General features: G+C 59.5%; 74 protein-coding genes and 5 tRNA genes. 20 read left to right on the forward strand and 59 right to left on the reverse strand.

Going from position 1 to position 93434, the window contains the following annotated elements; all coding sequences use genetic code 11:
• Positions 1-509: 509 nt before the first annotated feature.
• The 10 genes from C6366_RS20700 to mqnB form a co-directional block, all read right to left on the reverse strand.
• Positions 510-848 (reverse strand): DUF1566 domain-containing protein, encoded by a 339-nt coding sequence (locus C6366_RS20700; protein WP_368731486.1) that lies wholly within the window; start codon positions 846-848, stop codon positions 510-512.
• A 424-nt stretch (positions 849-1272) separates the two neighbouring features.
• Positions 1273-1548: a hypothetical protein gene (locus C6366_RS19305; RefSeq protein ID WP_146164824.1), complete on the reverse strand. Its 276-nt coding sequence runs from the start codon at positions 1546-1548 to the stop codon at positions 1273-1275.
• A 686-nt stretch (positions 1549-2234) separates the two neighbouring features.
• Positions 2235-2675 carry a hypothetical protein gene (locus tag C6366_RS10400; RefSeq protein WP_107737709.1) on the reverse strand — a complete coding sequence of 147 codons (441 nt, stop codon included), beginning with the start codon at positions 2673-2675 and terminating at the stop codon, positions 2235-2237.
• A 735-nt stretch (positions 2676-3410) separates the two neighbouring features.
• Positions 3411-5867: an endopeptidase La gene (gene lon / locus C6366_RS10405; protein ID WP_107737711.1), complete on the reverse strand. Its 2457-nt coding sequence runs from the start codon at positions 5865-5867 to the stop codon at positions 3411-3413.
• Positions 5868-5904: 37 nt separating this feature from the next.
• A complete protein-coding gene (gene clpX, locus C6366_RS10410) occupies positions 5905-7152 on the reverse strand; it encodes an ATP-dependent Clp protease ATP-binding subunit ClpX (RefSeq protein ID WP_107737713.1) in 1248 nt (415 codons plus the stop codon).
• 9 nt (positions 7153-7161) lie between these two features.
• A complete protein-coding gene (gene clpP, locus C6366_RS10415) occupies positions 7162-7761 on the reverse strand; it encodes an ATP-dependent Clp endopeptidase proteolytic subunit ClpP (protein ID WP_199221486.1) in 600 nt (199 codons plus the stop codon).
• Positions 7762-7967: 206 nt separating this feature from the next.
• Positions 7968-9314, reverse strand: coding sequence for a trigger factor (gene tig, locus C6366_RS10420; RefSeq protein ID WP_107737717.1), 1347 nt, complete (start codon positions 9312-9314; stop codon positions 7968-7970).
• Positions 9315-9540: 226 nt separating this feature from the next.
• Positions 9541-9624, reverse strand: a tRNA-Leu gene (locus C6366_RS10425).
• An 88-nt stretch (positions 9625-9712) separates the two neighbouring features.
• The gene (locus C6366_RS10430) at positions 9713-10555 is read right to left on the reverse strand and encodes a 1,4-dihydroxy-6-naphthoate synthase (protein WP_233248462.1); all 843 of its coding nucleotides are present in this window, start codon (positions 10553-10555) and stop codon (positions 9713-9715) included.
• Positions 10543-11337 carry a futalosine hydrolase gene (gene mqnB, locus C6366_RS10435; RefSeq protein ID WP_107737719.1) on the reverse strand — a complete coding sequence of 265 codons (795 nt, stop codon included), beginning with the start codon at positions 11335-11337 and terminating at the stop codon, positions 10543-10545. The genes C6366_RS10430 and mqnB overlap by 13 nt, the downstream gene beginning before the upstream one ends.
• Positions 11338-11438: 101 nt before the next feature.
• Between mqnB and C6366_RS10440 the strand changes: the two genes are divergently transcribed.
• Complete coding sequence (locus C6366_RS10440) at positions 11439-11630, forward strand: DUF2065 domain-containing protein (protein WP_233248463.1); 192 nt, start codon at positions 11439-11441, stop codon at positions 11628-11630.
• On the opposite strand, the gene C6366_RS10445 is transcribed toward C6366_RS10440, so the two are convergent.
• The 5 genes from C6366_RS10445 to C6366_RS10465 form a co-directional block, all read right to left on the reverse strand.
• Positions 11627-12388 (reverse strand): ubiquinone/menaquinone biosynthesis methyltransferase, encoded by a 762-nt coding sequence (locus C6366_RS10445; protein ID WP_107737721.1) that lies wholly within the window; start codon positions 12386-12388, stop codon positions 11627-11629. The genes C6366_RS10440 and C6366_RS10445 overlap by 4 nt on opposite strands.
• A 19-nt stretch (positions 12389-12407) precedes the next feature.
• Entirely contained in the window at positions 12408-12602 is a 195-nt protein-coding gene (locus C6366_RS10450; protein WP_107737723.1) for a hypothetical protein, read from the reverse strand.
• 131 nt (positions 12603-12733) lie between these two features.
• Positions 12734-14662: a hypothetical protein gene (locus C6366_RS10455; RefSeq protein WP_107737725.1), complete on the reverse strand. Its 1929-nt coding sequence runs from the start codon at positions 14660-14662 to the stop codon at positions 12734-12736.
• A 136-nt stretch (positions 14663-14798) separates the two neighbouring features.
• Positions 14799-15194 (reverse strand): cytochrome c3 family protein, encoded by a 396-nt coding sequence (locus C6366_RS10460; RefSeq protein ID WP_107737727.1) that lies wholly within the window; start codon positions 15192-15194, stop codon positions 14799-14801.
• 178 nt (positions 15195-15372) lie between these two features.
• A complete protein-coding gene (locus C6366_RS10465) occupies positions 15373-18312 on the reverse strand; it encodes an insulinase family protein (RefSeq protein ID WP_107737728.1) in 2940 nt (979 codons plus the stop codon).
• 190 nt (positions 18313-18502) lie between these two features.
• Between C6366_RS10465 and C6366_RS10470 the strand changes: the two genes are divergently transcribed.
• The 7 genes from C6366_RS10470 to glnQ all read left to right on the forward strand — a co-directional run bounded on the left by C6366_RS10470 (position 18503) and on the right by glnQ (position 23457).
• Positions 18503-19174 (forward strand): adenylate kinase, encoded by a 672-nt coding sequence (locus C6366_RS10470; protein WP_107737730.1) that lies wholly within the window; start codon positions 18503-18505, stop codon positions 19172-19174.
• A 63-nt stretch (positions 19175-19237) separates the two neighbouring features.
• Positions 19238-20110, forward strand: coding sequence for a menaquinone biosynthesis protein (locus C6366_RS10475; protein WP_146164825.1), 873 nt, complete (start codon positions 19238-19240; stop codon positions 20108-20110).
• Between the two features lie 80 nt (positions 20111-20190).
• Positions 20191-20649: a hypothetical protein gene (locus C6366_RS10480; RefSeq protein WP_107737734.1), complete on the forward strand. Its 459-nt coding sequence runs from the start codon at positions 20191-20193 to the stop codon at positions 20647-20649.
• 132 nt (positions 20650-20781) lie between these two features.
• Positions 20782-20857: transfer RNA gene (locus tag C6366_RS10485), tRNA-Thr, on the forward strand.
• A gap of 327 nt (positions 20858-21184) precedes the next feature.
• Positions 21185-21940 (forward strand): glutamine ABC transporter substrate-binding protein GlnH, encoded by a 756-nt coding sequence (glnH, locus tag C6366_RS10490; RefSeq protein WP_107737737.1) that lies wholly within the window; start codon positions 21185-21187, stop codon positions 21938-21940.
• 135 nt (positions 21941-22075) lie between these two features.
• Positions 22076-22732 carry a glutamine ABC transporter permease GlnP gene (gene glnP, locus C6366_RS10495; RefSeq protein WP_107737738.1) on the forward strand — a complete coding sequence of 219 codons (657 nt, stop codon included), beginning with the start codon at positions 22076-22078 and terminating at the stop codon, positions 22730-22732.
• 2 nt (positions 22733-22734) lie between these two features.
• Positions 22735-23457 (forward strand): glutamine ABC transporter ATP-binding protein GlnQ, encoded by a 723-nt coding sequence (gene glnQ, locus C6366_RS10500; protein WP_146164828.1) that lies wholly within the window; start codon positions 22735-22737, stop codon positions 23455-23457.
• 67 nt (positions 23458-23524) lie between these two features.
• Here the strand turns inward: glnQ and C6366_RS10505 are convergent, their stop codons facing one another.
• Positions 23525-24484: a hypothetical protein gene (locus C6366_RS10505; RefSeq protein WP_107737742.1), complete on the reverse strand. Its 960-nt coding sequence runs from the start codon at positions 24482-24484 to the stop codon at positions 23525-23527.
• A 601-nt stretch (positions 24485-25085) separates the two neighbouring features.
• On the opposite strand from C6366_RS10505, the gene C6366_RS10510 reads away from it, so the two are divergent.
• Positions 25086-25703, forward strand: coding sequence for a response regulator transcription factor (locus C6366_RS10510; RefSeq protein WP_158269733.1), 618 nt, complete (start codon positions 25086-25088; stop codon positions 25701-25703).
• An 81-nt stretch (positions 25704-25784) separates the two neighbouring features.
• Here C6366_RS10510 and C6366_RS10515 read toward each other — a convergent pair whose 3' ends face one another.
• From C6366_RS10515 to tssA, 14 genes are all read right to left on the reverse strand, one after another.
• Positions 25785-26483 (reverse strand): AMIN domain-containing protein, encoded by a 699-nt coding sequence (locus C6366_RS10515; protein WP_107737746.1) that lies wholly within the window; start codon positions 26481-26483, stop codon positions 25785-25787.
• Positions 26480-30154 (reverse strand): type VI secretion protein IcmF/TssM N-terminal domain-containing protein, encoded by a 3675-nt coding sequence (locus C6366_RS10520; RefSeq protein WP_107737748.1) that lies wholly within the window; start codon positions 30152-30154, stop codon positions 26480-26482. Before C6366_RS10520 ends, C6366_RS10515 begins: the two co-directional genes overlap by 4 nt.
• 45 nt (positions 30155-30199) lie before the next feature.
• Positions 30200-30916: a DotU family type IV/VI secretion system protein gene (locus C6366_RS10525; RefSeq protein ID WP_107737750.1), complete on the reverse strand. Its 717-nt coding sequence runs from the start codon at positions 30914-30916 to the stop codon at positions 30200-30202.
• Between the two features lie 7 nt (positions 30917-30923).
• A complete protein-coding gene (gene tssK, locus C6366_RS10530; RefSeq protein ID WP_158269734.1) occupies positions 30924-32315 on the reverse strand; it encodes a type VI secretion system baseplate subunit TssK in 1392 nt (463 codons plus the stop codon).
• Positions 32315-33025, reverse strand: coding sequence for a type VI secretion lipoprotein TssJ (locus C6366_RS10535; protein WP_158269735.1), 711 nt, complete (start codon positions 33023-33025; stop codon positions 32315-32317). The genes tssK and C6366_RS10535 overlap by 1 nt, the downstream gene beginning before the upstream one ends.
• A gap of 27 nt (positions 33026-33052) precedes the next feature.
• Entirely contained in the window at positions 33053-33829 is a 777-nt protein-coding gene (locus C6366_RS10540) for a hypothetical protein (RefSeq protein ID WP_107737756.1), read from the reverse strand.
• An 18-nt stretch (positions 33830-33847) separates the two neighbouring features.
• Complete coding sequence (gene tssH, locus C6366_RS10545) at positions 33848-36628, reverse strand: type VI secretion system ATPase TssH (protein ID WP_107737758.1); 2781 nt, start codon at positions 36626-36628, stop codon at positions 33848-33850.
• Positions 36625-37791: a type VI secretion system baseplate subunit TssG gene (gene tssG / locus C6366_RS10550; RefSeq protein ID WP_107737760.1), complete on the reverse strand. Its 1167-nt coding sequence runs from the start codon at positions 37789-37791 to the stop codon at positions 36625-36627. The genes tssH and tssG overlap by 4 nt, the downstream gene beginning before the upstream one ends.
• The gene (gene tssF, locus C6366_RS10555) at positions 37755-39482 is read right to left on the reverse strand and encodes a type VI secretion system baseplate subunit TssF (protein WP_107737762.1); all 1728 of its coding nucleotides are present in this window, start codon (positions 39480-39482) and stop codon (positions 37755-37757) included. Before tssF ends, tssG begins: the two co-directional genes overlap by 37 nt.
• 5 nt (positions 39483-39487) lie before the next feature.
• Positions 39488-39904: a type VI secretion system baseplate subunit TssE gene (gene tssE / locus C6366_RS10560; RefSeq protein WP_107737764.1), complete on the reverse strand. Its 417-nt coding sequence runs from the start codon at positions 39902-39904 to the stop codon at positions 39488-39490.
• A gap of 80 nt (positions 39905-39984) precedes the next feature.
• Positions 39985-40464 carry an Hcp family type VI secretion system effector gene (locus C6366_RS10565; RefSeq protein ID WP_107737766.1) on the reverse strand — a complete coding sequence of 160 codons (480 nt, stop codon included), beginning with the start codon at positions 40462-40464 and terminating at the stop codon, positions 39985-39987.
• A gap of 36 nt (positions 40465-40500) precedes the next feature.
• A complete protein-coding gene (gene tssC / locus C6366_RS10570) occupies positions 40501-41982 on the reverse strand; it encodes a type VI secretion system contractile sheath large subunit (RefSeq protein WP_107737768.1) in 1482 nt (493 codons plus the stop codon).
• 12 nt (positions 41983-41994) lie between these two features.
• Positions 41995-42480 (reverse strand): type VI secretion system contractile sheath small subunit, encoded by a 486-nt coding sequence (tssB, locus tag C6366_RS10575; protein ID WP_107737770.1) that lies wholly within the window; start codon positions 42478-42480, stop codon positions 41995-41997.
• Positions 42481-42714: 234 nt separating this feature from the next.
• A complete protein-coding gene (gene tssA, locus C6366_RS10580) occupies positions 42715-44358 on the reverse strand; it encodes a type VI secretion system protein TssA (protein WP_107737772.1) in 1644 nt (547 codons plus the stop codon).
• 230 nt (positions 44359-44588) lie between these two features.
• Here tssA and C6366_RS10585 point away from each other — a divergent pair, with 230 nt between their 5' ends.
• From C6366_RS10585 to C6366_RS10595, 3 genes are read left to right on the forward strand one after another with little or no spacing between them, the layout of a single operon-like run.
• Complete coding sequence (locus C6366_RS10585; protein ID WP_107737774.1) at positions 44589-45959, forward strand: deoxyribodipyrimidine photo-lyase; 1371 nt, start codon at positions 44589-44591, stop codon at positions 45957-45959.
• A 47-nt stretch (positions 45960-46006) separates the two neighbouring features.
• Positions 46007-46846: a rhodanese-like domain-containing protein gene (locus C6366_RS10590; protein ID WP_107737776.1), complete on the forward strand. Its 840-nt coding sequence runs from the start codon at positions 46007-46009 to the stop codon at positions 46844-46846.
• A gap of 42 nt (positions 46847-46888) precedes the next feature.
• Positions 46889-48061 carry an NAD(P)/FAD-dependent oxidoreductase gene (locus C6366_RS10595; protein ID WP_107737778.1) on the forward strand — a complete coding sequence of 391 codons (1173 nt, stop codon included), beginning with the start codon at positions 46889-46891 and terminating at the stop codon, positions 48059-48061.
• A 107-nt stretch (positions 48062-48168) separates the two neighbouring features.
• Here the strand turns inward: C6366_RS10595 and C6366_RS10600 are convergent, their stop codons facing one another.
• The 3 genes from C6366_RS10600 to C6366_RS10610 form a co-directional block, all read right to left on the reverse strand.
• Complete coding sequence (locus C6366_RS10600) at positions 48169-49965, reverse strand: N-acetylmuramoyl-L-alanine amidase (RefSeq protein WP_107737780.1); 1797 nt, start codon at positions 49963-49965, stop codon at positions 48169-48171.
• Positions 49966-50167: 202 nt separating this feature from the next.
• A complete protein-coding gene (locus tag C6366_RS10605; protein WP_107737782.1) occupies positions 50168-50794 on the reverse strand; it encodes an XTP/dITP diphosphatase in 627 nt (208 codons plus the stop codon).
• A gap of 85 nt (positions 50795-50879) precedes the next feature.
• The gene (locus tag C6366_RS10610) at positions 50880-52325 is read right to left on the reverse strand and encodes an ATP-binding protein (RefSeq protein ID WP_107737784.1); all 1446 of its coding nucleotides are present in this window, start codon (positions 52323-52325) and stop codon (positions 50880-50882) included.
• A 145-nt stretch (positions 52326-52470) separates the two neighbouring features.
• Between C6366_RS10610 and C6366_RS10615 the strand changes: the two genes are divergently transcribed.
• The gene (locus tag C6366_RS10615) at positions 52471-53556 is read left to right on the forward strand and encodes a glycosyltransferase (protein WP_107737786.1); all 1086 of its coding nucleotides are present in this window, start codon (positions 52471-52473) and stop codon (positions 53554-53556) included.
• Positions 53557-53713: 157 nt separating this feature from the next.
• On the opposite strand, the gene C6366_RS10620 is transcribed toward C6366_RS10615, so the two are convergent.
• The gene (locus C6366_RS10620; protein WP_158269736.1) at positions 53714-55600 is read right to left on the reverse strand and encodes a cytochrome c biogenesis protein CcdA; all 1887 of its coding nucleotides are present in this window, start codon (positions 55598-55600) and stop codon (positions 53714-53716) included.
• A gap of 143 nt (positions 55601-55743) precedes the next feature.
• On the opposite strand from C6366_RS10620, the gene C6366_RS10625 reads away from it, so the two are divergent.
• Positions 55744-55819 (forward strand) — tRNA-Lys (locus C6366_RS10625).
• A gap of 267 nt (positions 55820-56086) precedes the next feature.
• On the opposite strand, the gene C6366_RS10630 is transcribed toward C6366_RS10625, so the two are convergent.
• Both C6366_RS10630 and murA read right to left on the reverse strand, forming a co-directional pair.
• Positions 56087-56163, reverse strand: a tRNA-Arg gene (locus C6366_RS10630).
• 68 nt (positions 56164-56231) lie between these two features.
• Positions 56232-57485 carry a UDP-N-acetylglucosamine 1-carboxyvinyltransferase gene (murA, locus tag C6366_RS10635; RefSeq protein WP_107737790.1) on the reverse strand — a complete coding sequence of 418 codons (1254 nt, stop codon included), beginning with the start codon at positions 57483-57485 and terminating at the stop codon, positions 56232-56234.
• Positions 57486-57649: 164 nt separating this feature from the next.
• Between murA and C6366_RS10640 the strand changes: the two genes are divergently transcribed.
• The 4 genes from C6366_RS10640 to C6366_RS10655 all read left to right on the forward strand — a co-directional run bounded on the left by C6366_RS10640 (position 57650) and on the right by C6366_RS10655 (position 60606).
• A tRNA-His gene (locus C6366_RS10640) sits at positions 57650-57725 on the forward strand.
• A 210-nt stretch (positions 57726-57935) separates the two neighbouring features.
• Positions 57936-59243, forward strand: a complete 1308-nt coding sequence (gene ahcY / locus C6366_RS10645; protein ID WP_107737792.1) for an adenosylhomocysteinase — start codon at positions 57936-57938, stop codon at positions 59241-59243.
• Positions 59243-59824, forward strand: coding sequence for a 5-formyltetrahydrofolate cyclo-ligase (locus C6366_RS10650; protein WP_107737794.1), 582 nt, complete (start codon positions 59243-59245; stop codon positions 59822-59824). The genes ahcY and C6366_RS10650 overlap by 1 nt, the downstream gene beginning before the upstream one ends.
• Positions 59821-60606 (forward strand): polyphenol oxidase family protein, encoded by a 786-nt coding sequence (locus C6366_RS10655; protein ID WP_107737796.1) that lies wholly within the window; start codon positions 59821-59823, stop codon positions 60604-60606. Before C6366_RS10650 ends, C6366_RS10655 begins: the two co-directional genes overlap by 4 nt.
• A gap of 92 nt (positions 60607-60698) precedes the next feature.
• On the opposite strand, the gene C6366_RS10660 is transcribed toward C6366_RS10655, so the two are convergent.
• Positions 60699-60956 carry a type II toxin-antitoxin system RelE/ParE family toxin gene (locus C6366_RS10660; RefSeq protein ID WP_107737798.1) on the reverse strand — a complete coding sequence of 86 codons (258 nt, stop codon included), beginning with the start codon at positions 60954-60956 and terminating at the stop codon, positions 60699-60701.
• Positions 60943-61176, reverse strand: coding sequence for a CopG family transcriptional regulator (locus C6366_RS10665; RefSeq protein WP_107737800.1), 234 nt, complete (start codon positions 61174-61176; stop codon positions 60943-60945). The genes C6366_RS10660 and C6366_RS10665 overlap by 14 nt, the downstream gene beginning before the upstream one ends.
• 376 nt (positions 61177-61552) lie before the next feature.
• Between C6366_RS10665 and C6366_RS10670 the strand changes: the two genes are divergently transcribed.
• A complete protein-coding gene (locus C6366_RS10670) occupies positions 61553-61777 on the forward strand; it encodes a hypothetical protein (protein ID WP_107737802.1) in 225 nt (74 codons plus the stop codon).
• A 662-nt stretch (positions 61778-62439) separates the two neighbouring features.
• Here C6366_RS10670 and C6366_RS19600 read toward each other — a convergent pair.
• The 11 genes from C6366_RS19600 to nagE form a co-directional block, all read right to left on the reverse strand.
• Positions 62440-62589, reverse strand: a complete 150-nt coding sequence (locus C6366_RS19600) for a hypothetical protein (RefSeq protein ID WP_158269737.1) — start codon at positions 62587-62589, stop codon at positions 62440-62442.
• 147 nt (positions 62590-62736) lie between these two features.
• Entirely contained in the window at positions 62737-64659 is a 1923-nt protein-coding gene (locus C6366_RS19310) for a hypothetical protein (protein ID WP_146164826.1), read from the reverse strand.
• A 491-nt stretch (positions 64660-65150) separates the two neighbouring features.
• Positions 65151-65399 (reverse strand): hypothetical protein, encoded by a 249-nt coding sequence (locus C6366_RS10695; protein ID WP_107737809.1) that lies wholly within the window; start codon positions 65397-65399, stop codon positions 65151-65153.
• A gap of 301 nt (positions 65400-65700) precedes the next feature.
• Positions 65701-66963 carry an IS1634 family transposase gene (locus C6366_RS10700; protein WP_304481810.1) on the reverse strand — a complete coding sequence of 421 codons (1263 nt, stop codon included), beginning with the start codon at positions 66961-66963 and terminating at the stop codon, positions 65701-65703.
• 12 nt (positions 66964-66975) lie between these two features.
• Positions 66976-67293: a hypothetical protein gene (locus tag C6366_RS20045; protein WP_199221485.1), complete on the reverse strand. Its 318-nt coding sequence runs from the start codon at positions 67291-67293 to the stop codon at positions 66976-66978.
• A 296-nt stretch (positions 67294-67589) separates the two neighbouring features.
• Positions 67590-68009: a phosphatidylserine decarboxylase gene (locus C6366_RS10705; protein WP_306460426.1), complete on the reverse strand. Its 420-nt coding sequence runs from the start codon at positions 68007-68009 to the stop codon at positions 67590-67592.
• Positions 68010-68014: 5 nt separating this feature from the next.
• Positions 68015-70024 carry a serine hydrolase gene (locus C6366_RS10710; RefSeq protein ID WP_107737811.1) on the reverse strand — a complete coding sequence of 670 codons (2010 nt, stop codon included), beginning with the start codon at positions 70022-70024 and terminating at the stop codon, positions 68015-68017.
• Between the two features lie 262 nt (positions 70025-70286).
• Positions 70287-71846 carry a C69 family dipeptidase gene (locus C6366_RS10715; protein ID WP_158269738.1) on the reverse strand — a complete coding sequence of 520 codons (1560 nt, stop codon included), beginning with the start codon at positions 71844-71846 and terminating at the stop codon, positions 70287-70289.
• 76 nt (positions 71847-71922) lie between these two features.
• Positions 71923-76185, reverse strand: a complete 4263-nt coding sequence (gene ptsG, locus C6366_RS10720) for a PTS glucose transporter subunit IIBC (protein ID WP_107737815.1) — start codon at positions 76183-76185, stop codon at positions 71923-71925.
• A gap of 238 nt (positions 76186-76423) precedes the next feature.
• Positions 76424-77377, reverse strand: a complete 954-nt coding sequence (locus C6366_RS10725; RefSeq protein WP_107737817.1) for a PIG-L deacetylase family protein — start codon at positions 77375-77377, stop codon at positions 76424-76426.
• 15 nt (positions 77378-77392) lie between these two features.
• The gene (gene nagE, locus C6366_RS10730; protein ID WP_107737819.1) at positions 77393-78943 is read right to left on the reverse strand and encodes an N-acetylglucosamine-specific PTS transporter subunit IIBC; all 1551 of its coding nucleotides are present in this window, start codon (positions 78941-78943) and stop codon (positions 77393-77395) included.
• Positions 78944-79422: 479 nt separating this feature from the next.
• Here nagE and C6366_RS10735 point away from each other — a divergent pair, with 479 nt between their 5' ends.
• Complete coding sequence (locus tag C6366_RS10735; RefSeq protein WP_107737820.1) at positions 79423-79740, forward strand: hypothetical protein; 318 nt, start codon at positions 79423-79425, stop codon at positions 79738-79740.
• Between the two features lie 174 nt (positions 79741-79914).
• On the opposite strand, the gene C6366_RS10740 is transcribed toward C6366_RS10735, so the two are convergent.
• The 10 genes from C6366_RS10740 to C6366_RS10785 form a co-directional block, all read right to left on the reverse strand.
• Positions 79915-80736 (reverse strand): hypothetical protein, encoded by an 822-nt coding sequence (locus C6366_RS10740; RefSeq protein ID WP_107737822.1) that lies wholly within the window; start codon positions 80734-80736, stop codon positions 79915-79917.
• Between the two features lie 68 nt (positions 80737-80804).
• Positions 80805-81197 (reverse strand): DUF4150 domain-containing protein, encoded by a 393-nt coding sequence (locus C6366_RS10745; RefSeq protein WP_107737824.1) that lies wholly within the window; start codon positions 81195-81197, stop codon positions 80805-80807.
• Between the two features lie 11 nt (positions 81198-81208).
• Complete coding sequence (locus C6366_RS10750) at positions 81209-81988, reverse strand: DUF3540 domain-containing protein (protein WP_107737826.1); 780 nt, start codon at positions 81986-81988, stop codon at positions 81209-81211.
• Positions 81985-83001 (reverse strand): pentapeptide repeat-containing protein, encoded by a 1017-nt coding sequence (locus tag C6366_RS10755; protein ID WP_107737828.1) that lies wholly within the window; start codon positions 82999-83001, stop codon positions 81985-81987. Before C6366_RS10755 ends, C6366_RS10750 begins: the two co-directional genes overlap by 4 nt.
• Positions 82994-85618: a DUF2169 domain-containing protein gene (locus C6366_RS10760; protein ID WP_107737830.1), complete on the reverse strand. Its 2625-nt coding sequence runs from the start codon at positions 85616-85618 to the stop codon at positions 82994-82996. The genes C6366_RS10755 and C6366_RS10760 overlap by 8 nt, the downstream gene beginning before the upstream one ends.
• A complete protein-coding gene (locus C6366_RS10765; protein ID WP_107737832.1) occupies positions 85618-88065 on the reverse strand; it encodes a type VI secretion system Vgr family protein in 2448 nt (815 codons plus the stop codon). Before C6366_RS10765 ends, C6366_RS10760 begins: the two co-directional genes overlap by 1 nt.
• A gap of 91 nt (positions 88066-88156) precedes the next feature.
• Positions 88157-88474, reverse strand: coding sequence for a hypothetical protein (locus C6366_RS10770; RefSeq protein ID WP_107737834.1), 318 nt, complete (start codon positions 88472-88474; stop codon positions 88157-88159).
• A 93-nt stretch (positions 88475-88567) separates the two neighbouring features.
• On the reverse strand, positions 88568-90115 hold the full coding sequence (pepD, locus tag C6366_RS10775; RefSeq protein ID WP_158269739.1) for a beta-Ala-His dipeptidase: 1548 nt from the start codon (positions 90113-90115) through the stop codon (positions 88568-88570).
• Between the two features lie 122 nt (positions 90116-90237).
• On the reverse strand, positions 90238-92808 hold the full coding sequence (locus tag C6366_RS10780) for a type VI secretion system Vgr family protein (RefSeq protein ID WP_107737838.1): 2571 nt from the start codon (positions 92806-92808) through the stop codon (positions 90238-90240).
• An 83-nt stretch (positions 92809-92891) separates the two neighbouring features.
• Positions 92892-93287 (reverse strand): DUF4150 domain-containing protein, encoded by a 396-nt coding sequence (locus C6366_RS10785; RefSeq protein ID WP_107737840.1) that lies wholly within the window; start codon positions 93285-93287, stop codon positions 92892-92894.
• Positions 93288-93434: the final 147 nt, after the last annotated feature.

Here is a 93434-nt window from a genome sequence, read left to right on the forward strand (position 1 = left end):
TATAAAATTAAACGTTTTTTTGACAAAAAAGCAGAGATATCAGTAGGGTCTTACGCAAAGGGCCAGGTTAACATGCAGAAATTATTGCGGAAAAGGCTGGATTTGGCGCGATGCGGTTAAAGTCCTGTATGTGACAACATGTGATTTTCCCTGACACAAGACAGGCAAATTCGTGATTGAATCGCCTAACCGCGCATCCATCACACCCAGCCGCCCTTGGCCCCCAGCCCGCCTACGCCAGGCTCGAGGCGGTTCCGGTCGTTGGGGCTGAGGCTCGGCCCGGTCCTCAATACCGCGACCGCCCCATCATCACTTTGACCGCTCCTGATCCCAGACGCTGCTGACAGCCTTTCGTCTCTGGGCATGCTGAGCCCTGCCAGCCGTGGGTTGAAACCGTCCAGGCAAACCTCGTGCCTTGCAGGATGACCACGCCAGAAAAAGCAAGACCGCCCATCCCGAAGGACAGGCGGCCTTTGCGCAGAGGGCGTGTGTTTGTTCTCCCTGGCGAATCAATATGTATTGCGGACACACCAGATGTAGTATCGATTTGTTATATGATGCAGACGGGTTAAGCTTCCTGCCAGCATGTTCATGGCCCAACGAATGTTTTCCCCATAACCTGTGTAATGAGTGCTAGTCCAATAATAATCACCTTGGATTCCTTCAAAGGGATGCTCACCGCGAGTTGCCCCGTAAATTTCTGGGAACTCATGTATTAAGGGCAGTCTCCACCCGGTAATGCTATCCACGGCAAGCGAAACACATCGAGAAGTGGCGGAATCCCAATCCATACTGCCAAACATGTTGGCATTTTTGGTCCACATCAATCCCGTCTGCATATCCGTCACCGTACCGTTCCCATTGTCCGTTAACCTCTGGGCCTGGGCTTCGCCTTAATGACCAGTCTGATCAGGCAGAGCATTGCCGCAACGACCACCATTCTGACCCATTTTCCAAAAGTGCGTTTTATGATGTTTTCCTTGTCTCGACGAAAGTACAGATTGTCATGCGTTTTGTGTTGACGATTATTGCCACCCCAGCGGGTCCTTACACGTAGGATTGTTGCAGAGCAGATCGCAAAAGCCAGAGTGATGGTCCATGCTGACATAATAAGGGATCTGCATTGGTCCGTTATTCTCCTCGCATACCCCTACCATACATGTATAGGATTTAAACTGGCAACCGACGAGATGCCCCCTCACAACGTTTCCATTCACCACTTTAGTGACGGCATATGGGTGGAGCGTACACCGTTTCGAAAAATAGTCTGGGTCATTCTTGCAGATCATGGTTCTGGCGAATAGGTTGCCAGAAGTGAGCAGCGTTGCCATGAACAACAGGGCCAGAGCCAGGGTCGCGGTCAGAATGATTTTTCGCATTTTCAAAATCCTCTTGTGGGTTGAAGGTTAAATTCCGATGATGTTTCCTTATAAGCACGATCCAAGCCATATAATAAATTGTATAATTTCTGCATGTTAAAAATATACAAGCCAGCCAAGCCTCTGTTGTTTGCGCCAATTCCGTTGGCGCTGCCAACACTTCAGGCAAACATTAAGCTGCCCCCATGCCATTTGCTGGCCGCGCTGGGATGGTGTGATTTCTGGGATGGATGTGAATATCAGGGTGCAGTTGGTGGGCCAATGAGGGGGGCTCGGTGAGGCTGGCTTGTTCCCGCAGCCGCTTCCGGCTATCGGTCGGACCAGGGAGTTCCACATGGCATATCATCCAGTCGCATACCGACCAGCCCAGCCAGGATAAACTGCTGACGTGGAAGATATGACAGCGGCATAAACGAAACCAGGTCCCCACCTTAAGAAACCCGCCAAGCTATCCAAAGGACCGGCCCCGCTTCAGCCTGAGAAAGATCGCTTGCCCGCCACTTGGCTACATGTTCGCGCCAGAAATGTATCTTCTCGGGATTTAATGCTCTTCGTTTCTTGGTTGCCATTTTGAATCCTCCTCAAAGGTTGGTGAGAAGAATTCTATGGCATAGCTGGAAATCATGCGGAAGGAGTAGCTCTTTTGACGCTTACAAAAAGAAAGCCCTTGAGATTGTTCCCAAGGGCTTTCTTCGTTTATTGGCCTTTTTTTGAGGCGTGTATTTGCCTTCTACGGCATTTGTTTTTGGCTTAGCAAGGGCAGCAGCAGCCTTAAGTAGTACTCTCAGTTTTTGCGGCCTTCTTCTCGGCAATTGTCTTCTGGCTCTCCTTATTGAAGTTTTGAATATCTAGATATTACCGCAAAGACCTTGCAATTTCTTCACGCGCAGTCATCTTTAACTCTTCATCGGTATTATCGTCAAATGAAAAGCTGTAGATTATCCAATTATCAGCTGGACGATAAAACATGAATTCTAATCGGATTGGTTGTCTCTCGTAGAGCATCAAATATGTAACCATCAGGAGGCGTTCGCCATAGCTATGCACACCGATACGCTCTTTGCCAACATATGTCCCAACCATTTGTGACATGGAAGAAAACTGGCCCTTTAGGTTCATAACGGCATCTGAAGAGGAGTCAATCCACCTGTTTGTTGAGTAAACGCTATCAATCGATTTGCTTATCTCTCCTTTTTCGTAAAGAGAGAAGAATTTTTCGATCTCTTTATTGTACTCATCGCTTGCAAATGCTGAAACGTTCAAGAATAGGACACAAATGATCATTATGTACTTCATAAAAAACTCCTTTTTTTGAGTTAATCGACAATTAAATATGTTCAAGGGAATTGCAAGTCTAAATAAACAGGTACATATTCTTCTTACATGCAAGACATGTTTAATCTATACCTATTATTCAGTAATCCTAATAGGGGATGGTTGTCAAGAATTCTGCTAGCCTTATAAACCTTTTTCTGGTTAAAAATCTTGGACAATTATGGTACCTGCGTGAAAGACCTTCAACCAAGCAACCAAATCTGCTTCTTCCGGCCTATCGGTTTCAGGTTCTACCAACAAACGTGTTTTTTGGGTAAAATGAGATAACCAAGCAGTTGACGCGCATCACTGGCAACGGTTAACAGGAATAACGCAAGCGTTCAGGCCTTGGCTTGGAGCCTTTGGCCTTGAAAGTCCCTCGGATTACCATGATGACGAACGTCGAGGGGCTTTTTTCCCATTGACCATAAGCAGTGGGGCGAAGCGACATCCTGCCCTTATCGTTGCCACTACTCCCTTGCCACTACGGGAATGTCTGTGAATGAGGGAAAATGGTCATTTTGATGTAGTGTTAGAACAAGTGAAGATGATGATATCAATGCTTTACGCAAGGTCCTCATAAATGGGGTTCAGGGGGGCGGAGGTTCAAATCCTCTCATCCCGACCAGAATTTCAAAGGGGCTGAATGATCACATCATTCAGCCCCTTTTTTGTTTTCTGCTTTCCCGCCTTTTTGGCGGTTATTTTGCGCTTCGCTTACTGCGTCCTGGGCTGGTGTTCCTCTTTGAACAGCCGACGGGACAGAGGCAGAATGTCCGTGGGAGGGACGCAGAAGATGTCTTCGCGTACGCCCATGGTCAGGGCGTGACAGAGGACGTCGTCCATGTGTTCCACGGTGATGATTTCCAAATCCTTGAGGATGTTCGCCGGGACTTCCTTGAGATCCTTGGCATTGTCCGCCGGGATGATCACCTTGGCGATCAGTCCGCGGTGCGCGGCCAAGAGTTTTTCCCGGACCCCGCCGACGGGCAGGACGCGGCCGCGCAAGGTGATTTCCCCGGTCATGGCCAGGTCGTTGCGCACCGGCAGATTGAGTAACGCCGAGGTCACGCTGGTGGCCAGGGTGATCCCGGCGGAGGGGCCGTCCTTGGGCGTGGCGCCTTCCGGAACGTGGATGTGGATGTCGATTTCCTTGTAAAAGTCCGGGCGCAGTCCGAACAGGTCCGAGCGAGACCGGACGTAGCTCCAGGCGGCCCGGGCCGATTCCTGCATCACTTCGCCCAGTTTGCCGGTGATCTCCACCTTGCCGGTGCCCGGCATCAGGGAAACCTCCACCAGAAGCAGTTCCCCGCCCATTTCCGTCCAGGCCAGTCCAGTGGCCACCCCGGGCTGGGACTGCTCCTCCCGCTCACCGTATCGGAATTTCGCAACGCCCAGGTACGTGGGAACCATGGTCTTGCTCACGGCCACGGGCTTGTCGGCCCGCCCTTCTTCCACCACCTTGCGGGCCACCTTGCGGCAAATGGAGGCCATTTCCCGTTCCAGGTTCCGTACCCCGGCCTCACGGGTATAGCGGCGGATGATCTCCAGCACCGCGCCATCGGAAAAGGACATGTCCGAAACGGTCAGCCCGTGTTTGGTCAGCAGGCGGGGCATCAGGAAGTCCTTGGCAATGCGCGCCTTTTCCACTTCCAGGTAGCCGGGCAGACGGATGATCTCCATGCGATCCTGCAACGGGCCGGGAATGGAGTGCAGGGTGTTGGCCGTGGTGATGAAGAATATCTTGGACAGATCGTAGTCCAGATCAAGGTAGTGATCGCTGAAGGCGTAGTTCTGCTCCGGGTCCAGCACTTCCAGGAGCGCCGCGGACGGGTCGCCCCGAAAATCCGTGCTCATCTTGTCCACCTCGTCCAGGCAGAATACCGGGTTGTTGAATTTCACCCGGCGCAGGGACTGGATGATCTTGCCCGGCAGGGCTCCGATGTAGGTCCTTCGGTGGCCTCGGATTTCGGCCTCGTCCCGCACTCCGCCCAGGGAGATACGCACGAACTCCCGTCCCATGGCCCGGGCCACGGACTTGGCCAAAGAGGTCTTGCCCACGCCGGGAGGGCCGACCAGGCAGAGGATCGGACCCTTGATCTTTTCCACCAAGGTCTGCACGGCGAGGTATTCCAGAATCCGTTCCTTGGGTTTGTCCAGAGCGAAATGGTCTTCGTCCAGAATGGTCTGGGCGGCTTTGAGATCCAGGGAGGTGGGCTGAATGGCGTTCCAGGGCAGGCTCAGGATCCAGTCCACGTAGTTGCGGATCACGGTGAACTCGGCTGACTGCGACGGCATCTGTCGCAGCTTCTTGATCTCCTTGGCGCACTTTTCCCGGGCCTCGTCCGGCAGATCCAGGGCTTCGAGCTGCTTGGCGAGTTCGTCGAGTTCTTGGCCGGCCTCCTCCTCACCTCGGCCCATTTCTTTTTGAATGGCTTTGATTTGCTCGTTGAGATAGAAATCCCGGTGGTTGCGCTCCATCTGCTGCTTGACCCGACTTTTGACCTTTTTTTCCAGGGACGTCAGCTCGATGTCCTTGAGCAGCAACTCGTAGGCCATTTCCAGGCGAAGCTGGGGATTGGGCTGTTCCAGGGCCGCCTGTTTGTCCGCGAAGGGCGTCTTCAGGTGCGGCATCAGACTGTCCGCCAGTCGGCCCGGGGTATTCAAGGAATTGATGGCGGCCATGGTTTCCGGAGCCAGCCGTTTGTTGATCTTGGCATACTCCTGTAGGGACTCTTGCACCGCCCGGATCAGAGCAAGAGCTTCCGGGGTGGCCGTGTCCTTGCTGGTTACGCCGTGGGCCTGGACCATGGGATATCCCGGCTCGACCTCCTGAATGCCGAACTCCTTCGACCATGTGGCCCGGTAGAGCCCCTCGAACAGCACCTTGGTGGTTCCGTCCGGAAGACGCAGCAGCTGCAGAATTCGACTGACCGTCCCCAGGTCGTACAGGTCGTCAGGGGTGGGTTCCTCGGATTCGGGATGCTTTTGAGTGACCAGGTAGATGAGTTTGTCGAACTTGTTCAGGGAGCGTTCGATGGCCCGGATGGACGTCTCGCGCCCGACAAACAACGGCATGATGGACCGTGGGAAAATGACAACTTCCCGCAGGGTCATCAGGGGCAGACGGATTTCCGGCGCGACGACGATCTGTTCCTTTTTCTTTTCCGGCATGAGGCGATCCTTTGCAGAAGCACGCGGCCTTGCGATCTCAGGCGGTCTTGACTTCCTGTTCGTAAATCAACAGCGGTTCGGATTCGTTATCCACCACGGACTGGTTGACCACGCACTCCCTGACCCCGGTCATGGACGGCAGTCGGTAGGAAATGTCCAGCATGATGTTTTCCAGCACGTTGCGCAGCCCCCGGGCCCCGGTCTTGCGCTCGATGGCTTGGCGGGCGATGGCCCGCAAAGAGTCCTGGGTGAAACGCAGCCGGACGTTCTCCATTTCGAACATCTTCTGATACTGCTTGACCAGAGCGTTCTTGGGCTCGGTCAGAATCCGAACCAGATCGTCCTCCTTGAGATCCTTGAGCGAGGCCAGAATGGGCAGCCGCCCCACCAGTTCGGGGATGAAGCCGAACTTGATCAGGTCCATGGGTTGGACCTGATCAAGATAGGAGCAGGCGTCTTCGTTTTTGGGCGAGGTCAAGGCGGCTCCGAAGCCCATGCATTTGGATTGGGTGCGTTGCTGGATGATCCGCTCCAGGCCGATGAACGCCCCGCCCACGATGAACAGGATGTTGGAGGTGTTCATCCGGATGTATTCCTGCTGAGGATGCTTGCGCCCGCCTTTGGGGGGAATGTTGGCCTCCGTGCCCTCGATGATCTTCAGCAAGGCCTGCTGGACGCCTTCGCCGGAGACGTCCCGGGTGATGGAGGGACTGTCGGAACGGCGGGAGACCTTGTCGATCTCGTCAATGTAGATGATCCCCTTGGAGGCCGTTTCGATGTCGAAGTCCGCGTTCTGGAGCAGCTGCACCAGAATGTTTTCCACGTCCTCGCCCACGTACCCGGCTTCGGTCAGGGTGGTGGCGTCGGCGATGGCGAAAGGTACTTTAAGAATCCGGGCCAGGGTTTTGGCCAGCAAGGTTTTGCCCGACCCGGTGGGGCCCATCAGCAGGATGTTACTCTTGTCCAGCTCCACGCCGTCGGCCATCTGCGGGGCGTAGAAGACCCGCTTGTAATGGTTGTGCACGGCCACGGAGAGAATTTTCTTGGACTGCTCCTGTCCGATCACGAATTCGTCCAGCTTCTTGTGCAGCTCCTCCGGCGTCAGCAGCCGACCGTCCTGGACTTCCGTTTCCATGTCGTCCTGGTTGATGATCTCATCGCACAGGATGACGCATTCGTCGCATATGTACACGTCCGGCCCGGCGATCAGCCGGCGGACCTGGTCCTGACTCTTGCCGCAAAAGGAGCATCCCAGGCGCGGCTGATTGGTTTTTTTCTTGGCCATGTAAAACCTCTAAGATGAAGACTTCAATTGCGACCTGGAGGAGAGAATCTTGTCGATCAGCCCGTACTCCACCGCTTCCTGCGCGCTCATGAAATAGTCCCGCTCCGTGTCGTGACGAACCTTTTCCAAATCCGCGCCGGTGTGGGAAGCCAGTATCTCGCTGAGCCTTTCCTTCAAGCGGATGATCTCCCGGGCCTGGATATCGATGTCCGTGGCCTGCCCCTGAAAACCGCCCATGGGTTGGTGGATCAGGAGCCGGCTGTTGGGCAGGGCGTAACGCATTCCCTTGGCTCCGGCGGTGAGCAACAACGCGCCCATGCTGGCTGCCTGTCCGAGGCAAAGCGTGGCCACGGGGGCGGATATGTACTGCATGGTATCGTAGATGGCCAAACCGGCGGTGACGGAACCACCGGGGGAATTGATGTACATGTTGATTTCTTTTTCCGGATTCTCGGACTCCAGAAAAAGAAGCTGGGAGCAGACCAGATTGGCGACGTAATCGTCAATGGCCGTTCCCAGGATCAATATTCTGTCTTTGAGCAGACGCGAATACAGGTCGTAGGCCCGTTCCGTCCGCCCCGTGGTTTCGATGACGATGGGCACGCCCATAGGCATGATGTTTCCTCCTGGAGTTGAGTGGCCGCCAGCGAAGCCCGCGGCAAGCGAGAGGTCGCGGACCCGTGGAGAGGTGGGACGCGGTCGTTGTTAGGTGCTTCGAGTAGGTAGTAATCAAAACGACAAAGGCAAGTCCGCCGCCCAGGAAAGATTCCGGGGCGGCGGACTTGCCGACGTTCTTCACGACGTGGCGCGATGGGTCACGATGTTGCTTCGGTTTGGGATTTAGCGTTTTCAGAGTCGGATTCCTCGGACCGCTGAGGTTCGACTTCCGTGATCCGGGCTCTGGAGTAGATCAGTTCAATGGCCTTGTCCGCCAGGATGCGGTCGCTGATGGCCAGCATTAGGTTGTTCTGCTCGTGAAAATGCTTCAATCCCTGGGCGTCCTGGCCGGTCTGCTGGGCCATGTCCCGGAAGAAGGCATCGACTTCCATGGGGGAAACGCGCAGGTTCTCCTTGGTGGCCACGGCCAAGAGGAACAACTGGGATTTGACGAGGTCTTCCGCCTTGGACCGAAACTGTTCCCGGATTTCCTCCATGGGCTTGCCCAGGGCCTCGATGCGCTTGCCCATCCGTTCCAAACGATGCTGCATTTCTCCGACCATCCGGTCGATATGCTCAGTGACCATGGACTCGGGCAAGGCGAAATCCACCTGCGAGGTCAGGTTGTCCAGGAGCTTCTTTTGCGCGGCGGCTTTGTTCACGCGTTTTCGAGATTCGACGTACGACTTTTCGATGGCTTCGTGCAGCTGCTCCACGGAATCGAAATTGCCGGCTTTCTTCGCCAGTTCCGCGTCCACATCCGGGAGCTTCTTCTGTTTGATTTCCTGGAGTTTCACGTTCATGGTCACGGTCTTTCCGGCCAGCGCGTCGTTGAGGAAGTCCTCCGGAAAGGAGATATCCGATTCCGTGCCTTGGCCGGGACGGATGCCCTGGATCAGGGCCTCGAACTCCGGCAAGGCCTGTTCCTGACCCAACTCCAATTGAAAATTCTCGGCCTTGAAGTCGTCGAGGATTCTGCCGTCCAGGGAGGCGTAAAAATCCACGACCACCACGTCCCCGTCCTGGGCCGGACGATCCTCTTCCACGGGGACGATTTCCGCCATGTTCCGCCGAATCCGGTCCACGACCAACTGCGTGTCGCGCTCATTGGCCTGGGCTTTTTCCTCTTCCACGGCGACGTCTTCGTAGGGCGGCAATTCAAATTCGGGGGCCACTTCAAAGCTGATGGTGTATTCAAAGGGCTGATCCCTGACCAACTCCCCGGCATCCACGTCGATTCTCGAGAGCGGCTTGACCTGCATCTCGTTGATCACCTCGTTGATGTGACAGTTGATCAGGTCGTTGGCGGCCTCTTCGTAGATCTTCTTTTTGAACATGCCCTCGATGACGGACGAGGGCACCTTGCCCTTGCGGAAGCCCTTGATCACGGCGTCCTTGCGACACAGGGCTATGGCCACGGCCAAGGCCGAATTGACCTCTTCCGGGGGGGCGACGATTTTCACGGTACGTTTGACCGGTGTCGGCTCGAGCACTTCATGCTGCATATGAACGATTCCTCCTTGGAGTTGTTGACGAAAAAAGGCGACGCCGCTCGACCTGGCCGAAGCGGCGCAATCTCGTGAGCGACCCGCTCGTGGCGGAAAGGCCGCCGCATGGGGTTCGCTCAAGGTAAAAAGTGGGAAAGTATATCGCTTTTTTTAAAAAACCGCAATAAATGAGAAGGCCACCGGGCGGGGGGCGCATTGCGCGGTGCGACATGACCGAGTGAAGTGGTGCGAGAGGGGGGACTCGAACCCCCACGGACAAGCCGCCAGATCCTAAGTCTGGTGCGTCTACCAGTTCCGCCACCCTCGCGTATCATAAAGTACACAGATAAGATCTGTTTCCGAGCGGAAAGTAGTCAGGAGGAGGACGACGTGTCAACAGCGCGTGGTGCGGCGTCTCACGCGCACCCCAAGGTGTGTTTCTGACAGTGGACGACCTCGCCCAGGTATTCCAGCGCGCGCGCGCCTTCGTCGCCCATGTCCCGGCTGTACTGATTGACATACGTTCGGATATGTATCCGGAGCACTTCGTCGTCCAGTTCCTGAGCCAGGGCACGGACCAGGGGCCAGATGGAGTCCGGGGCGCGGGAGGCGTGATTCAGGCTGGCCTGAATTTGGGCCGTGATCCGGTCCAACGTCTCCGGCCTCAAGGTCCGCCGTCCGAGAATGCATCCCAGCGGCAGAGGCAGGCCGTCCGTTCGTTCGCCCCACCAACGACCGAGGTCCAGGATGCAGGACAAACCATACCGGTCCAACAGCAGGGCGCTTTCATGAATCAAAAGCCCGGCGTCCACCTCGCCGCGCAGCACCATGTCCACGATTTGGTCATAGCGCACCGGAATCAGATCCGCCGGTTCGCTCCAGGCTTGGCGCAACAGAGCCGCGGCGGTGGTCCCCAGGCCCGGGACGGCGATGGATCGCGGAGCGCCTGAAGGTGATGAAGAGAAGGCGGAGGTCACCAGCTTTGGCCCATGCACTTTGCTGAAAGCTCCTCCCGCCGGAAGCAGGACGTAATCGTCCAGCAGTTCCAAGGCCTGGGCCGCGGAAACCTTGATCACGTCGTATTCTTTTCGAACAGCGGCCTCATTGAGCACCTGCACATCCTCCCAGATGAACGACGTGGTCCGGTCCGGCAAAGGGGCGCACTGGCCGAGCACCCAAGCGCCGAAGATGAACGTGTCGTTGGGACACGGTGAAACGGCCACGGTCAGGGGCAAGGGCGGCGTGATCATTTCGGACATGGAGTTTCCTTGATATCGCCGAGCAGCGCGGATGCAACCAGGGCCAAGCGTTGCTTGGCCCTGTTCAGGTCCCAGTGTGCGGCATCCCTGGAACCCACCAGGTTGGAGATGGTTCGCGCCTGCACGAAGGGCATGCGAGCCAGAGAACAGGCCCAAGCCAGGGCGAATCCTTCCATGGTCTCGATGTCGCAGGCGTATCGGGTCCGCAGGGCCTCGGCCCGCTCCGACGTGCCGGACACTCCGGCCACCGTCAGGCCGACCGCCTTGGTCAAGCCGGAAATATCCAGTCCCATTTGCCGGGCACAACTTTCCGGCGTGAGCCGTAGGCGATCCCAGATCGGCTCGCCGTCCGCCTTGCCCTGGGCCAGCCCAATTCCTTTGGGGTCAACCCCGGAAGCGGTCAACAGGCCGTACTCCGGCCAGATTTCCTTTGTCACCACCACTGACGCTCCCAAAGGCAGCCGCTCCAGGGAAAAGGCCCCGGCCACGCCCAGATTCAGCACGCCGACAGGCTCAGACACGTCTTCCGGTGAAGCGGCCGACAATCGCCCCAGCAGACGCCCTAAGGCGATCCCGGCGTTCACCGGCCCTACTCCGGCAACCAGCAACACCAGTTCTTCCCAGGGTCGTCCCTGAAGTCCTCCTTGGGGCATGTTCAGTCGGCTCCAGGCATGCTCCACCGGTACGTATCGGGACAGACCCGGAAATGCGGCCCGCATCTCCATGACCGTGGCTGTGGCCACGATCAGAGTGCGTTTGGGGGCGAATGACGTGGATTGCATACAGGGCGACCAGTCGATGTCACGTTGCGTGGAATGGAGGGATCATGCCGTTCTGGACAAAGCCACAGAAGAAGCGATATCAACCGCGGATGACGTTTGACATGCAGCTGTTGTTGGCGGCCCTCGGCCTAGCCTTGATCATGGAAGGCATCCCCTATTTTCTCTGGTCCGAAAAAATGCCCGAGTATCTGCGATTTCTCTCCGAACGTCCGCCGTCCACACTGCGCAAAATGGGCTTGGCGGCGATCATTGCCGGTCTGGTCTTTTTGACCCTGGCCCGGAAAATTTTCTAGCCCTCATGCCCTGTCCCGGTTTTTTCGGCGATATGCAACTGTACGATCCCGAAAGTCATGGGCATGGAGTAGGCCCGGGCAAACCCAGCCTGAAGCAGTTCCTCGCACAATGTTCCGGCGTCTGGAAACTCTTGGATCGATTCGGCAAGGTAGCGGTAGGCCTGGGGGTCACCGGAGAATATCCGCCCGACCAGGGGCAGGACGCGGTGCAGGTAGAGGTTGTAGAATCCGCGCAGGATTTTTTGGCGGCCCGCCCCGAACTCCAGAATGCAGAACCGTCCTCCCGGCGTGAGCACCCGGAGCACTTCCCGATACGCCGCCTCCCTGGGGCGAATGTTGCGAATCCCGAAGGCAATGGTCACGCAGTCCACGCATTCGTCCCGGGCGGGCAGAGCCCGCCCATCCGCCACCACCGGTTGGATACGTGGACGTGAAGGGATGCCTCTTTCTTCTCCCTTACCGCGAATCTTGCGCTGTCCGCGGCGCAGCATCGGCTCGGAGAAATCCATGGCTACGACGTCCACGTCCGGCATATGGCGGATGATTTCCCGGGACACGTCCAGGGTGCCGGCGGCCAAATCCAAGACCCTGTTGGTCCGGTGAACGCGGACACAGCGTCTCAGACGCTTGCGCCAGACGACGTCGCACCCCAGGCTCAGGAAGTGATTTAGGAAGTCGTACCAGGGGGCGATGCGACCGAACAGGCCGATGACGCGGCGTCCATGATCCTTGTGGTCGTCCTTGTGGTCCGGGTTCATGCCGTTGCCGCCATGGACGTCACTTTGCCGCCTCCGGGTCGTTTTCGCCTTCCGGCGTCCCGTTCCCGTCCTCGTCGCGGATAGTGCCGAGAACGGAGCGGTAAATGTCTCCGAACAACTCCGGAAAAGTGTTCGGAGAAATCCGGTTCGTTTCGATGAACTTGACCACGATTTCCTTGGTCACCTGCAGGGCCTGCTTTTGCGTCTGATCCATTCTCGCGACCTCCAAGGCAAAGAAAAAACCCGCCCTGGGGAAATGGTCTTGACCACCATGATCAATGACCGGGCGGGAAAAAAACGGAAAAACCGGGCGGCCCTCCCGTTTTTTAACTATTGTTCAGCCTCTTACTCTTCTTGGCTCATGGCCTGGATTTCCTCGCGGATGATCCGCGCGGCGGCCAGGGACACTGCCTTGTCCATTTCGTCCGTCAGTTCTCTTCGCAGTTCTTCTCGCAGTGCTTCCAGACGCTCGTCCAGCAGCGCGGCCAGTTCATCCCGCCATCCATCCGAGAACGCGGCGATGCCCGCTTCTTGCCCGTCGGTTGGGGTTGCTTCCCGGTCCTGACGCAGAACTTGCCATTCCCCCTGTAACGCCTTGAACTTGTCTTGGAGCTTGGTCCAGTAGTTCAAAGAGTTTTCCAGATCCTTGGCCAGGGTGTTCTTCTGTCCGTCCCAGTCCTCGCGCATGCTCCCCATTTCTTGACGGACCGTGTCCAAAAGGCGCGCTTCGAGATGTTCTTCCCGCTCCTGAAGCATGGGAGTGAGTGATTCGTCCAGATTGCCCTCCGTAGCGGAGTCGGCAACCCGGTTCTGGGCTATTTCCTCAATCCGCTCCCTGAGCGTGTCCAGTCCCGCGGCCAGTTCGGCGATTCGCGGGTCTTCGGGTTGCTCACCGTCGTCTTGTTTCAATTCATCAAAAGAGAATGCAACCTGCTGTTCGATGTCTTCCCGAATGGACGCTTTGAGTTCTTCCAGTCGTCCTTGCAGGCTTACTCCAATACGCTCTTCAAGGCGCTCTTCAAGGCGATCTCTCAAGCGCTGTTCCACGTCAGCGGACATGGACTCGGATAGCTTGGCCAGTTCAGCGTCGACAATCTTGGCGGCGGCGGTCTCCACCTGTTCGGTCACGCCGTCCAGCGCCTGCTGCACGGTGTCCACCCGTGACCCGACACGTTCGTCTATTCGCTGGTCCACCAGGGTCAGCAGGTCATCAATGTCGGGCTGGGGCGGCTCCTGTTGCTCGATGGCGGAAAGGCGGGATTTCATGGCTTGTAACGCTTCAGCCTGGGACTCGCTGACCCGCGCCAGGGCCGGAGAGGCCGCGATCCGTTCATCCACCTGGGTCAGCAGGCCATCAAGATCAGGCTCAGGCACGACAACCTGGGGAGGCTCCTGGTTTTCCAAAGCGGCCAAACGATCTTCCAGTTCTTGGATGCGTTGCAAGAAAGACTCCGGCAGGGCGGCCTGGGCTGGAACCTCCCCGACCTCTTGTCCGGGGAAGGCATCCACATCCGTCGCCTGCTGGACAGGAGCGGGATCATCTTGCGCAGAGAAGGTTAAATCAGGCACGGTTTCTTCAGGCACGCTGGAAATGACGTCCGGTGTTTCCTCGGTCTCGCCCCGGGCCGCTTCCTGAACGGTATCCTGAGCAGGTTCCGGTTCCAACTTGGATTCCAGCACGTTTTCAAGATCCGCTACAAGATCCATTTCTGGAGCAACGTTCATGTCAGCGGAGATATCCGCCAAAAGATCCGAAGGAGCGTCCGTCGCGACATCATTCGTTTCGGGTTTGGGCTCGTCCAGACCGAGACCGTCCAGTTCCGCCAACCAGTCCGGTTCATCCGCCGATTGCGGCGTGACCTCGGTGGTCGCATCCGGTCCGGGCTCGATATCCTGATTCGACGGGGCCTCCTCACCGAATAATTTGTCGAAATCCTCCGCGAAATCCAGGGCCGAGTCATCACCGGCACCCGTACCTTCCACAAGATCTGAAGCCTCCGGGGCTTTGTCGCCCTGATCCTCGAACAGGCCGTCCAGGTTCAGCATATCCGAGTCCGCCTCCCCCTCCTTGCCTGACGCGTTCCCTTGTCCATCACGCTCGGGTGGACCGAGGTCCGCGAAAATCTGGTCGATTTCCTTTTCCAGGTCCAGGTCATCCAGCGTTTCGTCCGTCGGGGCGGAAGACTTCGCGGTCTTGAGGTTCGGCGTTTCGGGGTGACCCTCTTCAACGATGTCGGTCAGGTCGATAATATCATCTTTGGCGGCACTGGGCATGGTCCCTTCCTTGGCATAAGTGACGGTCGTTTCGTCTCGGACAGCGTCTGCATAAACCATGAGCACCCCAAAAAACAAGAGGGACCGCGGCTGACCGCGGCCCCTCTTGAATTGCGGAAGCCGTCAGGGAAAGCGATTAGTCCCTGGGGTGACAACCGGTGCAGGCCACTGGACCGGTCGGCAGTTCCTGCTGACGCAGGTCGCGGTGACAAGTGATGCACTGATCGTGATAGGCCTTTTCGAAGTAGCGAATGTCTCTGCGCTCTTCGGGCGTCTCCGGATTGATCAGGTCGTGGCAACCGGCGTCCATACAGCCTTCACTGACGTCCCCGGTGTGGTGACAGTGGTAGCAATCAATGTCCCCGTGCACGGAGTGAGCGAAGGGAATGGACTGTTGCTTCGGCTCATAGTCCCCGCCGGGCTTGGGGATCATGTAGTCGTCGCCAGGTGCGTCGGCGGCGTTCAGGTTCGGCAGAACAAATGCGAAGACCAAAGCAACCGCGGTCAAAATCGAAATGATAGACTTTTTCATCGTGATTCACCTCCTTTTTCATGGGATTGTGTAAAAAAGAACTTGCCTGGAAGCATTATGGCAGGACTCCGGATGAAGTCAAGGTGGAAACCCGGCGACGCGTGATCTTTCCTTGCCACGTCGCTTGAAGCGACTTTCGTCACACGGTCGGGCCCGTCAAAACATCCCACTGCTTCGATCACAGAACGCTGGTAGTGCGCATCCCCTGGAGCAGGTTGCGCCCAGTTTGCGAGGCGGCCGCCTCGTTCAGGGCCGTCTCCCCGCCCAAGATCACCACCCGGCCTTGCTCACTGAAGGCGTCCAGGACGTCGGCCACGGCCCGGAAATCCGCGGCGGAGCAATCCAGAATCTCTTCGCGAACCCGTTGGCGGAATGCGTCGTCCTGGTTGGTCAGGAAGCGGCGCAGGGAGACGTGGCCCTTGGCGTCCGGCAACAGGTGAGCGTCCAGGTCGCCGATGGCCCCGACCACGGCCTTGTTCAACTCGTCTTCGCCGATGGGGCTCGCGCGAAGATAGTCGGCCGTGGCGTCGAAGGCCCCCAAGGTTTTAACGATATGCGGGTCCCGATAGGAAACCATGGTCAGCCCGCGGCTCAATGCGTCGAAAATGCAGAACGCGCCGTAAGCCCCGCCCTTGACCCGAATCTGGTCCCAGAGCCACGCGGTGCGCAGGTACCGGGTCACGACCATCAGTGCGCCCAAGGAACAAGGCAGATTCTTCGGGGCCTTCGCTCCCTTTCCCACGTAGTTCACCGGCGCGGGGATGGTCAGGGCCTCGCCCTCACCAAGGGGCGGCAGTTCCCAGGTCGAAGCGTGGGAGGAAGCGGAGGAAGTAACGGGCAGCCCGGCCAGGAAGTGTTTGAGCTTCGGTTCCATGGCGGTGAAAAGCTCCTGCTCCGTAGTCACGTTGACCACCATCGAGGCCCTGTCCAACAGACGGACCAAAACGGATCGCATCTGGTCTTGGACCCGTTCCCAGTTGTTTTCGACTTCCTGGATCAACTCCCGGAGAAAGAACAGATAGGAAATGCCGTTCATCCGTTCCCCGGCCAGGTCCGCGAGGGAAAAGCCGGCGCGCAGTCGGGTGTTGACCAGGGTATGGCCGCGAGGGATGAGCATCCGTTCAAACCCGGCCTTCTCTTCCAGGAGGAGCTGGGTGAAGCGGCGACGGTCATCCAGGGCCGGCGCGAGCAGCAGGTCGGTGAAAATGGCCAGCAGTTCATCCACCCCGTGATCCATGGCCTTGCCTCGCAGAAAAAGCCAAGCCGCTGGATCATCGTCGTCCGCGTCGCGTATCGACGACGTGAACAACTCCGGCCATATCCCTCCGGTTTTGCGACTGATCCGTGTGGCCAGGGCGGCGTAATCTTCCTTTTCCGTGCCGATCTCCACCAGAACCTTGCCCAGCAGGGCGGCGTAGGGCAGATCTTCCAGCGGCAGGCGGCGCAGGTCCAGTCCCAGTTCCATATGGACGATGCGCGTGGTGAACTGGTCGTGAAACAGGACGCGGCAGCCGTCCCCGTCCAGGACCGTTCTGGGAATATGTTTGCCGGACCGGTCCAGGTCGGCCCGGGTCAGCCCCGGGATGGTCGCCAAGTTTTCCGGCGAATCCGGGGTTTCCTGCCAAGCCTTGAGTTTCTCCGTCCGCCGCCGAACAGCCTCCAAACCCTCCCCGTCCAGGTCAGTCCGGGCCTCGGCCAGCCGGGCTTCCTCGTCTCGTCGCATCTTTTCGCCCAGTTCGGGGTCCGGAGCCAGGAGCACGATACCGTGGTGCGGGTTGTCCAGCAACCGGGCCTGGATCATGGTCTCGAAGACGCGCTTTCCGGACAGGAGATCCTTCTTCAGCCGCTTCAGATCTTCCTCAAAAGCCAGCCCTTCCAGGGGGTCGGCGTCGTGCAGCCAGAGTATCAAGGCCTGAAGCATGACCGCCAGGCCGCGGGGAAAGCGTCCGCTGTTGCGCTCGCGCAACCGAAACTCCACGCTGTTCAGGGCCGCCTCGATCAGGTCCGTGGGGACGCCGTCGCGAACCAGCCTTTCCAGTGTCTCCCGGATCAAGCTCTCCACCCGGTCGGCGGCTTCCACCCGCATCCCCCGCAGCCCCGTGGAAAAATAGAGCTGGCGAAGCTCCGCCTCCAGGCCGACCCCGGCTAGATCGTCGCCCAGGCTGGAGTCGATCAGCGCCTTGCGCAAGGGCGAGGAGGGCATCTCCACCAGCAGGTATTCCAGGATCTGCCAGGCCAAAGCGTCACGGACGTCCAGGGCGTCTCCCACCACCCAATTCAGGGTAAGCATGGCCTGACCGGCGTTCTTTTCACCGGCGCTGACCGGATATCCCCGTGTTTGGCGGGTCGGCGAGGCAAAAGGGGCTTGACTCTGAACGTGGGAATCCACCTCCAAACGGTCGAATTCGCGCAAGGCTTCGCTGACCAGGGCCAGCCGCTGCTCTGGATCATCATCGCCGGAAAAATAAATGAACGCGTTAGAAGGGTGGTAGTAGCGCTCATGGAAGTCGAGAAACTGGTCGAAGGTTAGCTTTGGAATGCGCTCCGGATTTCCGCCGGAATCCAGTCCGTAGGTGGTGTCCGGAAAAAGCGACTGCTGGGAGTATTCGGACAGCAGGCCGTCGGGGGAGGCGTAGGCACCCTTCATTTCGTTGTAGACCACTCCCTGGATGGACAAAGTCCCGTTCGCGTCCATCTCGTAATGCCAGCCTTCCTGGCCGAAGACCTCCGGGGTCAGACGGGGATGAAAGACGGCGTCCAGATACACGTCGATCAGATTGTAAAAATCCTTGATGTTTTGGCTGGCCACGGGATAACAGGTTTTGTCCGGATAGGTGAAGGCGTTCAAGAATGTTTGCAGCGAGCCCTTGAGCAGCTCGACGAACGGTTCCTTCACGGGGTATTTACGCGACCCGCACAACACGGAATGCTCCAGGATATGCGCCACCCCGGTGGAGTCGGCCGGCGGCGTCCGAAAACTGATCCCGAAAACCTTGTTCTCGTCATCGTTGACCAGGGAGAGCAGCCTCGCCCCTGTTCGGTCGTGGCGATACAGAAAGGCCCGGGCCTGAAGTTCGGTGATGAAGGTTTCCTTGAGCAACGTGAAATCGTGGGACATGATCCTTGTTCTCCCTGGCGTGCTATGGATTGACGACGGACAAAAAGACTGTCCGAAAGTAAGGATTCGAAATCATGAAAGAGAAAATATCAATCAACGAAGTGAGTTCGGCGACCCGGTTTATTGACATTGACAGCCAACGGAGGTCAAGGTATCGCCTTGTAACTTTTATCACAAGGAGGATTGTGGCGTGAATATTTTGATGTTTGGTCCCAACGGCAGTGGAAAGGGTACCCAGGGGTCCCTGATCAAATCGAAGTACAATCTGGCTCACATCGAATCCGGCGGCATTTTCCGGGAGCACATCGGAAAGGGCACGGACCTGGGCAAGAAGGCTAAGGAGTACATCGACCGCGGCGACCTGGTCCCGGACGACGTGACCATCCCCATGGTCCTGGAGACCCTGAAGACCCAGGGTAAGGACGGCTGGCTGCTGGACGGCTTTCCCCGGAACATGGTTCAGGCTCAGAAACTCTGGGAAGCCCTGCAACAGGCCGGTATGAAGCTGGAGTACGTCGTGGAGATTCTGCTCCCACGTGAAACGGCCAAGAACCGGATCATGGGCCGCCGCCTCTGTGTCAACGATCCCAATCACCCCAACAACATCTTCATCGACGCCATCAAGCCCAACGGCGACAAGTGTCGCGTCTGCGGCGGCGACCTGAAAACCCGGGCCGACGACCAGGACGAAGCCGCCATCAGCAAACGGCACGACATCTACTACGACACCACCACCGGCACCCTGGCCGCGTCTTATTTTTATAAGGACTTGGCCGCCAAGGGGCAGACCAACTACATTGAACTCAATGGCGAAGGCAGCATTGATTCCATCAAGGAAACGCTGCTGTCCAAGCTGCCTTAGCCCGATCTCGCCGTCGGCCTTCGTCCGTTGCGGAGCGGGGCCGACGGCGAGAAGAAGAAGGCCATGCTCCGCATCGGACGGATCGACTACCTGAACGTTTGGCCCCTGTTTCAGGGGCTTCAGCAGCGCCTGGATGCAGAAACGCAGGCCCTGACCCGGATCGTGGCCGGACATCCCGCGGACCTGAACAAGGCTCTGGCGGAAGCAGAGCTGGACGTCGCCCCCTCTTCCTCTTTCGAATACTTGTCCCGGGCGGACAGATACACGTTGTTGCCCGACCTGAGCATCAGTTCCGACGGACCGGTCCGTAGCGTCCTGCTGGCCTGCCCGTTCCCGGTTTCGGAAATGCCGAGGCGTTTGGCTTCCGGGCTTCGGGTGGGGCTCTCCTCCGCGTCGGCCAGTTCCACGGCGTTGCTGCGGGTTTTATGGCGGTTTCACTGGAAATGGCCGGAGCCGGAATGGGTCGAACGGCGGCCCGGCCAAGAACTGGACAAGGGCATGCCGTTTCTGGAAATAGGCGACTTCGCCTTGCGGCTGCATTGCGATCCGCCGCGAGGATGGCATTTGGTCGACCTTGGGCAGGCGTGGCGAGAGTTCACGAACCTACCGTTTGTTTTCGGAGTCTGGATGGTTCGACGTAATCTGCCCCCCCGTGTTGGTCATCTTTTGACGTGTGCCGCCGAGGCACTCTACACGGCGTCGCGAGAATTTCGGGATGATCCCTTTCCGCTGGCCGCCCGTCTGGAACGGCCGGACTGGCTGACCATGAAAAGCTTGCAGGATTATTGGCAGTGCATCCGCTATGCGTTCGGCCCCAGAGAGCAGGCCGGTCTGGTGTTGTTCGGCGATTTCGCCCGCCGCATGGGCATGATTCCCGCGGTCCCCGGATTGACCTGGAGCCGCCCGAGCAAAAGAGATTTCGCCCTGGCTGCTTGATAAACGACCAATTTTTGAGTACTGAGCGCAAAACGGTTGCGGACCCCGTCTCATCAACAATGGAATAAGGAGGATTCTCAATGAGTGCCGCGGAACATCAAGCCGCTTCTACAGCCGAAGCCCCCAAGGCCGGTTACAAACCTATCGACGAAGAAGCTTTCGAAATGAAGACCGGTAGCGATTTGGGCAAGGCCGCCCTGTTCGTCGCCCTTTTGGCCGTCGTCCTGATGGTCATCCTCTATTTCTCCCAGCAACAGAACATCACCGGCGTGGCCAACAAGCTGGATGAAGTTCAAGGCGTGAAGCAGGAATTGGTCGCTGTTCAGGGCCAGATGGCCGACCTGGAAGGCGAAATGGAAGCCCTGGTTGAAAGTCTGAAGGACCTGCCCAAGGAAGCCAAGCGCGTGGTCCTCTCCAGCATGCTCACCGAGTCCGCGAACAAGATCAACTACCTGAGCACCCAGGTGGAAACGCAGGCTCAACAGTCCAAGCTGCAAGAGATTCAGAAAATGCTTGAGGAAGTCCAAGCCGAACTGTAATCCACCGCTTCGGTGCGGTCATCCCGATGAGCGTCGGCTCGCTTCCGGGAATAGACGAAAGAAAACCGGCGAGTCGCAATCTCACCGATTGTGACTCGTCGGCTTTTTGAATACTACAACACCACCAACAACGCCGACGTAGCTCAGTTGGTAGAGCAGCTGATTCGTAATCAGCAGGCCAGGAGTTCAAATCTCCTCGTCGGCTCCAGAGAAAATTAAGGGTTTACGGTGAAAATCGTAAGCCCTTTTCTATTTCCACCTCGCCCCTTCCCATATCTTGCTCTTGCAGTAGGGACCAGTCCGGCCCTGTGTCCCGATCCGCGACATCTTTGTCAGTCTTCACAATGCCCCCCACGTATCGCGGGTGGAACGACCCTCTGTCGTCCTCCTCAGCGCTCTTGCGAAGCGGAATTGTTGATCAGGCGCGAGGGTAAATTGACACTCCTTGTTTCTATTGGATATGTATCCACTATGATATCCGCCCGACAGACGAGTTGTTGAGTGCGGAGTAAACTTTAAACGGAGGTGTTTGAGCATGAAAAGATTGTTTGGATGCGTCGTGGTTGCGCTGTTTCTGACTTGCGGTCTTCTTTCAGGCCCGGCGGCGGCTAAAAAGCTTGTTGTTGCCGTGGATACGGCCTTTGTTCCCTTCGAATTTCGTGATCCGAAAACAGGTGAGTACACCGGGTTCGACATTGACCTTTGGGCCGCCATCGCCGAGGTGCTCGGTGTGGAATATGAACTGCAGCCAATGGATTTCTCGGGGATCGTTCCGGCCCTGCAAACCGGGAGCATTGACGCGGCCTTGGCTGGAATCACCATCACCTCCGCGCGTGAAAAGGTCGTGGATTTTTCACATCCCTACTACGATAGCGGATTGACTCTGATGGTGCTTGCCGACAATGAGGAAATCAAGGGGCCGGAGGACGTGGCCGGGAAGCGCATCGCGGTGCGCACCGGAACCACCAGCGACAATCACGCCCCGTCCCTGAACCCGTCGGAGATCATCAAGTTTCCCAACATCGAGCAGGCCTACATGGAGCTGCGGGCTGGTCGCGTGGACGTGGCCATGCACGACACACCCAACGTATTGTACTACATCCAAACCGCGGGAGAGGGCGCGGTCAAGGCCGTGGGGCCCAGGATGCAGGCTCAATCCTACGGAATAGGCTTCCCTTTGGGCAGCAAGCTGCGCAACGACGTCAACGTGGCATTTCTGGAACTGGTGGAAAGCGGACGTTATGCGGAAATCTATCGGAAATGGTTCGGCCAGGATCCCAGCCCTCGGTAATCGATTGGCACGCTGATAAGGGGCGCGATTCCATTCCGGAACCGCCCCCTTTTGCGCGGACCTCGCCATCACTTTGATCCTCCCTGATGGGCTCTACAGCGCCTGCCGAAATCTTTAACCAGCGGGAAGCATTCAATGGAATTTCAATACGACGTGGTCCTCAACTCCATGCCTCAGTTGATGAAGGGCGTGAAGCTGACAATCGAGATCACATTTTATGGCTTGATCGGGGGGACCCTGCTCGGGGTGCTCATCGGCCTGTTGCAGGCTTACAAGGTTCCGGTGTTGAACTGGATCGCCTTCACCTACGTGGCATTTATCCGCGGAACGCCCATCGTGGTTCAGGCCATGTTCGTCTATTTCGCCCTGCCTCTGGCCCTGGGAATCCGCATGAACGCCTTGAACGCGGCGATCATGGTGCTTTCCGTCAACGCCGGAGCCTATATTGCGGAGATCGTTCGCGGGGCCGTGCTCTCCATCAACAAGGGCTTGGTGGACGCCGGCCTTGCACTGGGGCTGTCCAGGCTGCAAGTCATCACGTCCGTGGTCGGTCCTTTAGCCTTCCGACGAATGATTCCTCCGTTGGGCAACCAGTTCATCATCAGTCTCAAGGACACCTCTTTATTCATCGTCATCGGCGTGGGCGAACTGACCCGGCAGGGGCAGGAGATCATGGCCTCCACCTTTCGGGCCTTGGAAGTATGGACCGCGGTGGCCATCCTGTACATGGTGATGACGACAATCTTGGCGCTGTCCCTACGCCTGCTGGAACGAAGGATGAAAATCCTATGAGCATGGTCGAATGCAGGAAGGTCTGCAAAAGTTTCGGCAAGGTGACGGTATTGCGGGACATCGACCTGACCATCGATCAAGGTGAAGTGGTGGTGGTCATCGGTCCTTCGGGCTCGGGCAAATCCACCTTGCTGCGCTGCATCAACGTGTTGGAAAAGATCACCTCCGGAGAACTGCTGGTGGACGGCAAAAGCGTCGCGGATTCCAGGACCGACGTTCGGTTGATCCGGCTGGAGGCGGGCATGGTCTTTCAGCAGTTCAATCTTTTTCCTCAGATGACGGCCATGGAAAACGTGGCTTTCGGACCGCGCAAGGTGCGCGGCTTGTCTCGAGCCGAAGCTCGGGAACTAGCCGCCGAATTGTTGCGCAAAGTGGGCCTGGAGGAACGTGGCAACCACTATCCGTCGCAGCTTTCGGGCGGACAGCAGCAACGCGTGGCCATTGCCCGCGCATTGGCGGTGAAGCCCAAGCTGATGCTTTTTGACGAACCCACCTCGGCTCTGGATCCGGAATTAAAAGGAGAGGTGCTCGCCGTGATGCGCTCTCTGGCCGAGGAGGGCATGACCATGGTCATCGTTTCCCACGAAATGAATTTCGCCGTCAACGTAGGCACCCGACTCATCTTTATGGACGAAGGCCGGATCATCCACGACGGGCCGCCCAAGGTTCTGTACGAGGCCCCTCCCTCGGAACGATTACGGGACTTTTTGCGACATATTCAGTAAGTTGCCAAGTCTCCAAATGGTCAAAAACCACGGATTCAGCTGGTTTGTCGAAACTTTCCGCGGTGCGTCAACCCGTGCCTGGCAGCAAGTTCGCCAAAGGATAGGTTTGGGAATAGAGGATGTCGCCGATCCGACTGACGATTTCTATGCGCATGGCGGACATCTCGCCGATGGAATAACCCGCCGGCAGGAGCAGTGGTGAGTGGACTTCACGGAAAAATTGAATCCTGAACCGCAAGGCGCGCTGACCTCCTTCAGCCTGGACGACTTGGTCATTCCTGGCAATAAAAGAGACCACGATCCGGCCGGCAATGGTCGTGCCGGAACGGTTGTGCAGATCGAAGCGGAGTTCCATGTTGTCGTCACCCAGGGATAACTGGACATTGTCCGCTTCGGCCAGATGGGTGGCAGGCCCGTCGGGCATCTTTGGCTCAGGAGAGGAAGCCTCGACCGTCCCGTCCGGCTCATGGCCCTCGGCCAGTTCGTGATCCGGAGAGCTGATATCACCTGCGGCAATGGGCTTCGCCACCGAGTGCGCCGGGTTTTGATTGAGGAAAGAATCGGCAACCGTATCCCGGAGTTCTCGGCTTTCCGCCGATTCTATATCCGAGGCGACGTATTTCAACTCGGAGGTCGGAATGGAGGACGAGAATCCGTCGCTTACGGGGGGGAGTAGGGCAGACAGCAAGCCGATGTCCATTCCCACGTCGTTGATTCTGGCGGGTGTAGGCAGGCGCAAGGTATCCCTGGCTTGGTGCTGATCGTAATCGAGGAAAATCTGTTCGAACATCAAGAGACGGTCCAGTCTGGGCTGCATGTCCGAGATTTTGGATTGCATAACGTGATTCTCGGAGGAAATCCGGGTAAGCTTGTTCCAGAAGAAGAAACTCCCGAAAAGTCCTGTTCCGGATGTCAGAAACAACGCCAGGATGGCGTACAGACCGATTCTGAGCCAGGCCGTCCGGACGCGGCATCGCCATGTCCACCCATCGTCGTGCATCAGGATTACATTCAAGCCTTTACTCATACCAGCCTCCACAAGGATCTCGAAAATCGTTACTTTGGAGCGTAGGTTTGGGGCAATGGGCATCCCTCTGTGTTATTGAGGGGGAGCGCGCGCGTGCATTTGAACTTATGGCCCGGATCGCCAGAAGGACGGGAAGGTTCATGATCTGGCGATCCGGGCTCCTTGCGTGCAATAACCGGGGCTGGCGGGCTTAGAAGGAATGAGGGCATGGGCAGTGCCCGGCGCGGGTGGACGGAGAGAGCAGGGAGGAGAAGATGCGCATTCGTTCTTAAGCGCCCGAGTTTCCCGGCTATGCTTACCTTACACATAACCATTATATCGCGGCGTTGTCTGTCAGCCTTGAGGTTGATTTTTTCTGTAAGCCAGGCCTACAAAAGCTCTGTCCTGTAGACCTCTTGGCAGTCCGTTGAAGAACTCCCAATTGCTGCGTTGCCGCAAAAAGTTCAAACTCTCGCGGATGAATAAATACGCTTCGACCTTGAACTTTTCTTGCTCCTTGCACTTGGGGTTTTTGAACGGACTGCCGGATAAGAATTTTTCAACAATCAGCTAATCCTCTTCAGGAAGGAGAAGCCGCATGACGCCTCGGAACATCTACGTCGTGGACGACCATCCCCTGATTCGCAAGGGCCTGTGCCATGCCATCAACGCCGAAGCTGATCTTCGTGTTTGTGGCGAGTCTGCTTCGTGCCGGGAAACGTTGCATGACCTGCAAACCCAGACACCGGATGTGCTGGTTTTGGACCTGAGCCTCTCCGATGGCAATGGGTGGCGGCTTATGCAGCAGCTTCGCGCTCAGGGTAATCTGCCCCCGACGCTGATTCTTTCCGTATGCGATGAGGAAATTTATGCTAAGCGTCTGCTTCAGGACGGTGCCCGCGGCTACTTGATGAAAGACGAACCCATTCCCGCTGTTCTGGCCGCGATCCGGAAAATTCTCGCCGGCCACCTTGCGTTCAGCGACCACATGGTCGCCCGAATGCTGCAACCTGAAAACGCCCCATCAGTTCAGCTCATGGATCATCTCAGCAACCGAGAACTGCAGGTCTATGGCCTGCTGGGCCAGGAAATGGGCAATAAAGCCATTGCCGCGCGGCTGGGCATTAGTCCCAAAACCATCGGCACCTACAAATCGAGACTTAGGGTAAAACTTGACCTGCGCACGACGCACGATCTCTTGGAACATGCCCGTGGCGGATATTTGGGTGACCAGGTTTGATCAGGAACGCGAACCTTGTCGGGAGCCGGTTGGCGCTACCTCTCCTCGCTGCTTGATAGCGATGAAAGGAGCTTCCTTGGTTCAGCCGTCCGCGTCTGGCCTGACGATGGTCACGGTCAGGTCTTTGTTGTGGAGGACAAGATCTGGAGAATGCGCGGGATGGGGTAGATCCCCGTTGCGGTAGTGGAAGACGATGCGCAGATAGCCGTCGTGTTCACCGAGAACAACTTGGCGGATGAACCCGTTGGATATGGCATTGTTGAAACGGGCCGTGTTGCGCCATTCTCCCGGAATATCCACGACCCATCGGGCCGGTTCGCCGATAAAAAAGTATTTTGGCTTGGGTACGGGGCGGTCGGCACGGAAAACGGCTTGAAAGCCTTTTTCGACCGGGCTGAAGGAGTGGGACAGGAGCCTACCCGGCCCGTTCGGCTGGGCTGGCGGTGGCGAAGGGACCGGAAGATCCGGAAGGGTGGCGGTTGTTGGAGGAGGTTGAACCGGGGATCGAAAGACCGGGGATGCGTCGGGTCGGACTGTTGTTGCTTGCCCGGTTAAGTCTATAGTTGCGTTGTGCTCGGATTCAGAGATGTCGCTTTTATCTCCCCAGCGGGTAATGAGTCGCTGGACTTCGTCCTTCAGCGTCACCTGACTTTCCGGATTGAACAGCGCGACGACCAGTCCCACGTCCCGGCCCACGGCCAGGGAAAAGAAGGTCATGGCGCAGAAGGCGAAGGCGATCAGCATCAGCCAGGGCGCTCGGGACGAATGCAGGACGCTCATTGTCCACCTCCCGCCGGAGGCGCGGCCAGTTCGGTCGGATCAGCCGGAGCCCCGGGTTGGCGAGCCGGAGGTGAGGACGCTCCATTGCCCGCGGGCGGCTTCGCGGCCGCGGGAGGAGCCTGGGGAGAGGCCTGAGAAGAGGTAAGGGGAGAAGCTTGAGGCGCGGGCTGGCTCACGGAGCCCGTCCCGGCCTGTCCGGTCCCGGCCACGGCCTCCGGACGCAGCCCGCCGGCCCCGAGACCGGCGTAGCAGTAGGCGGGCTGATTGGGCACCCGCAAGGGCGGCAGGTCCTGGATGGCCAGGATCGGGTCCACGTTGCGCATGGTGTAGTTGACCTGTATCCGGCTTACGCCCAGCCCTTCCAGGATGCTTTTCTGCTGGGGAAAGTCGTCCGGAGCGTAAACCTTGCGACCGGCCCGGAAATCGCGCAGAAAATCCCGGAACCCCCACTCTCCTGCCCAGGTTTGGGACAAGGTGGCTTCGCGGAAGTAGATCCGCAGGTTCACGTCGTCGCAGGTGGCTGGTTCCCAAGCAAAATCCAGCGAGTTCGGGAAGTTGAAGTTCTCCAAAGTCTGGGGCTGGGCCGCGCATTGCAGAGTCAGCGTGGTCTGGTAGGGCTCGCTTTTGGCTTCCGCGTTCACGTTGGTGGGCAAGGTGGTGACGGGCACGATGTACTTGGGCTGGAGTTGTTGCCGACGCACCGAGCCCTGATCCAGAAATGTCAGGAAGCCCTGACGGAACGGGAAGGGGATATCCAGCCACGTAGCAGGTTCCCAGCCGTCCTGGGTCCGCCGCAGATAGGGCTTGGCCGGTCCGGTCAGGAACGGGGGGACCACGCCTTGATCTCCAAAAAGGGTGGTCCAGAGTTCCCGTGAGGGGATGTTCGCGGTCTCGGCCAGAACCTGGGACTCCCAAAGGTCGTTCACGGCGCAGGCCGTCTCGTAGGTGATCATGGTGACCAAAAACAGCAATGGGCCTTCCACGAACCTCCAGAAGTCCCTCCAACCGGCGGCCTGGCCTTTGACCAGCAGGTGCGAGATGGTGTTCACCGCCGCCAAGGCGATATCTTCGGCTGACTGGGCGTCGCCGACCATTCCGTAATCCTGGGAAGCATAACGGTAGGCCGCGTCCATGGACGTTGTGACCTTCTGGAGGGCCTTGAGCTGCTCCATGTACGTCTGGAAATGCTCCACCGCCGCGAGACTGTCCTCCAGGTTGAACACCCGGGCCTCGAGTTGCTTGAGTTTTTCAGAAATACGCGTATCCAGGCTGGCCCCCAACTGCTTGGCCCGATAGTTTTCGATCAGGAAATCAAACTCCCGGAAAAACCGGTTGATCGGGGCGGGGTCGAAGCGGATGCCTTCGATGGTCGCGTGTTCATCCCGCAATCGCGTGATCAGATTGAAGTAGGGGTTGTCCAGGGTGGCCATGCTGACGCTGGTTTTCAGCCAGTCGTCCCGGGTTACCAGCTTGTCCATGCCCAGGTCGAAATGAGTGTGGAACTGGTCCCACTGATCAGCAAATTGGTTGGCGTACCAGAGCCAGAAGGCCTGCTTGCGTTTGTTGAAGGCTTCCGGGTCGGCGGACGTCAGGGCAACCTGCTCCAGGAGCTTCCGGATTTCCTCCTTGCCTTGCCGCGTGTACGCACGGGATACCCGCGGTTCGCCATGGACTTGTCCCAGGCCGATCCAGAAGTCGTTCAGGGTCACGTCGTGCAGGTTGGGCCGGGCTGCGGCCCAGTCCGACAGCCAGTGCAGATCCTGGCCTTCGATTTCGATGATCCGGTTGGCCCACATCTGCATTTCCCGGCGCTCCCGGCTCAGAATGCCCACGTCCCCCTCCCAGGTTGCGTAGGAGCGGTACATGTCCGGAAAAAAAGCGGCCACGTAGGGCAGTCTTCCGCCAAAGGCCAGAGCCAGGGCCTGAATCGGGCCATCCTGTCCGGGCTGGTCCGAGCGGGGCTTGCCTGCTTCCCGGGCCTTGAGGGTGTCGATCCGCCAGACCAGATACTCCAGGTAGGGGGCGAGGACGTCCTCCTGGTCATGGACGCCCAGATTGACGAATTTCTGGCCCATGGCCTCGTCCGTGGGCGTGAGGATATAGTCGCGAAACCAGGCATTGTAGGTGCTCTTCAGGCCCGTAAGGGCCGACTGCCCCTGGTAGAAGCCCATCCTGGGCCAAAAACCGGCATGCAGATCCCGTTGCATCCCGGCGATGCGATCCCGCATCAACCCCACGGAGACCATGTCTTGAGCCAGGTCCGCGCCCATGGTCGGTGACTTGGGAAAGGTCTCGTACACGGGCTGCATGGCCTTGCGGATCTGGACGTAGGACAGGCTGGACAGGCCGACGAGCGTGAGCAGCAAGAGCATCCAGGCCCCCAGGGCCAGGTTGGTGGTGGCCGTGCGCCAGGACAAATACTCGCCCAGCATCCGAAAGCCGAAGCGGTCCTTGGGCAGGATGGCCGAGAAAAAATCGTGCAGAAACAGTCCCAGGCCCGTATCCGGCAGCCGCCACTGGCGGTCCTTGAAGCTCTCCAGGGAGCCCAGCACGCCGGAGCGCGTCAGGCCGGACTGTCGGCCGCTGGAAATGAACAGGCCGCGAAAAAAAGGGGTTTCTTGGTAGGGATTCTCGTGGAACGCGCCTTGGATGAAGGCCTGAACCCGGGGTGTCAACCGCTCGAACTCGTCCGGAAACAGCGCGGCCCGGCCCCCGGAAGAACCGGCGCTTCCGGCCAGCACCAATCGGAGATCCTTGAGTTTGCGGGCGATGTGGCCCATGGCCTCGCCCAGAAATTCTTCCGGGGCTCGCTTTTCGAAGTCGTTGAGCAGCCCCATGGCCTGACCGCGCCGATCCTCCGGGAGCAGGTCGGCCAGGGCCGTCATGCCCATGACCAAGTCCAGCTTGGTCACCAGCACGTACACCGGAAACTTGGCCCCCAGCACGCGCATCAATTGATCCATGCGCATCCGAATGGACCGCCCGTAGGCGACCAGGGCGTCCTCGTCGTCGGCCAGGAGCCGGTCCGCCGGGAGGGTCACGATCACTCCGTTGAGCGGTTCCTTGCGCCGGTATTTGGCCATCAGGGTCAGAAACCGTTCCCATTCCTCCCGGTCCTCTTCTTCCAGGGGCACGGCGTAGCGCCCGGCCGTGTCCAGGACCACGGCGTTCTCGAAGAACCACCAGTCGCAATTTTTGGTGCTGGCAATGCCCTTGGTGGGGCCGACGTCCGTGAGGATCGTGGTCAGTCGGGCATGGGACACTGCCGTGGACTTCCCGGACCCGGTCTCGCCGAAGATCATGAACCAGGGCAGCGTGTAGAGCGGGTCGCCCCGATGGCGCAGCCGGGAAGCCCGCAGGGTTGCCACGGCCGCGGTCCAGCGATCCTGGAGTTCCTTGAGCCGGCGGCGTTCATGGGCCGGAGCGGCCTGAATGGAAGCCTGGTCCTGGTCTACCACACGCTTGACGAACTTTTCCTCCCGTCGGCGGTAATAGTACCGGCGCAGAAACAGAACCAGCACCACCACGAAAAACACCCCGGCTACGGCCACACCCACGATCCACCGCGGCCACTGCATGTAGTCCGCCAGCAACAACGCCCCGAAGCCCACGGCCACGGCCAAGGCCAGAAGCAAGAAGATTTTCAGCGCGGTAAACAAGAGTTTGGTCATGGCGAGTGCTCAGGGGGGGGCAGCGGCACGGGGAAGATCATCTTATCACCCCAGCGCCTTCAGCCAATCAGAAACGAAATTGGAGAGCATGGAGGCGTAGGAGAGGTAGATGCCCAGGGCGAGCAGCCCAGGCGCGAGAAACAGGAGGGCCAGTTGAATGCCAGGCGAGAGGCGCGAAGGTCGGCTCGTGGTCGGTCCTTTTTCGTAGACTTCAGGAAAAAGTCGTTCGGTGAGGGAACGTTGTACACCATGGAGCTGCTCCAGGTTGGTCCGGGTCAGTTCTTCGAGTTTGGTTCGGCCTTCCGGGCCGTAATATCGGCCAGTGAAGCCCAGAGTCAGGCAGGCCACGTAGACTTCCAGGACATCCCTGCGAACTGAATTCGGGCTCTGTTCCATGTTTTCGAAAAGCGACATGTCCAGCGGTTCTCGAGCCGGCTTGCCGCACAGTCCTGCCAAACGCTGATAGAATTCCTCACCGGCGTTGACCGTTTGAAAGTGGACCTGTTGCAGCTTGTCGCGCATCCATTCCGTCCGCCCCGGCCAAGTGGAGGCCAGCACGGCCTCGTCGGCAAAGGCGCAGACCGCGAACAAGGCCTCTTCCGCCAGGGCCGGGTCTCGTCGACTCGCCCGGTCCATCCCTTGCCGGATCAAACGGTCCATATCGGCCCGGGCCGTGGCGTAGGGCGTATCCGCCAGATTGGTCTCTGAACCGAGCATGGACGCGAAAGCCAGGGCAGGGAGAAAATCGTCGATCAGGGCCACGAAGCGCCTACCTTGTCAGCACGGCCAGTTGGGCGTCCAAATCTTTTGGGGCCTCGGTCCAGTGCAGGGCGATGCTGCCGTTCTTTTCGATTTCAGCCCAGAGCGGGCTTTCCCGGCCGATGCGGAAATAAATAGCGCCGTGCCGTCTGGGCATGCCCGCGGGCGGGCTGTCCGACGCGGCCAGCGGGATGCCCGGCAAGGCCCGGACCAGCAGCGACCCCATGGCGCTGGTGGCGGACAGCTTGAGCATTCGAGACGCCGAATCCCTCATGGTCTGGGGATCCACGACTTCGGAATGCAGCACCAGCCAGAACTCCCCACCGGAAGTTTTGGTCTCGGCCAGAATCTGGTTGGGGATGTCCGCGGTCCAGTAGGGATCCTTGAACTCGAAGCGGGTCACGAACCGCGGACCGGCGGAAATGCTTTCCAACAGGGAGACGATCACGTCCCTGGTCCCGCGAAAGCAGCGGCCCAAGTCGGTGTGCGCGTAGTCGGGCACCAGTTTTTCATCCTGCCAGTTTTCGCCCAGGGCGCTGATGTCCAGGGAAAAAACGGACAATTCGGCCACCAGTTCCCGGAGGATGCCGTAAGCGTTCCAGGGCGACAGGCACGGAGTTTCCACGGCGTGATCCATCCGGGCCGCGAACCGGGACAGGGTGCGCAAGGCCATCAGCAGCAGGGTGAATTCCGTGGAAGCGCCGCCGGAAAGATTTTTGTACCCCTCAAGCTGCCGGGCCTTGCCCAGGACACGGTCCCGCAGTTCCTTGAGCAGCGCGGCCAGGGCCACGGAGCCGGACAGGGTCAGGCAAGGAGGGACGAAGGACCGGTCCAGAGCCGTTCGGTCTCCCTCCCGGGTCAGTCTGGCCACGGGAATCAGATCGAAGTCCCCGGCTTGGTCCAGCTCGTTCTCAAAGACCAAATTCAGGACGTAGGACATCCGCCGGACTTGCGCGGAGGGGCCGTCGCCGTAGTCGTCCAGGACGTTTTCCGGCTCCACGGGCACGGTCAGTCGCGTGGGAGCGGCGGCCATTTGGGCCGGGGTCTCGGCCACGGTCACGTTGGGTTCGCCCGGTTTCATGGCCCGAAGACCGACATAAACGGTCAGGGTGCCGTCCACCGGGATGGCCTCCAGGGAAAGCTGCCGTCCGCCGCACACCGCGTTGCCGGGAAAGTTGACCACCCGGGCCGTGGAGGGAAAAAGCACCGAGATTTGCGTCAGCTCGAAACGTCCGGCGGCCAGGGCCGCGTCGTTCACGCCGACCTCGGCCACACCCCAGAAAAAGGGAATCAGGTTGGAGAGTAGGGGGGCCAGCGTGTCCGTGAACTGCCGGTTGAGAATCTGGAAGTGCTGGGGCTGAAGAAACAGCCCCTGATGCCAGTAGATCGGTCCGTCGGCCATCATTCGACTCCCATGCGCTGGATGGAATTGGGACCCAGCAGAATGTCCATGGTCAGGGTTCCAGGGTTATAGACGTCCGAGGACCAGGGCCACCAGCCGTCCCGGCCGGTGACCACGGGAAAGGAATACAGGGTCGTGACCAAGCCGGGCTGCAAGTCGTTGTATCCGGCCGCCAGCCCAATGTGCTGCGCCCCTTCGGCCCGGTCCAGGACAAAGGTGGATTCCTGTCCCGGACTGATGAACCGCCGCTCCACGTGGACCACGCTCTGGTCGAACCGGGCGCACTCCAGCAGTTTGCGAATCCCGCCCAGATTCGCGGCCAGTTCCTGGAACGCGGCCGGGGAACTCATCTGGTACGTGCAGAGCAGGATGTTGTGTGAAAATCCTTCAAACAGGTTCAGGTCCTTGTCCGCCTTGAGGTTCAAGGTGAGGCCGCCGGGCAGATAGGTCCACTTGACCTGATCCGGACTGGCCGCGTTCTGGAGAGTCTCCCAAGGCTTTGGCGGCGGCTTCTTCCCTGGCGGCGGATAGCCGTGGCAGGCGGACAGGAAGAACAGAAGCAGGAGGAAAAGGGCTGAAAGCTGAAGGCTGGGGGTTGAAGGTCGAAGAGGGGGAAGTGATCTGGCGGCATTGAATTGCGAGCGTGCACTCGGAACCGTGAATCGTGAACCGTGAACCATGAACCCGCAACCCTGAATAAAATTTTTCATAACCGCACGCATACCCAGCACCCTGCCTCAAACAAGGGTCACAGTAAAGACCTCGGCGTCGTCCTGGTCCGGGAACGGGCCGAAGACCAGCCCCTGGGGGGAGCCGGTGACGCGGACGTAGTAGGACTCGGCCGGTGAGAGTTCGTTGTGCACGCCCCAGGCCGTGGCCTCCTTGCCGCCCAGATCCATCTTCATCCCTCGCACCGGGTAGTTCAGGGTGGAGTTCTGGGGGATGGTCCCGGCCAGACCCACGCCGTGGGCGTCCGGGACAGCGGCTTCACCGCCTATGCTCCCCAGGAAGGCTCCCTTCCAGGGATCCCGGGCCGGACCGACCTCGAACCAGAGGCCCAGACCGGGCAGGGGATGTACGGCCAGACGATAGTCCAGTGTCAGTTCAGGGGCCTTGGCGTTGGCCCGGGCCACGGCCCTCACGCCCAGGCCGCTCTGGACCACTTCGGCCCCACGCAGCGGGGTGGGCAACTCCTCCACCGCCACCTTGCCCCCGGAGGGGGAAAGCAGAATCGGAAAGGCGTGTCCATGGGCGGCCTGGGCCGCCAGGGCCAGCAGGGCCAATCCTTGACGGATGCTCGGCTGGGCGAAGCTGGCGGCCTGACCCACGATCAGCCAGACCTTGCAATCATCCTTGGCCAACTCCGGCACGGCCCCGGCCCAGACCAGCTTGGCCAGGTCGTCCTCCCAGAAATGACCACTGGGATTGAGTCCGTACTTGGCCGTTTCCTCGAAAACCATCCGCCCCAGGCCCTCGTTTTTTTCCAGAATGGTGATCCAGACGCTTTTCTTCATTGATCCTCCTGGTTCGCGCTACGCTTTTTTGCCCTTGCCCTTGCTCTTGCGCCCGGCCGGCTTCGCTTGCCCGTCGTCATGGCCGAAGGTCATGGTAAAGCCGCCGTCCTCGCCCACGTCCAGGGCCACTGACCTGGGCATGCCCGCGTCGGACATATGGCTGAGAATTTCCTGGGACATGCGCGGCAGGATGGTCCCGGAAAGGATGTACTCAATGTTTCGAGCCCCGGTTTCCACCTCGGTGCACCGGGCCGCGATCTGATCCGGGACCGTGTCCGCGTAGGTCATGGTCATCTTGTTGTTCAGCAGGAGTCGTCGGGCCAGGGCGTCCAGCTTGAGCCGGGCGATGCGGCGCATGGCCTCCCCGGACAGGCTCTGGTAGGGCACGATGGACATCCGGGCCAGCAGGGCCGGCTTGAAGTGCTCGGAGAGGATCGGGCGGACCGCGGAGAGTACGGTGTCCAGGTCCAGTTCGGCTCCGTCCTTGGTCATTTCCTGGATCACGTCCGCGCCCAGGTTGGAGGTGAGCATGATCACGGTGTTCCGGAAGCTGATCTCCTTGCCTTCTCCGTCCGTGAGCAGGCCCTTGTCAAAAACCTGGTAGAACAGGTTCATCACGTCCAGGTGGGCCTTTTCCACCTCGTCCAGCAGGACCACGGAATAGGGCCGCTGGCGCACGGCCTCGCTGAGCATCCCGCCCTCGCCGTAGCCCACGTAGCCCGGCGGGGAGCCGATCAGCCGGGAAACCGTGTGTTTTTCCTGGAACTCGCTCATGTTGATGGTCACCACGCTGCGCTCGTCGCCGAAGAGGATGTCCGCCAGGGCCAGCCCGGTCTCGGTCTTGCCCACGCCCGAGGGGCCCACCAGCAGGAACACGCCCGAGGGCTGCTCCGGACCGCGCAGTCCGGCTTTGGCCGCCTTGACGGCCTCGGCCACGGCGCGCAAGGCCGCGTCCTGGCCCTTGATCCGCTCGCCCAGACGTCGTTCCAGGTCCACGGCCACCGCGGCCTGCTCCCGGGCCACCTTGCCCACGGGGATGCCGGTCCAGTCGCTAACCACCTTGGCCACCACGTCCGAGGTGACCTCAATGGACACCAAGCCGTCCCCCACTCGAACTGCGTCATAGGCTGTCCGGGCATCGGCCAGAGCCGTGCGCAAGGCTTCCTGGTCCGATGTCGTGGGGATGTCCGTCACATGGGAGGCATGGGAAGTATGGGACGTATCCGAGCTATCTAGTGCATCTGGCGCACCGGCCTTGTCGCTTTGCTCCGCCATGCCAGCGTTCAGCGCGGTGCGGGCGTCGATCAAGAGTCGGGCCGCTTCAAGCTCTTTTTGCCAGGCGGCGCGGACGTCCTCGGCCTGGGCGGTCAGGTCGGTGATTTTGCCTTCCAGTTCCTGAATCCGATCCAGGTCCACCGGGGCCCCGTTGGCCAAATCCCGTTCCAGAGCTTTCTTTTCCCGCTGGGCGGCCTGGATGGCCCGTTCCTTGTCCTCCAGTTCGCCGGGTTTGGAGGACAGGCTGACCTTGACCCGGGCACAGGCCGTGTCCAGCAGATCGATGGCCTTGTCCGGCAAGAACCGACCGGTGATGTAGCGGTGGGAGAACTCCGCGGCGCATTCGATGGCGTCGTCGCGGATAACCACCTTGTGCGCGGCTTCGTAGGCGTCGCGGATGCCGCGCAGGATCAGAGCCGCTGTAAGCACGCTGGGTTCGTCAAGCTTGACCAACTGGAACCGGCGGGCCAGGGCTGGGTCCTTCTCGAAGTATTTCTTGTATTCCTTCCAGGTGGTGGCGGCGCAGGTCTTGATTTCGCCCCTGGCCAGGGCCGGTTTGAGCAGATTGGCCGCGTCCGAGCCTCCGGCCGTGCCCCCCGCGCCCACCAGAGTGTGAGCCTCGTCAATGAACAGGACAATGGGCTTTTCGCTGGACTTGATCTCGTCCAGCACCCCTTTCAGGCGGCGTTCGAACTCGCCCTTCATCCCGGCCCCGGCCTCCAGCAGGCCCATGTCCAGGCCGAGCAGGGTCACGCCTTCCAAAACCTCGGGTACGTCGCCCTGGGTGATGCGCAGGGCCAGGCCTTCGATTACCGCGGTCTTGCCCACTCCGGGCTCGCCCACCAGGATGGGATTGTTCTTGCGCCGCCGAGCCAGGATGTCCACGATCTGACGGATTTCCGGGTCCCGGCCAAAGACTGCGTCGATTTTTCCGGCCTTGGCCTTGGCCGTGAAGTCCTCGCAGAACTTGGCGATGAAGCTCTCCCCGGTTCCGCCGGGCGTGCGCGCCGCCTCCCCCGTGGGTTTGGCCGCCGGCCCTTCGCCAGCGCTTTCCGTGGATACCTTGGCCAAATCCCAGAAGTTCTTTTGCAGCTCTTCCCGGTTGACCTGGCCGATCAGATCCGTGTAGCCGCCCTGGGCGTACAAGGCCGGTTTGCGCAGAAATGCCAGCAGGATGGCTCCGGAACGGATTCGGGTCAGACCCAGGTCCACCGAGGCCACCAGCCAGGCCGCTTCCAAGAGTTCCATCAGCAGAGGGGAAAAGACCGGACGGGAGGAATTTCCGGCCCGAAAATCTTCCATGCTGTCATTGACGGCCGCCTTGAGTCGCCCGATGTCCGCCCCGAATCGAGTCAGGGCCAGGGGAATGTCCGCGCCCTGGTCCTCCAGGCAGGCCAGGAGCAGATGCTCCACCGTGACCTCGTAATGGGTACGATTCACGGTTAGTCCGGCGGCCGCGTGCAGGGCCTGGGTAGTGTACCCGTTGCATTTCTCCAACAGGGCTTTCATGTCCACGCCGATCATAGCACGGTGCTCCTTTGCTGATGGTCATCCCAAATCCGTCGGCGCTCGGGAAAAACGGCCCGCCCTTGGGCAAGCGGCTCCGACGTAAGCCAGACGTCGCACCCCAACCGGGACCAGCGCGCTTCGCCCAGGCGCCCCGGCAGGGCCTCTTGGGGGGCCAGCACGAACTCCAGATCGAATTCCAGCGGCTGAGTGCAGTAAAATCGAATCAATTTGATCAGTTCGTCGTGGTCCGTTTCGCCGGGCAGCTCCCTTTGGAACGCGTCCGCGTCCAAGGGGCCGACGACGATCCGAATCTTGCCCATGGCGTCCGCCACTCGGTCTCCGATCCAGGAGTCGAAGCCCAGAACGTTGGCTTCCCGGCCGAGTCGACAACGCTGGTCCTCGGGGATCGTGGCCATGCGCGGCTGGCAAGGCAGTACCTGAACCGGAGCGCCGATCCGGTCCGCGAGCACGCCCTTCAATCCCACGGAAGACCGGGGAAACTGGGTCAGCAACCCCGTGGCCCGCAACAAATATCCGGGCTGGCGAAAGGAATGGTCCAGCATGTCCTGGTGGCCCAGCCCGATCAGGGCGAACAGGCGCAGCAGGATGTCCTCGTCCTGTTCCTCGCAAACCTGGTGGCACAGGTTGTAGTGGGCGTCGGCCAGGGCGAAGAGCACGAAAAAGCCGTGATTCAGGATGTCCAGAAAATCCCGGCTGACGCTGCCGTCCTCGTTCTGCTCGTCCAGCAGCTCCTCGGTGTAAAATGTGGGGAGCGGCGATGAGGGGCCGTACAGCCCCAGAAACGTGGCCGTCATCCGAAATCGGCGCAAGGCGTCCGCTTGACTGTCGTCTTCGCCGGGCAGTTCCTTGACCTCCACCAGGTCCGTGGGCGGAAACCCCAGGGAAAGGTAGGGCCGGACCCGGAGCTGTTCCCGAAGAAAGGTCCGCGCTCCCTTGGTTCCCGGTCCGCCATACGCGTGGCGCAACAACCGCACGGCCTGCAGAAAGGAAAAGCCGCGTGGGTTGTCGACCAACTCCTCCATGACGGAGAGCCGTTTCCTGCCCTTGGAACGAGCGCCCGGGCCTCTGTCTGGGGCCTTACCCGTACCGCTGCCCGTGCCGCTATTTGGCGCGGAGAGGTCTACAGCAGAACGCGGTCGCCCAGCCGGATCGGCCATGTAAACTGCTCCTTGCGCAGCGTGTCCGTGACGGTCAGCTGCGTGTAGGCGTTGATGGCGGCGTAATTGCCCAGAAAAACGTCCAGAACCGAACCGAACAGGTGCATGTCCCCCTCGCCGGTGAAGCCCTGGCGGTCCAATTGGACCCGGATGTCCTGCCCGCGCAGCAGATAGCCCTGGACAAACCGATCCGCGGCTCGCAGGTCCATGCCCACGATGCCTTCCACCCGTTGGGCGTTGGCCAGGACCGTGGCCCGGTCCCTGGTCTCCGTGAAGATGTACAGCTTGAGCACGGAGCGCAGATTCTCCGGCGTGGCCACGGACAGGTAGTTCAAAAACAAATGGGAGAGCAGCCGCCAGAGCAGGTTCTTGCCCAGGGGCGGCTGAACCGGGGCCGTGGGCGAGCGAATATTGGCGAAATCGGCCAGCTCGGAGGACGACTCCGTGGGCATGCGCACGTCGCCCATGCGCAGGGTTTCCGGCAGGGAGGCGTTGGTGCACAGGATGTCCAGAGACAGGGTCTCCAGGCTGGGCTCCTTGTTCCCTCCGGGATAGGCCACGGAGAGGTGCAGTTCGGCCTTGCCGTCCAGGGGCGACAAGCGGTGATGCACTGCGTAAACCGGAGTGGCCTCCACCTGCGGGTTGAACAATTCAAAGGGCAGGTATTCCCGTTCCTGCACCGTGCCCTGGACGAAACCGATAACCTTGTTCACTGCGTAAATCTGGTAGTGGCGGGGATTTTCCCCCCCTGCCCGGATGGGATAGTCCGCTCTTTTGTGGTCCAGGAGGATCGGGTCGGCCTGGTGCGGAAACAGGTTCAGGGCCGGGGTGACGAAAAGTTGAAAATGTTCGGCCCGCATGGCCGGCAGGTCCGGAGGCAGATCGGCGAAGTCAAACTCCAGGGAAAAGCCGGTACCCGAGCCCCGGTTGTGCCATCGGTCCAGGCCGTTGACGTCAAAAAACAGAAATTTTTCCGGCAAGACGAAATATTCCTGCAGGATGCGGTAGCCGGGGAAGGATCTGGCCGGAAAGGGAATCAGGGAATCGTCCTCGCCAAAGCCCACCGGGGTCACGGCCTTGGCACCCAGGGGGACCACCTTGCCGTCCGCGGCCACCAGCCGGACATCGCGCAGCCGGGTGAACAACAGCCAATTCCGGCGGGAGGCTTCGGTGTACACCCCGGCCAAGTGGAATCGCAGGGAGTTCGGAGTGAAGGAGGCCGCGTCCAGACCGGTCAGGGACAGGTCGATGCGCAACCTGCCGTGTCCGCCGGGCGCGGAAAACGATACCGAGGTCACGGACATGGGAAAAAGCCGGACGTCGTAGCTGGTGGTGAAGGTGCAACGGGTGCCCTCGGATTCTACGGAGTCGATGGCCGTGCCTTTTTTGATCACGATGATTTCACGCAGGCTGCGCTTGGGCGTGAAGCGGATCAGGGTGGCCGAGGGAATGGGGCGCAGATAGTGGGGAAAGATGAGCTGAATCAGCCCATGGACGATCTCCGGAAAATCATCGTCCAGCTTTTCATAGATCAGTCCGGACAGAAAAGCCGTGCCTTCCAGCAGACGCTCCGCGTCCGGGTCCGCGGACTGGCCGGTGAGCATGGGCGCCAGGGCCGGATGGGCCTTGGCGAACTCCGCGGCCAGATCGCGCAGGTTGGACAGTTCTCGCTGGTAGTACTTCTCGATCACCCGGGCTACTCCAGTACGGTGATGTGGCCATCGGGATTGAGCACGGTCTCGAAAACCACGGGCATTTCCCGGCCTTCCACCCGGACCCTGGCCAAGAGCTTAAAGGCGATCATGAACGGCTTGTCCGGCCGAGGTTCAAAGTGGACCTTCACGCCCACCAGACGCGGTTCGTATTTGGTGATGACCTTGCTGATGGCGTCCTCGATTTCCGGCAGCGAATCCGTGCCAAAGGAGCTGGCGATGCTGGAGAAATCCGGCACGCCGTAATCATCCGCAATAGGCGCGCTGCCCTGTCGCGTGTTCAAAATCTTGCCCAGATGATTCAAAACCGAGGAAATGGCGATCTTCGGGTCCGTCTCCCCGCGCCAGTCCGGATCCGCTTCAATGGCCCGCAACCTCTCCAACAAGCGCTTTTCCCGCATGGATTAGGGTCCCTCAAGTATCGATCACACTCCGAAGGACGACTGTTCTTCGTCCTTCGGAGTGATCGATTCGGAGCGGATTACTTCTTCCAGTCATCCGTGTATTCGATGTTGCCATCGTTGAAGGTCCAGGTGATCTTGGAGTAGGTCATGGCGACCTCTTCCATGTCATGATAGGGCTTGTTGTCCGCAAGGAAGGTCATTGGAGTGTACTCGCGCATGCTGACGATGATCGCGTTTTCCATCTTCACTGTGTAGTACTTTTCCTCGGTTCCGTCGTCCTTGATCCGGTAATAGTCCAGGGTCACCTCGCACTGTTCGCCGGTGCAGCAGGCCTTGAACAGCTTGGGCGAGGCCGGGTCCTTGTGCTTGGTGATGGAAAAAGGATGGTGAATGCGCTGCCCGGTGGGCAGGCCGGTATGGGTGTCCTTGGGAATCTCTACCACGTGATCCGAGGCGTAGACCAGAACCTTGTCCTTCTTGTCGCCACCCTGGGCGCAGTCGCCCTTGATGTCGCCCTGGGAGTTGCCTTTTACCGCCATGTACGCCGTCATTGCCATTTTCGAACCCTCCGTTGGATGTGGTTTTTCGAAGAATTATTCTTTGTCCAGTTTGCCGACCAGTGAAAGGGTAAAGCTGGCGCCCATATACTTGAAGTGGGGTCTGGCCTTCAGGCTGACCGAATACCAGCCAGGATCCCCGGCCACGTCGTGGACCTCGATCTGCGCCATGCGCAGGGGCCGCTTGCTGCGGGTGGTGGGGTCCGGGTTGTCCATTTCCGTGACATACTGGCTGATCCACTTGTTCAGTTCGCGCTCCAGGTCCACTCTCTCCTTCCAGGTGCCGATGTTTTCCCGCTGGATGACCTTGATGTAATGGGCCAGACGGTTCATGACCATCATGTACGGCAACTGGGTGGACAGCCTGAAGTTCAGCTCCGCGGCCTTGCCTTCCGGGGTGTCCGGGAAAATTTTCGGAGCCTGGGCCGAGTTGGCCGAGAAGAAGGCCGCGTTGTCCGATCCCTTGCGCATGGTCAGGGCGATGAAGCCTTCCTCGGCCAGTTCGTATTCCCGGCGCTCGGAGATCAGTACCTGGGTCGGAATCTTGGTTTGGGTCTGGCCCATGGCCTCGAACTGGTACAGCGGCAGATTGTCCACTTCCCCGCCGCCCTGGGGGCCGATGATGTTGGCGCACCAACGATACTTGGCGAAGCTGTCCGTCAGCCGGGAGGCGAAGGCGAAGGCCGTGTTCCCCCAGCAGAAATCGTCGTTGTGCTGGGCCTCTTCCCGGAAGGAGAAGCTCTTGGCCGGGACCGTGGTGGGCGAATAGGGCAACCGGAGCAAAAATTTGGGCAGGGTCAGGCCCACGTAACGGGCGTCCTCGGTCTCCCGGAACGACCGCCACTTGGTGTACTGTGGCATGTCGAAGATGGAATGCAGATCCTTCAGGTTGGGGAGCTGTTCCCAGGTGTCGATGCCGAAGAAATCCTTGCCCGCCGCGGCGATGAACGGGGCATGGGCCATGGCCGAAACCGAGGCCACGTACTGCAACAGCGAGACGTCCTGAGGGCCAGGGCCAAAATCGTAGTTGGCCACCATGGCCCCGATGGGCTTGCCGCCGAACTGGCCGTACTCCGCTGTGTAGACCTGCTTGTACAGTCCGGACTTGACCACTTCCGGGGCGTCTTCGAAGTCTGAAAGCAGGTCTTCCTTGGAGACGTTGATGAATTCCACCTTGATGTTCTGTCGGAAATCCGTTCGATCCACCAAAAACTTCAGGGAACGCCAGGAGCTTTCCAACTGCTGGAACTGCTTGTCGTGCATTACCGTATTGACCTGGGCCGAGAGCTTCTGGTCGATTTCGGAGATCATGTCGTCCACCAGCGCACCGGATATCTTGGCGTCGGTATTGCGCTCCACGATCTGCTTCAAAAAGGCCTGCAAGCCGGCCTTGGTCATGGAATAGCCTTCATCCGAAGGCTTGACCTTGGAGGCCTCAACGATTTCATCCAGGAGGCTGCCCCCCTCGGAGGCTTGGGCTCCGGCGGCTTCCTGGGCTTGAACCTGTTCATCTGCCATGATTGATCCTCCTTACCCTTCGATTCCCAGTTCCTTGAGCAACTTGGCCCGCGCGCCCTCGTCCTTGACCAGTTCCTGCACCTTTTTACGGAAATCCGGTACGTTGGCCAGGGGACCCTTGAGCGCCTTGAGCGCCTCGCGCAGCTCCATCAGTTTAGCCAGTTCGGGGACCTTGCGGACAATGGCGTCCGGCTCGAAGTCCTTGAGGCTGTCAAACTTGAGGTTGACGGCCATCTGGGCGTCTTCCTCGTCGGAAAGCCGGTTGGGAACGTTTACGGTCATTTCCAGCCCCTGGGCCTTGAGCACGTCGTTGAAGTTGTCCTTGTCCACGGAGACGGGATCCCGGTCCTCAACCATCCGGTCGTCGGGACGCTGCGTGAAGTCGCCCAGAATTATCATCTTCAGCGGCAACTCCACCTCTTCCTTGGCGTCTCCCGTGGCGGGCCGATACACGATGTTCACCCGCTCCTTGGGGGCGATGGATCCTTCCTTCGTCATTGACATCCTCCTCGGTGATAATATGGCGGCCGCGTTATTGCCAAAAATATACACTCAGCCGATTCTTGCCTGCATATTTGTATGGTATTGAATAGGAACATGGCAAGGAAAAAGTATCGACGAGTTCTTCGATTCAAGCACATTGCTCTTCAATATCTTGGTATATTTTTGTATTACAATTTTCGTCCCGCAAGAAGCAGCGCAACGCGCCCAGAGACGCTCCCGCTCATGGGATCAAATCGCCAGATTCAGGGCCGCCGCCGGGCGGATCCGTCCGACCATCCCGGCCAATTCCCTGGCTCGCGCCAGGTTGGCCTCCCCGCCCTTGCCCAGGTACGCTCCATGGCAGGCTCGCAGCACATCCACGGTCAGCTCCGGGGCCCAGGTCGCGAGGTCTCGATTTTCCATTTCCGTCAATAGCTCCTCGGCCAGGGTCACGGCCAGGGCGAAGCGCCCGGATCGGGAAAGCATGTCCATCTGGGCCAGACGCAACTGGATTTTTGCAGGACCGTTGGGCGCGGCCCGCAGGGCCGTGGAGAGGGCGTCCAGGGCTCCGGGCTCGTCCTTTTTGGTGTACCGGGACTCGGCTTGCTCCAGGGCCCGATGCACGAATTCGTCATCCTCGGCTGCTCCACCTTGTGTGCCCGTGCCCCGAGCGCCACCGGCCAGCGTCGTAATCCATGCCTTGGTTTCGGGATCGGCAAAGGGCGTTCCATCGACAAAGGCAAGCTGTTCGAGCCCTTGAAAACGCGTCAGCAAATCCCACAACTCGCCCCGAACCACGGCCAGGGCCGGCGCGTAGTCCTCTCCCAGGCCCTCCAGAGCCTTGGCCGTCACCTGCTGCAAGTCGAACCAGAAAATGGCTCCGGGGAAGCGGCTTTCCGCGGCAAACGCGGCCTCACGGAACTTGCCCTCGGCGATCAGCTTGCGCAAAGCCGCCTTGATGTCCACGTCCGGGGCCGGAATCATGGTCTGGCCGCCCTGGTTCGGAGGCAACGTCTTTACGGCGAGCCACGCCGCTATTCTGGCTGCCTTCCAAACCCACGAGTCCGTGGGATCGGCACCGCGCCCGAGGCCGACGAAGGCGGTCGCGGCTGCTCCCAAGGCCTTGCGTGCCGATGCGACGTCCTCGGGGGGCACGGCGGAGAGGACCGGGGAGGCCGACTTAGCCGAGGATGGAGCCTGGGCTTCCGAGCGTGAAGGCGACGGTTCTGAGACCTTATCCTCTCCGTTGTCCTGAGCTTGGGTCCGGTTCTGGGCCTGGGCCTGACCCTGGTCCTGTCCCTGAGTCTGATCTGCAGGATCTTCGCCCGACTTCCCTCTCTGCTCCTCCTGAGGAGGAGACTGGACCGGAAGTCTTTTCACCGCGACGATCACATCTCTTAAAGGCGGCAAATCAGGCAGCAGCTCGCCAAGGCTCTTGTCCAGGGCCTCGACGTTTTCCAGAATGGTTCGGTGCAGTTCCGCGGGGACGGGGTCAGGCGGCAAGCCCTTCAACCAGGCCGTGGTCTTTTCCTGCCACCAGGAAAAAGCGTTTATCCGTCCCCGCAGGCGTTTTTTGGGCGGAAAGCAGTCGTCCCAAAAGGAGGCGACCATGTCCCGCAGCACCTGACTTCCGGTGCCCATGCCCTCTAGGCCGGCCTCGTGCAGCAGCCCCACGGACAAGTACACAGCGGCCAGAAGATCCTTGGATTTGGTTTCAAGGATGTTCGTCCCAAGCTCCACGACCCGCTTCCAACTCACCTCGGTCAGATTGGTCACTGAGTTCAGCTTGTCGATTTCCCCCTGAAGCTGGTCGTACTCAAGGTCGTACCGGGCGTCTTGGCCCACGGGGCTTGCGCCGGGAATCGGCTCCCGGCCGAGAGCGTTCAGGTCCATGAAATTCCCATCCTTCGACGTCTATTATTGTTTGTCTGTCACTGTCTGGCTGATGACCAAGAGATCGCGCATCGACGCCGACCGTCGACATCACATTGCAAAACCTCTACATCTGAATGACGGAGTTTGCCAACCATCTCGTGGAAGGTGCCGCTACAACCATATTCCAAAAGCAGACCATTCCAGCGCACCAAGTCGCTCCTGCAAGCCCCTCCCTGAACCCCTACCACATGAACCGCACACAGGCCATTCACCCCTCCCGTGTCACCTTTCTTAGCCAGAACGCCGAAAGCCTTCGCGGCCCGGTCGTCTACTGGATGAGCCGGGATCAGCGGGTCCGGGACAATTGGGCCCTGCTTTTCGCCGCGGAACTGGCCCTGGAGCGCGACGTTCCCCTGGCCGTGGTCTTCTGCCTCGCCCCTGCCTTTCCGGGCGCGACCATCCGACAGTACGGCTTCCTGCTCAAAGGACTGGCCGAGGTGGAGGCGGATTTGCGCCGCCGCAACATCGCCTTTGTGCTCCGGCTGGGCGAGGTTCCCCAAAGCGTGCTCGGCATGGTCCGCGAACTCAATGCCGGCGTGCTGGTCACGGATTTCGACCCACTGCGCGTCAAGCGACGATGGAAAGAGGACGTGCTGGCGCATCTGACCGTTCCGTTCTTTGAGGTGGATGCCCATAACATCGTGCCCTGCCGAGAGACCTCGCCCAAACAGGAGTACGCGGCCCGGACCATTCGCCCCAAGATTCACCGCAAGCTGGATGAATTCCTGACCCCGTTTCCCGAGGTTCCCACGTTTCCCGCGGCACCCTCGGCGGATGTCTTCAACAAGTCCACGGATTGGGACGCCATCAGAAAGCATCTCCAGGTTAACAGCGACGTCGCGGAAGTGGACTGGCTCCGCCCTGGCGAGCGCGGCGCGGAGGAGATGCTCCGGGAGTTTCTGGAGCACCGTCTGGACATGTACTCCCAGCGCAACGACCCCAACGCTCCGGTGCTTTCCAATCTGTCCCTCTACCTGCATTTCGGTCAGATCTCAGCCCAGCGGGTCGCTTGGGATGTCCTGCGCTCATCGGCCTCCGCCGCGTCCAGGGAAGCTTTCCTGGAGGAACTGATCGTCCGCCGGGAGCTGGCGGACAATTTTTGCTGGTACAACCAGGCCTACGACCGGGTGGACGGGTTTCCGGACTGGGCCCGGAAAACCCTGGACAAGCATCGCGCGGATAAGCGGGAATACATCTACGATATTCAAACTTTTGAAACCGCCGCCACCCATGACCCGCTCTGGAACGCGGCCCAGCAGGAAATGACCGAGACCGGAAAGATGCACGGCTATATGCGCATGTACTGGGCCAAGAAGATTTTGGAATGGACCCCGTCTCCCGAGGACGCCCTGGAGATCGCCGTCCTGCTCAACGACAAGTACGAACTGGACGGCCGGGACCCCAACGGCTACGCTGGTATTGCCTGGAGCATCGGCGGAGTGCATGATCGGCCCTGGTTCGAGCGCTCGGTTTTTGGCCAGATCCGTTACATGAGCGCCACGGGCTGCGCCCGGAAGTTCGATGTTCCGAAATACATCCGTCGGTTTTCCAGCCAATAAAAAACCATCGCGGCCATTCCGTCACGACAAACCTCGAGGATTCGACCATGCCCCGTTGGCTCAATCTACTCAAATCCATCAAGTCCCTGATCGCCTCGCCCGGCGACGTCCGGATCACCTCCATTGACGCCGACCAAGCCCGGAGTCTGCTGGACGCCGAACCGGAGATCCAGATCGTGGACGTCCGGCAGCCCAAGGAATACCGCCGAGGCCATCTTCCCGGAGCACGATTGCTGCCCGTGGCCGATCTGGACGAAAAACTCGATGAACTGGCCAAGGACAAGCCGGTTCTGGTCTACTGCGCCATCGGCGGCCGAAGCAAAGTCGCGGCCCACATGCTGGCCGGAAGAGGCTTCGAACGGGTCCTGAACCTCAGCGGCGGCTTCAAAGCCTGGAATGGCTGGACCGGTTTCGGGGATTACGAGTTGGGGTTGGAACACTTCTCGCCGCCCATGTCCCTGGAACGAACCCTGAACGTCGCCTACCTCATGGAAGCGGCCTTGGAAGCGTTCTATCGGGACATGACCGGTAAAGTGGCCGACCCGGAGGCCGCCCGACTTTTCCAGACCCTGGCTGATGTGGAAGTGAAGCACAAAGCCGCCGTGGCCAGGCGGATGGAGGATGCCGACGTCCCGAAGGACGTTGGCGGCGAGGCCGTTCCCGAGGGGGGCATGCCTCTGGAGGAGCACATGCGTCGCATGGGCGTGGACCTGACCAGCGTCGAGGACATCGTGGATTTTGCCATGGCCGTGGAGGCCCAGGCCTTGGATCTTTACTCTCGCGCCGCTTTCCAGGCTCAGGGCGATGTTAGATCCTTTCTGGAAACCATGGCCGTCGAGGAAAAAACGCACCTGCGGCACCTAGGTGAACTGCTGGATCGTCCGTAACGGTTTTCGAAGTCAATCCGCAACAGGGAGCAACGTCAAGCCATGCCCAGACTTCTCCTGGCCGGAGCCGGCCATGCGCACATGGCCGTAATGGCGGCCATTCCGGAGTTGGTGGCCAAAGGCCATCACGTAACCGCCATCGGTCCCGGAGAACGCCACTATTATTCCGGCATGGGACCGGGCATGCTCGGGGGGACCTACCAGCCGGAGGAAATCAGCTTTCCGGTGCGTGACATGGTGGAGAGTCGAGGCGGAGTCTTTATCCAAGACACGGTTGCGGCCATTGACCCGGCCCGCCATGTAGTGATTTTGAAATCCGGCCACGAAGAGCCCTACGACGTGTTGAGCTGCAACCTGGGCAGCTTCGTCCCTCGGGACCTGACAACCAAAGACAGTGCTGGGGTGACGGATCGGTTGAATTGGCAAGAGGGAGACGATACGTCACGGCCAGTTTTTCCGGCCAAACCCATTGAGCAGCTATGGCAAGCCCGCCGGCACATCCTTGGTCTGGCCCGCGACCGTCCGGTCCGGGTGGGAGTGTGCGGCGGTGGTCCGGCGGCCCTGGAAATCGCCGGCAACGCCTGGGCCGCGGGCAGGGAAAACGGGGGTAAAGGTTGCGTGGTTCAACTGTTTGTCGGCGGCAGATTACTCAGGACCATGCCGGAAAAAGTCCGTCGCCTGGCCAAAAAAGCCCTGCGCAAACGGGGGATCGAGGTCATAGAGGGGAGCTACGTGCGGTCCGTGCAATCCGAGGTAGTTCTCCTGGAAAACGAACAGCGGCATGCTCAGGACGTGGTCTTTTTGGCCTTGGGGGTCCGGCCGTCGCCGGTCTTCCGGGCTTCCGGCCTGGAGGTGAGCGAGGACGGCGGACTGTTGGTCGATCAATGCCTGCAAAGCCTTTCCCACCCGGACATTTTCGGTGGAGGCGACTGCATCACCTTCGCGCCCAGGCCGCTGGACAAGGTGGGCGTCTATGCCGTGCGTCAGAATCCCGTGCTGCTGCACAACCTCCAGGCCCAACTGGAGGGTCGTTCTCTCAAAGCCTTTGATCCGGGCGGGACGTACCTGTTGATCTTCAACATCGGAGGAGGACAGGGCATTCTGCATAAAAGCGGCGTCGCCTTCGGCGGGCGTACGGCTTTTTGGATCAAGGACTATATCGACCGTAAATTCATCAAGAAATATCTCCCAAACGTCCCCTCCGGAACCAACTGAAATAATCAACGTCGCAAAAAAAACGGCCCGGCAACGTGTTCAACACGCCGCCGGGCCGTTTCGTTTTTTTAGGAAAGCAGAAGCGGGTTTGGCAAACGTTGCGCGAACTACAATTTCGCGTGCCGCTCGATATGGTCGCGGTAAGCCAGGACCCCTTGCAGAAGGTTCGTGGCCAGGGTCCGCAGGTAGGCGTCGGTGTTCAGGAGCCGGGCTTCGTCCCGGTTGGTCAGGTAGCCCATCTCGATCAGCACCGCCGGCATCTTGGCGCCCATCAGCACATAGAACGGGGCTTCCCGCACGCCCCGGTCCGCGAGACTGGGATGGGTGCGACGCATGCCTGTGATGGTGTTTCCATGGATCTTGGTGGCCAACTCACGGGACTCGGTGATCTTGGAGTTGAGCATCAGATCCGTGAGGATCAGTTGCAGGTCGCTGATTTTTTTCGAGGATACCGCGTTCTCCCTGGCCGCCACCCGCACGGCGTCCTGGTTCCTGGCCAAGTTCAATGAATAGATTTCGAATCCCTTCATGTTCGGGTTCGGATGGGCATTGGCGTGGATAGAGAGGAACAGGTCCGCCTTTTGGGCATTGGCCATGGCCGTGCGCTCCTCCAGGGGGATAAAAACGTCCGTGGTCCGGGTGTACAGGACACGGAATCCTTTTTCTTCCAGCATCCGCCCCAGTATTCTGGACATGCGCAGATTGATGTCTTTCTCCTTGATCCCGTGGGCCACGGCACCGGGGTCTTTGCCTCCATGTCCGGGGTCGATCATGATCGTGCTGACCGTTAATCCCAGTTGTTCGATAAGGCTGCCCGCCACGTCTCCAGGATGGGAAGAGACCTGAGACCGGCCTGCCGGAGGGGAGGGCCGTGAGTCAGCCAGGGCTTTGGATTTGGCCCCGCTGACGTCGATCACGATTCGGAACGGGCCTTCCAGGGTAAAGACGCGAAAGTCCTCCAGACGCTGAATGTCCAGCACCACCCGGCTGACATGGGGTTGATTCTGGCCGGTGCGCACCTGCCGCAAAATACCGTCGGCCACATGGAGCTGGGCCGGAGCTTCCGACCCCAGAACCGTCCCTTGCAGGTCGATCATCAACCGATGGGGCGTTCCCAGGTCCGGATCAGGGTTGAGCAGGCGATGGCTGTAGGCGACCTCGGCGTCCACATCCAGGACCACCCGGGTATACTCGTCGCTGCTCCAGTAGCGCACCTGGGTCAAGCGGGCGTCATCGGAGCCCGGACCGGCGGAGCGAGAACCCGGCGCAACCGGGCCGCTCAGGGATGCCTGGACCGCGGGCTCGGAGGTCCGAGCGGAGGACGAGGCGGGGAGCGTGGCCGCGACCGCGCTGCCGGGCCCGGCTCCTGATGCGTTGACCTTGGCCAGGAACGCCGAGTCCAGCTCGCGAAGCATGGTCTGGGCTTGCGGGGCCATGTCGCCCTTGGGGTGGTTGTGAACGATGGACAGCAGATCGATGTAGGCTTGGGCTGAATCGTTCAGATGCTCCAGATGGATTTTCGCCTTGCGCAGCAAGGCGTCGTCCGCCCAGGTATGATTGGCGAATCGCAGGGCGACTCGTCCGTAGTAGTCCGCAGCCTGGGAGAAGTCGGAAGCCTGGCCGAAGCGCAGCCCCATTTCCTCGTGGACCCGGCCGAGATAGAACAACGCCTTGGGGGCTTCCGGGCCCGCGGAGTCTTTTTGAAAGGCGCTGTTGAACATATTGCGCGTGGCGAGCCACGCGTTGCGGTTCTGAGCCTGGCCCGGCTCCTTGAGCAGGCGATGGAATTCGTTCCAACCGCTGGTGTAGTCGCGCTCGGCGCTGGCATGGCTGACGGCTGCCAGCGGGCCGCCGCAGGACAAGATCAAAATGTAAAGCAGTAACCAGAGATGGCGTATCGGCATGGTCGCCTCGGCGTGTCTGAAGAGATTCCGACATGAGGTCGGGGTTGGGAATCGGGCCGTGACAACGAATCAAAGCAGAACAGGGACTCGGGACGACGGCAAGAAAAACTGGGAAGATGCCGGACAGCGACCGTCAAAGACAGCCGCGCATTTCAAAGTGACCATCATTGGCCTTGAAGTCAAGGGGTTACCGGGCTTCCGCTCAACCATTCGGACCTTTGTCGCGAATATCACGGATGAAGTCCGGCCAAGCGACAGCCAACCGCCGCAGGGCCATGGCCCTGTGGCTGCGTTTGTTTTTCTCGTCCGGTTTCAGTTGGGCGGACGTCAGGCCGAGTTCCTCGTCAATAAACAGCGGATCGTAGCCAAAGCCGTTCTCGCCATGGGGGGAAAGGGTGATCCGGCCGGACCACGTTCCTCGGGCCAACAGTTCCTTACCGTCCATAACCGGTGCATGGACCGCGATGACGCTGACGAAACGAGCCCCCCGGTCCTCCGGAGGCACGCCTTCCAACTTGGACAACAGCAGGGCGTTGTTTGTCGCGTCCGTGGCGTCCGGGCCGCTGAATCGGGCCGAATACACGCCCGGCGCCCCCGCCAGGGCGTCCACTTCCAGGCCGGAATCGTCCGCCAGGGCCGCCATGCCGGTCAACCGGGCCACGGCCCTGGCCTTGATCAAGGCGTTCTCCTCGAACGTCTCTCCCGTTTCCGGGATATCTCCGATTTCCGGGAAGGCGTCCATGGTCAGCACCCGCACGTCGAATTCTCGCAGCAATGCAGCGATCTCCCCGGCTTTTCCCTTGTTTTTCGTGGCAATGATCAGATCCAATTCGTCTTTCCTCCAACGGAATCGCGCACTAGCCGCAAGCTCCGCCCTACATGTTTACACCGCATACCGCCCGCGGCCTCCTGCCTCAGGCATCCCTTGCCCCCGCCTCCGCGCTTCGGGCTCTGGGCAGACGCAAGGTGGCCGTGGTTCCCGTCTCCTGCATGCTTTCCAGGTGCAGCTCTCCACCCAAGTCGATCACGATCTTTCGGGTCATCGCCAGCTCCAGGCTGGTGAACGGGTTGAAGGGATGGTCCAGAACGTCGCTGGGCAGCCCATGACCAGTATCGGCAACCTCCAGAACGACGTTTTCCCGGTCCTCTCGGACGGAAATCCGCAGGTCGCCGCCGGAAGGCATAGTGGACACGGCGTTTTTTATCAGATTTTTGAGGCACTGGCGCACCATCTCCGGGTCCGTGACGATGGAAGGCATCGCTTCGGCCAGGTCCAGGCGGAGGCGGATATTCGAGGAAGGAAAGGACTCGTCCAGGGTTTGCACTACCTCTCTCGTCAGCTCATCGATCCGCACCGGACTCATGGTCAGCTCCAGGGGACGGGAAAAGTTGATGAAGGTCCGCAAGATATCATCCAGCCGCTTGGATTCGCTGAGAATGATCCGGATTTTTTGCATGCTGATGTCGTCCAGCCCCGGCGCGCGGACCAGGGTATTGGCAAAGCCGCCGATGGCGAAAAGTGGGTTGCGGATCTCATGAGCGATGTATGTGGAAAACTCGCCAATAGCGGCGTATTTCTCCGCGGCTTGCAGACGGTGGACCATGGCGGAAAGATTGCCGCCGAGCTCGCTGAGTTCATCCGCACCTTGAATGCTGAAGTCCTCGGAATAGTTGCCCTGGCGGATCGCTTGGCTGACCCGTGACAGTTTACCAATGCGGTCCAGCAGGTGCGTGCGTAAATAGAACAAAACGCAGGCCAACAGCGTTGCCAGGCCGCCGAAAGCCATCAGGGCCCCGTACATCTGCAGGGTCCGGAGTTGCGCAAAGTCCTTGTGCATGTCCTGAAATTCGAACAGCGTGCCGAGGATTGGTTGACTCGCGCCGTGGCAATGGTGGCATTCCGGACTGTTGGCGATGCTTCGGACTCGCAGATAGTAGGGACGATCCCGCAGTTCCAGGAGCTTACCGGAGTCTTTCCCCTCCTTGAGACCGAGGGCGAGCATGTCCTGGACTTCGGGGTGGTCGTACAGGTCGAGCAGGTCGTGACGCAGGGTTTCGGTTTCCGTGGAATAGGTGACGTTGCCGCGAAAGTCCGTCAGGTAGATGCGGATGTCCGCGTACAAATCCGAGGCAACCCGAAACTGCTCGTGGGTTCCGGGGTTGTCTCCTCGGCGCATCGGGCCGTCGATGGCCATGCTCAGCAGTTCGGAAACGCGCAGCCCCAGGCGGTCGATCTGGTGAATGGTGATCTCTTGTTTCCAGTAGTAATTGGCCGCGAAAAGACCGAAAAACACCAGACAGGTCAGCAGGGAAATCAATCCCAGAATTTTCACCCCGAGGGAGATTCGAGGTCGCTTCACGGCGGCGCTCCTTGGGATTTTTAACCGGACTTTGCCCAAATTGTTGTACGAATAGTTCCGGCATACTCGGGCTTGACCTTTGTTTCAACCACCGGCATCTCCCTCAGAGCTTTTACGGCATTTTGTCAAGAATTCAAGGATTGCCATGATTTCCGTTCTCCTGCCCGTCCGCAACGCCGCCTCCACCCTGCCTTTTGCGCTGGACAGCCTGCTGCGCCAATCCTTTACGGATTTGGAACTCATCGCGGTGGACGACGGCTCCGACGACCATCCTCACGACGGGCGTCCCTACGATGGACGGGGCGGCTCCGACAGGACCACGTCGACCGGGAGCTCGGGAATTTCCGCCACCCGAGCTGTCCTTCAGGAATACGCCCGGACCGACCATCGGGTGCGGGCGCTGGAGATGCGGCACGGAGGGATCGTCCAGGCCCTGAATTTCGGGCTGACCGCCGCGAGAGGCGAATACATTGCGCGCATGGACGCCGACGACGTCAGCCATCCGGAGCGATTGCAAAAGCAGATCGACTTCCTGCGGCAAAATCCGGAAGTCGGCCTCGTCGCCTGTCGGGCCGCGTTCGGCGGGAGCGCGGAGCGTGCCGGAGGGTACAAACGGCACCTGGACTGGACCAATACCTTGCTGGACCATGATCAAATCTGCCTGGGTCGGTTCCGCGAATCTCCTCTGGTCCACCCCACCGTGGTGTTCCGCAAGGAGCTGGTGTGCCGGTTCGGGGCCTATCGGGACGGTCCGTTTCCCGAAGACTATGAACTCTGGCTGCGCTGGCTGAGCCTGAGCGTACGCATGGCCAAGCTGCCCGAGACGCTGTACGTCTGGAACGACCCCCCGTTCCGCCTCTCCCGAACCCACTCCCGCTACGGCGTCCAGGAGTTTTACGCCGTCAAGGCCGAGTATCTGGCAAAATGGCTGACGAAGCACAATCCGCATCATCCCCGCGTCATGGTCATGGGCGCGGGCCGGATCACCCGCCGGAGGGCGGAAATGCTGTTGGGTCACGGGGTGGAGATCACCGCCTGGCTGGACATCGATCCGCGCAAGATCAATCGCCGCGTGGGCGGTCGCCCCGTCATCCACCGCGACGAAGTTCCCCCGCCGGGACGGGCCTTTCTGGTCTCCTACGTCGCCGGCCACGGTGGGGCCGAGGACATCGAGCGCTTCCTGGGCGGGCGGGGATATCTTCCGGGCCGCGACTACCTCTTGGCGGCATGAGGACCGGGTGACTACTCCGGATCTCCGTCCAGGTATAACTTTTCATAACCCCATGAGTAGCCTTTTTCATGGTGGGGCAGGCATCTTGCCTGTCCAAGGGATTCTGATCTGGGCCAAAGCTTTCCCGTGGCTGGTGCGGAAGTGCCTAGAAAGCCCGTCACCGTTGATGAAAAGCCTTCTCCAGAGCCTGCTCCAATTGTCCCAAGGTGAAGAGGTCCCTGAGAATCACCGGTCGCTCCGCCGATTCGCCGCGATCAAAGATCGCCACCAGGGGGATGCTTTGGCTGCCCAGGCCCCGCAACAGGGCCATCCCGTCCGGGCTGTCATGGGTCAGGTCCACCTTGACCAGGCGCAGGCCGTACTTGTCCTGAAACGGGGCGAGATTGCCCGGAGTGAGCACGGTTTTTTCCAGGAACTTGCAGTTCGGGCACCATTCGGCGGTAAATTCCACGAGCATCCTGTCCGCGCCCAGCGCCTGGACGTACAGTTCAGCGGAAAACAGCTCCCAGTCGCTGGACACGGGCTTGGCGGTCAAGGCCCAGCCTCCGGCGGCCAGCACCAGAACCAGAGCCCCGGCCCGAATCGACCAGCGTCGCAACGCGGAATGCGACAGATTCGTCCATCCTCCCCAAATCCAGGAGGCCATGCCCGTGGCCCAGAACAAAATCAGCACCGGAAACAGGAACTCTCCGGGCAGGAAGGTCAGCAGGTAGATGCAGGTGGCCAGGAGCAGAAAGCCCAGGGCTTTTTCCAGGTAAAGCGTCCAGTTGCCGGGCCTGGGCAGGAAGCGGACCAAGTTGGGAAAGAAGCTGACCACGAAGTACGGAGCGGCCATGCCCAGACCCACGCAGAAGAACACTCCCGCCACCACCAGGGGCGGCTGGATCAGGGTCCAGGCCAGGACTCCGCCCAAAAACGGTCCGCTGCACGGAGTGGCCAAAAGCGTGGCCAGCATCCCCGTAAAATACGCCTGCCCTTCGTTGGACAATGAAGTTTCTCCCTTGCGGCCCATTTTCAGGTCGATCACCGGAAGATTGAAGACGCCGAACAGGCTCAGGCTCAAGGCCAGCAGCAACGTGGCCAGGACGATGACCGTGGTCGGGCTTTGAAATATCTGGCCCCAGACCATCCCGGTCAGGGAGAGCAGAAACGCCAGAATCATGAAAAACGTCAAAATGCCCAGGGCGAAGAGTTGATTGTGATCCCGGAACGCCTTGCGCTGGCTTTCCAGATCCCCGGAGGAGGCATCCGGAATCAGGCCGCGCAGCTTCAGGCTGACCACGGGCAGCACGCAGGGAGTCAAGTTCAGGATCAATCCCCCGAGCAGGGCCAACAGCAAGGCCTTGCCCAACCCGCGAACCTCCAGCCCCGGCTGAAAGGAGACGGGTTCGAGCCGATCCGGAGCGAATTCGACGAGGGTCGGTTCCGTGACCAAACCGCTCGCGGCGCCGGGTCGAACAAACGGGGTCGTCGTGGCTCCAGGGATCGCCGCCGACAGTTGCTCGGTCCAGTCCGGTTCGCTCCCCGAAGCATGACGCGTTCGCTCCAGAAGGTCGGCGACCTCGTGCTCTTCGCGCAGATCAATGGGCCAGCAACTTCGATCCGAGCACAGCAGCATCCTCAGGTGGATATGAAGAACGTCACGTTCCTGTAAAACCTCTTCGCCGGGCAAAGCGACGAAAAGCGGCGTGGCCTCCTTGAAGGCCTCCACCATCACGCCTGGTTCGAGACTGTCCTCAATGACGATTCCGGGAGGATAGAACACTTGCAAGTATTTCTCCCCCGGCTCAAGCATGGCCTGCAACGTGGTCGGCATGCCGGTGGGACCGGGCTCGTGTCCGTAAGCGTACCAGCCCGGCGCCGGAGTCACCCAGTACACTCCCACCGTCGCGCCCGCGGGCAGTGAACCAAGGGCGTCGCTCAGGACATACGTTTCCAACCTGGATGAATAGGGAGCCGGGACAGCATCACCGCGAGCCGGACGCTCCCAAGGACCAATGCCGGTCCCGAGAACGATCAGCAGCAACAGGCAACCACCAAACAACCATGTCCTCCCCGAACCGGAGCAGCCATGCTTCACATTATTTTCCGTTTCACGACTCAAAAAAATACGTCTCATTGGATTCGCCTTGACAAGGTTCTTGGGTGAGGTCTATAGACGCTGTCTTGCCGCGAGCGGCACTCCCTGGGTCACTAGCTCAACTGGCAGAGCAGCGGACTCTTAATCCGGAGGTTCAAGGTTCGATTCCTTGGTGACCCACCAGGAAATTCAAGGGCTTACGATGAAAATCGTAAGCCTTTTTTTATTCTGACCATTGAAAAACCATCCTTTGTTCAACTCCTGCCCAACCGGGTGAGAGCTTCGGCCCCTTTTCAGAGTACTTCAAAAGCACGCAGCGCCACCAAGCGACTCATGCTTCCTGTACCTGATCATGATGCGGCTAGTCCACTGGGTCCTCAACCGCCCATGTTTTTTTGGACGATACGAAAAAAGCCACCGTCATGACGACGGTGGCTTCTAAGAAAAATATGGTGCTCCCGGTAGGATTCGAACCTGCGGCCTATCGCTTAGGAGGCGATCGCTCTATCCACCTGAGCTACGGGAGCGGAATCTGATTTCCTAACGCCCGAGGAACACGACGTCAAGGCGTTGCGAACATGGTTGCGGGATAAGCTTATTGGGCCACGCGGCGAATTCGAGCCCCTACCTGGGACAGTTTGGCTTCCAGGTCCTCGTAGCCCCGGTCCAGGTGATAGATTCGCCGGACTTCCGTGGTCCCCTTGGCCGCGAGACCGGCCAGGACCAGGGAGGCGCTGGCCCGCAGGTCCGAGGCCATGACCGGGGCGCCGACATAGTGGTCCACGCCCCGAACCAGCGCGTTCTGGCCGGAGACCTTGATCCGCGCGCCCATTCGGACCAGTTCCTGAACGTGCATGAAGCGATTCTCGAAGATGGTTTCCTTGATCGTCCCGGAGCCGTCGGCCAGGCCCATCAAGGTCATGAGCTGAGCCTGCATGTCCGTGGGGAAGCCGGGAAAGGGCTGGGTCATCACGTCCACGCCCACCAGCCTGGTCCCGCGCTTGGCCAGAATCCCGCTCTTGCCCTCCTGGATCCAGACCCCCATTTCCCGCAGCTTGTAAACCACGGCGTCCAGGTCGGCCATGGAGCAGTTCTCCAGATAGAGTTCTCCGTCCGTGATCACCGCGGCCACCAGGTATGTTCCGGCCTCGATCCGATCCGGCATGACGCTGAACTCGGCCCCGGTGAGCCGCTCCACGCCCTGGACACGGATGATGCTGGTGCCCTGGCCCTCGATCTTCGCGCCGCAGGCGTTCAGAAAATCGGCTAGATTGGTCACCTCGGGCTCCCGGGCCGCGTTTTCCAGGATGGTTTCGCCTTCAGCCAGGCTGGCGGCCATGAGCAGGTTTTCCGTCCCGCCCACCGTGGGGAAGTCGAAATTGATGTGCGCCCCCTTGAGCCGGTCGCACCGACCGACGATGTTTCCGGCCTCCAGCTCGAACGTGGCCCCCATCCGTTCCAGGCCGCGCAGGTGCAGGTCCACCGGACGGGAGCCGATGGCGCACCCGCCGGGCAGGGCCACCTCGGCCTTGCCCAGCCGGGCCAGCAGCGGCCCCAGGCAGAGCACCGAGGCGCGCATGGTGCGCACCAATTCATAGGGGGCCTCGGGAATCAGGTTCGCCCCCACGCAGGTGACCACGGTCTCGCCGTTCTGCTCAGCCTCGCAGCCCAACAGGCGCAGCAGTTGGAGGGTCGTGGCGATGTCCTTGAGTTTGGGGACGTTGCGCAGGTGGATCGGGCCCTCGGCCAGGATGCAGGCCAATAAAATGGGCAGGGCCGCGTTTTTCGACCCGCTGACCCGGATTCGACCGCGCAAGGGAACATTCCCTTCAATAACCAGTTTATCCAAAATATCCTCCGGTGTTCTCTCATGGTTAAGGTAAGGATGGCTCAGTACCTATTGGCGCTTCCAGAATTGAACCATCTCAAAAAACTCAAGCGTAAAACCCTGAAGTTTGAACCGCAACATCTTGACGAGAAGGCGATGTTTTGCTTAGATGACTCTCTTTCACGGTGGGTGTAGCTCAGTAGGTAGAGCACCTGGTTGTGGCCCAGGCGGCCGCGCGTTCAAGTCGCGTCATCCACCCCATGCAATTCTAAGGGGTCAATCCAAACACGGGTTGACCCCTTTTTGCTTGCCCGCTCTTGACCCGTGGGGGGATATAGGTTTTTCTCGCTTTTTTCAAATACGACCGTCCCGCCCCATTGACCAGGCCCGACCAAGCTCACGGGGGCCTGACGGGGCCTACTCCCTGTTTCTTCTTCATTTTTTTCGCCGAGCGCAAAGGAGTTATGATCAATGACCAGATTTCTTGACACCACCACGGACTGCAAGGTTCGCGACATGTCCCTGGCCCAATGGGGCCGCCAGGAGATCGAGATCGCGGAAACCGAGATGCCCGGGCTGATGGCCCTGCGCGAAGAGTTCGGCCCGTCCAAGCCCCTGAAGGGCGCGCGCATCGCCGGTTGCCTGCATATGACCATCCAGACCGCGGTGCTCATCGAAACCCTGATCCACCTGGGCGCGGAGGTCCGGTGGAGTTCCTGCAACATCTTCTCCACCCAGGACCACGCCGCCTCGGCCATTGCCGCCGCCGGGATTCCGGTTTTCGCCTGGAAGGGCGAAACCGAGGAGGAATACTGGTGGTGCGTGGATCAGACCATCCAGGGCCCGGACGGCTGGACCCCGAACATGCTCCTGGACGACGGCGGGGACCTGACCCAGGTGCTGCATGAGAAGCGCCCGGAAATCATGGCGGGTGTGCGCGGCCTGTCCGAGGAAACCACCACCGGCGTGCACCGGCTCTATCAGATGGAAAAGGTCGGCACTCTGAAGTGCCCGGCCTTCAACGTCAACGATTCCGTGACCAAGAGCAAGTTCGACAACCTCTACGGCTGCCGGGAGTCCCTGGCCGACGGGATCAAGCGGGCCACGGACGTGATGGTGGCCGGCAAGGTCGTTGTGGTGGCCGGATACGGAGACGTGGGCAAGGGCTGCGCCCAGGCCATGCGCGGCCTGGGGGCCCGGGTGCTGATCACGGAGGTCGACCCGATCATCGCCCTGCAGGCGGCCATGGAAGGCTACCAGGTGCTGACCATGGAAGAGGCCGCGCCGCTGGGCGATATCTTCGTCACGGCCACGGGCTGCCGGGACGTTGTCACCCGTGCGCACATGGACGTGATGAAGAACCAATCCATTGTCTGCAACATCGGTCACTTCGACCTGGAAATCGACGTGGCCGGGATTCGCGAGCTGAACTGGATCAACATCAAGCCCCAGGTGGACCACATCGAGTTCCCGGACGGCAAGCGGATCATCCTTTTGGCCGAGGGACGGCTGGTCAACCTGGGCTGCGCCACGGGCCACCCCTCCTTCGTGATGTCCGCCTCCTTCACCAACCAGGTCATCGCCCAGATCGAACTGTGGACCAACCCCGACAAGTACGAGAACAAGGTTTACGTCCTGCCCAAGCTGCTGGACGAGAAGGTGGCCCGGTTGCATCTGGGCAAACTGGGCGTGGGGCTGACCACTCTGACCACGGCCCAGGCCGACTATCTGGGCGTGTCTCTGGACGGCCCCTACAAGCCGGACTACTATCGCTACTAATGGACAAGGCCGCGCTGCGCCGCGGGTTGCGGGTTCGGCGCGAGGCGTCGGCCGCGGCCCCGGCGGTCCACGAACTAATTCACCACCAGGTTCGCGGCCTGCCCGAGTGGGCCCGGATACTCGGCGGGTCGCGGACCGTCCTGGTTTATCTGCCTTTGCCGGGCGAAGTGGACACGTGGCCGCTGATTCGAGAACTCTGGGGCCGGGGTGCGCGCACCCTGGCCCCTTGTTGTTGTCCGGAGCGCTCCGGGGAAATGGATTTTCTGGAGTTTCAATCCGCGGACGAGCTTGTGCCCGGTCGCTACGACATCCTGGAGCCGGACCGCCAGATCTGCCGCCTCTGCGCCCCGCGCGACGCGGACGCCGTGCTGGTCCCGGCCCTGGCCTTTGACCGCGACGGATACCGGCTGGGCTTCGGCGGCGGCTACTACGACCGCCTGCTCTCCCGGCTCGATCCGCACATCCTGGCCATCGGCCTGACCTTTCACGACACCCTACTGGACCGCCTGCCCCGGGAAGCCCACGACCAGCCCGTGCGCGTCGTCTGCACGGAGCGGGAAACCATCCGTCCCCAGCGATGATCATCATCCCTTTCGCATTTCCCAGCCTGCCGAACATCAAGGCGGCCTTCACCACACGGCTGGGCGGCGTGAGCCAAGAGCCTTGCGCCGAGGCCAATCTGTCCTGGGAAGTGGGGGACGAGGACGCCCGGGTCCTGGCCAACCGCCGGATTCTGCAACGCCGACTGGGCTTCGACCACTGGTTCGAGACCAGACAAGTGCATGGCGTGGAGATGGTCATCGACCCAGGCCCGGGAACGGGCGCAGGACCAGGCGCGGGAACGGGCACGGAAACCGGAACGGACGACATCTCCCTAGGCCCAACCCTGGAGGCCGACGGTTCGGCCACCTCCCGCGCCGGTCTGGCCCTGATCGTGAAAACCGCGGACTGCCAGCCCATCCTCCTGGCCCACCGGGACGGGGGGCACGTGGCGGCCCTGCACTGCGGCTGGCGCGGCAACCGCCAGGACTTCCCCCAAAAAGGCGTGGCCGCGTTCTGCCAAGCCTACGGCCTGCGGCCCGAGGATATCCTGGCCGTGCGCGGCCCCAGCCTGGGGCCCTCGGCCAGTGAATTCGTCAATTTTGACTTGGAATGGGGCGACGCATTCCGGGACTACTTCAACCCCGCGACCAAAACCGTGGATCTCTGGCGGCTGACCCGGGACCAACTCCTGACCGCCGGCCTGCGCCCGGACCACATCTTCGGTCTGGACCTCTGCACCGCCAACCTGCCCGAAACCTTCTTCTCCTATCGCCGCGACAAGATCACCGGCCGTCAGGTCGGACTGATCTGGATCGCCTGACCCTGTTCTTGATCCTGGGCGGCCACTTTTGGCCGGAGGCTCCCTGGCGGACTGGGGGCAAGTCGTTTAAAAGCGAAAATCTCTCAATTGCCTCAACGATAAACATCTTTCCCGTGACCAATCGTGACAATCCATACAGTGAGTTCATCATCCTGGATGGTATAAACGATGCGGTATTTTCTTTGGCGCAGGCGGTACCGTTCCTGTCCCGTCAACTTTTCGCTTCCTGGCGGGCGAGGGTCGTTTTCCAGGTCTTTGATGCGACCAAGGATTTTCATGACATCCTTTTTCGGAATGCCGGAAAGGTCTTTTTCCACGGATTTCCTGAAAAATATGCTATATCCGGCCATCTTCCCTGAGCCTCTTCAACATTTCATCATAACTGAGAAGGGGCTCATTCGCCCGGTTGTCGAATGCCGCAAGATCATCGGCATCTTCGGCAAGGGCATTTTTCACGGCGGAATTGACAAGATCCGAAATGGATCGGGATGTCTCCAACGCCTTCATTTTAAGAGCCTTATGAACAATCTCATCCAGATAAACCGTGGCGCGCTTGACTGTTGCTTCCATATTATCGCCTCCATTTGTTTGAAGACGTTCTAGCGCCAAAACGCTCTGACGTCAAAACGTTTTACTCGTATTGCAACCCAATACCCTCCGTGAAACTTGAGCTTCTCACGTTTCCGCAACATCCATGAACCATGCCCCCTCGCAACCCGGAAGTATGACGCGGCTCCGGAAGCCACGTGCCGTCCTCTGGTTGCGGGCGACGGCGTCGTCTGCTCGGCGATGCGCCCCAGAGGTTGCCTGGCCATGGCCGGCTGTTCCCTCCGGCCCGGTGTCCAGGCAATAATCACTTCTCCTCCATGTGCATGCTCTTCTACCGAAAATGTTCAACGCAACGCACAAGACAAATCGGGGCTCAAGGCCAGCGCTGGTTGCATCCATGCCCAGCGTGGTTTACGTGAATTCGAAATATTTCCATAGGCTGGGGTTGCTGCTGGAAGCCATTCGCCACACGAATCGAGCCGATATTTTCGACAACTCCGGCTCCGCGCAAATCTGGCTTGCGGAAGTAACCGATGGCATCATGCTGACCATGAAAACGGACAGTATGTCCGCGTGGTTCAAAACAGCCGTGTGGGATAAAATGCAGGACGGCCACGCGTAATGAAAGCAACTGGCCGACCTGTTTCAGGCCTCGCGCACCAATGTGATGGAGCACATCGCAAATATCTACGCCGAGGGCGAACTGAGCCAAGAGGCTTCCTGTCGGGATTTCCGACGAGTTCGCACCTTCGAGGTTGGCTTTATGCCTATATTTATAGGTGTGCCAGGAGCTACTGTACAAAGCTGACTTCAGCCCAAGGCATAAAGCTGACCTCGGCGTCAGGATGCAGCCGACATGTTTTTCTTAAAAATTTGAAATAGCTGAGCTTGTGGAGGCTTCCTGGTTGAAGAAGTACCAGCCAAATTGATGGGCGATACGGTCCGGATTTTGAGGGTCGGAGTTTTGCGAATTCCGTATAATACACCTGTTCCCGCGACGCATCCGCGTCGCGGGAACGGGCCGGGGCTGACTGCGTCCAGTCGGTTGCCCTCGCCGCGGATGCCGCGTCGAGAACAACCGACTGGACCGGACTTCGGCCTGTCCTTGCGCAAGCGAGCTTGCTCCAGAACAGGCCGAAGCCGGTCAGCCCCGGCCCGTTAGCCGTCATCATTCCTTCCCTATTTGAGGCTGAGGTACGCACTGTGAGCATAAAAATGGCTGGCAATCAGGATTTTAACAGATTGAACGTTATTTTTCCTGGAAACGCAAGCGATTCCGGCGTGTTAAATCGCCAACTCCTGTAAAACCCCACTGCTCACCCCGTAGCCCATGGCCTTCAGTATCTGGGCCTGGGCGTCGCTTGGTTCCTCAAGCTTGCGGGTCGCTTTTCGTGCCCCGGCATTCCAACAAAGACATGAATGGAGTGTGCGCATCTGCTGCATTGTTGTGGCAGCTGAGAGCTTCAGCCCAGCCTTGGCCAAACTTCACTTCTTTATCCGAAAAGTATAAAATTACACTGAAATAGCTTAGTGTGATATATTTTCATTATTATGATTCACCAGGAAACAAGCTATATCTTTTTAATTATTGTATTTTGGCAAAAAACCTTTATGCAATGCTTTTGTGTCAATAAATATATAGTTTTTATAATAAGAAACAGGAAACAATGACGTATAAGAGCAATACGCCTTTTCTGTCCATTCCCCTATGTAGATATCTACTCCATAGTAATTTTCTTTTACAAAAGAGTTATCAGTGTATGGTATAGGGCGATTCAGTGAAAAAATCTTCTTATATTCAACTGCTCCTGCTACTATAAGCAATCCAAAAGCTGTAAGCACAAAAAACCGACAAATTCCATTATTGAGGATGCATATTTTTCTATACATGTGTTGATATAAAAAAAATAAAAAGCTAACACTCAAAGCCAAGCGAACAATACTACTAACATTATAACTTACCATATAGAAAAAAAGAAAATTTACTGCAATCACAACAATAAACAGTGATTCAGTAGATGTATTCACTCTTTTTATATCGATAAAGTATGCAGATAGTATGGCAAGCATTATGAAGATCGGCATAAGAAAGAGTATGCCGAGAAAGCGTACGTCTGGGGCTGTAAAAAACCAAAACAAAAGAGACGGCATCCAAACTATCAAGAACGAAAATATATATTTAGCTGTTCTTGCATAAAATAGATTGTCTTTGATAAATATAATTACCAATATTCCAAGAAGCGAAATATATATTCCGACATGATAAAATATAAATTTTGAATAAGCCTTTATCCAGAAACCAATCCAACCCATATATGCAAATTCACTATCCTGGGCATGAGCATGGTTGCTTCTCGCCCAACTTAGAGCACCTGCTGTAAAATTTTCTAATGCTTCTCTATTGCTCCATGTTAGATTTAGATTTGTGAAAGAAATTGGAAAAATTAATGCTCCGCTTTTTATAATATGATGTGCTATGTATGGTATTAACAAAATAGTTGCTAAAGAAATGTATACAAAATATATTCGCTTGCCTCCTCTTTCATTCAGAAGCCAAATGAATGAAACAACACATGCAATTGTTGATACTAAGAACAACGAAGATGCTTTCACAAAAACAATCGAAACAGACACAAGTACAAGGATTAAAAAATTTGTCATATTTGAACATGATAAGAATTTGCAAAAATATAAAACAAGAACATAGCTTATTATGTAGTATGCTATATCAGGAAAATGCCCAAGTAGTTTTTCAGACTCATGCCATGCTGTAGGTATGCTGAGCGGATAAATTATCACAATAAAAAAACTCAACATTACAAAGTTTTTGAAAATTTGTTGATCTATAGATTTATTGTTCGCATTTTCTGTGAAAAAGTAATTGCACGTTGAAATGACTGTAAAAAACAAAGCTAAAACTAATGTGTGCACTGCTATAAAGAATAAATAATTATCAAAAAAATAGTGCGGTGAAATTACTTTGATGAAGCTTGCGTGATGTATCGTTGAGAACATATTTGATAGATGCGGAAATAAATTTATAATTCCTTTTATTGCAGGGTATTCGTTAGCAAGTCTCAGTATATAAAAGTGATAATTATATGTGTCAAAAGAATAAATCCCCTTGTAAGTGTTGCTTCGCAAATAAACAAATGCCAATATATTCAAAAGAAGGTAGTAAGTTGAGTATTTGTAAAAATCGATGCTGTTTACATACTTCAATACAAGTTTTTTATTTAATACGGCTGATGCCAATGATAGCAAAAAAAATATTGGCATGGCAGTAGTAAAGTTTATAGGGAAGAATATGTTTATAAATAAAAGTATAGATATAAATATTGCATAGCCAGACCAAAAACTGTTTGCAATATGAATATCTAACGTTTCTGATTTTAATTTAAAAATTTTAAAAACCACAAGACCTAGCAAACAACAAAGAAAAAATACCAATGTTGAACAAAATAGAACAAAAAGATACATTGCTAGTAAACTTACAATATACATTTGTTTTCCATTACGCCCTAAAAAGCTGTCTGTGAATGTAATATGTCATGAGGCATTTTGTTTCCAAAAGAGCCAAACTTTTGCCAATTGTAAATTACTCGATCCTCTAGGAGAGGGTATTGCTTTTTTAGAATCCAAATTATTTCTTACTATTTCATGCATTTGTATTAACCAGGTCAGTGAAATTTTTTCAGAAAATTGGATTGTTTGTGTGTTGTTCCTCAATCAAAAACAACCCAGTTAAACACAAAAAACCGGAGTGCACCACACATGTCGAAACGTATCCGCATTTACGTTTTCGATCCATTGGACTTCAGACCCATATTCCACTGACAATGCATTCTTCCCAATCTGCGGTAGCGATGCATAGTACTTCTTCCATCCAGGACAGTATTTGATATGCCAGCGCCAGATTCGTCCCAAGAGTGATCGTGGATTGGCGTCGTATCTCGCTCGGAACCGACACTTTGCGCAGTTTTCTGCCATTGTGCTTACTCCACTGATATCACGATCCGCTTGTTATCCTTGTGATCCTCAATCTCCGCAATCACTCCCCTGACCTCTGGATCACCTGACAGCCTGACAATCTCCTCCAGGTTAATGCCCTGATCCTGCATGGCTATAAGCGCCTTCCTGGGGATCAGCTTGGTCGCTATCTTGAGTACAGTACCAGGAATCTTGACCGTCGTTTCTGGTTCAGATTCATCAAGCTTATATTCCCTAACTATAAGTGTTGCCATAGATAATCCTCTTGATAATCATACACTGCTCAACTGGTTAGCCCAACAATATAAAACCACTGTTGAGGTTGAACTTGGGTGAATATTCTAACTTAGAAGCAAAAATGCTGTGAAAAACTCAATGTTTCCGTCGCAAAAACTCAGTTTTTATGCTCACCAAAAATTTATTCATGGGGAGGTAAGAGTCGCGCGCGATGTCAAAACATGATGTCAAAATAAAAGTCATCACGATTGTAAAATCAATCAGGATTTTAACAGATTGAACGTCATTTTTCCTGGAAACGCAAGCGATTCCAGCGTGTTAAATCGCCAACTTCTGTAAGACCCCACTGCTCACCCCGTAGCCCATGGCCTTCAGTATCTGGGCCTGGGCGTCGCTTGGTTCCTCAAGCTTGCGGGTCGCTTTTCGTGCCCCGGCATTCCAACAAAGACATGAATGGAGTGCGCGCATCTGCTGCATTGTTGTGGCAGCTGAGAGCTTCAGCCCAGCCTTGGCCAAACGTAATTCCAAGAGACGCAGATAGGAGAGAGCAACAATGCAGCACAGGATGTGGTAACGGATCTTGCTGTCCGTCCAGTGCCGCATGGGTCTCATGTTGACCAAGTCATGGTCCTTGGTTTGGCGAAAGCTTTGCTCCACCATGTACCTGTCCCGGCTGGCCCTGACAATCTCATCAGTGCTCCAATCTATTCTGTCCGTGATCAGCACATTCTTTCCGAACCTGTCAATATGTCGCGCGATTCGATAATAGTTTTTGCGAAAGCTCATGACCAAGCCTCCACTTTTCACGGTGAAACTCAGATCGTAAAGGCTGTCTGGAAGATACAGATCCCGGCAAATGTTTCGGTAGCGCTCCCTGATCGTGTCTTCGTTGCGCCACTGGGCAGACTTGGAACGAACCTTTGATCGGATTTCGTATAAAACCGATTGGAGTGTTCGCATTTTCTTTTCAAATTTATACCGTTGCTTGGAGGCGGTCAGGGGGGGGTAGGTCACGATCACCGTGCGCGTCTGCCCCCAATATTCCCCGGTGCTCCGCCAAGCAGTCAATTGATCGTCCTCTCTGCCGAGCTCACGAAGTCGCCGATTTTTTTCGGTATCCACAACGATAAACTTTTCCCTGTCGACATGGATAAGCTCCTCGGCAAAGTACGTGGAGTAGCTGGTCACGAAATGCACGCCGTCCATGGCGTCAATGACTGCCATGCCGTCTTCGGAATTCATGCCCTTGTCCAAGACCACAGTCACGTCTTGCCGACCATATTTTCGCATGGCATCCAAAACGTCTTCCAGAACGCACTGAAACACCTTGGAATCATGGCAGTTGCCCTCGTATTCGCGATAGAAAAACGGCAGGCCGGTATCCCTGGCCACCAGCAAGGCAAGTCCTACCTGGCGAAGCCAGTAGCGGCCCTCTTTGCTTTTACCCGTCTGAGCCAGGTCAGATTCGGTATTGCCGGCCAAGTACATGTAGTAGTTGGTGGTGTCGAAAAAAAAGTAATCGGACCGGGATATCTCAAATTGTGCCACCTTTGCGAAAAAAAATCTTTGCGATAGACTCAATTTGTTTTTGACTTACCCGATCCCATTTTTTCCAAAAAATCTCGGATGCCAAGCGTTGATGTCCACCGGCCTGACCTGTTGGACGGCAGTTTTGCCGTACCAATCCGTCAAAGCTCTTTTGGGCTGAGCGTCAACCATCCTGTTGAGGACTGCATACAGGAAGTACTCGCCAACAGATGGCCCGGCCTCGTTCTTTCCTTTGGGGACGACCTCGTCCACGATCTGAGCAATCCCAACATCCTGATCGATCAAATTGGCCAACCACAGTGCGCCATATTCCTGAACCTGAATTCTCTCCAACGCAGATTCGGCCTCTGTTGCCAAGGCCATGATTCTCTCCGGGGAACCAAGATAGACTTGGTTGGTAACTTTCGGCTTGCCGTCGATCCGTGCCATCTCCCGGACATAGTAGTAGGGCCTGCCCTTTTTCATCTTCTTGTGTAGGTGAGGCATGCTGGAGGCATGCCAGTAGAGTCTTGCATAAATGTGCAGGCTAACATGCCGAAATTGCTAAGAAAAGTGTTGAGTTTGGCCTGATGCGGTTAAAGTCCTGTCTGAAAAGAGGACAAACTACTAATGCTCCCGTCCGGAACAGCTCCAGGCAGGTCAGGGCACACAAAAGGCGGTCATTCGCCCTGGCTGTCCGTGACCACGGGGATTCTGGCGCGGACCGGGATGTTCTCCGAGTGCAGGCCTGGCGTCTGGCCGTGCAGGTCGAACTCCAGGTTCACTTCCGGGCGGAAGATCAGGCAATGGGGGGAGCCTCCGAAGTGGAACATCCCGAGTTGGTCGCCCTTTTGGACGTACTGACCTTCGTACACCGTGATCTCGTTGGAGGAGACCTCGGCCATGGCCACGAACAAGAGGGCCATCAGGCCGATGTCCGGGTTGTCCGCTTCGATGAAGATCAGCGCCCTGGCGGCAACCTGGGTGATGTAGCCCTGGGATTCATTGGGACCGGCCGGCTCAAAGCCCTGGGCAAGCGATTCGGCGTAATAGGAACCGTCGATCAGCCGGGGCGAGCACGTTCTACCTTGTTTCCGGATGAAAACTACCTTGCCTCGATCTCAAACACATCCCCCGGAGCTCCCGCCAGGAAGACGAAGGTTCCTTCCGGAGCGAAGAACTCCCCGTTGTCCACGACGCTGTCGTAGAGCAGTTCCGCGTCGTTCGCGGGCGCGACCGCAACAACCCGCCCCATCTCCGGCCGTGTGAAGGAGAGGATCATCTCCTGCTCGACCTTCCTCCACTCGTTCTCTCCGTCAGGGCCGATCACAACTCCGTTCTTTCCATTGACGAGCGCCCCCGCCTCGCTTGCCTGCGAGAAGACGAACATCCCGCTCCGCACGCGAATTTTGCCGTCCTTCCGGAAAAGCCGCAGCGAGAGCTGATCGCGAAAACCCGTCGCGGCCATGCTTGCGAAGTCGGGCCCCTCGACCTTCTGTATCCCGAAGCCGTAAACATATCCGGGCAGTTCGTCGCTGACGGACGACCAGCTCATCAGCATTCCGCTCATGATTTGCGCACTGGGGGTGACGTTATGCATCATCCAGAGCACGCCGTTCATATCGATGGAAAGCTGTTTTGGAGCCTCGACTTCCTCCAGCCTCTGGAAAACAGGGGTGTTCATGCCGAAGCCGGGAATCTTCCGCGCGATCAGGTAGACGTCCTTTCCTTCGGAGATGAAGTAATACGAACTTCCCTTCTCAAGGTCGTGGAAAAGACCCTCGTTGTGGACCAGCTTTAAGGGAGGCGGCGTCTCCTCACCATCTGGAGCCGCGGGGAGCACGTGGTGAATATTCAGGGCGTACTTTTCCCTGTCGAAGAGGAAGCGCACGGCCCTGGTTCCGTCGGTGTACATTCCCTCGAAGGCGAGGAGTTCCGAGGGAATCGGCCGCGGCTCGACACTCTTTTTCAGAGGCGACTTTTCCGGGACGGGCAGCCCCTTCTCCTTCATCAGCGCGTCCAAAATGGCGCGCGAGATCTCCGGGGCGTTCGTTTTGCCGGAGATGCTCACGGCCACGACAAGCCGCTCCGCCGGGACGACCTGGAAGTTGGTGGAATAAAACATCGTTCCCCCGCTTTTCCCAAGCACCTGCACTCCCTTGTCCCGGTAATCCGGAATCCATGCGTAGTCCCACCCGAAGGCGTCCAGCAGCGCGGCTCCGCGGAGATGCTCCGTGAAGAGGGTCGGCTGGCTCTTCAGAACCTCCTCCAAGGAGGGCTCGCTCAGGATGTGCTTCCCCCCCGCGGTAAAGCTGTCCGCGAAACGACACAAATCCTTCGCGGTGGAGGAGAGCCCTCCAGCCGCATGCACCCGGACTATCTCCAGAGGGTACTTCCTGCCGGCCGGAATGTCATAGTAGAATGCGACGTTGCCGAGGGTCTCGCCGACACTGGCCGCGCTGTCCTTCATCCCGAGGGGCTCGAAGATGCGCTCCGCGACGAAATCGATGAACTTCATCCCCGAAAGCCTTTCCACGATCATCTCCGCGAGGGTGAAGCCGTCGTTGCAGTAAATACCCATGGCCCCGGGAGCGTGCTTCAGGTCGGACTCTTGCAAAACCTCCAGCAGCAGGGCATGCGGCTCGATCATGGGCTCGTACTCAAAGACGAAGGTCGAGCCCGGAAGCCCTGACGAGTGGTTGAAGAGCATGCGCACCGTGATATCCCGGTAGCGCTCGTCGCGCATGACGAACTCGGGGAGGTGCTTCACCACGGGGTCGTCGAGCGCAAGCTTTCCGTCGTCGGCGAGCAGCAAAATGGCGACCGCGGCGAACATCTTGCTGGTGGAGCCGATGTTGAAGCGGGTATCGGCCTTCACGGGGCGGCTGGTCGCCCGCTTTGCTGCGCCGAACTCCTCGGAATAGACGATCTTTCCCCCATCCATGACGGCCACGGTCGCGGAGCTTCCTCCTCCGGACGTGATCGTCTTCCACAGAATTTCCCGGGCCGTACGCATTGTTTCGGAGTACGCGTCGGACTCCGCCGCCGCGCCTTGCGGCGCAAACAGCAGACAGAAAATGAAAACAAAAGCGGCAAATCTTTTCATCCGCTTCATGACGTTTCTCCTTGTTGGTGCAATAGTGTTGATGATTGCTTGATTTGCCACGATCCATGCCAAGCATAAGAAAATATGCTTTATTTCAGAATGTCGCCAAAAACCGCCAAGAAGCAAAGGCTGTGCGGTTGCACCAGTTTGGTTGGCGCTACCGACATTATGAGAGAAAGATAGATCATTGCTCCAACCCGCGGGCAGCCGCCTTGACGCGGCTGCCCGCCGTCAGGAAGTGATCACGAAGCCAAGAAATGACGCCCGGCTCTCACGCTCCGTGGAAGTGGTACTTCTTCTCGATGCCCATGATTAGTTCAAAGAACTGCTCGTCGGTCAGGTTTTCCATGCCCAGTTCCTTGGCAAACCGGATGGTCAGGTCGTCCAGCATCCGTTCCAGGCTTGCCACGGCCTCGTCGGTCAGGTTCTGGATCAGCTTCCGGGCCGCGTCCATGTCTTGACGCCACAGCGCCAGGTATTGATCTTCCATGGCGGCCTGTTTCGCCGCGAGGTCCGCCTCGAACCGCGCGATGGCCTCATGGGCCGCTGGAGCCAGACGCGGATAGTCCTGCAGGACCAGGGCCTGCATCTTGCGGGAGCGCCAGAACATGGAATGATCGTCGATTTGTCCGGTGGCGCCCTGGTAGGCCGCGGGCAGGACGGTCAGGCCCTTGTAGAAGGGCATGTACACGGCCAGGTCGGGCATGCCCAGGGCGATATGGTTGATGACCGCGATGTCGCCGGGCAGGTCGGGCCGGGTCTGGGTGATGTGGGAGAGGGAGGCGCGCATCACGCTGATGGGCCGGTAGGGTTCCTTGGGATTCTGGTGCATGTACGGATCATGCGGGGTGCCCTGGTACCGGTTGCGCAGGCCCGCGGCCACGTCCTGGACGGTCAGTTTGCGGTCCGGCTGGACGAAAACCGGATACAGCCCGTCCATGCGGTCGTACTCGATACCGGAGAAGAGCTTGAGCAACTCGCGGACCCGGGGGTAGTTGTAGGTGTGATCGTGTTCACCGTCGCTGATGCAGCAGGCGAAGAAATTGAACGCTTCGTCGGCCGGATCGTACAGCTTGTGTTCCACCAGAAAGTCCACGAAACCGGCGGAGGTCATCACGTTCATGGGATCATTGAAATCCACGTCCTGGAAGCGTCCCTGGTTCGCGGAAACAAAGTAGCTGTCCGCGGGGAGGCGCTGGGCCACCCAGTGATGCCCCGAGGCCGTTTCCAGATACCAGATCTCGTTGCGGTCGCTCAGGGCCACGCCAAAGCCCTCGTCGCTGACGCCGGCGGTCTCGATGACATGTCCCAGCAGGCGAATGCCCTCCCTGGCCGACGTGGCATAGGGCAGGACCACCGAGGTGATGGAGTCCTCGGTCAGGCCGGTGCCTTGCACGTAAGGGTCGACGGCCAGGATGGCCTCGCTGTTGAAGATGGTCTCCGTGGCCGAAATGGCCACGCCGTAGTCGTTGATCCCGGTTTCCTCGAAGGACAAAAGCTTCTGGCCTTCGGACTGCCATTTGGGAAAGGCCACGTACCCCAGGGCGTTGGGCGGCAGGTCCCAGGTGAAGGCGTTGTCGTTGGCCTGAAAGGTCAGGGCTTCCTTGCGCGGTTCGTGGCGGACGATGTTCTGGGCGTCGGATGCGCCGACATTGTCTTCATTGCGGGCGATGATCAGCGAGCCGTCCGCCGTGGCCTCGTGGCCCACCAGGATGGTCGTGCATGCGTTGGCCGGGACGGACGGCGCGAAGATAAAAGCAAAAATGGAGAGCGCAAAAAGCACCGCGATACCTGGAACGATGTTGCGGTGAGTACGGGGGATGGTTGTCATGGGGTTCGTCTCCTCTTGGACGGGTTCGGGGTGGGTATGTTCAGATTTTCTTGACGCCATGATCCTGACCTTCACTTCACGCCCAATGTTTCCGCGAAAACTCCCGGACCTGGGCCGCTGAATCCAGGTTCAGGGCCTGGGCCGCCAGTTCCCGGCAGCGGGCCATGTTCAGGGTGCGGACGAGGGCTTTGACCGCGGGGATCGAGGCCGCGCCGACGCTGAGTTCGGTTACGCCCAGGCCGATGAGGATGGGCACGGCTTCGGGGTCGCCGGCCAGACCGCCGCAGACGCCGCACCACTTGCCGTGGGCCGTCGCGGCCTGGGCCGCCTTGTGGATCAGGGCCAGTACGGCCGGGTCCAGGCCGTCGCAGTGCGCCGCCAGCCGGGGATGGCCGCGGTCCATGGCCAGGGTGTACTGGGTCAGGTCGTTGGTGCCCACGGAGAAGAAATCCGCCTCCTTGGCGAACTGCTCGGCCAGCAGGGCCGCGGAAGGGGTTTCGACCATGATGCCCACGGGGATGGACAGGGGTGTGTCTTGGCCCTCCAGGGCCTCGCGTTCTTCCTCGAACAGGGCCTTGGCCTCGCGAAACTCCGCCAGTCGGGAGACCATCGGGAACATGATCAGGGCCCGGGCTGCGTCTTGGCCCGCACCCTGATCTTGATCCTGAATTTGGGCTTGAACCTGCAAAGCGGCCCGGATCACGGCCCGCAGTTGGACGCGGAGCACCTCGGGACGGTCCAGGCCGATGCGGATGCCCCGCTCGCCCAGGAAGGGGTTTTCCTCGGGGGCGATGGGCAGATAGGAGAGGGGCTTGTCCCCGCCCACGTCCATGGTCCGGATGACCACCGGCCTCCTGCCGCCCACGGCGCCAAGGATCGCGGCGTAGATCTCGGTCTGCTCATCCTCTGAAGGAGCCTGGTCCCTGTTCATGAACACGAACTCCGTGCGCATCAGGCCCACACCCTCGCCGCCCATGGCCGCGCACTTTTTGGCGTCCTCCAGGCCGCCGATGTTCCCGGCCACCTCCACGCGCACTCCGTCCGCGGTGATTGCGGGGTCGTCCTTGGCCGCCAGGTCGCGGCGGCGTTTCTCCTCGACCTGGGCCATGTTCGCCCGCAGTTCCGCCATTTCCCGGTCCGAAGGATTGAGGCGCAGGACGCCCCTGGTCCCGTCCAGGATGGCCGGAGTGTCCTCGGGCAGGTCCATAAGACGCGGGTCAACCCCGGCCAGGGCCGGCAGGCCCATGGACCGGGCCAGGATGGCGACGTGGGACGTGGCCCCGCCGGTGACGCTGCACAGGCCGACCACCGGGTTTTGGTCCAGTTCGGCCAAGTCGGCCAGATCCGACGGCGTTAGGTCCCGGGCCGCGAGGATGGTGTCCGGAGGGTAGGCGACCTTGGTGGTGACCGCGCCCGTGAGGAAGCGCAGCACGCGCTGTCCCACGTCGTGCAGGTCATGGGCGCGCTGGGCCAGCAGTTCGTTGTCCAGGGCGGCCAACTGCTCGGCCTGGGCGGTGTAGGCCCGGCACCAGGCAAAGGCCGCGCTCTTGCCCTGGGCGATCAGGGCCTCGGCCTGGTCCAGAATCTCCGGATCATCCAGCAATTCCTTGTGGGCCGCGAAAATGTCCGCTTGGGGCGACGTGCCAAGCTTGCCAGGCTTGTCGGGCTTGCCAGTCTTATCGGGTTGGGCGGATTTTTGGCGCATGGCCTCGATCTCGTCCATGGCCAGGGTCGCGGCCCGGCGCAGATCAGCGCGCTCGGCGTCCGGCTCCCGGCCTGTTTCCCGGATATCGAAAACCTGGTCCTGCTTGCGGCGAATCCGGCCCACGGCCAGCCCCGGTGAGGCCGGGACGCCGGTGATCAGGTTCGGGTCGTCCGGTACCGTCGGCGGAATTTGAGCTTTGCCGCGTGGGACGGGGGCCGTGCCTGTGGTCGGGCCTGTGGTAGGTTGGGGTTTGGCAGCTACGCCCGCTTCCCCCAGCCCGGAAGCCAGGGCCTGGACCAGGGCGGGCAAGGCCTTTGCCGCGTCCGGGCCGACGGCTTCCACGGTCACGACGTCGCCCTGCTTCGTGGCCAGGTTCATCAGGGCCACCACGCTGCGGGCATTGGCCTTTTTTCCGTGCAGGACCAGGCGCACGTCGGCCTGGAATCCCTTGGCCAGGTTGGCCAGCACCGCGGCCGGCCGGGCGTGCAGGCCGCTGGGGTTGATGATGGCCACGGGCTCGGAGACCAGGACGTCCGCCTCGGCCTGGGGCGTTGCCTCGCTCGCGTCGGGAGTTGCGGTCTGGGCCGCGAAGCTGATCCGCAGGGCCACGTCCCGCCCGGCCACGACCTGGCCCTGTGCCGGGCTGAAAAGTGCTCCATCCCCGGCATTGTCCACGACCATCTGGGTCAGCAGACTGGGCGCGTTCCGGGAGATGAAGTCCGGATCAAAGACGATCAAGGGCGCTCCGGCCTGGACCACGTCGTCCTGCCTGACCCGGGGGGTGAAGCCCTGGCCGCGCAGTTTGACCGTGTCCAGGCCGATGTGCAGCAAAACCTCCAGGCCGTTTTCGGCCTGGATGGTCAGGGCGTGGTTGCCGGCATGGAGGTTGACCACCCGCCCGGCGCAGGGGGCCAGCAGCGTGGAGCTTTCCGGCTGGATGGAAATGCCGTCGCCGACCATTTTTTGGGCAAAGACCTGATCCGGAACCTCTTCCAGGGGGACCAGCCGTCCGGAAAGCGGCGCGAGCAGGACCAGGGGCTCGTGCCGAAGATCTGCCTGGGGCGTTGATACCTCGGGATCCGCCGCGCCTTGTCCGGACATGCTTGGCCCGGACATTTCTGGCCCTGACTCCGCGCCGAGCAGAAACTGCTCCATGGCGGTTTTCAGGTTTTCGGAGCGGGGTCCGAAAATGGCCTGCATGTTCCGGCCCACCACCATGACCCCGGTCGCGCCCAGGGCCTTGAGCCGGGCCTGGTCAGCCCGGGCGGGGTCCGCCACCTCCACCCGCAGCCGGGTGATGCAGGCGTCCAGGCTGACGATGTTCTCCCGCCCGCCAAAGGCCGAAACCAGGTTTCGCGGAAGTTCCCGGGCCAAGTCGCCGGTCGGGCTCCCGGCCTGGCCCTGGTCGTCGATCTCGGCGTCGGCTGCAACGTCTTCCCGGCCCGGCGTCTTCAGATCCCAGGCCCGGATCAGCACCCGGAAGGTTCCATAGTAGATCAGGCCCACCAGGGGGCCGAAGACCAGCACCAGCCAGGGCTTGGTGTCCAGGGCGAAAAACAGGGCAAAATCGATGAAGCCCTGGGAAAAGGTGAAGCCCAGTTTCGCGCCCAGCAGGCTGAACAGGAGCTGGCAGCCCGCGGCGAACACCGCGTGGATGGCGTAGAGCACCGGGGCCACGAACATGAAGGAAAATTCAATGGGCTCGGTGATGCCCGTGAGGAAGGAGGTCAGGGCCGCGGAGAGCATGATTCCGCCGGTGCGCACCCGGTTTTCCGGCCTGGCCGTGTGCCAGATGGCAATGGCCGCGGCGGGCAGGCCGAACATTTTGAACAGATAAGCCCCGCCCAGGATTCCGGCGGTGGGGTCCCCGGCGAAAAATCGGTTGATGTCCCCCCGGACCAGCACCCCGTCCGCGGTGGTAAAGGACCCGATCTCGAAGAAAAAGGGCACGTTCCAGATGTGGTGCAGGCCGAAGGGGATCAGCAGCCGCTCCACGAAGCCGTAGATGGTCACGGCCAGGGTCGGGTTGCCGTAGGCCGCGTACTGCGAAAACCGCTCAATCCCGGTCCCGGCAAAGGGCCAGATCAGGCTGAGCACGAAGCCCAGAGCAATGGCCGCGAAGGCCGTGACAATGGGCACGGAACGCTTGCCCGCGAAAAAGCCCAGATACTGGGGCAGCTCGACGCGGTAGAAGCGGTTGAACATTTTCGCGGCCACGGCCCCGGCCAGAATCCCGCCCAGAACTCCGGTATCCATGGCGTTGATGCCCATGATGCCCTTGGTGACAATGGTCAGATCCAGGGTCTGGGTCACGAAGTCCCATTGCTGATAAATCTTGGCCAGCACGCCCAGGGTGGCCAGCATGACCACGTACCCCACCACCGCGGCCAAGGCGGCCACGCCGTCGTTCTTGGTCAATCCCAGGGCCACGCCGATAGCGAAAATCAAGGGCAGACTGCCGAAAATCGCCGAACCGGCCGCGGCCATCAGCAGGGAGAGCTGCACCGGCATCCAGGAAAACTGGGCGCTGCCCACGCCCAGCAGGATGCCGGCAATGGGCAGCACGGCCACGGGAAGCATCAGGGCCTTGCCGATTTTCTGCAACGTGGCGAAGGAATTGGTCAAGGTGGACATGACGGGGATGCTCCTTGTCGCGAGGTTTTGGGTGGCCTTTTATACCAATTTTACTTCGGTAATGCGTTATTCGCTTGAAAAAAATGCAGTTACCGGGGTCGGCGTCGGTATCGGGGTCGAATTATGGTTATAGGCGAACAAACAGTATCGATCCCGATACCGATACCGATACCGAAAGAGAATTTTTGAATTAGAAATGGTATTAGGGGCAGCAGCATGGCCCTTGACTGACGCCATATCACCCGGAAAGCATGCTTGCCAACGACCGGGTGAGTCGATCCGCGGCGCGAAGCGCCGGGCGGACTGGTGTTGCGAGCAAGGCATTGTTCTTCCAGCGGGAAACCTTGTACAGCGTGGCGAAGTCCATGGCCGGAGCCGCGGCGTACTGGCCGCTGATCAGTTCTCCGCCTCGGCGGACATTATCCAGCATGAAGGCCGGAAGCCGGAGATGATAGGGGTTGCGGCCGGCCTGACTCGCATGGCTGGCCGCCGCGGCCACCAGAAGGGCCGTGTCTTCCGGGCTGGATTCGACCATCAGGTTCGGCGCCGGATTCGTGCTCCAATACTCCGTCTCGAAGATCAGACCGCCGAAGGCTTCGCCATTGGCGGCCATGACCTGAAGAGCGTCCTTCACCAGCCAATGCGTCCCAAGATGCGTGGAATGCCAGTCCCCGGCATGGGGCAGGAAAATGCAGGCCGGACGGTGTTCCTGAAGGATACCCCGTACGCATTGGACCATGCCGGCCCAGTGCGCGGGATTGTCGTGACGCGCGGTGAGGTTCACCGAGCTGAACCCTTCCGGTCGGGTGTGAATCAGGCCGAACCCGAGCAGGGCGCAAGAGCGCTCCGCTTCCAGCCGCCGGACGGCGCGTTCTTCCACCCTGCTGCCCAGGGTCACGGCCACGTTGACCACGTTCAGGCCTGCTTCCCTGGCCAGACGCAGCGGTAGGCCGCCGACCAGGGCTTCATCGTCGGGGTGCGGAGAAAACAGGAGCACATCGGCGCGCTCCGGCTCGATTTCCGGCGGTCGGCACTCAGTATCCAACGGCGTATCCGAAGGTGTTTCCGGCGGTGTATCCGACGGTGTATCTTGCGGTGTATCTTGCGGTGTATCCGATGGTGTAATCAGTGCGGCCTCGCGCACGGCATCCCGGAGCGAGCGGACAAAGGGCAGATAGGCGGAAGCAATCACGGCTGTCCGGCTCGCCTATTTCCAACGCAGCAGATGGTCCGCGATGTTTTCCGCCCGGGCCCCGAACACCACCTGGGCCGTGTTCGCCGACGGCCTGATCACGCCCTTGGCCCCCAGGCTTTTGAGGGCCGCGTCGTCCATCAGGGCCCCGTCGCGTACTTCCAGGCGCAGCCGGGTGATGCAGGCGTCGATGGACACCAGGTTGTCCAGGCCGCCGCAGGCCTGGGCCACCTGGCGGGCCAGAAGCTCATGAGGATGCTCCCGAGGATGTTCCTGAAGACGCTCTTGAGGACGCTCCTGAAGGTTCGCCTCCAAAGCCCGGCCCGACCCGGCGGCCTCGGTCGGGGTGACCACCGGGCCGGTTTCACGTTCTCCTCCGGCGGAGTCCTCGCGGCCCGGGGTCTTCAGGTCAAAGCGCAGGATCAAAAACCGGAACAAGAGGTAATAGACCGCCAGGAAGACCAGCCCTTGGAGAATGAGCATGTACCAGCGCACGGCCAGGGGGTTGCGGCTGGAAAGGATCAGGTCGATCAGACCGGCGCTGAACCCGAAGCCGGCGATCCACTGCATGGACGCGGCCAGGTACAGGGAGATGCCGGTGAGCAGGGCATGGATCAGGAACAGCCAGGGTGCCAGGAACAGAAAGGCGAACTCCACAGGCTCGGTGACCCCGGTCAAAAACGTCGCGAATCCGGCGGCCAACATGATCGACGCGGTCCGGGCGCGGTTTTCGGGCCGGGAGGTGTGGACAAAGGCCAGGGCCGCGCCCACCAGCCCGAACATCATGATCGGAAAGAACCCGGCCTGATACATGCCGGTGACGCCGGGAATCCCTACACCTTCACCAATGGATCTGGCCCCGCCCAGAAAGTTGGGGATGTCGTTGATCCCGGCCACGTCGAACCAGAACACCGAGTTCAGCGCATGGTGCAGCCCGGTGGGGATCAAGAGGCGGTTGAAAAAGCCGTACGCCCCGGCGCCCGGCGCTCCCAGCTCGGAAATGGTCTTCCCGAATCCCACCAGCCCCTCGTACAGAATGGGCCAAAGAACATAGAGCACCGCGGAGACGCCGATCATCGCCAAAGAGGTCAGAATGGGCACCAGGCGGCGACCGCTGAAAAAGGCCAAAGACTTGTGCAGTTCCACGGTGCTGAACCGGTTGTAGAGCCCGGCGCTGATGACCCCGGAGAGGATGCCGATGAACTGGTTGTTGATCTTGCCGAAGGCCGGGGACACGTCAGCCAAGGGGATGTCCAGGATCTGGGCAATGGTTTCCGGGGCGCAAAGCCTGGTCACCACCAGAAAACCCACCAGCCCGGCCAGGGCCGCGGAGCCGTGCTTGTCCCTGGACATCCCGAAGGCCACGCCGATGGCGAACAGCAGCGGCATGTTATCCAGAAGCACGCCCCCGGTATGAATCAGAAACGCGGCCAGGGCATTGTTGGCCCCCCATCCCGTGGGGTCAATCCAGTACCCCACCCCCAACAGGATGGCCGCCGCCGGAAGCACGGCCACCGGTATCATCAACGAGGCCCCGATTTTTTGTAAAAACGGCAATGGATTCATGTCGTTCCTTGTGGTGGATATGATGGCAAATCCATCAAATGCAACATCTATCTATTTATATGAATTTGTTGATATTTTGCTTTCTTTAGACCATCCACTCCTCAGTCGCGTATTCCGCCCGGGCCTCGTGGGCTTCGTAGGGTCGAACAGCAGCGCGCTCCGGACAGCTAGTTGAAATAAACAGGCTGTCCATTTCCCAATGCGCCGGATTATTATGGAATGGAGTGCCGTATTCGCGAGTTTTCTCAGTCATCACCCTGGCGCAGAGCCTGCCACGGACTCGATCCGGGGCGGGGTCCAGGTGTTTTTGTGTGGTTCACTTGCCCGGAGTGTTTGAGCAGTTACGTTTTGCCGATTAAAGCGTACGTGGCTGAAACTTGACGCACTATCTTGGTTTCGGGAATGATGACATCCGCGAAAAAAGGCATCTCAAGAAAGTGCCATCCCCCTAAGCGTTTCAACCAGGAAGAGGTTTCCCCGTGAATGTTCTTTTTCTTCAGGCCATGGAAGTGATCAGGACAAGTACGTTTCCGTTCCACTCCTTCGATTCCGTCAACACGATATTGGAAAATCTGGATAGGTTCGTCAAATCTCCCGACATGGACAAGGAGGCGGCAACGGCCATGGTGGATGTCTGCATTAACCTCCTGCTCAATTCCATCAGCAATAAATACACCTTCTTGCAGATCAATGAATTTATCATGCGTCTGAACGCGTTGAAGGATGAGCTGAACGGCATGCCCAGGGACGCGGGCATGCCGGGTCCGAATAATGCAAACGGGTCGGAATTGGAGTGAAGTCTTTCGCCGCGGCTTTATTGAAGATTTGGCTCGGGGCAGACAGGATGCCTGCCCCGCCATGAAAAGGGCTGACCGGAGTTCATGAGCCGTTGCGACAAGGAAAAGGGAATCATGCTGTTTCCTTAAGGAAAGGCGTGCCGGAATGCGAAACAGCCTCCTTCCTCTTCCCCCCTATTCCGCGATTTCGGTGCGGCGCATCACCAGCCAGGCCAGCAGGAAGGCGAGCAGGGAGCATCCAATCAGCAGCAGGCTGGACGCGTACACGGGCCGGTGGAGATCCTCGAGCACGCTGAAATAGCTGGCCAGGAAAACGACGCTCATGGCGATGAACAGGATCACCCCGGTGGTGCGGCGGATGAAAACGTATTTGGAATCGTAACTGGACTTGAGGATGATGGCGAAGAGCATGACGTTGAAGAGCGTGACCAGGAAGGCCAGGTAGTCCATGCCGCTGCTCTGGCTCCAGCGTTGCACTTTCCAGGTTTCCTCGGTGTAGATCTTCCTGACCCCCTCGATATGGGCCTCGGCGTTGAACTCCGGCTCCCCGCCCCGGGTGAAGAGCTGGAGGATGATCACGTCGCCGGGGTTCAGCAAGGTCGGGGCAATGGTCAGAGCCTTGGGCGAAAGCGTGGTCTCGATGTTCATGTCCGTCGGGAGGAGCTGATAGTGCACCTGGATGATGGTCGGCTCGTTGGTCACCTCGATTGCCAGGGGCGCATCGTAGTCCCGGCCGCGGATGGGGATGTTGCCCGTGTTCCGGATGACCAGGGTGGTCAGATAGGGATCTTCCGCAGGCTGCCCGTCCACCAGCAGCCCGATGGTCGGCTGGGGATGGATGTCCATGGCCTCCACGGGGGTTTTGTCCACCTTCTTGATCTGCAAGCCCTTGCCCGGCAGATTGGTTGCGGTGATCATGTTCGCCAAGGCCACGGCAATGACGATCAGGGCCGCGACGACCAGCATGGGCCAGTTCTTTTCCAGGAATTCATTCATGATGAACCTCGCTTCCGGCCCATGGCCGGGAAAGTTGATTTCCGCGCCCTTGCCACAAGGATGCTTCCTCAGCTTCTGACCTTGACCTTGGTCTGACTCGGCGCGGCCGGCTGGCCCACGGCGTTTCTGTTGTTATGGGTCGTGGCATCGTTCAGCCGCACCGAGGGGCTGCCCTGGATCTTCACCTTCAGGCTCGAGGCGACGAAGGCCACCTGGCCCTTGAACGTGCCGGAAACCACCCCCCCGGGCGTGCCGGGCTCGTCTCCGCTGCTGGGCATGCATTTGGATTTCTTGGTCAGGGCCGGCATGCCCGCGATGAAGACCTTGGTGGCCGCCGGGTTGCCTTGGGCCGTCATGCCGATGTTCGGATAGGGAACGGTCACCAGCCCGTTCGGGGCCGGGGTCTTGCAGACGTCCAGACTGGAGATGATCTGCGTGTTCTTGGTGGTCAGGGCAAACATGTCTCGACTCCCTACCCGATGTTGATCTTGTCGGCGTCCACGGTCACGTCGTCCTTGGCCAGGATGGAGGCTCGCCCGGCCTTGATCACGCAGCTTTTCTCCACTTCCGTGCGCAGCCGCTCGGCCCGGTGCAGCTCGAACCCCGTGCTACGAATGACGCGGCCTACGCGGGAGACCATGTGCGCGGCCAGAAGCTGGATGCGTTCGCCCGCGGCCTTGATCCGCCGCACCCCGGCATGCAGGGATTCCGCCAGCAGGTCCAGGCGGACGAAACGCATCCGGCCGCACGCCGCGGTCAGGGACAGTTCCCGGCTGGAAAGCCGCGCCTCTTTCGCCCCTTCCATGTCCAGGGTCTCGGCCTGCAACCGCAAGCTCCCCTTTTCAGCCACAATCCGCACGTCTCCGGGAAAATCCAGGGCTCTGTCCCGGGATTCGCGCTCCAGCACACTGAGCAGGTAGTGCTCATCCCCAGCCTTGTCCACGAGCAGCAGCACCATGTCCTCGGCCTGAGGCTGCAACAGGCAGCCCGCGGCGCGCCTGGCCCAGATCTGAAAGCCGCTCTCCAGCAACTCGACCTTCCAGGACTGGTCAAGGCGTCCGACAACCCGGCCCTTGCGCAGATCCTGCCCGGTGCCCGGTTGATCCCTTGGCTGATCCCGTGACTGATCCCCCGGCCATGCGTCAGGGCCGTTCTCCAAAAGTCTCTCGGGCATCCTTGCCGGACGGACCTGGACCACGCGCAGGTTCAGGCCCTGGGGCCGGACTTCCTTGCATGTTTGGGCGGCGTTCATGATTTCTCCTGTTTCGGTCGGCTTGTCGGCTTCCAGGTTTCCGCCTCCAGCAGGGGGCGATCCATCTCCCGGACGGCATCGAGGTTGGCGCCGGTCCAGATTGCGGCAGTGCGGTCCACCCGGTGCAGGTTGGCCATGAGCAGGTTGGCCCCGCTGAAATCGGCGCCATTGATCCGGGCCCGGGAAAAATCAGCATACGCCAGCCCGGCCTGCCGAAAGATGGTCCCCTGGCAGTCCGCGTCGTGGAAAAGCCCGGCGGACAGGTTGGCGCGGGTGAAGTTCGTGGACGTGAGCACGGCGTCGGTGAAAATGCCGTCCGGCATGTCCGCGTCCAGGAATGCGGCCCTGGACAGGCTGGTTCCCTGCAGGAAAATGAAGCGGCCCTGGGAGCGGGTGAAGTCCGCCTCGTCCAGGTCGCAGCGCATGAACCGACATTGGGTTACGTCCATGCCGACGAACCTGGCCCCGCGCAGGGAGCAGTCCGCGAACATGGCCATGCGCAGGTCGCAGTCGGCAAAGGAAAGCCCGCCCAGCTCGGTCCGGTCCATCCTGGCCATGGTCAGGTTGACGTCCCGCAGGTCGGCCCCGACCAGGTTGCAGTCCGCGAAACTTGCGCGGAACAGGACGACGCCGTGGATGACTGTCCGGTCCATGGCGCAGCCGCTGAAACAGGCCCGCTCCAGCGAAGCGCCGGTCAGGTCGGCCCGGCTCAAGTCGGACTGCTCAAAGGTCGCGAACCGCCCCGAGCAGCGGTCGAGCCTGGCCTCCAGGAGAGGCGTGGACTCGAAGGTGCATTCCTCGACGCAGGCTCCGGAGAAACCGGCGTTCTCGGCCCGGCACGCCTTGAAGACCGCGCCGGTCAGGTTGGCCCCGGACAGGTCGGCTCCGGCCAGGTTGACCCGGTGCAGCGCAACCCCGGACAGGTCGGCCCCGGACAGGTTCAGTCCGGAGCAGTCCGCGTCCCGTAGAGACCGTTCCTTGAGCAGCATCGTCAGACGGGTGTCTTCAGTCATGGTCCGCCTCGGCGTTGTTGCGGTCCAGCACGGTGCGGCCGACGTTCACGTCCCGTGGCAGATCCCGGGCAATGCGGCACTCGTGGAGGTCCGCGGCGAAGAGGTTGGCATCCTGGATAGTTGCTCCCGAGCAGTCGGCCCGTCGCAGGGAGGCCTCGAACAGGTTGCAGCCGGTCAGCTCGGCCTCCTGGAGCCGGGCCTTGTCCAGGACAGCCTGCTTGAGGCTGGCCAGGAAAAGGTTGGCCCGGCTGAGATCGGCCTTGGCCAGATCGGCCTGGTCCAGGCGGGCCTGTTCCAGGCGCGCGCCGGTCAGGGACGCCCCGGACCAACAGGCGTCCGTGCAGTCGGCGCGCGAAAAATCCGCGCCAGAGGCTCTGGTTTGGCTGTCCGCCCGGGAGCCGGCCAAGTCCGCGTCCTGGAAAACCGCCCGCTCCAGGTTCGCTTCCTGAAGACGCAGGCCAGGCGCGGTCAGGCCGTTGCCGTTGAGGCCCCGCATGCTGGCCCCCCGGCAGTCCGCGTCCGATGCCCTGGCCTGGGACAGATCCAGCCTGTCCAGGCAGGCTTCCTGGAAGGAGGTCTTTACCGCCGAGCAGTTCCTGGCCGATCCGCCGGACAGGGACGCTTTTTCAAAATCCGCCTCGTCCAGGGTCGCCCCGTCCAGGCGGACCCCCTCGAGAACGGCGTCGTGGGCCACGGCCTGGGACAGATTGGCCCCGGACAGGTCAACGTCCTTCCAGGCCACGCCGGACATCAGGCAGCCGCGCAGGTCCGCTCCGGAAAGGTTTTGGCCGGAAAAGTCGCATTGGGTCAGGTCGCAATGGGCCAGGCTTCCGGTTTTTCGGAGCCGTTCCAGGGCCTGCTCCGTGCTCAGCGGTTCGTCCGGTGCGGGCGGGGCGTCAACGTGCTCAGGGAAATCCAGCCTTGGTTCGTCCTGCGCTTCATCCGCTCCAGGTTCGGCTTTCCGTCCCAGGGTGGAAAGACCGGCCAGGCTGGCCACGGCCGCGCCTGCCGCGGTAAAGGCGACCAGGGCCTTTTCCAGTTCCAGGCGAACTTCCGGGGCCAAGTCCGGGGCCTCGGCCATCTTGCGCAGGGTGGCCAGATGGTCGCCGGTATCGGCCATGGCCGCGGCCTGCTGCTCGTCCATCCAGTTGTGCAGCTCGGCATCGGACAACCCGTATCGTTCCTGAAGGCTTCGGGTTTCCTCCTGGATGCTCTCCACGAGATTGGCCAGGGCCGCCAGGGGATTGGCCTCGCCCGATCCTGGTTCAGGCCCTGGTTGCGGCCCCTGGTCCGCGGCCCCTGAAAGGGGGCTTTTCCGGGTCTGTTCAGCCAGCCATTCCTCGACCTGCTCCTGATCCAGGCGCAGCTCCTGGAGAAGATCCCGGATCTGCTGCTCCAGGGAGTCCACGGTCTCCTGCAGCGGGGAGCGAGCCGCCGCCGCGACTCCGGCACCAACCCCGGCCCCGGCCAGGCCGACCCCCAGAAGCGCCGCCTCGTCTTGTACCGAAGGCACCGATTCCGCGGGGGTTTGTCCGGTGTCCGTCAGGGCGTCTGGTTGTGCGTCTGGTTGGGAGTCTGGCCCGGGGTGCAGGGCTTCGCGGCACTGGCACCGGTACTCTTCCACGGGGATCGGCTCCCGGGATGCGTCTTCGGCCAGGGCCAGCACCGCGGCGACATCCTCGCACTCCTCGTCCTGCACCGGAACAACGCCCCGGAAGAGCAGAACCCCCAGCATGCGCTCGGGGAACAGCCACAGGGTTTCCATGGCGCAGGGCAGCTCGAGGAAAGCGCCCCCGCGGGAATCGGCGCGCTGGATGAACAGGCGCCCCCGCAGGCGTGGGACGCTGCCCCGCAGGATCGGGCTTTGGGGATGCATGTTGTGGATGGCCACGTCCTCCCCTCCGGCCAGAAAGCCGGGCAGACGCTGGTCCGCTGGAGCGGCGCAGGCGAATTTCGGGTCCGTGTCCCGAGGTAGGCCGGGCCAGTTCGTCTTCAGCCACGCGGCGTCCGTCGCCCCCAGCAGGCCCTGGCGCTGGGGCCAGGTCACGGGCATGGCCATGAGCCCGGCAGGGGTCTGTTGCATGTCAAAGGGGTCTGGCAAGTCCCAGGCCAGGACGTTGGGCCGGGGACGGGGCACGTCTTTTAACGGGTCAAAGCCCTTGCCTTGCGGGTTGTACTCGTGGCCCTCGCCGCCAAAGGCCCTGGCCCAGGAAATCTCCATGCGCGTGAAGGGCGCGGGCTCCCCGGCCTTGTCCGGGGAGAGAACCCGGTCTCCGAACACCTTGAGGCGCTTGACCGCCTCGCCCACCTGGACCGAGCACTCCAGGACCGGGACGGGCGCGGGGGAACAGGCCGCGGCGTAGACCAGGAATTCCGAGCAGGGCTTGGGTAGCCCGGCGTCCAGGACATCGCCTTCCGGAATCGTGGATTCCACCGTTTCCCAGAGTTCCTCCTCGGGAACCAGGGCGTCCAGCGGCCCGTCCGAAGCCGATCCCAGGCGAAACCCGGCCAGCAGTCCCAGGCAAAGGACGGACTTGCCCTGAAGGTCGCCGACCCAGGGCAGGCCCGGCGCCACGCTGTAGAGCAGGGAGAAGGGAGGCGGGGTGAGGATTTTCATTACGCCAATTCTATAGTGCGATTCCGTGTAATTTTTATGGCGTTTTCTGCGTTTAATGTTTTGAATACAATCTTGATATTGTCTTTTGCCTTAAGCGTGAGTGTATTTTTGCCTTCGATTGTTGTTTCTTTTGATACAACATCTATGCTATTCCCCTTATTCAGGGAGATGCTACAATTTTGATCTTTATTTATCAGACTGATTATTTCCCCTTTATTGTAAATCTGGATGATCGATCGATTAGTATCGTTAACCACTGTTGCCGAGAATTCCGCTCCAGCATTTACACTCGCATCCACATTGACAGTCAAACCCACCTTGCCGAGTTTCATTACGGTCGTATGGCGCGCCATCTTGCCCCGCAATTGCTCCGCAATCTCGGAAATATTTCTGTAGGCCGATATTGCCAAGCCTATCCCGCAAATGCCTGCCAAGCCTCCCCCAACGGCCATCCAGGGGGTCGCCTGCTCCATCTTGGCCTCATTCAGGAACGCTGTCTGGAAACTGTTGGCCGCCAGAACAACGCCAGCCCCGGCGGCCAGGCTGGCACCCAGTCCTTGCCACAGAGCCTTGTTCGCCTTCTTGACCAGTTCAGCCGTGACCTCCGTTGTTCCACCCTTGAAGACCAGGTTGTCGAGACCGATTTGCGTTGATTCGTTTTTGATCGAGAGCTCGGTATCGCCGAAACGGATCTGGGAGCCCTTGTTGTACGTCACTCTGTTGCCGAGATTGCAGTTCACGCCCAAGCCCGCCAAGATGTTAGATTTCAGCCCTCCGTTGATATTGACGCTCTCCCCCACGGTGATTGAATTGCTTCCCCCGACGGTGGCGCTGCAAAAATCGCCGACTACCAGCCGTTCCATCTTGCCATTCGTGTACTCAATGATGGACCCGCCGCCGCCGGGCTCGGTGGAGCCCACGGCGATGCCGCTTTCGTGGAAGGGGGAATACAGGCCGATGAATTCCTGGCCCTGCTTGTCGCCGAACACGAGCTGGTTGCCGCCGGCGCTGCGGATGGCGCTGGCCGGGGCGTTAGTGTCCCGGACGATGCTCTGGTTGGCGAAGTTGGGCACGGCCGAGGCGATGACAGGCCGGTCAACGTCCCCGTCAATAAAGGTCAGCAGCACTTCCGCCCCCTTGTGCAGGGGGAAGTGCATGCCAAAGCCGTCCCCGCCGTAGGGCTGGGCCATGCGGATCCAGGAGGAGGCCTTGCCCCCGGGCCTGCTGGAAAGGTCAAAGGGCAGACGCACCTTGTAGCGGCCCTGCTCGTCCAACTCGGCGTACTGACCGCCCCCTTCGGCGTCGATGACAGCGTTGATCACGCCGTAGAAGCGGGGCCACGGCGTTTTACGCGGATGACGGTACTGGACGCTTTTGGGGATGGCTGAAAAGGTGTTGCTGTAGGCGTCCTTCGCCTCCCTGTCCGACAGGCAACGGCCCAGCCCGGACATGAGATAGCCGGTCTGGGTGCCCTCGTGCTTGATGTACACCGGCAGGTATTCCGCATTGGCGCTCTCCCGAAAGTGGCCGTTCAGGCGAAAGGCGCTCCCGGTCCGGAGAAAGGCCGCGGTGCTGCGCCCTTTGTAGCGGGTCTTGCGGCACTTGGCCTCCTCGGCGCGGATGGCTGACTGCTGGCGGGCCTCGTCCATGGTCTTGAAATTGTCGCCGTACACGTAGAAATCGCCGATGCCGGCTGCGTCGATGTCCGCCTCGGCCCGCAGGTCCAGGGAGGGCTTGCGGTAGTTGTAGTCCTTGACCTTGACCTTGCCCGGCAGGGCGTTCTGCTCGCTGACCAAAGCGGTACACAGCTCGTTGCGGCTTTTGGTGTCCAGCCCTCGGCCCCGGACGTATTCCAGGGGTGGCTGGTCAGGGTCCAGGGAATGGGCCACGGAGGTGTCCGTGATGATCAGCTTGTCGCTCTGGTCGCCCTGCTCGAAAAAGTAGTACATGCCCTCGCGTTCCAGCCAGCGGGTGAAGAACTGGTAGTGCGACTCGTTGAACTGGCAGACGTATTCCCGCTGGGCATAGCCGCGGGTCAGGCGGAACTCGAAGTCGTTGGCAAACAGGATATTGGAGCCCTTCAGGATCTCGGCCAGGAAATCCGGAGCGGACTTGTCCAGAAAGACCTGGTTGTGGCTGGTCAGGGTCAGTCTCCACAGCCTGGGCACGAGCACGGCGCGGTAGAATACGTACCCGTCCACGGAGCGGAGCTGCTCAAAGCGCGAGACCGCGCCGTGGATCGGCAGATCCTTGTCCTCCCGGCGCAGGGTGAGTACGGCCAAGCCTCCGTGGGCTTGGTCCAGGTCCAGGTCGTCGCGTTTCGACACAAGCTCGATCTGAAACTCGTACAACTGCGACAGCCCCTCGGTTCCCGTGAATCCGACCACGGAGAACGTGTCCTCCGGGCATCCCCTGAAAACGAAGGAGAACAGTTCCTTTCTGGCCATGCGTCACCTCGCTGGATACACTGTTTACTTTCGTGCCCCTACCATGGGCGAACCATGACGGCAAGGCGGAGCATCAGGAACACCAGGAACATCAAGGGGATTCTGTTCTCGACTCGCAACTCGTCAGCAAAGCCAGAGAAAAGTCCTGGATAGCGTTAACGCCCCGGCCCGTGGACGGATAGGCCCCGTGGATCGCGGATCGCGCGAAAATCCGGCCCCAGTCCGCATGGTCCGCTTCGGCGAGATCGGCGACGATATCCGGGTCGGCGAAGGGATCAAAGTGGATGTCCGAGAACCATAAGACCTGATTGTCGCCCCCGCTGCCAGACCCGCTGCAGGAAAACAGCAGCAGGACCGAAAGAACCAGCAGCCAGGCCGCCCCCTGCCGGGAAAAGAGATACAGTCGCATTGTTTCCTCCTTTTCAGAGGCTCAAATCCATCAGGTTGCGCGAAAAGCCGGAGTCATTAAGTAGCGCCAAAAATCCGCCCCACGGGGGTCAACTCACTGGTCGAGATCCTTCAGCAACTCCCGCAGAAAAAGGGCTACCCGCTCCACGGACGGCACGTGCAGACGTTCCTTGGGGGTATGGACGTATTCCATGGTCGGGCCGATGGAGATGATTTCCATGTGGGGGTATTTTTCGGCGATAAAGCCGCATTCCAGGCCGGCATGGACCACCTCGGTCTGGAGCGGGGTGGAGAAGGCCCGTTCGTAGGCCACCAGGGCTTTTTTGTAGAGGGCGGCTTCCGGGTTGGGCGGCCAGGCGGGGAACTGGCTGCGGCGGTTGGTCGCGGCCCCAGCCTGGGCGGCGGTTTGCTCGATCTCCCGGGCCAGGTTTTCCAGCTTTTCCGGGGAAAAGCCGCGGTGAAAGACCGTCAGTTCCAGAGCCGCGTCCGTGGTCAGCAGAATGCCGATGTTGTTGGAGGTCTCGGGCAGTCCGGGAAAGATTTCCGACCATTCGTAAACACCCTGGGGAATGGCCAGGATCAATTCGATCAGGCGGGCGGAGTCCGTCGCGGAAAGGGCGGCGTCCGCCGGGTTTGCAAGCGCTTGCAGGGTGACGGAGAAGCCGGTTTCCTCGGGGTATTCGTCGCGGATTTCCTGCTCAAAGGCGGCGATCCGGGCACGGAGCGCGTCATCGTGTTCCGGCTCAAGAGCCAGGATCAGTTCCGAGGCCGGGGTGATGGCGTTGTCCGCCGAGCCTCCGGCAAAGCTGATCAGCCTGAACGGTATGGCCTCGTCCAGGGCCCGGGCGACGAGGACGTTGGCATTGGCCCGGTTCTTGTGGATTTCAACGCCGGAGTGGCCGCCCAGCAGGCCGTCCACGCGCAGGGAGTACATCGCCTGGCCGGGGGAAAGGGGGGTAAAGGCCAGGGGCAGGGTGATTTCCAGCTTCACCCCGCCGGCCGCGCCCAGGGTCACGAAGCCCTCGGTTTCGGAGTCGATGTTGATGAACCGTTCAGCTTTCAGGGCGTCCTCGGCCAACCCTTCCGCACCGGACATGTCCACCTCCTCGTCCGTGGTGAACAGCAGTTCCAGGGCCGGGTGCTTCAGCCCCGGCTCCTCGGCCAGGAACAGGGCGATGGCCATGCCGATCCCGTCGTCCGCGCCCAGGGTGGTGTCCGTGGCCCGCAGCCAGTCGCCTTCCCGGACCAGACGGATGGGGTCGGTGGTGAAATCGTGGTCCGAATCCGCCGTTTTCTGGCAGACCATGTCCATGTGCGCCTGCAGGGCCACCACCGGCGCGTCGGCATAGCCCTCGGCGGCAGGAACGGAAATCAGGACGTTGAGGAACTCGTCGGTTTTAACCGGAAAACCCCGCTCCTCGGCCCACTGGACCAGCCAGGCCGCAATGCGCTCCTCGTCCTTGGAGCAGCGTGGCACCTGGCTGATGGCCTCGAAAATGGCCAAAATGCGCGTGGTGTCCGCGCCGTCGTCGGCCAGCACCGGCCCCTGCTGGTCAGGCACGACCTCGGCGGCCAGGGCCGAGGTCGAAAAAACAAGGGCCAAACAGGCCAGACCGGCCCACAGCAGTCCCATCGTGATCATACATTTCATCGCGAATTCCTCCGATTAAACTGTTTTTTTCAGCGTGACTCCCGGCATGGACGCCATCGGATAACTGACGGGCATCCTGGGGACCATACGAAACCCGGGTCCGCATCGCCCGCTCAACCCAGTTTGATCATCCCTCCGTCAAGCGTCATCTGGCCGATGGCATTCGCGTTAAATTTGGACGATTTCAGGAAGATTCCGGAGGATTTGTTCACGATCAGCGATTCGGATACCGCCTTGATCTGAACCTTTTCGTCATCAACCCTCACATAGGGCTCATTCGAGCCCTTCATAGTTGTTCCGACATCATCCAACCTGATAGTTGGCTTCTTCGGGTGGACCAAGCTGATCTGATTGTTCGCATCAATGCTAATCGTTGCATCTCCTTCCACGGATGTCTTTTTCACTTGAAAGGTTTTGCCGTCGTCCAATGTAATCGACACATTTTTCTTATTTCTCAACGTAATTTGTTCACCCTTCGGGGTGATGAGCAGCCCGGATGCTTGCTCAGGAGTACCCACTTTGAGGATGAGCTTGGCATCTTTCGCGACGGTATTGTTCACCTTGATCTCGACGCCTTTCTTGTCAATATTTATCGTGCCGGCCATGGGCGTTGCTGTAATTTTTTTACTTTGAAACGACAGATGTTTACTGATTCCAAACCCCCAAAGCGCGTTATAAAGAATCGTGTCAATATTCATTATCAATTTAGTATCAAAGTTTGTTACCGCGGGGTTCAGGAATTGGGCTTTGATTGCGTTGGCGGCATTGGCCGCGGCGATATTCAAGGCGGTTGCCCACCAGGATTTCAACAGGGATTTCATGCCTAGATCAGCTCCTCCGCCAATGGTCACGCCTTCGTACCCGAGCATGTGCGTTCTTTCCTTGGTGAGCTGGAGAAACTCTTTTTTCAGATCAATGCCGGCCCCGAAATCAAAAGAGTTGGTTCCGCCTAGTCGGAATTCAACGCGATTTCCCATGATGACCTCGGCGCTGGCTCCGAGGGTGGTTTCGCTTGACTGACCGATGTGTACGGCATTGGTGGAACCAATGCACCATTCAAGCTTGTCGCCTTTGACATGTTCGTAATAGCCCTCGCTCGTGGAAAGAATCAGACCGCCCGGACCTCCCGAATTGGACCCGATAGAGATTCTGCTGTCCTGTTCCGGGCAGACCAGGTTGATGAACTCCTTGCCCTTTTCATCGCCCATGGCGATATGGTTGCCTGCAGCGGTGCGGATGGCATTGATCGCCTCTGTCCCGCTGGTGATCAGGTTGGGCTTTTCCGCGTTGTGCACCGCGCCGACGATGATTGGGCGGTCGATGTCGCCTTCCTCGAAGCTGAGCAGAACCTCGGTGCCCTTGTGCAGGGGGAAGTGCATGCCGTAGTCCTCCCCGGCATAGGGCGAGGACATGCGCAGCCAGGTGGAGGCCTTGCCTCCCTCGCGACCGGACAGGTCGAAGGGCAGGACCACCTTGTAGCGGCCGTGTCCGTCCAGTTCGGCGTATTGTCCGGACCCGGCGGCGTCGATTCTGGCGGTGACGGTCCCGGAGATGCGGGGCTTCGCGGTGGCCTGGGCCGGACGGAACTGGGTGCCTGCCGGAATGCAGTCAAAGGTGTTGCGGTAGAACAGGGCATTCGTGTCATCCATCCCGCCCACCTCAAGCCCGCCCAGCAGCCAGCGTTCCTGGCTGCCTTCATGGCGCACCATGGTGGTCAGGTACTGGCCGTTGAAGTCCTGACGATAGTGCCTGGCCAGGGTGAACAGATAGCCCGGGCGCACCGCGGGAATGGAGGACATGCCATGAAAGACCTTTTCCCGGCACAGGAAGCGCTCGGCCCGGACCCGAGCCAGGTAGTCCCCGCCCTCCAGGCTGCGGAAGTGGTCGCCCCACAGGTAAATCTCCCCACGGCCCTTGTCCTGGACGTTGGCCTGGCCCTTCATTTCCAGGCTGGGCTTCATGTAGTTGTAGTCACGGACCATGACCTTCCTGGGCACGGGAGTTTGCTTCAGGGTGAAGGCCTTGATCACCTGCCCGGCCTGAGCCGCGTCCAGACCCGAGGGCGGGGAGTAGGTGAAGGTCTCGCGCCCGGAAAGCGGTCCATGGGCGATCAGGGAATCGCTGCAGATCAGTATTTCAGCGTTTTCCCCCTGCTCAAACCAGTAGTACCAGCCCGCGAATTCGGTCCACCTGGACAAGAAGTCGAAATGCGATTCGCCGTACTGGCAGACGTAGTCAAAAGGCGGAAAGCTCTCCTTGATCCGCAGCTCGAAGTCCAGCCCTTTGTTCAGGCCTCCGTCTCCCAGCAGATCTTCCAGAAACTGGCTTACCGTCTTGTTCAGGAAAACCTGGTTGTGGTGGGTCAGGGTCAGCCACCAGGCCTTGGGCCGCAGCTCGGCCCGGTAGAAGACGTACTGATCCACCTGATGGAGCTGCTCGAAAGAGGAGATGATGCCGTGAAACGGCAGATCCTCATCGCCGGAAAAGTGTTCCTTGATGGTAAATGTGGCCGGATTCTGGAGCACGGCCGCGATGTCCACGTCCTCCTGCTCGGAAACCAGAAGGATCTCGAACTTGTACAGGGTGGACAGACCCTCTTCGCCGGAAAAACGGGCCACGGTGAAGGTTTCTTCGGGCAGGCCGTGGCTGACGAAGGTGAATGCGTTTTCTTTCAGGACTGGCATGAGATACCCTCGCGGATTGGGGGTTGGATGGGCGTGGCTGGAAGAAGCCGGTCAAGTTTGGGACATCACTGAGCATGGGCTGTTCAGGACATGATCATCACCTTGGTCTGGCTCGGCGCGATGACGTTGCCCGGCTTGGCGTTGTCCTTGTTCTGGGTGGTGGAGTCGCCCAGGCGCTGGGCCGGGCTGCCCTCGATCGTGACCTTGGCGCTGCCGCCCACGAACTTGCCCGGCCCCTTGATGGTGCCGGACTGCACGCCCATGCCCACGCCGGGCTCATCCCCCTCGGTCAGGCTGATCTTGCACTTCTTGTTCACGGCCGGAGCGCCGGTGATGAGCACCTTCTTCGCCCCGGGCATGGCCAGGGCCATCTGTCCGGTGTTCGGAAACGGCGTCGGTACCGGGCCAGCCGGGGTAGGCACATTGCAGACGTCCGGAAAGGCAAAGGCATTGCCTGATGATTTGCAGCATGCGAACATGGTTCATCTCTCCTTTGGGGGTTCAGGGTTCAGGGTTCACGGTTCAGGCGATATCTCGTCTTCATTCCGCCTTCCGACTCCTGACTCCTAACTTCTACCTTCTGACTTCTGACCTCTGTCCTCTCACTTCCCCCTTCCCCCTTCCCC

Source organism: Desulfonatronum sp. SC1, from assembly GCF_003046795.1.
In the GTDB taxonomy this organism is placed as follows: domain Bacteria; phylum Desulfobacterota; class Desulfovibrionia; order Desulfovibrionales; family Desulfonatronaceae; genus Desulfonatronum.

Coding starts and splice junctions, on each gene's coding strand:
- C6366_RS10400 (WP_107737709.1), bottom strand. CDS start 2,675: ATGAAGTACATAATGATCATTTGTGTCCTATTCTTGAACGTTTCAGCA.
- lon (WP_107737711.1), bottom strand. CDS start 5,867: ATGCCGGAAAAGAAAAAGGAACAGATCGTCGTCGCGCCGGAAATCCGT.
- clpX (WP_107737713.1), bottom strand. CDS start 7,152: ATGGCCAAGAAAAAAACCAATCAGCCGCGCCTGGGATGCTCCTTTTGC.
- clpP (WP_199221486.1), bottom strand. CDS start 7,761: ATGGGCGTGCCCATCGTCATCGAAACCACGGGGCGGACGGAACGGGCC.
- tig (WP_107737717.1), bottom strand. CDS start 9,314: ATGCAGCATGAAGTGCTCGAGCCGACACCGGTCAAACGTACCGTGAAA.
- C6366_RS10430 (WP_233248462.1), bottom strand. CDS start 10,555: ATGTCCGAAATGATCACGCCGCCCTTGCCCCTGACCGTGGCCGTTTCA.
- mqnB (WP_107737719.1), bottom strand. CDS start 11,337: ATGCAATCCACGTCATTCGCCCCCAAACGCACTCTGATCGTGGCCACA.
- C6366_RS10440 (WP_233248463.1), top strand. CDS start 11,439: ATGCAGCTGTTGTTGGCGGCCCTCGGCCTAGCCTTGATCATGGAAGGC.
- C6366_RS10445 (WP_107737721.1), bottom strand. CDS start 12,388: ATGAACCCGGACCACAAGGACGACCACAAGGATCATGGACGCCGCGTC.
- C6366_RS10450 (WP_107737723.1), bottom strand. CDS start 12,602: ATGGATCAGACGCAAAAGCAGGCCCTGCAGGTGACCAAGGAAATCGTG.
- C6366_RS10455 (WP_107737725.1), bottom strand. CDS start 14,662: ATGCCCAGTGCCGCCAAAGATGATATTATCGACCTGACCGACATCGTT.
- C6366_RS10460 (WP_107737727.1), bottom strand. CDS start 15,194: ATGAAAAAGTCTATCATTTCGATTTTGACCGCGGTTGCTTTGGTCTTC.
- C6366_RS10465 (WP_107737728.1), bottom strand. CDS start 18,312: ATGTCCCACGATTTCACGTTGCTCAAGGAAACCTTCATCACCGAACTT.
- C6366_RS10475 (WP_146164825.1), top strand. CDS start 19,238: ATGCTCCGCATCGGACGGATCGACTACCTGAACGTTTGGCCCCTGTTT.
- C6366_RS10480 (WP_107737734.1), top strand. CDS start 20,191: ATGAGTGCCGCGGAACATCAAGCCGCTTCTACAGCCGAAGCCCCCAAG.
- glnH (WP_107737737.1), top strand. CDS start 21,185: ATGAAAAGATTGTTTGGATGCGTCGTGGTTGCGCTGTTTCTGACTTGC.
- glnP (WP_107737738.1), top strand. CDS start 22,076: ATGGAATTTCAATACGACGTGGTCCTCAACTCCATGCCTCAGTTGATG.
- glnQ (WP_146164828.1), top strand. CDS start 22,735: ATGGTCGAATGCAGGAAGGTCTGCAAAAGTTTCGGCAAGGTGACGGTA.
- C6366_RS10505 (WP_107737742.1), bottom strand. CDS start 24,484: ATGAGTAAAGGCTTGAATGTAATCCTGATGCACGACGATGGGTGGACA.
- C6366_RS10515 (WP_107737746.1), bottom strand. CDS start 26,483: ATGAGCGTCCTGCATTCGTCCCGAGCGCCCTGGCTGATGCTGATCGCC.
- C6366_RS10520 (WP_107737748.1), bottom strand. CDS start 30,154: ATGACCAAACTCTTGTTTACCGCGCTGAAAATCTTCTTGCTTCTGGCC.
- tssK (WP_158269734.1), bottom strand. CDS start 32,315: ATGGCCGACGGACCGATCTACTGGCATCAGGGGCTGTTTCTTCAGCCC.
- C6366_RS10535 (WP_158269735.1), bottom strand. CDS start 33,025: ATGAAAAATTTTATTCAGGGTTGCGGGTTCATGGTTCACGGTTCACGA.
- C6366_RS10540 (WP_107737756.1), bottom strand. CDS start 33,829: ATGAAGAAAAGCGTCTGGATCACCATTCTGGAAAAAAACGAGGGCCTG.
- tssH (WP_107737758.1), bottom strand. CDS start 36,628: ATGATCGGCGTGGACATGAAAGCCCTGTTGGAGAAATGCAACGGGTAC.
- tssG (WP_107737760.1), bottom strand. CDS start 37,791: ATGGCCGATCCGGCTGGGCGACCGCGTTCTGCTGTAGACCTCTCCGCG.
- tssE (WP_107737764.1), bottom strand. CDS start 39,904: ATGCGGGAAAAGCGCTTGTTGGAGAGGTTGCGGGCCATTGAAGCGGAT.
- C6366_RS10565 (WP_107737766.1), bottom strand. CDS start 40,464: ATGGCAATGACGGCGTACATGGCGGTAAAAGGCAACTCCCAGGGCGAC.
- tssC (WP_107737768.1), bottom strand. CDS start 41,982: ATGGCAGATGAACAGGTTCAAGCCCAGGAAGCCGCCGGAGCCCAAGCC.
- tssB (WP_107737770.1), bottom strand. CDS start 42,480: ATGACGAAGGAAGGATCCATCGCCCCCAAGGAGCGGGTGAACATCGTG.
- tssA (WP_107737772.1), bottom strand. CDS start 44,358: ATGGACCTGAACGCTCTCGGCCGGGAGCCGATTCCCGGCGCAAGCCCC.
- C6366_RS10585 (WP_107737774.1), top strand. CDS start 44,589: ATGAACCGCACACAGGCCATTCACCCCTCCCGTGTCACCTTTCTTAGC.
- C6366_RS10590 (WP_107737776.1), top strand. CDS start 46,007: ATGCCCCGTTGGCTCAATCTACTCAAATCCATCAAGTCCCTGATCGCC.
- C6366_RS10595 (WP_107737778.1), top strand. CDS start 46,889: ATGCCCAGACTTCTCCTGGCCGGAGCCGGCCATGCGCACATGGCCGTA.
- C6366_RS10600 (WP_107737780.1), bottom strand. CDS start 49,965: ATGCCGATACGCCATCTCTGGTTACTGCTTTACATTTTGATCTTGTCC.
- C6366_RS10615 (WP_107737786.1), top strand. CDS start 52,471: ATGATTTCCGTTCTCCTGCCCGTCCGCAACGCCGCCTCCACCCTGCCT.
- ahcY (WP_107737792.1), top strand. CDS start 57,936: ATGACCAGATTTCTTGACACCACCACGGACTGCAAGGTTCGCGACATG.
- C6366_RS10650 (WP_107737794.1), top strand. CDS start 59,243: ATGGACAAGGCCGCGCTGCGCCGCGGGTTGCGGGTTCGGCGCGAGGCG.
- C6366_RS10655 (WP_107737796.1), top strand. CDS start 59,821: ATGATCATCATCCCTTTCGCATTTCCCAGCCTGCCGAACATCAAGGCG.
- C6366_RS10660 (WP_107737798.1), bottom strand. CDS start 60,956: ATGGCCGGATATAGCATATTTTTCAGGAAATCCGTGGAAAAAGACCTT.
- C6366_RS10665 (WP_107737800.1), bottom strand. CDS start 61,176: ATGGAAGCAACAGTCAAGCGCGCCACGGTTTATCTGGATGAGATTGTT.
- C6366_RS10670 (WP_107737802.1), top strand. CDS start 61,553: ATGCCCAGCGTGGTTTACGTGAATTCGAAATATTTCCATAGGCTGGGG.
- C6366_RS19600 (WP_158269737.1), bottom strand. CDS start 62,589: ATGCGCACACTCCATTCATGTCTTTGTTGGAATGCCGGGGCACGAAAA.
- C6366_RS19310 (WP_146164826.1), bottom strand. CDS start 64,659: ATGTATATTGTAAGTTTACTAGCAATGTATCTTTTTGTTCTATTTTGT.
- C6366_RS10695 (WP_107737809.1), bottom strand. CDS start 65,399: ATGGCAACACTTATAGTTAGGGAATATAAGCTTGATGAATCTGAACCA.
- C6366_RS20045 (WP_199221485.1), bottom strand. CDS start 67,293: ATGGCCTTGGCAACAGAGGCCGAATCTGCGTTGGAGAGAATTCAGGTT.
- C6366_RS10710 (WP_107737811.1), bottom strand. CDS start 70,024: ATGAAGCGGATGAAAAGATTTGCCGCTTTTGTTTTCATTTTCTGTCTG.
- C6366_RS10715 (WP_158269738.1), bottom strand. CDS start 71,846: ATGACAACCATCCCCCGTACTCACCGCAACATCGTTCCAGGTATCGCG.
- ptsG (WP_107737815.1), bottom strand. CDS start 76,185: ATGTCCACCTTGACCAATTCCTTCGCCACGTTGCAGAAAATCGGCAAG.
- nagE (WP_107737819.1), bottom strand. CDS start 78,943: ATGAATCCATTGCCGTTTTTACAAAAAATCGGGGCCTCGTTGATGATA.
- C6366_RS10740 (WP_107737822.1), bottom strand. CDS start 80,736: ATGAATGAATTCCTGGAAAAGAACTGGCCCATGCTGGTCGTCGCGGCC.
- C6366_RS10745 (WP_107737824.1), bottom strand. CDS start 81,197: ATGTTTGCCCTGACCACCAAGAACACGCAGATCATCTCCAGTCTGGAC.
- C6366_RS10750 (WP_107737826.1), bottom strand. CDS start 81,988: ATGAACGCCGCCCAAACATGCAAGGAAGTCCGGCCCCAGGGCCTGAAC.
- C6366_RS10755 (WP_107737828.1), bottom strand. CDS start 83,001: ATGACTGAAGACACCCGTCTGACGATGCTGCTCAAGGAACGGTCTCTA.
- C6366_RS10760 (WP_107737830.1), bottom strand. CDS start 85,618: ATGAAAATCCTCACCCCGCCTCCCTTCTCCCTGCTCTACAGCGTGGCG.
- C6366_RS10765 (WP_107737832.1), bottom strand. CDS start 88,065: ATGGCCAGAAAGGAACTGTTCTCCTTCGTTTTCAGGGGATGCCCGGAG.
- C6366_RS10770 (WP_107737834.1), bottom strand. CDS start 88,474: ATGCGACTGTATCTCTTTTCCCGGCAGGGGGCGGCCTGGCTGCTGGTT.
- pepD (WP_158269739.1), bottom strand. CDS start 90,115: ATGATCACGATGGGACTGCTGTGGGCCGGTCTGGCCTGTTTGGCCCTT.
- C6366_RS10780 (WP_107737838.1), bottom strand. CDS start 92,808: ATGCCAGTCCTGAAAGAAAACGCATTCACCTTCGTCAGCCACGGCCTG.
- C6366_RS10785 (WP_107737840.1), bottom strand. CDS start 93,287: ATGTTCGCATGCTGCAAATCATCAGGCAATGCCTTTGCCTTTCCGGAC.